General features: G+C 68.2%; 110 protein-coding genes and 3 pseudogenes (1 of these 113 cut by a window edge). 58 read left to right on the top strand and 55 right to left on the bottom strand.

Annotated elements, in window-relative coordinates:
- Both ADBZ6K_RS03590 and ADBZ6K_RS03585 read right to left on the bottom strand, forming a co-directional pair.
- Window positions 1-1,683 carry the 5' portion of a LuxR C-terminal-related transcriptional regulator gene (locus tag ADBZ6K_RS03590; protein WP_526344486.1) on the bottom strand. The gene continues 951 nt to the left of window position 1, outside the view, so only the first 1,683 of its 2,634 coding nucleotides appear in the window; its start codon is at window positions 1,681-1,683; the stop codon falls past the left edge of the window.
- Window positions 1,684-1,839: 156 nt separating this feature from the next.
- On the bottom strand, window positions 1,840-2,397 hold the full coding sequence (locus ADBZ6K_RS03585; protein WP_526344485.1) for a hypothetical protein: 558 nt from the start codon (window positions 2,395-2,397) through the stop codon (window positions 1,840-1,842).
- Window positions 2,398-2,697: 300 nt separating this feature from the next.
- Here ADBZ6K_RS03585 and ADBZ6K_RS03580 point away from each other — a divergent pair, with 300 nt between their 5' ends.
- From ADBZ6K_RS03580 to ADBZ6K_RS03540, 9 genes are all read left to right on the top strand, one after another.
- Complete coding sequence (locus ADBZ6K_RS03580; protein WP_526344862.1) at window positions 2,698-2,997, top strand: hypothetical protein; 300 nt, start codon at window positions 2,698-2,700, stop codon at window positions 2,995-2,997.
- A gap of 97 nt (window positions 2,998-3,094) precedes the next feature.
- Window positions 3,095-3,760, top strand: a complete 666-nt coding sequence (locus tag ADBZ6K_RS03575) for an ANTAR domain-containing protein (RefSeq protein WP_526344484.1) — start codon at window positions 3,095-3,097, stop codon at window positions 3,758-3,760.
- Between the two features lie 55 nt (window positions 3,761-3,815).
- Window positions 3,816-4,367, top strand: a complete 552-nt coding sequence (locus tag ADBZ6K_RS03570; protein ID WP_526344483.1) for a nicotinamidase — start codon at window positions 3,816-3,818, stop codon at window positions 4,365-4,367.
- Between the two features lie 265 nt (window positions 4,368-4,632).
- Window positions 4,633-6,822, top strand: a complete 2,190-nt coding sequence (glgX, locus tag ADBZ6K_RS03565) for a glycogen debranching protein GlgX (protein ID WP_526344861.1) — start codon at window positions 4,633-4,635, stop codon at window positions 6,820-6,822.
- Window positions 6,823-7,126: 304 nt separating this feature from the next.
- A complete protein-coding gene (locus ADBZ6K_RS03560; protein ID WP_526344482.1) occupies window positions 7,127-7,714 on the top strand; it encodes a TetR/AcrR family transcriptional regulator in 588 nt (195 codons plus the stop codon).
- 17 nt (window positions 7,715-7,731) lie between these two features.
- A complete protein-coding gene (fabG, locus tag ADBZ6K_RS03555; RefSeq protein WP_526344480.1) occupies window positions 7,732-8,508 on the top strand; it encodes a 3-oxoacyl-ACP reductase FabG in 777 nt (258 codons plus the stop codon).
- Window positions 8,509-8,563: 55 nt separating this feature from the next.
- On the top strand, window positions 8,564-9,016 hold the full coding sequence (locus ADBZ6K_RS03550; RefSeq protein ID WP_526344479.1) for a MarR family winged helix-turn-helix transcriptional regulator: 453 nt from the start codon (window positions 8,564-8,566) through the stop codon (window positions 9,014-9,016).
- Complete coding sequence (locus ADBZ6K_RS03545) at window positions 9,013-9,840, top strand: ATP-binding cassette domain-containing protein (RefSeq protein WP_526344478.1); 828 nt, start codon at window positions 9,013-9,015, stop codon at window positions 9,838-9,840. The genes ADBZ6K_RS03550 and ADBZ6K_RS03545 overlap by 4 nt, the downstream gene beginning before the upstream one ends.
- On the top strand, window positions 9,830-10,651 hold the full coding sequence (locus tag ADBZ6K_RS03540; RefSeq protein WP_526344477.1) for an ABC transporter permease: 822 nt from the start codon (window positions 9,830-9,832) through the stop codon (window positions 10,649-10,651). The genes ADBZ6K_RS03545 and ADBZ6K_RS03540 overlap by 11 nt, the downstream gene beginning before the upstream one ends.
- A 3-nt stretch (window positions 10,652-10,654) precedes the next feature.
- Here ADBZ6K_RS03540 and ADBZ6K_RS03535 read toward each other — a convergent pair whose 3' ends face one another.
- Window positions 10,655-11,149 (bottom strand): YkgB family protein, encoded by a 495-nt coding sequence (locus tag ADBZ6K_RS03535; RefSeq protein ID WP_526344475.1) that lies wholly within the window; start codon window positions 11,147-11,149, stop codon window positions 10,655-10,657.
- A gap of 138 nt (window positions 11,150-11,287) precedes the next feature.
- Between ADBZ6K_RS03535 and ADBZ6K_RS03530 the strand changes: the two genes are divergently transcribed.
- Window positions 11,288-12,448 (top strand): acyl-CoA dehydrogenase family protein, encoded by a 1,161-nt coding sequence (locus ADBZ6K_RS03530; RefSeq protein ID WP_526344860.1) that lies wholly within the window; start codon window positions 11,288-11,290, stop codon window positions 12,446-12,448.
- Between the two features lie 7 nt (window positions 12,449-12,455).
- The gene (locus ADBZ6K_RS03525; protein WP_526344474.1) at window positions 12,456-13,574 is read left to right on the top strand and encodes an acyl-CoA dehydrogenase family protein; all 1,119 of its coding nucleotides are present in this window, start codon (window positions 12,456-12,458) and stop codon (window positions 13,572-13,574) included.
- A gap of 8 nt (window positions 13,575-13,582) precedes the next feature.
- Here ADBZ6K_RS03525 and ADBZ6K_RS03520 read toward each other — a convergent pair whose 3' ends face one another.
- Both ADBZ6K_RS03520 and treS read right to left on the bottom strand, forming a co-directional pair.
- Entirely contained in the window at window positions 13,583-14,932 is a 1,350-nt protein-coding gene (locus ADBZ6K_RS03520) for a maltokinase N-terminal cap-like domain-containing protein (protein ID WP_526344473.1), read from the bottom strand.
- Window positions 14,929-16,767 (bottom strand): maltose alpha-D-glucosyltransferase, encoded by a 1,839-nt coding sequence (gene treS, locus ADBZ6K_RS03515; RefSeq protein WP_526344471.1) that lies wholly within the window; start codon window positions 16,765-16,767, stop codon window positions 14,929-14,931. The genes ADBZ6K_RS03520 and treS overlap by 4 nt, the downstream gene beginning before the upstream one ends.
- A gap of 74 nt (window positions 16,768-16,841) precedes the next feature.
- Here treS and ADBZ6K_RS03510 point away from each other — a divergent pair, with 74 nt between their 5' ends.
- Together ADBZ6K_RS03510 and ADBZ6K_RS03505 are read left to right on the top strand one after the other, a co-directional pair.
- On the top strand, window positions 16,842-17,642 hold the full coding sequence (locus ADBZ6K_RS03510) for a HugZ family pyridoxamine 5'-phosphate oxidase (protein WP_526344470.1): 801 nt from the start codon (window positions 16,842-16,844) through the stop codon (window positions 17,640-17,642).
- A 25-nt stretch (window positions 17,643-17,667) separates the two neighbouring features.
- Window positions 17,668-18,246 carry an orotate phosphoribosyltransferase gene (locus tag ADBZ6K_RS03505; RefSeq protein WP_526344469.1) on the top strand — a complete coding sequence of 193 codons (579 nt, stop codon included), beginning with the start codon at window positions 17,668-17,670 and terminating at the stop codon, window positions 18,244-18,246.
- A 23-nt stretch (window positions 18,247-18,269) separates the two neighbouring features.
- On the opposite strand, the gene ADBZ6K_RS03500 is transcribed toward ADBZ6K_RS03505, so the two are convergent.
- From ADBZ6K_RS03500 to ADBZ6K_RS03485, 4 genes are all read right to left on the bottom strand, one after another.
- Window positions 18,270-19,322: an ABC transporter ATP-binding protein gene (locus ADBZ6K_RS03500; protein ID WP_526344468.1), complete on the bottom strand. Its 1,053-nt coding sequence runs from the start codon at window positions 19,320-19,322 to the stop codon at window positions 18,270-18,272.
- The gene (locus tag ADBZ6K_RS03495; RefSeq protein ID WP_526344859.1) at window positions 19,319-20,068 is read right to left on the bottom strand and encodes an ABC transporter permease; all 750 of its coding nucleotides are present in this window, start codon (window positions 20,066-20,068) and stop codon (window positions 19,319-19,321) included. The genes ADBZ6K_RS03500 and ADBZ6K_RS03495 overlap by 4 nt, the downstream gene beginning before the upstream one ends.
- A gap of 83 nt (window positions 20,069-20,151) precedes the next feature.
- Entirely contained in the window at window positions 20,152-21,027 is an 876-nt protein-coding gene (locus ADBZ6K_RS03490; protein WP_526344467.1) for an ABC transporter permease, read from the bottom strand.
- A 7-nt stretch (window positions 21,028-21,034) separates the two neighbouring features.
- Complete coding sequence (locus ADBZ6K_RS03485) at window positions 21,035-22,174, bottom strand: extracellular solute-binding protein (RefSeq protein WP_526344466.1); 1,140 nt, start codon at window positions 22,172-22,174, stop codon at window positions 21,035-21,037.
- A gap of 194 nt (window positions 22,175-22,368) precedes the next feature.
- Between ADBZ6K_RS03485 and ADBZ6K_RS03480 the strand changes: the two genes are divergently transcribed.
- From ADBZ6K_RS03480 to ADBZ6K_RS03465, 4 genes are all read left to right on the top strand, one after another.
- Window positions 22,369-23,346: a hypothetical protein gene (locus ADBZ6K_RS03480; protein ID WP_526344465.1), complete on the top strand. Its 978-nt coding sequence runs from the start codon at window positions 22,369-22,371 to the stop codon at window positions 23,344-23,346.
- Window positions 23,347-23,517: 171 nt separating this feature from the next.
- Complete coding sequence (locus ADBZ6K_RS03475) at window positions 23,518-23,925, top strand: TIGR03668 family PPOX class F420-dependent oxidoreductase (protein WP_526344463.1); 408 nt, start codon at window positions 23,518-23,520, stop codon at window positions 23,923-23,925.
- Window positions 23,926-24,140: 215 nt separating this feature from the next.
- Window positions 24,141-26,321 (top strand): elongation factor G-like protein EF-G2, encoded by a 2,181-nt coding sequence (locus tag ADBZ6K_RS03470; protein ID WP_526344462.1) that lies wholly within the window; start codon window positions 24,141-24,143, stop codon window positions 26,319-26,321.
- A 48-nt stretch (window positions 26,322-26,369) separates the two neighbouring features.
- Window positions 26,370-27,092, top strand: a complete 723-nt coding sequence (locus tag ADBZ6K_RS03465) for a sigma-70 family RNA polymerase sigma factor (protein WP_526344461.1) — start codon at window positions 26,370-26,372, stop codon at window positions 27,090-27,092.
- Window positions 27,093-27,124: 32 nt separating this feature from the next.
- Here ADBZ6K_RS03465 and ADBZ6K_RS03460 read toward each other — a convergent pair whose 3' ends face one another.
- Both ADBZ6K_RS03460 and ADBZ6K_RS03455 read right to left on the bottom strand, forming a co-directional pair.
- Complete coding sequence (locus ADBZ6K_RS03460) at window positions 27,125-28,075, bottom strand: DMT family transporter (RefSeq protein WP_526344460.1); 951 nt, start codon at window positions 28,073-28,075, stop codon at window positions 27,125-27,127.
- Window positions 28,076-28,174: 99 nt separating this feature from the next.
- Window positions 28,175-28,435, bottom strand: a complete 261-nt coding sequence (locus ADBZ6K_RS03455; protein WP_526344459.1) for a hypothetical protein — start codon at window positions 28,433-28,435, stop codon at window positions 28,175-28,177.
- A gap of 165 nt (window positions 28,436-28,600) precedes the next feature.
- Between ADBZ6K_RS03455 and ADBZ6K_RS03450 the strand changes: the two genes are divergently transcribed.
- Window positions 28,601-28,828 carry a hypothetical protein gene (locus ADBZ6K_RS03450; RefSeq protein ID WP_526344458.1) on the top strand — a complete coding sequence of 76 codons (228 nt, stop codon included), beginning with the start codon at window positions 28,601-28,603 and terminating at the stop codon, window positions 28,826-28,828.
- Here the strand turns inward: ADBZ6K_RS03450 and ADBZ6K_RS03445 are convergent, their stop codons facing one another.
- Complete coding sequence (locus ADBZ6K_RS03445; protein ID WP_526344457.1) at window positions 28,829-29,635, bottom strand: hypothetical protein; 807 nt, start codon at window positions 29,633-29,635, stop codon at window positions 28,829-28,831. It abuts the gene before it with no gap.
- 26 nt (window positions 29,636-29,661) lie between these two features.
- Complete coding sequence (locus ADBZ6K_RS03440) at window positions 29,662-30,405, bottom strand: DUF427 domain-containing protein (protein WP_526344858.1); 744 nt, start codon at window positions 30,403-30,405, stop codon at window positions 29,662-29,664.
- A gap of 361 nt (window positions 30,406-30,766) precedes the next feature.
- Between ADBZ6K_RS03440 and ADBZ6K_RS03435 the strand changes: the two genes are divergently transcribed.
- From ADBZ6K_RS03435 to lipE, 3 genes are all read left to right on the top strand, one after another.
- Window positions 30,767-31,168: a hemophore-related protein gene (locus ADBZ6K_RS03435; RefSeq protein ID WP_526344456.1), complete on the top strand. Its 402-nt coding sequence runs from the start codon at window positions 30,767-30,769 to the stop codon at window positions 31,166-31,168.
- A 99-nt stretch (window positions 31,169-31,267) separates the two neighbouring features.
- Window positions 31,268-31,747 carry a peroxynitrite isomerase gene (locus ADBZ6K_RS03430; RefSeq protein WP_526344455.1) on the top strand — a complete coding sequence of 160 codons (480 nt, stop codon included), beginning with the start codon at window positions 31,268-31,270 and terminating at the stop codon, window positions 31,745-31,747.
- Window positions 31,744-32,991: a lipase LipE gene (gene lipE, locus ADBZ6K_RS03425; RefSeq protein WP_526344454.1), complete on the top strand. Its 1,248-nt coding sequence runs from the start codon at window positions 31,744-31,746 to the stop codon at window positions 32,989-32,991. Before ADBZ6K_RS03430 ends, lipE begins: the two co-directional genes overlap by 4 nt.
- 17 nt (window positions 32,992-33,008) lie before the next feature.
- Here lipE and ADBZ6K_RS03420 read toward each other — a convergent pair whose 3' ends face one another.
- From ADBZ6K_RS03420 to ADBZ6K_RS03410, 3 genes are read right to left on the bottom strand one after another with little or no spacing between them, the layout of a single operon-like run.
- A complete protein-coding gene (locus tag ADBZ6K_RS03420) occupies window positions 33,009-33,800 on the bottom strand; it encodes a glutaminyl-peptide cyclotransferase (protein WP_526344452.1) in 792 nt (263 codons plus the stop codon).
- A 40-nt stretch (window positions 33,801-33,840) separates the two neighbouring features.
- The gene (locus tag ADBZ6K_RS03415) at window positions 33,841-34,272 is read right to left on the bottom strand and encodes a PPOX class F420-dependent oxidoreductase (protein WP_526344450.1); all 432 of its coding nucleotides are present in this window, start codon (window positions 34,270-34,272) and stop codon (window positions 33,841-33,843) included.
- Window positions 34,273-34,325: 53 nt separating this feature from the next.
- A complete protein-coding gene (locus ADBZ6K_RS03410) occupies window positions 34,326-34,649 on the bottom strand; it encodes an RNA-binding protein (RefSeq protein ID WP_526344449.1) in 324 nt (107 codons plus the stop codon).
- A 167-nt stretch (window positions 34,650-34,816) separates the two neighbouring features.
- On the opposite strand from ADBZ6K_RS03410, the gene ADBZ6K_RS03405 reads away from it, so the two are divergent.
- From ADBZ6K_RS03405 to ADBZ6K_RS03380, 6 genes are all read left to right on the top strand, one after another.
- Window positions 34,817-35,269, top strand: a complete 453-nt coding sequence (locus ADBZ6K_RS03405; RefSeq protein WP_526344448.1) for an Rv1352/Rv1906c domain-containing protein — start codon at window positions 34,817-34,819, stop codon at window positions 35,267-35,269.
- A 190-nt stretch (window positions 35,270-35,459) separates the two neighbouring features.
- The gene (locus ADBZ6K_RS03400) at window positions 35,460-35,774 is read left to right on the top strand and encodes a hypothetical protein (protein WP_526344447.1); all 315 of its coding nucleotides are present in this window, start codon (window positions 35,460-35,462) and stop codon (window positions 35,772-35,774) included.
- A gap of 164 nt (window positions 35,775-35,938) precedes the next feature.
- A complete protein-coding gene (locus ADBZ6K_RS03395) occupies window positions 35,939-36,346 on the top strand; it encodes a TOBE domain-containing protein (RefSeq protein WP_526344446.1) in 408 nt (135 codons plus the stop codon).
- Window positions 36,343-37,158, top strand: a complete 816-nt coding sequence (gene modA, locus ADBZ6K_RS03390) for a molybdate ABC transporter substrate-binding protein (protein WP_526344445.1) — start codon at window positions 36,343-36,345, stop codon at window positions 37,156-37,158. The genes ADBZ6K_RS03395 and modA overlap by 4 nt, the downstream gene beginning before the upstream one ends.
- Window positions 37,159-37,215: 57 nt before the next feature.
- On the top strand, window positions 37,216-37,578 hold the full coding sequence (locus tag ADBZ6K_RS03385; RefSeq protein ID WP_526344444.1) for a DUF1622 domain-containing protein: 363 nt from the start codon (window positions 37,216-37,218) through the stop codon (window positions 37,576-37,578).
- Window positions 37,579-37,677: 99 nt separating this feature from the next.
- A complete protein-coding gene (locus ADBZ6K_RS03380; protein WP_526344443.1) occupies window positions 37,678-38,148 on the top strand; it encodes a DUF2231 domain-containing protein in 471 nt (156 codons plus the stop codon).
- 6 nt (window positions 38,149-38,154) lie between these two features.
- Here the strand turns inward: ADBZ6K_RS03380 and ADBZ6K_RS03375 are convergent, their stop codons facing one another.
- The 9 genes and pseudogenes from ADBZ6K_RS03375 to ADBZ6K_RS03335 form a co-directional block, all read right to left on the bottom strand.
- Complete coding sequence (locus ADBZ6K_RS03375; RefSeq protein WP_526344442.1) at window positions 38,155-39,048, bottom strand: M56 family metallopeptidase; 894 nt, start codon at window positions 39,046-39,048, stop codon at window positions 38,155-38,157.
- Window positions 39,045-39,425 (bottom strand): BlaI/MecI/CopY family transcriptional regulator, encoded by a 381-nt coding sequence (locus ADBZ6K_RS03370; RefSeq protein ID WP_526344441.1) that lies wholly within the window; start codon window positions 39,423-39,425, stop codon window positions 39,045-39,047. The genes ADBZ6K_RS03375 and ADBZ6K_RS03370 overlap by 4 nt, the downstream gene beginning before the upstream one ends.
- Before the next feature lie 58 nt (window positions 39,426-39,483).
- Window positions 39,484-40,188: a VIT1/CCC1 transporter family protein gene (locus tag ADBZ6K_RS03365; RefSeq protein WP_526344857.1), complete on the bottom strand. Its 705-nt coding sequence runs from the start codon at window positions 40,186-40,188 to the stop codon at window positions 39,484-39,486.
- Window positions 40,189-40,423: 235 nt separating this feature from the next.
- A complete protein-coding gene (gene hrpA, locus ADBZ6K_RS03360; RefSeq protein WP_526344440.1) occupies window positions 40,424-44,374 on the bottom strand; it encodes an ATP-dependent RNA helicase HrpA in 3,951 nt (1,316 codons plus the stop codon).
- A 494-nt stretch (window positions 44,375-44,868) separates the two neighbouring features.
- The gene (locus ADBZ6K_RS03355) at window positions 44,869-45,318 is read right to left on the bottom strand and encodes a hypothetical protein (RefSeq protein WP_526344439.1); all 450 of its coding nucleotides are present in this window, start codon (window positions 45,316-45,318) and stop codon (window positions 44,869-44,871) included.
- 261 nt (window positions 45,319-45,579) lie between these two features.
- Window positions 45,580-45,909, bottom strand: a pseudogene (locus ADBZ6K_RS03350) (integrase core domain-containing protein); the annotation flags it as partial.
- A 44-nt stretch (window positions 45,910-45,953) separates the two neighbouring features.
- A complete protein-coding gene (locus tag ADBZ6K_RS03345; protein WP_526344437.1) occupies window positions 45,954-46,361 on the bottom strand; it encodes a DUF5313 family protein in 408 nt (135 codons plus the stop codon).
- A 55-nt stretch (window positions 46,362-46,416) separates the two neighbouring features.
- Complete coding sequence (locus ADBZ6K_RS03340) at window positions 46,417-46,938, bottom strand: MarR family winged helix-turn-helix transcriptional regulator (protein WP_526344436.1); 522 nt, start codon at window positions 46,936-46,938, stop codon at window positions 46,417-46,419.
- A gap of 84 nt (window positions 46,939-47,022) precedes the next feature.
- Window positions 47,023-47,862 carry an alpha/beta fold hydrolase gene (locus tag ADBZ6K_RS03335; RefSeq protein WP_526344435.1) on the bottom strand — a complete coding sequence of 280 codons (840 nt, stop codon included), beginning with the start codon at window positions 47,860-47,862 and terminating at the stop codon, window positions 47,023-47,025.
- A 200-nt stretch (window positions 47,863-48,062) separates the two neighbouring features.
- Here ADBZ6K_RS03335 and ADBZ6K_RS03330 point away from each other — a divergent pair, with 200 nt between their 5' ends.
- Window positions 48,063-48,854: an alpha/beta fold hydrolase gene (locus ADBZ6K_RS03330; protein ID WP_526344433.1), complete on the top strand. Its 792-nt coding sequence runs from the start codon at window positions 48,063-48,065 to the stop codon at window positions 48,852-48,854.
- Here the strand turns inward: ADBZ6K_RS03330 and ADBZ6K_RS03325 are convergent.
- From ADBZ6K_RS03325 to ADBZ6K_RS03295, 7 genes are all read right to left on the bottom strand, one after another.
- Window positions 48,810-49,667, bottom strand: coding sequence for an alpha/beta fold hydrolase (locus ADBZ6K_RS03325; RefSeq protein ID WP_526344432.1), 858 nt, complete (start codon window positions 49,665-49,667; stop codon window positions 48,810-48,812). The two genes, ADBZ6K_RS03330 and ADBZ6K_RS03325, sit on opposite strands and share 45 nt — an antisense overlap.
- Before the next feature lie 80 nt (window positions 49,668-49,747).
- Window positions 49,748-50,113: a hypothetical protein gene (locus ADBZ6K_RS03320; protein ID WP_526344431.1), complete on the bottom strand. Its 366-nt coding sequence runs from the start codon at window positions 50,111-50,113 to the stop codon at window positions 49,748-49,750.
- A 98-nt stretch (window positions 50,114-50,211) separates the two neighbouring features.
- Entirely contained in the window at window positions 50,212-51,015 is an 804-nt protein-coding gene (locus ADBZ6K_RS03315; RefSeq protein WP_526344856.1) for a 3-hydroxyacyl-CoA dehydrogenase family protein, read from the bottom strand.
- Window positions 51,016-51,043: 28 nt separating this feature from the next.
- Complete coding sequence (locus ADBZ6K_RS03310) at window positions 51,044-51,814, bottom strand: enoyl-CoA hydratase/isomerase family protein (protein WP_526344430.1); 771 nt, start codon at window positions 51,812-51,814, stop codon at window positions 51,044-51,046.
- A gap of 11 nt (window positions 51,815-51,825) precedes the next feature.
- Entirely contained in the window at window positions 51,826-52,443 is a 618-nt protein-coding gene (locus tag ADBZ6K_RS03305; RefSeq protein WP_526344428.1) for a TetR/AcrR family transcriptional regulator, read from the bottom strand.
- A gap of 95 nt (window positions 52,444-52,538) precedes the next feature.
- Window positions 52,539-55,358, bottom strand: coding sequence for an FAD-binding and (Fe-S)-binding domain-containing protein (locus tag ADBZ6K_RS03300; protein ID WP_526344427.1), 2,820 nt, complete (start codon window positions 55,356-55,358; stop codon window positions 52,539-52,541).
- 116 nt (window positions 55,359-55,474) lie between these two features.
- Complete coding sequence (locus ADBZ6K_RS03295; RefSeq protein WP_526344426.1) at window positions 55,475-56,308, bottom strand: PHP domain-containing protein; 834 nt, start codon at window positions 56,306-56,308, stop codon at window positions 55,475-55,477.
- A 157-nt stretch (window positions 56,309-56,465) separates the two neighbouring features.
- Here ADBZ6K_RS03295 and ADBZ6K_RS03290 point away from each other — a divergent pair, with 157 nt between their 5' ends.
- Window positions 56,466-57,395: a histone deacetylase family protein gene (locus ADBZ6K_RS03290; protein ID WP_526344425.1), complete on the top strand. Its 930-nt coding sequence runs from the start codon at window positions 56,466-56,468 to the stop codon at window positions 57,393-57,395.
- 27 nt (window positions 57,396-57,422) lie between these two features.
- On the opposite strand, the gene ADBZ6K_RS03285 is transcribed toward ADBZ6K_RS03290, so the two are convergent.
- The 3 genes from ADBZ6K_RS03285 to ADBZ6K_RS03275 all read right to left on the bottom strand — a co-directional run bounded on the left by ADBZ6K_RS03285 (window position 57,423) and on the right by ADBZ6K_RS03275 (window position 61,725).
- Entirely contained in the window at window positions 57,423-58,055 is a 633-nt protein-coding gene (locus ADBZ6K_RS03285; RefSeq protein WP_526344424.1) for a TetR/AcrR family transcriptional regulator, read from the bottom strand.
- Window positions 58,056-58,246: 191 nt separating this feature from the next.
- Complete coding sequence (locus ADBZ6K_RS03280; protein ID WP_526344423.1) at window positions 58,247-59,869, bottom strand: GGDEF domain-containing protein; 1,623 nt, start codon at window positions 59,867-59,869, stop codon at window positions 58,247-58,249.
- 272 nt (window positions 59,870-60,141) lie between these two features.
- On the bottom strand, window positions 60,142-61,725 hold the full coding sequence (locus ADBZ6K_RS03275) for a PTS transporter subunit EIIC (RefSeq protein WP_526344422.1): 1,584 nt from the start codon (window positions 61,723-61,725) through the stop codon (window positions 60,142-60,144).
- A 149-nt stretch (window positions 61,726-61,874) separates the two neighbouring features.
- Here ADBZ6K_RS03275 and ADBZ6K_RS03270 point away from each other — a divergent pair, with 149 nt between their 5' ends.
- The 7 genes from ADBZ6K_RS03270 to ADBZ6K_RS03240 all read left to right on the top strand — a co-directional run bounded on the left by ADBZ6K_RS03270 (window position 61,875) and on the right by ADBZ6K_RS03240 (window position 66,739).
- Window positions 61,875-62,345 (top strand): PTS sugar transporter subunit IIA, encoded by a 471-nt coding sequence (locus ADBZ6K_RS03270; RefSeq protein WP_526344421.1) that lies wholly within the window; start codon window positions 61,875-61,877, stop codon window positions 62,343-62,345.
- Window positions 62,345-63,130: a glucosamine-6-phosphate deaminase gene (gene nagB, locus ADBZ6K_RS03265; protein WP_526344419.1), complete on the top strand. Its 786-nt coding sequence runs from the start codon at window positions 62,345-62,347 to the stop codon at window positions 63,128-63,130. Before ADBZ6K_RS03270 ends, nagB begins: the two co-directional genes overlap by 1 nt.
- A gap of 6 nt (window positions 63,131-63,136) precedes the next feature.
- Entirely contained in the window at window positions 63,137-64,279 is a 1,143-nt protein-coding gene (gene nagA / locus ADBZ6K_RS03260; RefSeq protein ID WP_526344418.1) for an N-acetylglucosamine-6-phosphate deacetylase, read from the top strand.
- A gap of 47 nt (window positions 64,280-64,326) precedes the next feature.
- Window positions 64,327-64,710 (top strand): pyridoxamine 5'-phosphate oxidase family protein, encoded by a 384-nt coding sequence (locus ADBZ6K_RS03255; RefSeq protein WP_526344416.1) that lies wholly within the window; start codon window positions 64,327-64,329, stop codon window positions 64,708-64,710.
- 224 nt (window positions 64,711-64,934) lie between these two features.
- Complete coding sequence (locus tag ADBZ6K_RS03250; protein ID WP_526344415.1) at window positions 64,935-65,504, top strand: DUF4333 domain-containing protein; 570 nt, start codon at window positions 64,935-64,937, stop codon at window positions 65,502-65,504.
- Window positions 65,505-65,559: 55 nt separating this feature from the next.
- Window positions 65,560-66,177 carry a TetR/AcrR family transcriptional regulator gene (locus tag ADBZ6K_RS03245; protein ID WP_526344414.1) on the top strand — a complete coding sequence of 206 codons (618 nt, stop codon included), beginning with the start codon at window positions 65,560-65,562 and terminating at the stop codon, window positions 66,175-66,177.
- Between the two features lie 274 nt (window positions 66,178-66,451).
- Window positions 66,452-66,739, top strand: coding sequence for a hypothetical protein (locus ADBZ6K_RS03240; protein ID WP_526344413.1), 288 nt, complete (start codon window positions 66,452-66,454; stop codon window positions 66,737-66,739).
- Between the two features lie 246 nt (window positions 66,740-66,985).
- Here ADBZ6K_RS03240 and ADBZ6K_RS03235 read toward each other — a convergent pair whose 3' ends face one another.
- Window positions 66,986-68,593 (bottom strand): HNH endonuclease signature motif containing protein, encoded by a 1,608-nt coding sequence (locus ADBZ6K_RS03235; RefSeq protein ID WP_526344411.1) that lies wholly within the window; start codon window positions 68,591-68,593, stop codon window positions 66,986-66,988.
- 214 nt (window positions 68,594-68,807) lie between these two features.
- Window positions 68,808-69,044, bottom strand: a pseudogene (locus tag ADBZ6K_RS03230) (transposase); the annotation flags it as partial.
- 188 nt (window positions 69,045-69,232) lie between these two features.
- On the opposite strand from ADBZ6K_RS03230, the gene ADBZ6K_RS03225 reads away from it, so the two are divergent.
- On the top strand, window positions 69,233-70,396 hold the full coding sequence (locus tag ADBZ6K_RS03225) for a serine hydrolase domain-containing protein (RefSeq protein WP_526344410.1): 1,164 nt from the start codon (window positions 69,233-69,235) through the stop codon (window positions 70,394-70,396).
- 19 nt (window positions 70,397-70,415) lie between these two features.
- Window positions 70,416-71,624: a trans-sulfuration enzyme family protein gene (locus ADBZ6K_RS03220; protein WP_526344409.1), complete on the top strand. Its 1,209-nt coding sequence runs from the start codon at window positions 70,416-70,418 to the stop codon at window positions 71,622-71,624.
- A gap of 194 nt (window positions 71,625-71,818) precedes the next feature.
- Here the strand turns inward: ADBZ6K_RS03220 and ADBZ6K_RS03215 are convergent, their stop codons facing one another.
- Window positions 71,819-72,772: a DUF2867 domain-containing protein gene (locus ADBZ6K_RS03215; protein ID WP_526344407.1), complete on the bottom strand. Its 954-nt coding sequence runs from the start codon at window positions 72,770-72,772 to the stop codon at window positions 71,819-71,821.
- A gap of 44 nt (window positions 72,773-72,816) precedes the next feature.
- On the opposite strand from ADBZ6K_RS03215, the gene ADBZ6K_RS03210 reads away from it, so the two are divergent.
- Window positions 72,817-73,395, top strand: coding sequence for a TetR/AcrR family transcriptional regulator (locus tag ADBZ6K_RS03210; protein WP_526344406.1), 579 nt, complete (start codon window positions 72,817-72,819; stop codon window positions 73,393-73,395).
- Between the two features lie 140 nt (window positions 73,396-73,535).
- Window positions 73,536-74,357, top strand: coding sequence for a class I SAM-dependent methyltransferase (locus ADBZ6K_RS03205; protein ID WP_526344405.1), 822 nt, complete (start codon window positions 73,536-73,538; stop codon window positions 74,355-74,357).
- A 56-nt stretch (window positions 74,358-74,413) separates the two neighbouring features.
- Here ADBZ6K_RS03205 and ADBZ6K_RS03200 read toward each other — a convergent pair whose 3' ends face one another.
- Window positions 74,414-75,130 (bottom strand): NUDIX hydrolase, encoded by a 717-nt coding sequence (locus tag ADBZ6K_RS03200; RefSeq protein WP_526344404.1) that lies wholly within the window; start codon window positions 75,128-75,130, stop codon window positions 74,414-74,416.
- Window positions 75,131-75,296: 166 nt separating this feature from the next.
- Window positions 75,297-76,139, bottom strand: a complete 843-nt coding sequence (locus tag ADBZ6K_RS03195; RefSeq protein WP_526344403.1) for a cutinase family protein — start codon at window positions 76,137-76,139, stop codon at window positions 75,297-75,299.
- A 157-nt stretch (window positions 76,140-76,296) separates the two neighbouring features.
- Between ADBZ6K_RS03195 and ADBZ6K_RS03190 the strand changes: the two genes are divergently transcribed.
- Window positions 76,297-78,849 (top strand): DEAD/DEAH box helicase, encoded by a 2,553-nt coding sequence (locus tag ADBZ6K_RS03190; protein WP_526344402.1) that lies wholly within the window; start codon window positions 76,297-76,299, stop codon window positions 78,847-78,849.
- A gap of 5 nt (window positions 78,850-78,854) precedes the next feature.
- On the opposite strand, the gene ADBZ6K_RS03185 is transcribed toward ADBZ6K_RS03190, so the two are convergent.
- Window positions 78,855-79,556 (bottom strand): MspA family porin, encoded by a 702-nt coding sequence (locus ADBZ6K_RS03185; protein WP_526344400.1) that lies wholly within the window; start codon window positions 79,554-79,556, stop codon window positions 78,855-78,857.
- 176 nt (window positions 79,557-79,732) lie between these two features.
- Here ADBZ6K_RS03185 and ADBZ6K_RS03180 point away from each other — a divergent pair, with 176 nt between their 5' ends.
- The 3 genes and pseudogenes from ADBZ6K_RS03180 (at window position 79,733) to helR (ending at window position 83,597) form a co-directional block, all read left to right on the top strand.
- Window positions 79,733-79,975, top strand: a complete 243-nt coding sequence (locus tag ADBZ6K_RS03180; RefSeq protein ID WP_526344399.1) for a hypothetical protein — start codon at window positions 79,733-79,735, stop codon at window positions 79,973-79,975.
- Between the two features lie 301 nt (window positions 79,976-80,276).
- Window positions 80,277-81,395: pseudogene (locus tag ADBZ6K_RS03175) on the top strand (glycosyltransferase); the annotation flags it as partial.
- Window positions 81,396-81,431: 36 nt separating this feature from the next.
- Window positions 81,432-83,597: an RNA polymerase recycling motor ATPase HelR gene (helR, locus tag ADBZ6K_RS03170; RefSeq protein ID WP_526344855.1), complete on the top strand. Its 2,166-nt coding sequence runs from the start codon at window positions 81,432-81,434 to the stop codon at window positions 83,595-83,597.
- Here the strand turns inward: helR and ADBZ6K_RS03165 are convergent.
- The gene (locus tag ADBZ6K_RS03165) at window positions 83,590-84,726 is read right to left on the bottom strand and encodes a 2-methylaconitate cis-trans isomerase PrpF family protein (RefSeq protein ID WP_526344398.1); all 1,137 of its coding nucleotides are present in this window, start codon (window positions 84,724-84,726) and stop codon (window positions 83,590-83,592) included. The genes helR and ADBZ6K_RS03165 overlap by 8 nt on opposite strands.
- 193 nt (window positions 84,727-84,919) lie before the next feature.
- On the opposite strand from ADBZ6K_RS03165, the gene ADBZ6K_RS03160 reads away from it, so the two are divergent.
- Window positions 84,920-85,060: a hypothetical protein gene (locus tag ADBZ6K_RS03160; protein WP_526344397.1), complete on the top strand. Its 141-nt coding sequence runs from the start codon at window positions 84,920-84,922 to the stop codon at window positions 85,058-85,060.
- A gap of 35 nt (window positions 85,061-85,095) precedes the next feature.
- On the opposite strand, the gene ADBZ6K_RS03155 is transcribed toward ADBZ6K_RS03160, so the two are convergent.
- A complete protein-coding gene (locus tag ADBZ6K_RS03155; protein WP_526344854.1) occupies window positions 85,096-86,283 on the bottom strand; it encodes a metallophosphoesterase in 1,188 nt (395 codons plus the stop codon).
- A gap of 280 nt (window positions 86,284-86,563) precedes the next feature.
- On the opposite strand from ADBZ6K_RS03155, the gene ADBZ6K_RS03150 reads away from it, so the two are divergent.
- The 3 genes from ADBZ6K_RS03150 to ADBZ6K_RS03140 all read left to right on the top strand — a co-directional run bounded on the left by ADBZ6K_RS03150 (window position 86,564) and on the right by ADBZ6K_RS03140 (window position 88,623).
- On the top strand, window positions 86,564-87,070 hold the full coding sequence (locus ADBZ6K_RS03150) for a hypothetical protein (protein ID WP_526344395.1): 507 nt from the start codon (window positions 86,564-86,566) through the stop codon (window positions 87,068-87,070).
- 78 nt (window positions 87,071-87,148) lie between these two features.
- The gene (locus ADBZ6K_RS03145; RefSeq protein WP_526344394.1) at window positions 87,149-88,009 is read left to right on the top strand and encodes a hypothetical protein; all 861 of its coding nucleotides are present in this window, start codon (window positions 87,149-87,151) and stop codon (window positions 88,007-88,009) included.
- Complete coding sequence (locus tag ADBZ6K_RS03140; RefSeq protein WP_526344392.1) at window positions 88,006-88,623, top strand: hypothetical protein; 618 nt, start codon at window positions 88,006-88,008, stop codon at window positions 88,621-88,623. Before ADBZ6K_RS03145 ends, ADBZ6K_RS03140 begins: the two co-directional genes overlap by 4 nt.
- On the opposite strand, the gene ADBZ6K_RS03135 is transcribed toward ADBZ6K_RS03140, so the two are convergent.
- A complete protein-coding gene (locus ADBZ6K_RS03135; protein ID WP_526344391.1) occupies window positions 88,571-89,869 on the bottom strand; it encodes a dicarboxylate/amino acid:cation symporter in 1,299 nt (432 codons plus the stop codon). The genes ADBZ6K_RS03140 and ADBZ6K_RS03135 overlap by 53 nt on opposite strands.
- Before the next feature lie 147 nt (window positions 89,870-90,016).
- Window positions 90,017-91,030, bottom strand: coding sequence for an alcohol dehydrogenase catalytic domain-containing protein (locus ADBZ6K_RS03130; RefSeq protein WP_526344390.1), 1,014 nt, complete (start codon window positions 91,028-91,030; stop codon window positions 90,017-90,019).
- 300 nt (window positions 91,031-91,330) lie between these two features.
- Here ADBZ6K_RS03130 and ADBZ6K_RS03125 point away from each other — a divergent pair, with 300 nt between their 5' ends.
- The 7 genes from ADBZ6K_RS03125 to ADBZ6K_RS03095 all read left to right on the top strand — a co-directional run bounded on the left by ADBZ6K_RS03125 (window position 91,331) and on the right by ADBZ6K_RS03095 (window position 98,211).
- Entirely contained in the window at window positions 91,331-91,552 is a 222-nt protein-coding gene (locus tag ADBZ6K_RS03125) for a hypothetical protein (RefSeq protein WP_526344389.1), read from the top strand.
- Between the two features lie 148 nt (window positions 91,553-91,700).
- Window positions 91,701-92,885: a metallophosphoesterase gene (locus ADBZ6K_RS03120; protein ID WP_526344388.1), complete on the top strand. Its 1,185-nt coding sequence runs from the start codon at window positions 91,701-91,703 to the stop codon at window positions 92,883-92,885.
- A gap of 73 nt (window positions 92,886-92,958) precedes the next feature.
- Window positions 92,959-94,452 carry a sensor histidine kinase gene (locus tag ADBZ6K_RS03115; RefSeq protein WP_526344387.1) on the top strand — a complete coding sequence of 498 codons (1,494 nt, stop codon included), beginning with the start codon at window positions 92,959-92,961 and terminating at the stop codon, window positions 94,450-94,452.
- A 28-nt stretch (window positions 94,453-94,480) separates the two neighbouring features.
- The gene (locus tag ADBZ6K_RS03110; RefSeq protein WP_526344385.1) at window positions 94,481-95,053 is read left to right on the top strand and encodes a uridine kinase family protein; all 573 of its coding nucleotides are present in this window, start codon (window positions 94,481-94,483) and stop codon (window positions 95,051-95,053) included.
- A 274-nt stretch (window positions 95,054-95,327) separates the two neighbouring features.
- Window positions 95,328-95,951, top strand: a complete 624-nt coding sequence (locus ADBZ6K_RS03105; RefSeq protein WP_526344384.1) for an ECF transporter S component — start codon at window positions 95,328-95,330, stop codon at window positions 95,949-95,951.
- The gene (locus ADBZ6K_RS03100) at window positions 95,948-97,432 is read left to right on the top strand and encodes an ABC transporter ATP-binding protein (RefSeq protein ID WP_526344383.1); all 1,485 of its coding nucleotides are present in this window, start codon (window positions 95,948-95,950) and stop codon (window positions 97,430-97,432) included. Before ADBZ6K_RS03105 ends, ADBZ6K_RS03100 begins: the two co-directional genes overlap by 4 nt.
- Window positions 97,429-98,211, top strand: coding sequence for an energy-coupling factor transporter transmembrane component T family protein (locus ADBZ6K_RS03095; RefSeq protein WP_526344382.1), 783 nt, complete (start codon window positions 97,429-97,431; stop codon window positions 98,209-98,211). The genes ADBZ6K_RS03100 and ADBZ6K_RS03095 overlap by 4 nt, the downstream gene beginning before the upstream one ends.
- Before the next feature lie 22 nt (window positions 98,212-98,233).
- On the opposite strand, the gene ADBZ6K_RS03090 is transcribed toward ADBZ6K_RS03095, so the two are convergent.
- From ADBZ6K_RS03090 to ADBZ6K_RS03075, 4 genes are all read right to left on the bottom strand, one after another.
- The gene (locus ADBZ6K_RS03090) at window positions 98,234-99,739 is read right to left on the bottom strand and encodes an aminotransferase class I/II-fold pyridoxal phosphate-dependent enzyme (RefSeq protein WP_526344380.1); all 1,506 of its coding nucleotides are present in this window, start codon (window positions 99,737-99,739) and stop codon (window positions 98,234-98,236) included.
- Window positions 99,740-99,878: 139 nt separating this feature from the next.
- Window positions 99,879-101,018 (bottom strand): amidohydrolase family protein, encoded by a 1,140-nt coding sequence (locus tag ADBZ6K_RS03085; protein ID WP_526344379.1) that lies wholly within the window; start codon window positions 101,016-101,018, stop codon window positions 99,879-99,881.
- Between the two features lie 266 nt (window positions 101,019-101,284).
- The gene (locus ADBZ6K_RS03080) at window positions 101,285-101,407 is read right to left on the bottom strand and encodes a hypothetical protein (protein ID WP_526344377.1); all 123 of its coding nucleotides are present in this window, start codon (window positions 101,405-101,407) and stop codon (window positions 101,285-101,287) included.
- 496 nt (window positions 101,408-101,903) lie between these two features.
- On the bottom strand, window positions 101,904-102,491 hold the full coding sequence (locus ADBZ6K_RS03075; protein WP_526344376.1) for a TetR/AcrR family transcriptional regulator: 588 nt from the start codon (window positions 102,489-102,491) through the stop codon (window positions 101,904-101,906).
- Window positions 102,492-102,608: 117 nt separating this feature from the next.
- Here ADBZ6K_RS03075 and ADBZ6K_RS03070 point away from each other — a divergent pair, with 117 nt between their 5' ends.
- Window positions 102,609-103,355 carry an SDR family NAD(P)-dependent oxidoreductase gene (locus tag ADBZ6K_RS03070; RefSeq protein ID WP_526344375.1) on the top strand — a complete coding sequence of 249 codons (747 nt, stop codon included), beginning with the start codon at window positions 102,609-102,611 and terminating at the stop codon, window positions 103,353-103,355.
- Between the two features lie 3 nt (window positions 103,356-103,358).
- Here ADBZ6K_RS03070 and ADBZ6K_RS03065 read toward each other — a convergent pair whose 3' ends face one another.
- Entirely contained in the window at window positions 103,359-104,381 is a 1,023-nt protein-coding gene (locus ADBZ6K_RS03065) for a glycoside hydrolase family 6 protein (protein WP_526344853.1), read from the bottom strand.
- Window positions 104,382-104,532: 151 nt separating this feature from the next.
- Here ADBZ6K_RS03065 and ADBZ6K_RS03060 point away from each other — a divergent pair, with 151 nt between their 5' ends.
- A complete protein-coding gene (locus ADBZ6K_RS03060; protein WP_526344374.1) occupies window positions 104,533-105,216 on the top strand; it encodes a hypothetical protein in 684 nt (227 codons plus the stop codon).
- 12 nt (window positions 105,217-105,228) lie between these two features.
- Here ADBZ6K_RS03060 and ADBZ6K_RS03055 read toward each other — a convergent pair whose 3' ends face one another.
- A complete protein-coding gene (locus tag ADBZ6K_RS03055) occupies window positions 105,229-106,887 on the bottom strand; it encodes an ABC-F family ATP-binding cassette domain-containing protein (protein WP_526344373.1) in 1,659 nt (552 codons plus the stop codon).
- A 298-nt stretch (window positions 106,888-107,185) separates the two neighbouring features.
- Between ADBZ6K_RS03055 and ADBZ6K_RS03050 the strand changes: the two genes are divergently transcribed.
- The gene (locus ADBZ6K_RS03050; protein WP_526344372.1) at window positions 107,186-108,217 is read left to right on the top strand and encodes a fused (3R)-hydroxyacyl-ACP dehydratase subunits HadA/HadB; all 1,032 of its coding nucleotides are present in this window, start codon (window positions 107,186-107,188) and stop codon (window positions 108,215-108,217) included.
- Between the two features lie 7 nt (window positions 108,218-108,224).
- Here the strand turns inward: ADBZ6K_RS03050 and ADBZ6K_RS03045 are convergent, their stop codons facing one another.
- The 4 genes from ADBZ6K_RS03045 to ADBZ6K_RS03030 all read right to left on the bottom strand — a co-directional run bounded on the left by ADBZ6K_RS03045 (window position 108,225) and on the right by ADBZ6K_RS03030 (window position 112,042).
- Window positions 108,225-109,622 (bottom strand): protoporphyrinogen/coproporphyrinogen oxidase, encoded by a 1,398-nt coding sequence (locus tag ADBZ6K_RS03045; RefSeq protein WP_526344371.1) that lies wholly within the window; start codon window positions 109,620-109,622, stop codon window positions 108,225-108,227.
- On the bottom strand, window positions 109,619-110,278 hold the full coding sequence (locus ADBZ6K_RS03040) for an undecaprenyl diphosphate synthase family protein (protein ID WP_526344370.1): 660 nt from the start codon (window positions 110,276-110,278) through the stop codon (window positions 109,619-109,621). The genes ADBZ6K_RS03045 and ADBZ6K_RS03040 overlap by 4 nt, the downstream gene beginning before the upstream one ends.
- A gap of 7 nt (window positions 110,279-110,285) precedes the next feature.
- A complete protein-coding gene (locus ADBZ6K_RS03035; RefSeq protein WP_526344852.1) occupies window positions 110,286-111,692 on the bottom strand; it encodes a sugar transferase in 1,407 nt (468 codons plus the stop codon).
- A 197-nt stretch (window positions 111,693-111,889) separates the two neighbouring features.
- A complete protein-coding gene (locus tag ADBZ6K_RS03030) occupies window positions 111,890-112,042 on the bottom strand; it encodes a GAF domain-containing protein (RefSeq protein ID WP_526344851.1) in 153 nt (50 codons plus the stop codon).
- Window positions 112,043-112,057: the final 15 nt, after the last annotated feature.

The following is a 112,057-nucleotide window of genomic DNA, read 5'->3' as shown; positions in this document are numbered from 1 at the left end:
GCACTCCTCAATACGCCCGGTCAGCCGGCAGGCGCGACCGTAGACACCGCCGAACCAGAACCGCAGATGTGACGACTGGAACGAATGCACGGCTCGGGTGACCGCACCGTGCGCCACTGCCGTCATATCCCCGACCTCGCCGAGCGCTCCGAGCGCCATCATCAGCGCCACCGAAGCCATCATCGCGTGAAAATCCGCGAGATGTCCGGATTCCAGTGCAGCCCGTGCCTTTTCCTGGGCGCTGAGGCACCGGCCGAGGACAGCGTCCAGGCACGCCTCGACCGCGGCGCGAGCCGCCCGCTGCGCATCCGACTCCTCACCCGCGGCCAGATGCTCCAGGATGGCTTCGGCCTCTCGCGGCCGGCCGAGCATCCAGATCAGGTTGGCGGCGCGCAATGTCGCCCAGTAGTGGACGTCGTCGCCCGACGGCGCGCTCGGGTCCGATCCGATGTCGCGCAGGATCTCTTCGGCCTGCTCGCCGCGGCCGAGCAGCACCATCGTCATCGCGCGCATCGGAATCGCCTCGGGCGCACCGCAATCGGCGGCCGCGCTGGTGAACCGGTCCGCCGAGTCCGGGTCGAGAAGCGTCATCGCCACGCGCGCGGCGCTCAGGTACAGCTGCGGATCCGGCATGAGATCGGACTCGAGGGTGAGCGCCGCCCGCAGCACCGTCATCTGCATGTCGTCATCGGGTTCACCCGCGAGCCGCTGCGCCAGCCGCCCCCGCAGTCGGGACAGATACATCTCGCCGGCCTCGGCCCGACGCAGCTCGCCGTAGAGCGGGTGCGCCAGCCGCGCCGACAGCTTCCCGAGCGTCCGCTCGACGGTCACCAGGTGCGCCTGCTCGGCCTCCTCGAGATCACCGCGATCCGCCAGATCGCAGAGCACGTCGAGGCCGAGCGGCTCGCACTGCGACAACACGTCGACCACCAGCGCAAGACCCGGGGTGAGCAGGCCGAGCTGACGGCCGACCATATCGGTGAGGCTCTGCGACACGGCGACGTTGCCGTCCCACATCCATACCCCGGCGAGCCGGTGGATCCGGCCGGCGCTCACCTGGTCCTTCAGCAGCTGAAGCAGGTACAGGGCGTTGCCGCCGGTCAGCCGCCACAGCCGCTTCGCGCTGCGTCCGTCAACCGGCCCGCCGAGCGCCGTTTCGACGAGGGCGGTCGTCGCGTCCTCCGACAGCGGCTGCAGATCCAGCCGCAACAGGAGACCGTCCTTCCACAGCGCGGTGACCGCGTCGGGCTCGGCCGCGCCGGCCCGCACCGTGACGACCAACCGCACACCGCGCGACTGCGCCAGCTGGTGCACGACGTGCGCGGACAGCCCGTCGAGGAGGTGGGCATCGTCGACACCGACCAGAGCGCGTCGCTGCGGCTGGCGCGGCAGGAACGAATCGATGAGTCTGCGCACGTTGGGTAGCGCGCCGCTCATCGCCGGGTCGATCGTCGAGGTGAAGGCGCCCAACGGCAGCGCACGCGCGGATTCGGTGCCGACGATCCAACTGGTCCGCTCCCCGGCCGTCACTGCACCGGCGAGGACCTCGCGCGCCAGACGGGTTTTCCCCACGCCCGCAGCGCCGACGATCACCACCCCTGCATAATTACCGACCCCGCTGAGTGCGCGACGGATAACTCCCAGCTCGCTGTCCCGCCCCATCAGCGGATTTCCGCTGATCACGGGCCGACTATATCCCCGTGCCGGTGTCGTCCGCGGGGGTTTTGCGGTGCTACTGCCGGAAGGACCCGGACCCCGCCCCTCGCCGAATGTACGGATGTTTGCGGATCACTCGATGAACGCGTACATCTTCCGTACTTTCGGCGCGGTCGGTTGCGATCAGCGGGGAAGGACGAACGCGAAAGGACGCGGGTAGCCGAGCCCGGCGATCAGCGAGCGGCGCACCGCGGCGATGCGGACGGGCATCACCTCACCCGACGACGGCTCGTAGCACTGAAAGACCTCGTAGCACTGAAGGACATCGTCATCCGCCTCGACGATCAGCACCCAGTGCCGCGGGATGAACCGCCCGATCAGCATGGCGACCGGCAGACCGTCGCCGACGGCACGGACCACGTCGTGCATCCGGTCGCGGCGGCCGCGGAACAACCGCCACCCGTAACGGACGCCGCGACGCAGACCGCACGCCGACAGCGCGTGGGCCATGCCCATCGGGGTGGTGCCCAGCCTGCGCGGCCACCACCGGTTCGCCTCGCGGTGGACGCGGGCCTGTTCGTCGGCGAACCACAGCCGGCCCGCCGCGGCGACGGATGGTGACCCCGGTTCGATGAGCGCGGCGCGGTAGTCCGGATCGAGCAGCGCACCCGCGACGACGGCGACGGTCGGGCCGCACGTGATGCCGTCGCGTTGCCGCAGCCGCATCGCCGCCAGTTTCATCCCTTCACGGTAGGCCGTTGGGGGCCGCACCACGCCCCCGTCCGCGCCACGCACTAGCTGCGCCCAGTTCTGCGCCAGGGCTGTGCTCTCGCGAACTCGACAACCCGGGTGCAGATCTCGGCGGCGGGTGTGCCCAGCGCGTGCATTCCTGCCAGCCGCCGATCAATTCCCGCCACCGGAAATTAATCCTCTGACCTGTCGGTTTGACAAAACATACCGGCACAACCAAGCAGCACGAAACGCTCGACGCCGGGCGATTCCTGGCGCCGAGAACACTCAGAGGAAGATGTGGGCACCACCATGAAGAAGCTCGGATTTGCCACTCTCATGGCCGGCGGCATCGGCGCCGCGATCATCGGTATCGCCGCACCGGCGCAGGCGGCACCCGCGGGTCCCGGCAGCGCCGAAGAGACCATCAGCCAGCTGCAGGCCCAGGGCTACAACGTCGTCGTCAACCGCGTTGGCACCACTCCGCTGAGCGAGGCGACCGTCGTCGCGGTCCGGCCGGGCCAGACGTACAGCCGCACGGACTCCGCGGGGCCCGGCAACAGCATCAGGACGACGATCACGGGCCAGACGGTCTATGTGGACGTGAAGTAGTCAGCACCGACACCGACTGAGCCCCCGCCACCGGCGGGGGCTCAGTCGGTGTCGGGCGCGTCTGTCGGATCAAGGCAGGCGGCGGTACTGTGTCGACGTGCGGGGCAGCGAATCCCTGGAACAGGCTTTGGTGGGTGGTGCGCCGCAGCGGGTGGGCTGGTTCCGCTTCTATTTCGCCGACGAACGTTGGGAGTGGTCGGAGCAGGTGCAGATGATGCACGGCTACGAGCCGGGAACGGTGACCCCTACCACCGCACTCGTGCTGGCGCACAAGCATCCCGACGACTACGTCCAGGTCGCAGCCACCCTAGACGACATCCGACGTACCCACGAGCCGTTCAGCACCCGGCACCGGATCCTGGACACCCACGGCGTGGTGCACGACGTCGTGGTCATAGGTGACCAGTTGTACGACGGCACCGACGAAGCCAATGTTATTGGCACGCATGGCTTTTACGTGGATGTGTCGCCGTCGGGACCAGATCCGACGACCGAGGCCCGGGTCAGCGCGACGGTGGCCGAGATTGCGGGCAACCGCGCGACCATCGAGCAGGCCAAGGGCATGCTGATGCTGGTCTACCGCATCGACGCCGAAGCGGCGTTCGAACTGCTCAAGTGGCGCTCCCAGGAGACCAACGTCAAACTGCGCGCACTCGCCGAGCGGCTGCTGACCGATTTCGGCGGGCTGACCTACGAGGAGACGCTGCCCCCGCGCGCAACGTTCGACCATCTGCTGTTGACCGCTCACCAACGGCTCGACTGAGCCTCGGCACAACGGGCCCGGCACGACGGGGCCCGACGGCGATACCGTTGGGCCCATGCGGGCGCTCATCATCGTCGACGTGCAGAACGACTTCTGCGAAGGCGGATCCCTGGCCGTGGCGGGTGGCACGGACGTCGCCAGGAACATCAGCCGACTGCTGGCCGACAACCCCGGCTATGCCCAGGTGGTCGCGACCAAGGACCATCACGTGGACCCGGGCGGGCACTTCTCCGCCCAGCCCGACTTCGTGGACTCCTGGCCGCCGCACTGTGTGGTGGGCACCGCGGGTGTCGATTTCCACCCCGAACTCGACACGACCGCCGTCGACGCGGTGTTCATGAAAGGTAAACAGTCGGCGGCGTACAGCGGGTTCGAGGGCGCCGATGAGGCGGGCACCCCGCTGGGGGAGTGGCTGCGACTGCGCGATATCGACGAGGTCGACATCGTCGGGATCGCCACCGACTACTGCGTGCGGGCCACGGCCATCGACGCCGCCAAGGAGGGCTTCGGCACGCGCGTGCTGCTGGGGTTGACCGCCGGGGTGGCGCCCGAATCCACCGCGGCCGCTGTCGACGAGCTGCGCCGGTCCGGTGTCGAAGTCAGCTGATCCGGCGTGACGTGATGGTCGACACACCACCTCGGTGACCAGCGTCGCGGCGGTGCGGGTATCCGGGCAGGTCGCCGACGGCCGTGTGAGCGGGCTCATACCTGTGCCGGGTCGACCGAACGGTCGCTCGCGATGCCCGCCGGTGTCCCCGACCCGTATCGTCAACTGGTCAGCTGCGAATCGATCAAGAGCGATCTGGAGGACCACCTTGAGCCGAGCCGCCCGCCCCACCGGTGCCAAAGGCCGGGTGCGTGCTACCGGCCAGATGCGTGTCGCCGGCCAGGCGCGTGCCGCCGCACCGGCGCGCCCTCCCGCCCCGCCGCCGCCGGAGGTCTGGCCGGGCAAGGCCTATCCCCTCGGCGCAACCTACGACGGCTCCGGCACCAACTTCGCGCTGTTCAGCGAGGTCGCCCAGTCGGTCGAGCTGTGCCTGTTCGAACCGGACGGCGCGGGCGGCTTCACGGAGACCCGGGTCACGCTGCCCGAGGTCGACGGCTTCGTCTGGCACGGCTTCATCCCCAACATCGGACCGGGACAGCGGTACGGCTACCGGGTCTACGGTCCCAACGACCCGCGCGCCGGGCTGCGCTGCAATCCGAACAAGCTGCTGCTGGACCCCTACGCCAAGGCCATCGACGGCACCTTCTCCTGGGGCCAGCCGCTGTTCGGCTACAACTTCGGCGACCCGGACAGCCGCAACGACGACGACTCGGCGACCGACATGCCTATGTCGGTGGTGATCAACCCGTTCTTCGACTGGGGTGTCGACCGCCCGCCCGGCCACGAGTACGCCGACACGGTGATCTACGAGGCCCACATCAAGGGTCTCACCCAGACGCATCCGGACATCCCGGAACAAATCCGCGGCACCTATTCGGCGGTCGCGCACCCCGTGATCATCGAGCATTTGAAGTCGCTCGGCATCAACGCGATCGAACTGATGCCGGTGCACCACTTCGTCAACGACTCGACGCTGATCGAGAAGGGCCTGTCGAACTACTGGGGCTACAACACCATCGGCTTCTTCGCCCCCGAAGCGAAATACTCCAGCAGCTCGACCCCTGGCGGTCAGGTGCAGGAGTTCAAGGCGATGGTGCGTGCACTGCACGAAGCCGACATCGAGGTCATCCTCGACGTGGTTTACAACCACACCGCCGAAGGCAACCAGCTCGGCCCCACGGTGTCCATGCGCGGCATCGACAACGCCGCGTACTACCGCCTCGTCGACAACGACAAGCGCTACTACATGGACTACACCGGCACCGGCAACAGCCTCAACGTCGGTCATCCGCACGCGCTGCAGCTGATCATGGACTCCCTGCGGTACTGGGTGACCGAGATGCACGTCGACGGTTTCCGCTTCGACCTGGCCGCCACCCTGGCTCGCGAGTTCTACGACGTCGACCGGCTGAGCGCGTTCTTCGAACTCGTTCAGCAGGATCCGACGGTCAGCCAGGTCAAGCTGATCGCCGAACCGTGGGATGTCGGTCCCGGCGGCTACCAGGTGGGCAACTTCCCGCCGCAGTGGACCGAGTGGAACGGCAAGTACCGCGACACGGTGCGGGATTTCTGGCGCGGCGAGGATGCCAGCCTCGGCGAGTTCGCCTATCGCCTGACCGGTTCGGCCGATCTGTACGAGCACACCGCGCGCCGACCGGTCGCCTCGATCAACTTCGTCACCGCCCACGACGGCTTCACCCTGCGCGACCTGGTCTCCTACAACGAGAAGCACAACTCAGCCAACGGCGAGAACAACAACGACGGGGAGAGCCACAACCGGTCGTGGAACTGCGGTGCTGAGGGGCCTACCGTCGACGCCGAGATCAACGCGCTGCGGTCGCGTCAGCAGCGCAACTTCCTCACGACGCTGTTGCTCTCGCAGGGCGTGCCGATGATCAGCCACGGCGACGAACTGGGTCGCACCCAGGCGGGCAACAACAACGGCTACTGCCAGGACAACGAGATCACCTGGGTGCACTGGGACGACGCCGACGAGGACTTGCTGACGTTCTGCCGGAAGGTCTCCGCCCTGCGCTCGGCGCATCCAGTGTTCCGCAGGCGGCGTTTCTTCACCGGCCGCCCGGTGCGCCAGCGCGATACCGTCGGCCTTCCCGACATCACCTGGTTCCGCCCGGACGGTTCGGAGATGAGCGAAGAGGACTGGGATTCGGGCTTCGGCAAGTCGGTGGCCGTCTACCTCAACGGACACGGCATCCCCGACCTCGACCCGCGCGGCCACCGGGTGGTCGACGACTCCTTCGTGGTGTGCTTCAACGCCCACCACGAACCCATCGACTTCGCTTTGCCTTCGAAGGAGTTCGGAGAGGCGTGGCTCCCGGTGGTCGACACCGCCGCCGAGGCGGACGACCAGCCCACCGCGTTGGCCGCAGGAGCGACGCTCAGCGTGGACGCGCGCGCCGTCGTGGTGTTGCAGGCCGTGACGAAACGCGCCTGACCAGCTCACACAGCGGCCGTACCAGTGGGTATGGTACGTTTGCCCGGGAGCAGCCGTGGCCACCACTGCGGCACCGGAATCATCTGCGTTGCCACCGGCCGGGCGGGCCGGGAGTAGAAACCGACGAGCGGCGGAGACTACCGGGTGGCCACGGCTGCGGCCTCCGCATCATCTGATTCCCCGTGATTCCTCCTCGAATTCTCCCGTGATTCCCCCGGCCCCTTTGACCCAGATCACAAAGTTGCCATAATAATTTTCGCAAGTGTCAACGACGGAAACATGCGCGGCCCGTATGCTGCCGTCCATGGCGCCGCAGCGCAGTTCCGGCCGCCCGCTCTCCGTCGACGACTGGATCCAGGCAGGGTTCGCGCTTCTGGCGGAGGGCGGGCCGGACGCGCTGCGAATCGGCAGGCTGTGCGACCGGCTGGGCGTCACAAAAGGCAGCTTCTACTGGCATTTCGCTGATATGAACGCCTATCGCACCGCCCTGGTGGACGCCTGGGGGGACCTGCAGGACGCGGATCGGCGTGGCTTCATCGACGCGCACATCGCCGATCCCCGCGAACGGCTCGCCGTGATGCTGACGATGTTGGTGGCCCCCCAGCACCTCGCCCTCGAGCGGGTGATGCGGGCGTGGGCGCTGACCGACGAACGGGTCTCCAGCAACGTTCGGCAAAGCGATGAAAGATTGCTGGATGCCATCAGGGAGGCGTTCAGGGAGTACGGGCTCGACGAGGCAGAAGCCCGATTGCGGGCGATGGTGATGATGTCGGCGGGCGTCGGCGTGCTCTACATGATCGGCCCGGCGCTGGAGGTGCCGCCCGACGCACGCGACGGCTTCCTCGACTTCATGCTGCGGCCGACGACACGGGTGGCGCACCCGCCCGGGTAGGCCCGACACTGATCGTCATGTTCTCCGTCGAGGATAAGTCGGTCCTGGTGACCGGCGGCAGCAAGGGAATCGGGCGCGGTATCGCAGAGGTGTTCGCGTCCGGGGGCGCCAACGTGGCGATCGCGGCCCGGTCGAGAGACGACGTCGACGCCGCGGTCGGCGCGCTCGACGGTCTCGGCGCGGGTCGGGTGCTCGGCGTCATCGCCGACGTGACCGATCCGGATTCCTGCGCGGCGATGGCGGCTGCGGTCGTCGAGGCGTTCGGCGGCATCGACGTGCTGTGCGCCAACGCCGGCATCTTCCCGGAAGCCCCGCTCAAGACCATGACGCCCGCCGAGCTGAGCCAGGTGCTCGACGTCAACGTCAAGGGGAACGTGTACAGCGTGCAGGCCTGTCTGGACGCACTCGTCGCGTCGGGCCGCGGCCGGGTCGTGCTGACGTCGTCGATCACCGGTCCGATCACCGGCTTCCCCGGCTGGACGCACTACGGCGCGTCCAAGGCGGCCCAACTGGGTTTCATGCGCACCGCGGCGATCGAGCTCGCACCGCACCGCATCACGGTCAACGCCGTGCTGCCCGGCAACATCCTCACCGAGGGGCTCAAGGACCTCGGTGAGGACTACCTGGCCGGCATGGCGCGGGCCATCCCGGCGGGCGCCCTGGGCACCCCGCACGACATCGGCTACGCGGCCGCGTTCCTGGCCAGCGACGAGGCCGGTTACATCACCGGCCAGGCCATCGCGATCGACGGCGGGCAGGTGCTGCCCGAGTCGCCCGACGCTGTGGCGCCCTGAGCGATCCGCCGACCATAGCGCCGAAATACCTCTGTATCAGAGGTATTCTCGGGTCATGGAGACCCGCACCGATCTGGTCGGTGAACTGTTCAGCATCGTCGGCCGGTTCCGTCGGCAGCTGCGCCGGTCCACTGGTCCCGGCTTCGACTCGACGGGGTTGACCCAGTCCCAGGCCGAACTGCTGCGTCTGGTGGGCCGTCAGCCCGGTATCTCGGTCCGGGAGGCTGCCGATGAGCTCGGCCTGGTGCCCAACACCGCGTCGACCCTGGTATCCAAGCTGGCCGCCGGCGGCCTGCTCGTCCGGACCGTCGACGCCGACGACCGCCGGGTGGGCCGACTGCACCTGACCGAACCCGCCCAGCGCATCGCCGACGAGTCCCGCGCCGCGCGCCGGGCCGCGCTGTCGACCGTGCTGGACGAACTCGACGACCGCCAGATCGACGACCTGCGGGCCGGTCTCGCGGTGCTGGCCCAGATGACGAACGCACTGCGCGAGAGGCAGCCATGAGCGATCGGGCCCCCCTCCCCGCTGCCATCGAATGCCGCAATCTGACGCACCGTTACGGCGACTTCACCGCGGTGCAGGATTTCAGCCTGGTGGTGCGGGCCGGTGAGACGGTCGGCCTGCTGGGCCCCAATGGCGCGGGCAAGACCACGGTGGTGCGGGTGCTGACCACCCTGACGCCGGCCCAGCGCGGCCAGGTGCTGATCTTCGGGCTGGACAGCCGGCGCCAGACCATGGACATCCGGCACAACATCGGTTACGTGCCCCAGCAGCTGTCGATCGAATCGGCGCTGACGGGGCGTCAGAACGTCGAGCTGTTCGCCCGGCTCTACGACGTACCGCGCTCCGAGCGCGACAACCGGGTCGACGAGGCGCTCGAGGCGATGCAGCTGCTCGACGTTTCCCGTGAACCGGCGCGCACCTATTCCGGCGGCATGGTCCGCCGCCTCGAGCTGGCACAGGCCCTGGTCAATCGGCCGTCGCTGCTGATTCTCGACGAACCCACCGTCGGGCTGGATCCCATCGCCCGCGACGGGGTGTGGACCCAGGTGCAGAACATGCAGGCCGAGTTCGGCATGACGGTACTGCTGACCACCCACTACATGGAGGAGGCCGACGTCCTGTGCAACCGGGTGGCGCTGATGGACCACGGCAGACTGCAGGCCGTCGGCTCGCCGGCGGAACTCAAGGCGGGGGTATCGCCCACGGCCACCCTCGAGGACGTCTTCCGCCACTACGCGGGCTCCGATCTCGCCGCGGGCGGCGATTCCCAGACGAGTTTCCGCGAGGTCCGCTCGAGCAGGAGGACGGCACGCCGTGTCAGTTGAGCCAACAGTCCGCATCGAACTCGTCCGCGCGCCGCACGGCTGGCGCCGGATCCGCGCCGTCGTGCTGCGCATCAACGCCTTCGCGCTGGTGGAACTGCAGAAGCTGCGCCACGATCGCACCGAGCTGTTCACCCGGATGGTCCAGCCCGCACTGTGGTTGCTCATCTTCGGCCAGACGTTCAGCCACCTGCACGTCATCGACACCGGCGACGTGTCCTACCTGGCCTTCCTCGCGCCGGGCATCATCGCGCAGTCGGCGTTGTTCATCTCGATCTTTTACGGCATCCAGATCATCTGGGACCGCGACGCGGGCATCCTCGCCAAGTTGATGGTCACACCCGCACCCGCCTCGGCGTTGATCACCGGCAAGGCTTTCGCGGCGGGGGTGCGCTCGGTGGTGCAGGTCGTCGGGGTGCTGGTGCTGGCCTACCTGATGGGGGTGGCCATGACCGTCAACCCGTTGCGGATCCTGGCCGCGATGGCCGTGGTGGTGCTCGGCTCGGCGTTCTTCGCCTGCCTGTCGATGACGCTGGCCGGCCTGGTGCGCAACCGGGACCGCCTGATGGGCATCGGCCAGGCCATCACCATGCCGTTGTTCTTCGCGTCAAACGCCCTGTACCCGGTTGACGTGATGCCCGAGTGGCTGCGCTGGCTTTCGGCGGTCAACCCGTTGAGCTACGAGGTGAACGCGTTGCGCGGGCTGCTCATCGGTACCCCGTTCAACCCCGCGGTCGATATCGCGGTGCTGGTGGTGGCCGCGGTGCTCGGTGTCGCCACGGCCTCCGCCCTGCTGCGCCGCCTCGTCCGCTGACGATCAGTCGGCGGCGCTGGTGCGCACCGACGCCAGCGCGTCGGCCAGCGTCCACACCGCGATGCCCAGCAGCGCGATGTCCTTGAACAGGAAACCGCCGACCATCGACAGCGCCGGGAACCCGCCCGCCGACGCCTCCGTCACGCCGGGTGTGGTGAACAGAAAGCTGACGGTCGCGACGAACAGCCCGATCGCCAGCACACTCCCGACGATCGACACCCTCGGCCACCACGGCTTGACGGCCAGCAGAGCCGCGGCGGTCAGCTCGAACACGCCGAGCAGCGCCGAGAACGTGCCGACCGAGAAGACGTCGTACACCCAGCCCATGAACGGGCTGGACGCAACCAGGGGCTGGATCCCGGCGGCCTCGTAAGCCATGAACTTCAGCCCGCCGAACCACGCGATCACGGCGACGAGGCCGTAGCGGGCCAGCACGGCGGCCAGGCCGTCGAAAGTGGTCTGACGCGTGCGGGTGGGAAGGGTCCTGGAAATGGTCATGTCGTATCTCCTTCGGTCGGGGAGGGTTCGATTCGTGGTGTGCCGGCACGGCGAGACCGTTACGCGCCCGACCAGTAGGCCGCCCAACCAACCGGTGGTTTAGTCTTGCGTCAGGCCATCACCCGACAGGAGGCGTTGATGCAGCTGGCCCTCACCGACGACGAAGCCGCCTTCCGGGATGAGCTCCGTACGTTCTTCACCGCGGAGATCCCCGTCGAGATCCGTGAGCGGATGAGACTGGGACTTCCCGTCGGCCGCGACGACATCGTCACCAGCCACCGGATCCTCAACGACCACGGGCTGGCCGTGCCGCATTGGCCCGCCGAATGGGGCGGCAAGGACTGGACGCCGACGCAGCTGCAGATCTGGATGGACGAGATGCAGCTGGCCTGCGTCCCCGAACCGTTGAACTTCAACACCAAGATGGTGGGGCCGGTGATCGCGGAGTTCGGCTCCAAGGAGATCAAGCAGCGGTTCCTGCCGCCCACCGCCAATCTCGACATCTGGTGGTGCCAGGGCTTCTCCGAACCGGAGGCCGGCTCCGACCTCGCCTCGCTGCGGACCACCGCGATCCGCGACGGCGACAGCTACGTCGTCAACGGGCAGAAGACCTGGACGACGCTGGGCCAGTACGCCGACTGGATCTTCTGTTTGGTACGCACCGACCCCAATGCGCCCAAACGCCAGGCCGGGATCTCCTTCCTACTCATCGACATGGGAACGCCGGGTATCACGCTGCGACCGATCAAACTGATCGACGGTGGCTACGAGGTCAACGAGGTCTTCTTCTCCGACGTCCGGGTACCCGCAGACCAGCTCGTCGGCGAGGAGAACCGGGGCTGGAGTTACGCGAAGTTCCTGCTCGGCAACGAGCGGACGGGCATCGCCGGGGTGGCTCGCACCAAGGTGCGCCTCGCCGAGGTCAAGCGGCACGCCATCGACAGCGGGCTGCTGTCCGACCCACTGTTCGCCGCACGGCTCGCCGAGGTCGAAAACGAGCTGCTTGCACTGGAACTCACGCAGATGAGGGTGACCAGCGGATCGTCGCGGGGGAAACCCAACCCGGCGTCGTCGGTGCTCAAGCTGCGGGGCAGCCAGCTGCAACAGCTGGCCACCGAGTTGCTCGTCGAGGTCGCCGGCCCGGATACGCTGCCGTTCGACGCCGGCGAGGCGATCTCCTCCCCCACCTGGGCGCAGCGCAGCGCCCCGCACTATCTCAACTACCGCAAGACGTCGATCTACGGCGGCAGTAACGAGGTGCAGCGCACCATCATCGCGTCCACCATTCTCGGATTGTGAGGCAGGCATGGACTTCTCGCTGACCGATGAACAGGTCATGCTGCGCGACACCACCCGCGACCTGTTGTCCCGCAGCTACGCCGCCAATGACACGGAAAGCCGCAACAAGGTCCTGGAGACGGAGCTGGGCTGGAGCAGGGATGTATGGAACCGGTTGGCCGACACCGGGATTCTGTCACTCGGCGTCGAAGCCTCGCAGCTCGAGATCGCGGTGGTGCTCACCGAGTTCGGCCGCAGACTGGCCCCCGAACCGATCGTGCACGCGGCGCTGGCCCCCGTCACCCTCATTGCCGAAGTCGCGGGCGCCGACCAGGAGTCGTTGCTCGACGCCGTCGCGGCGGGACGGCGGCTGCTTGCGTTCGCCCACTCCGAGCCCGGCCACCGGACGCCGGGTGCCGTTATCGCGACGAGTGCTGTCCGGCAAGGTGATTCGTGGCAGTTGACCGGCACGAAGAATCCCGTGCTCGCCGGCGACTGCGCCGACACCCTGGTGGTCAGCGCGGTCCTGCCCGACGGCGGCACCGGGCTGTTCCTCGTCGACGTCGCCGACGCGGCCACCACGGTGGTCCGCCGCCCCTACCGCACCTTCGACGGGCAGCGGGGCGCCGAGATCGACATGGACCGGACCCCGGCCGAACCGCTCGGCGCCGCGGCCGACGCATCGGCCGCCATCCGCAACGCCGTCATCCGCATCCAGTCGGCGCTGTGCGCCGAGGCCGTCGGCGCCATGGAGGAAGCATTGCGACTGACCACCGAATACCTCAAGACACGCAAGCAGTTCGGCGTCACGCTCAACACGTTCCAGACGCTGACCCAGCGGGCCGCCGACATGTACGTCTCACTGGAGCTGGCCCGCAGCATGAACCTCTACGCCGCGATGTCGATCGCCGACGGCAATCTCGACCCGGTGATCGCGGCCAGGGCAAAGCTGCAGATCGGGCGCTCCGGCCGGCATATCGCCCAGGAGGCGATCCAGCTGCACGGCGGCATCGGCGTCACCGCCGAGTATCCGGTCGGCCACTACGCGGCCCGGCTCACCGCCATCGAGCACACGCTGGGTTCGTCACAGGACCAGCTGCACGTGTTGATCGACCGGATCGGCGACTACGGGATCGTCACGCTCTAGCGGGCCGGTCAGCCGACGATGCGGGCGATCGAGCGCAGCGGGATCGGCAACCAGCCCGGCCGGTGTCTGGCTTCGTAGCCCGCCTCGTACACCGCCTTGTCGAGTTCGTAGGCGGCGAGCAGGTGCGCGGAATCGCGCGGGTCGGCGCCCATCACCGCTGCGTAACCCTCGCAGAACGACGCACTGTTGCGCTCCACCCATTCGCGGGCACGCGCCGCGAGTTGCTTGTCGCGCTGCCCGTCCCCGCCGGCCGAACCCCGTTCGATCAGCCGCTGGTAGGCGGCGTACTCGTAGGACCGCAGCATGCCCGCCACATCCCGAAGCGGCGAGTCGGGTCGCCGCCGCTCCTCCAGCGGCTGTCCCGGCTCGCCCTCGAAGTCGATCAGCAGCCACGCCTCCGGCGTCCGCAACACCTGCCCCAGGTGCAGGTCGCCGTGGATCCGCTGCACGGCGACGGTCTCCTCCGCCAGTTTGCGGTAGCTCTCCTCGATCAGCTCGGCATATTTGCGCAGGTCGGGTACGGCCGCGACCGCAGCACCGAGCCGGGCCAGCATGGCCTCGGCCGGGAACGGCACCGTCGACGTCTCGAGCTCGCCGGCCAGGCAGGTGTGCACCGACGCCACCGCCTCACCCAGGCGGTAGGACTCCCCCGCGAAGTCGCCGCCGACCTCGTCGGCGTACAGGTCGCCCTCGGCGAACAGGTCGCGGGTGCTGGCCGTGGCCATATCCCAGCCCTCGGCCGAGTTCGCCGCGAACGCGGTGACCATCCCCAGCGCCGACGGTCCGGTCTCGAACGCCCCCAGCAGGCGGGCGACGTGCGGATTGCCGGCCCGGGCGAGCACCCGGTTCAATTCGATGTCCGGGTTGACCCCGGGGGTGACCCGCCGGAACAGCTTGAGGATCGCGGCCTCTTCGAACACCACGTTGGTATTGCTCTGCTCGGCGCCGAACACCCGCGGGTAGGCGTCCACCGGCAGCGCCGCACCCGGTTCGCGGGTAAACGTCACCGGCCCGACGACGGCGGATTCGTCCACCAGCCGTAGCAGGTACTGCGCGGAGGGGGCGTCGTAGAGGGCGTCGTAGGCGACCCGATCCCCTCCGGCGCCCGGCGCCGTCCCGATCGTCGCCGACGTGCTGAGCTCGTCGGCCGGATCCCAGCCGACCAGCACCTGGTAACGCTCGCTCGAGCCGTCGGTGTAGGCGACGTCGAGCAGGACGAGGTCGAGGCCGTCGCGCAATGTGACCACGGTGGCGGGCTCGACGGTGGCCAGTTCCCGGCTGCGCCCGGCGTACCACCGCTGGTGCGGCAGCCAGTCGCTCCACGGCAGCGCCGCGGGAGGCAGGTCAGCCGCTGTCATGACTGCGCCTCCATTTCTCTGCTATCCCTGAGTTCCCCGACCGGTTGCCGCAGTTCGAACCAGTAGAACCCGTGTCCCGGCAGGGTCAGCAGGTACGGCAGGTGACCGATCCGGGGAAACTCAACGTATCCCGTCATCTCGACCGGTGTGTACCCGTTCCAGTGCTGCAGATTCAGTTCGATCGGCTGTGGGAACCGCGACAGGTTGTTCACGCACAGCACGGTCCCGGCCTCGCCGGCCAGCTCCCGCACATAGGCAAGCACCGACGGGTTGGAGCCGCCGAGCTCGCGGAACGCGCCGAGCGCGAAGGCGTCGTGGCGGCGCCGGACGGCCAGCATGACGCGCGTCCAGTTCAGCAACGACGCCGAATTGTCGCGCTGGGCCTCGACGTTCACCGATTGGTAACCGTATATCGCGTCCTGGTTGGGCGGCAGGTACAGCCGGCCCGGTGTCGCGGTGGAGAAGCCGGCGTTGCGGTCGGGCGTCCACTGCATCGGGGTACGCACACCGTCGCGGTCACCCAGCCAGATGATGTCGCCCATCCCGATCTCATCGCCGTAGTACAGGACGGGCGAACCGGGCAGCGACAGCAGCAGGGCGGTGAACAGCTCGATCTGGTTGCGGTCGTTGTCCAGCAACGGGGCCAGCCGCCGCCGGATACCGACGTTGGCCTTCATCCGCGGATCCTTGGCGTACTCCGCATACATGTAGTCGCGTTCCTCGTCGGTGACCATCTCCAGCGTCAGCTCGTCGTGGTTGCGCAGGAAGATGCCCCACTGCGCCATCTCGGGGATCGGCGGCGTCTGGCCGAGGATCTCCGAAATCGGGAAGCGCGACTCGCGGCGGACTGCCATGAAGATGCGCGGCATCAGCGGGAAGTGAAACGCCATATGGCATTCGTCGCCGCCGGTGTCGGGATCACCGAAGTACTCGACGACGTCGGCGGGCCACTGGTTGGCCTCGGCGAGCAGGACCCGCCCGGGAAACTCGTCGTCGATCACCTTGCGGCAATGTTTGAGGAAGGCGTGCGTCTCTGGCAGGTTCTCGCAGTTGGTGCCGTCGCGTTCGAACAGGTAGGGCACCGCGTCCAGCCGGAACCCGTCGATACCCAGGCCCAGCCAGAACCGCAGGACGTCGATCATCGCCTCCTGGACGGCGGGGTTGTCGTAGTTGAGATCGGGCTGGTGGCTGAAGAACCGGTGCCAGTAGAACTGCCTGCGCACCGGGTCGAACGTCCAGTTGGACTCCTCGGTGTCGACGAAGATGATCCGCGCGTCGGGGTAGCGGACGCTGGTGTCGCTCCACACGTAGTAGTCGCCGTACGGCCCGTCCGGGTCGCGGCGGGATTCCTGGAACCACGGGTGTGAATCGGAGGTGTGGTTCATGACCAGGTCGGTGATCACCCGGATGCCGCGGCGGTGCGCCGCGTCGAGCAGGTCGACGAAGTCGTCGACCGTGCCGAACTCGGGCAGCACCTTGTAGAAGTCCCTGATGTCGTAGCCACCGTCGCGCAGCGGCGAATCGTAGAACGGCGGCAACCACAGACAGTCGACGCCGAGCCACTTCAGGTAGTCCAACCGGTCGATGAGGCCGCGCAGATCACCCGCACCGTCGGAGTTGGAGTCGTAGAAGGCCCTGACCAGGACCTCGTAGAAAACGGCCCTCTTGAACCAGACGCGATCCTGCGGCAGCACCCTGGCGTGCCCGAAGTCGTCGGCGCTCGGGTGCTCGACCGTGCGGCCCTGAGGACCGGGCTCGACGTGACTGCCCCCCGCCGGGTCATGTGCCGGGGACGGCTGCGGACGCGGTACCCCGGTGTCGGTGTTGTGGTCCATCAGTCCTCCAACCTACCCATCCCCGCCTCAGTTGAATCGCCTGAGTCACCTGAATCGCGGGTAGGGTGCCGACGGTGGGCACCCGTGACCACGGCGACCCCGGCGACGCCCCGTCGGCCCCTGCGCCGCTGACCGAGGTGGTCAACCCTGTCCGCCCGTCGGCCGCCGAGGAAGCGCGCACGATCGCGGCGTCGACGAACGTCGGCACCCTGGCGACGTTGACCGCGGCCGGTGACCCGTGGGCGTCGTTCGTGACGTACGGGCTGCTCGGCGGTGCGCCGGTGCTGTGCGTGTCCAACCTCGCAGAGCACGGCCGCAATCTGGCGGGCGATCCGCGGGCCAGCATCTCGATAGTCTCGCCCGAGACCCACACCGACCCCCTGGCCAGCGCACGTATCACCCTGGCCGGTGCCGCGGAGCGCCCCACCGGCGACGAGGCGGCGGCCGCCAGGCAGGCTCACCTCGGCGCTGTCGCGGCCGCGCGGTACTACGTCGACTTCAGCGATTTCTCCGTGTGGGTATTGCGCGTGCAACGGGTGCGCTGGGTCGGCGGGTATGGGCGGATGGACTCGGCATCGGGTGCGGACTACGCGGCGGCCCGACCCGACCCGGTCAGACCGCACGCCGTGGCGGCGATGGCCCATCTCAACGCCGACCACGCCGAGGCCCTGGTCTCGATGGCCAGGACACTGGGCGGCTATCCGGACGCCGTGCAGGCGACGTGCTCCGGTGCAGACCGCTACGGCCTGGATCTGCGGGTCATCACCGACCGCGGGGTCGCCTACACCCGAGTCGGGTACGCCGCACCGATCGCCTCGATCGAGGACATGCGACCCGCGACGGTCGAATTGACCCGGCGAGCCCGCGGGGGCTGACCGCCGGTGCAATACGATCGCCGGTATGCCTTCTGCGACCGACCGTCCGGACACCTGGCAAGCGGCGTTCGACCTCATCCGCACCCGCGGACACGAACGCCGCGACGAACCGTTTCGGCTGGCCAGCGGCCAGCTCAGCCGCGACTACATCGACGGCAAGTACGCAGTCGACACCGGTGAAAGGCTCTCGATCGTCAGCCACGCGGTCGCCGACCTCGCCGCGGACAACGGTATCGAGTACGACGCCGTCGGGGGCCTCACGATGGGCGCCGATCCGCTGGCGCACGGCGTCGCGATGGTCACCGGCAAGGCCTGGTTCTCCGTGCGCAAGGAGCAGAAGCAGCGCGGCCGCGAACAGTGGATCGAGGGCACCAGGATCACCCCCGGCATGCGGGTGCTCCTGGTCGACGACGTGATCAGCACCGGTGGGTCGACTGCCAAGGCCTACGACCGGGTGGTCGCGGCGGGTGCGGTGGTCACCGGGGTCATCCCGATGGTCGACCGGGGCGACGTGGCCACCGAACTGTTCGCGCAGCTCGACGTCCCGTTCGTCGCGCTCGTCACCTACCGCGACCTGGGGATCGAGCCCATCCAGGCGGTGTGATCGTCGACCACCCCGATCGGCGGTCAGGCGGCGCCGCTCTCGGCGATCACAAGCACACCCGTCGGCTCGACTCCGACCGTCACGGCCTGTCCCACCGAGAATGCGCGGGCCTGTGAGCTGGTCATCTGCGCGCCGATCACCGAACCGTCGGCAAGCGTGCAGTAGACCCGGGAGATCGGCCCGAGGAAGGCCACCGACGACACCGCGGCCGTGCCGCCGGGGGCCGCGGCGACGGTCAGCGATTCCGGCCGCACCATGGCGAGCCCGCGGCCATGGGCGATCGAGCCTGCCAGCGCGGGCACCGATGTGCCGAGCAGCTTGGCGTTTCCCGCGGAAACCTCCGCGGGCACCTTGTTGTTGAGGCCGACGAACTCCGCGACGAACGGTGTCGCCGGGTTGGCGTACAGCTCGGCGGGCGCCGCGAGCTGTTCGAGTTTGCCCTGGCTCATCACCCCCACCCGGTCGGCGACGGCCAGCGCTTCCTCCTGATCGTGGGTGACAAACAGTGTCGTCGTACCGACTTCCAGTTGCACGCGCCGGATCTCGTCGCGCAGCTGGGTGCGCACCTTGGCGTCCAGCGCCGATAGCGGCTCGTCGAGCAGCAGCACGCGCGGCTGGACGGCCAGCGCCCTGGCCAGCGCCACCCGCTGCTGCTGGCCGCCGGAGAGTTCGTTGGCGTATTTGTGTTTGTGCGCCGCCAACCCGACCAGGTCGAGCATCTCCGCGGCCCGCGATGTCCGCTCGGATCTGCCCCGTCCCCGCATCTTCAGGCCGAAGGCGACGTTGTCCAGCACGGTGAGGTGGGGAAAGAGGCTGTAGGCCTGAAACACCATGCCCATGTCGCGCTTGTTCGCGGGTACCCCGCTGATGTCCTTACCGCCGACGAGCACCGTGCCGGACGTTGCCTCGTCCAGCCCGGCCAGGATCCGCAGCGCGGTGGTCTTCCCACACCCGGACGGCCCGAGCAGGGCCACCATCTCCCCCGGCTCCATGTGCAGAGTCAGTCCGTCGAGCGCCTTCACCGGGCCGTACACCCGCGTCAGGTCGTTCAGCTGGACGGCGACTCCGTTGGTCATGCGGACGCTCCCTGGGTCGAGGTGGGTGCGGCGGTTGGTACGGCGGTGGCGACGGCTCCGGTCCGCCGCCGGCCGCGGGCGACCAGCGACAGGATCACCAGCAGGGCGAAACCGAACAGCAGCACCGCGAGTGATGCCGCCACCGACGTCGGTCCGTCGCTCTTGCCGATCGCGACGATCTGGACCTGCAGCGTCTGATATCCGGTCAGCGAGGCGATCGTGTACTCGCCGAGTACCACCGCGATCGAGATGAAGGCGGCCGACAGAATCCCCGACCAGATGTTCGGAACGATCACCCGCAGGATCGTGGTCATCCAGCCCGCCCCGAGTGAACGTGCCGCCTCGGCAAGGGTTTTGAGGTCGATGGCGGCCAGGGCCGCGTCGATGGCCCGGTAGGCGAATGGCAGTACCAGCACGACGTAGACGAAGGTCAGGGTCAGGGCCGACTCACCGAGGAAGTAGGTGACCCACAGATACACGTTGCGCAGCCCGACGACGACCACCAGCGCCGGGATCGTCAGCGGTAACAGGCAGAGGAACTCGATGAAGCCCCTGGCCCACGGCGCCCGCAGCCGGACCCAGATCATCGTCGGCACCAGGATCACCAGCATCGCGACCACCGTGAACACCGCGAGAAGCAGCGAGATCACGATGGCCTGATACAGCGCGTCGTCCTCGACGAGGTTCTTCCACGCCTGCAGGGTGCGCCCGCCCTGCAGGAGGTTGCGGGTGGAGAAGTCCGCCATCGCGTAGAGCGGAAACAGGAAGAACAGCCCGAACAGCACCCACAGTGCCGCACGGAAGATCTTGCCGCCCAGCGTGGTCCGATTCACTTGAGCCACCTCGCGGTGCGCCGCACCAGCATGTTGTAGGCGACCATCACCAGCGCGACCACCACGATCATTTCCAGCGCCAGCGCATACGCGAAGCCCGACTGTCCCAGCACCACTTCACTTGTCAGCGCGGCGCGGATGAGCAGTGGCACGATCGGGCTGCCCTGGCTGACCAGTGCGGCCGCGGTGGCGTAGGCGGCGAATGCGTTGGCGAACAACAGCAACGCCGAACCCAGGAACGCCGGCGTCAGCAACGGTATGACCACCTCGCGGAAGTACTGCCATCGTGACGCACCGAGGTTCAGCGCGGCCTCCCGCCACTGGTCGCGCAGACCCTCCAACGCCGGCACGAAGACGATCACCATGAGCGGGATCTGGAAGTACGTGTACACCAGGATCAATCCGCTCAGGCTGTACAGCCATCCCGAGCCCGCGAGGTTGAAGCCGAACGCCTGCTGCACCCACAGTGTGAGCACCCCGTTGAGGCCGACTGTCGCCAGGAACGCGAATGCCAGTGCAACACCACCGAATTGGGCCAGCACGCTGCACAGCGACAGCACCGCCCTTCGCACCATCGAGGTGGGCGGGCTGCTGACGACCAACCAGGCCAGCACCGCGCCGAGCACCGCACCGATGATGGCGGTGCTGCCCGAGAGCAGCACGCTCTTCCACAGCGCGGTCAGCGCCGTGCGGGAGAACAGCGCCTGGATGCGCTCCAGGGAGAACTGGCCGTCGGCGTAGAAGGCACTGACGATGACGGTCACGGTCGGGATGATCAGGAAGATCGTGACGACCGCCATGAACGGCAGCAGTGGCAGTGCCTCCCGGATCCGCTTGGCCGGCCCGCCGGCGTCCCGCTTGGCCGGTGACATCGATCGGTCAGCCGATCGCCTTGGCCCAGTTGTCGGCCAGGTAGGTCTTCGCGGCGTTGGTCTGCTCCTCGGACAGGATCACCCGCTGCCCCTCGATGACGGGAAGCCCATCCCAGGCGGCCTTGTCGATCGTGCCCGCCTTGACCATCGCGTCGGCCCGCACCGGACGTGCACCGCCCGCGAGGAACAGGTTCTGGCCCTCGTCGCTGAAGAGGAACTCCTGCCACAACCGGGCGGCAGCCGGATGCGGCGCGTCCTTGTTGATGGCCTGGAAGTAGTAGCCGGCCAATGCGGGTCCGGGCGGCACCAGCACCTTCCAGCTCGGCAGCTTCTTGGTCTCCACGGCGTTGTTGTAGTCCCAGTCGAAGACGACGGGCGTCTGGCCGGATTCGATCGTCGCCGGGGTCGGATCGACGGGCAGGAAGTTGCCCGCCTCGTTGAGCTTGCGGAAGAACTCCACGCCCGGGGCGATGTCGTCGGCCGAGCCGCCCTGGGAAAGGGCCACCATTGCCACGCCGGAGAATGCGGCACCGGCCTGGGTCGGGTCGCCGTTGAGTGCGACGCTCCCCTTGAACTCGGGCTTGAGCAGGTCGTCGACCCCCGCGACCTCGGGCAGCTTGGCCGAGTCGTAGCCGATGGACATGTAGCCGCCGTAGTCGTTGACCCAGAGGCCGGTGGACTCTTTCAACCCGTCAGGGATGGTGTCGAAGGTGGCGACCTGGTACGGCGCGAACATCGCGGTGTTCGCGAGCGCCACCGCCTGGCCCAGGTCGAACACGTCGGGCGCGGTGCTCCTGCCCTTCTGCTGTTGGGCGGCATTGATCTCCTCCTGGCTGGAGGCATCGGGCTGCGCCTCGTTCACCTTGAGGCCGTACTTTTCCTTGAACGCCGTGATGATCGCGCCGTAGTTCGTCCAATCAGGCGGCAGCGCAATGACATTGAGTTCTCCCTCGGCCTTGGCGGCCTCGACGAGCGCATCCATGCCGCCGAGGTCGGCAGCGGAGGTGGCCGTGGCGGCGTTCGCGCCGGATTCGCTCGCCGAACCTGAGTTGTCCTTCTCGGGCGGTGCGCACGCCGCCAGCCCGACGACGAGGAGAGCGGACGACGCCGCGGCGATGACGCCGGGGAGGAGTCGAGATTTGGTCATTGCCGAACCTTCCGATGGTCAGGAGGCGCGGTGCTGACGCCTCGGTTACGGAATCTGGTCGCGACGGTGAATGGATCCAGCGCGGCGTTGGAACCCTATCGCGACATGCAGTCACGACGCGGGAGCTTGCCAAGACTTCATCGATCTCCCACTCGGCCGAGCGTTTGCCCTGGTGGGGGCGATAGCATCAGAGGATGGCCGAACGCGAAGTCTCCGAGGACTTCGATTACCGCCTGGACGACCCTTCCGAGCCTTCCAGGCCTTCCGGGGGTGCCGGGCGGGTGCGCCACGACCAGGGCGCCGGGCGATCCCATGAACGCTACGGTGCGGCGGCGCATGACGAGCACGACGAGGACTTCGGTCCCGGTTTTCCCGCCGACGGTCAGGACACCGGTCAGGACGCTGCGGCAGGCTATGCGGACGGCGACGAAGCCGGGCAGTACGCCGAAGCCGGCGTGGCAGAGCACCCGTACGAAGCCGGCGTGGCAGAGCACCCGTACGAAGCCGGCGTGGCAGAGCCACCGTACGAAGGCGGCGTGGCGGAGCCACCGTACGAGTCGTACGGCCAGCCCTACGCACTCGTCGACGAACAGGGCTACCCCCTTCTCGACGAGCAGGGCTACCCACTTGACGAGTTTGCCGACGACGACCTGTGGGACGAGCCCAACGACAACATCTGGGACGACCGTGAGACCGGCCCGGTCACGCTGCTGGACGACCACCGATTCGACACCTTCGACAGCGCATGGGATTTCAAGCCCGCGCCGGCGACACCGTGGTACCGCACCAGGCAAGCCACCGTCGTACTCACCGCGACCGCTCTGGCGGCGGCCGCGATCGTGGTGGCCGGCGTGCTGCTGGTGTTCAGTGGGTCAGGCATGTCACCGTCACCCGCACCCTCCGACGAGCGCACCCCGTCACCGTCCGTCGCGCCCACCACCGCCGTTCCTCCGCCGGTGCACTCCAGCGAGCCGCCACCGCCACCACCCCCTCCGCCACCACCGCCTCCGCCAGCACCGGAGGCCGAGGCGCCCGCGCCGGCCAATCGCGCGCCCGCGTACTACCCGCCGCGCCCCCGCCAGACGAACAAACCGGAGATCGGTGTCACCCGCACGCCGGTCACCCGTTCGCCCATCAGCGTGGCCCCCCAGCCTCGCGGCCCGCGCAACTGAGATACGGCGAGAAACGCTCGCGCACAGCGGTCTTCATTCGGGCAACCCGCGTCCGCCTGCGCCGCCCACAGCCGGTCGATCTCCGCGTTGGCGCGTGCGAGGCTCCCGGCGGCCGGTATTCCCGGACGTTACGGCTTCCGGACGGGTCGCCGGGCTCAATAGGCTGTTCCCATGCCCGACCCCGATGCCGCTGCCCTGTTCGCGGACTGCCCGGTGGCGACGCTGGCGACCATCGGGCCTGGCGACGCGCCGCATCTCGTGCCGGTGGTGTTCGCTGTCCACAACGACGTCATCTACACCGCCGTCGACGCCAAGCGGAAGTCGACCCAGCGGCTGCGCCGGCTCGCCAACATCGAGGCCAATCCGCGTGTCAGCCTGCTCGCCGATCACTACAGCCCCGACTGGTCGCAGCTGTGGTGGGTGCGCGCCGACGGTGTCGCGGCGATCCACCACAGCGGTGAGGAGATGGCGACGGGTTACGCGCTGCTCCGCGAGAAGTACGTCCAGTACGAGCGGATAGCGCTGGACGGACCCGTCGTCACCGTCGAGGTGCTGCGCTGGTCGTCATGGCGGGCGTGACGCCGAGCGACGCACCGCGCAGGCCGCGCACACCTCACGAAGCGTCGTGACCGGTTGGCAATCCCGGGACCGGCTCGCTGCGACAACGCGTGTCGCCTGGGGCCCGCCGGCCGCGTCGCTCACATTCGCTCACATTCGGGGTCTCTTCGACCGCAACGCGGGACTTGTGCTCGGTGTCACATCGGGGAATTGTGGAATTAACAGGAAGGAACGTCATGGCAGACAAGGCGACAACTTCCCAGGGCAATGGGGCCGTTCCGACCGCGGACAGGCCCACCGCGATCCGCAACGTGGTCCTCGCGGGCCCGTCGGGTGCGGGTAAGACCACCCTGGTGGAATCCCTTCTCGTGGCGAGCGGCGTCCTTACCAGGGCGGGTTCGGTGGTCGATGGCAGCACCGTCTGCGACAGCGACGAGGCCGAGGTGGCACAGCAGCGCTCGGTGGGGCTGGCCCTGGCCCCGCTGATGCACGACGGAATCAAGATCAACCTCATCGACACGCCCGGTTACGCCGACTTCGTCGGTGAGTTGCGGGCGGGTCTGCGAGCGGCCGACTGTGCCCTGTTCGTGATCGCCGCCAACGAAGGTGTCGACGAGCCGACGAAGTCGCTGTGGCTGGAGTGCAGTCAGGTCGGCATGCCGAGAGCCGTTGTCATCACGAAACTCGATCACGCCCGGGCGAACTACCCGGGCGCTCTTGCGGCCGCTCAGGATGCGTTCGGCGACAAGGTACTGCCGCTGTACTTTCCCGCAGGAAGCGGGTTGATCGGGTTGCTGACCCAGTCGCACTACGAGTACGCCGAAGGCAAACGCACCGTCCATCCCCCGGACGGCTCCTACTCCGATCAGATCGAGAAACTCCGCGGCACCCTCATCGAGGGCATCATCGAGGAGTCCGAGGACGAGACCCTGATGGAGCGCTATCTGGGCGGCGAGGACATCGACCAGGGTGCGCTGATCGAGGATCTGGAGCGGGCGGTCGCGCGCGCCTCGTTCTTCCCGGTCATCCCCGTGTGCAGCGGAACCGGGGTCGGCACGTTCGAGCTGCTCGAGGTGGCGGCGCGGGGCTTTCCCTCACCGCCGGAACATCAGCTGCCCGAGGTGTTCAGCCCGCACGGGGCGGTGCGCAAGAGCCTGCCCTGCGATCCGGACGGCCCGCTGCTCGCCGAGGTGGTCAAGACGACATCGGATCCCTACGTCGGCAGGGTGAGCCTTGCCCGGGTGTTCTCGGGGACCATCAGACCCGACATGACCGTTCACGTGTCGGGTCATTTTTCGTCCTTTTTCGGTGACAATGCCACCCGCGGGCCGGGTGCTGGCCACGCCGACCTGAGCTCGATCGGGGGTCACGCCGACCACGACGAGGATGAGCGCATCGGCACGCTGTCATTCCCACTCGGCAAGCAGCAGCGTCCGGCGCCTTCGGTGGTGGCCGGCGACATCTGCGCCATCGGCAGGCTGAGCCGGGCCGAAACCGGTGACACGCTTTCCGACAAGAGCGATCCGCTGGTGCTGAAACCGTGGACCATGCCGGAACCGCTGCTGCCCGTCGCGGTGCAACCTCGCGCCAAGACCGATGAGGACAAGCTGTCGGTTGGGCTCGGCAGGCTGGCCGCCGAGGACCCGACGCTGCGGATCGAGCAGAACCCGGAGACGCACCAAATCGTGTTGTGGTGCATGGGTGAGGCCCACGCCGGTGTCGTGCTCGACGCGCTGGCCCGCAGATTCGGTGTGGCGGTGGACACGGTCGAGCTGCGCGTGCCGCTGCGGGAGACGTTCGGCGGGCACGCCAAGGGTCACGGCCGCCATGTCAAGCAGTCCGGTGGGCACGGGCAGTACGCGGTCTGCGACATCGAGGTCGAGCCGCTGCCCGAGGGCTCGGGATTCGAGTTCGTCGACAAGGTTGTCGGCGGGGCCGTCCCGCGGCAGTTCATCCCGAGTGTGGAGAAGGGTGTCCGCGCGCAGATGGAGAAGGGCGTCGCCGCCGGCTATCCGATGGTGGACATCCGCGTGACCCTGTTTGACGGCAAGGCCCACAGCGTCGACTCGTCCGACTTCGCGTTCCAGATGGCGGGCAGCCTGGCACTGCGGGAGGCGGCTGCGGCGACGCGGATCAACCTGCTCGAGCCGGTCGACGAGGTGGGGGTGCTGGTGCCCGACGATCTGGTCGGCCCCGTGATGAGCGATCTATCCAGCAGACGCGGACGCGTCCTGGGCACCGAGAATGTCGGCGAGGACCGCACCCTGGTCAGGGCCGACATCCCCGAGGTCGAGCTGACGCGGTATGCGATCGACCTGCGTTCGCTGTCCCATGGCGCGGGCTCCTTCACCCGCTCCTTCGCCCGATACGAACCGATGCCCGAATCGGCCGCCTCCAAGGTGCGCGCCACGGTCTGACGGTTTCTGGCCGGAGCACGGCGTCTACCTGCTAGCCGGTAGACGTGGATGGACGCTGGCCGGAGGGGCGTTCGGGTGCCTGCCCTGACGACTTCGGATCACCGAGACGGAATCTTTGAGCCAAGCCCGGAACATCCCCGGAACCTTGTCAAGGAGAGCCCGATGCAGATCGCCGACCACGATACCGCAGCAGACCTCGCCACCCGGTTCGAACGCGAGGCCGCCCCGTTGCGCGCCGAGCTGTACCAGCGTGCACTGCGATTGACCCGCAACCACCACGACGCCGAAGACCTGCTGCAGGAGACCATGGCCAACGCCTATCGCGGCTTCCGGATGTTCCGGGAAGGCAGCAACTTCCGGGCGTGGCTGTACCGCATCGAGACCAACGCCTACATCAACGGCTACCGCAAGCGGCAGCGCAGCCCGCAGCAGAGTCCGATCGCCGATATCAGCGATTTGCAGCTTGCGGACAACGCGGCGCAGTCGTCGCGCGGCCTGCGTTCAGCGGAGGAACTCGCGCTCGAATCGCTGCCGGACAGCGACGTCAAGACGGCAATGCAGGCACTGCCGGAGCAGTTCCGGACGGCGGTGTACTACGCCGACGTGGTCGGCTACCAGTTCAAGGAGATCGCGCAGCTGACCGATGTGCCGCTGGGCACTGTGATGAGCCGCCTGCACCGCGGACGCCGTCAACTGCGCCGTCTGCTGGCACACACCGCTCAGGAACGCGGCTACGCCATTCCCGACGAGACTTATCGCGCCGCCGGGTGAGTGCGACCAGCGATCTGCAGCGCTCCGCGCGGTCAGGCCGCGCGGCGTGGCGTGCTGTCGGATCTGGCGGCGCGCCGCGTCTTGCCCGATTTCGCGGCCCGCCGTGCGACCTCGGCTTCGAGTTTCTCCTCGTATGCGCCCTCGTCACGGCCCAGCGCGACGGTCGCCGCGACCATCGCCGCCGTGGAGACCGCCAGCACGACCGGTTCGAGTCCTGTGATCGACATGTGCTCGCCCAGGATCATCGAACCGAGGAGCACCGCGACCACCGGCTCGAGCACCAGCATGGTCGGGACCGAGGTCTGCAGCGCGCCCGCGTGGAATGCGGACTGTTGCAACAGGGTGCCGACGACCCCGAGCAGCAGCAGGAGGTACAACGTCGGCGTGGTCAGAACGGCCGAACCGGCGCCGACCGCGACCATGTGCATCACGATCTTCGTCAGCACCGCTACCACGCCGAACAGCACGCCCACGGCCACGGCGAGCAGCACCGCCCGTCGCCAGCTGGCGGCGCGGGTGGCGACGATGACGCATGCCGTGGCCACGATCGCGGACACGACGACCACGGCGGTCGTCACGGGCACGGGCACGTTGTAGTTACCCGACGTGGCCTTGGCGAGGATCACGAAGACGGTCAGGGCGCTGGTCAGCACCAACGCCCACACCCATTCAGCCCTGGAGACCCGACGCCCCGCCATCCGCGCGCTCAGCGGCAGCGCGAACAACAGGGCGGAGACCAGCACCGGCTGCACCAACAGCAATGACCCGTAGACCAGCGCGATCGCCTGGAACCCGTATCCGGCCACCGCGGCGGCGGTGCCTGCCCACCACAACCGACGGTGGGCAAGTGTCTTGAGCATGACGGCGCTGACACCCTTTTCGGGGGGCACGTCCATCGTGGCGCGTTGCCGCACCACGATGCCGATCGCGGCGAAGATCGCCGCGAGCAGTGCAAAGAACACCGCCAACCCTTGGCCGACCAAGCGTGTCTACCTCTCTTCGCCCGCATCCGGAATGCGACAGCATCCACCACCGTAGAACGACGACCGACTGTTGGTCCTATCGAAGGTGAAGACCGGGACTCAGCTCGCCTCGCGCCGGGGGTCGGAGTCATCGCGGCGGGGAGCAATCTTGTTGGTGACCGTCGCCACCACCGAATCGACCCGGTGCACTGCCGCATCGCAGAATCCGCGAACCTTCTCACCCGCCTCGTCGACGTCGTCCGCCGCGCTCAGCAAATATGCGCGGACGTTGACCCGCAACCGCTCTCCGACGGCCCGGATATTGGTGCGCACCCGGTCGTCGACTTCCAGCGTGACGTACGGCAGTACTTGGATCCTCATGTGCGCACTCCCCGTCATGGATGGCTGCGCTCAGGATAACCGCGGACCCCCGCCGCGGCTCAGGCGTGCGCATCCTCGACGATGCCCACACCGGAATGTGCACGATCAAACACACGGCGCGCCCTCCGGATGACATCACATCTCGCGAGGCGCTACATTCTCTGCATGAGTGGGGCCGAAGACATCAGCGGGTTCCCGATCGGCTCCCGGGTTCGTACCACCGACGAATCTCAGGTCACCGGTGAGATCGTCGACGATTACGGGACGTTGGCGGGTACCGAGGTCATCGTCGACGAAAAACTCACCGTGCGCGCACGCAGGTACGCCGTCGCCCTCGATGACGGCGGGATCGCATTCCTCGACGACGACGCTATCGAGTTGATCGAGAGCTAGTTAGTCGCCACCCGCTGAGTCGGCTTCCACCCGGCCGAGGCGGGCCTTGGCAAGTCTTACCGACTCAGCCGCGGCGCGGTTGACCTCCTTGGCCTCGTCGTAGGCGCGCTGAGCCGCGTCAACCGCGGCCTCCGCGACCTCCAGCCTGCCGCGCGCGTCGTCGCGCCGTAGACGCGCGGCGGCGAGTTCTGCGTGGCGTTCGGACAACTCCTGATGTGCCCGGGAGTCGGCCTGCTCCGCGGCGATCAGCGCTGCCCTCTCCTCGTTCGTGCGCCGCGGCGGTGCCGGTGGTGCAGCCGGCGCGGACCGCACCGGTCGCCGCCCTGCGGTGTGAATCGTGGTGGTGTCCCCGAATCCGCCGAACCCGGACCAGCGCTCGGCCTTGACTAGCCGACCGAGCCTGGTGGCGGCGTCGGGGTCGGCGATCGCCGCCTGCAGCGTTCCGGTGACATCCTCGCGCAGCGCGGCCGACGGGTCGGATACCGCGGCTGCCTCGAAGGCGGCGCGGCACAGTTCGTCGACGAGCGCCCGCTGTTGGCGCGACAGCACCCGAATTTCCGTACCGTCCATCGCGGCGTGCGCGGCGCGCAACCGCTCGCCGAGCCCGGTCATCCGCTCCCGCGCATCCGGGACCTTCCGGACGAGCAGGTTCACCACCCAGGCTGCCGTGGTGGGTCGGCGGGCGGCGGATATCCGCTTTGCGGCCTCCGCGTCGCCACGGCGCTTGGCCGCCGAGGCGAGGCGCGCCCGCGTCGCGGTGAACTCGGTGGGCTCGACCCCGTACAACTCGTCCAGCTCGTCGGCCATACGGGCCATGATCCCGCCCGGGCGCGCTAGCCGAAATGCGTGTGCGGCCGCGTGAGCGCGATACCGTCCACGATGAGCTCGACCTTCTCGTTGTAGAACGCCACCATGCGGGCGATCGCTGCGACGGCCGCCAGCGGGTAGTCGTACGCCCACGCGAGATCCGGGTGTTCCGTGTCTGCGGTGCGCACCGACCAGTACTGCGAGGTCTCCCCCTTGTAAGGGCACACGGTCCGGGTGGCGCTGGACTCGAGATACTCGAAGGCGACGTCCGAGCGGTCGAGGTAATACCGTGTCGGCAGCCCGGTTTCGAACAGCAGCACCGGAGAGCGGGTATCCGCGAGCACGACGCCGTCCAGCTCGACGCGGACATGGCGATGCGAGCGCAGCGCATCGACGCGCACGTACGGGCTGCGCGGGTGCCCGACGATCGGCTCATCCTCCTCGAACCAGTGCAGACTGTCCCACTCGAAGCGCACCGTCCCGGCCAGAAGACCGTCACCGTTCGTGTCGAAGACGCGGGCGGCGCCCGCCCGGGTATGCCCGTCGGCCACCAATGAGTGCAGCCGTGACAGGCCGAACTGAACCCGCTGCGGGTGACCGTCGTCCCGCAGGAACTCCCGCCGGACATCGGTCAGTGGGACGTAGTACATGGGGTAGTAGGGCACCTCCCACACATACCGCGCCGCCAGGGTGTCGAATACCAGCTCGCCGCCGAGGTAGCCACGAATCCGCCGCGGCACCGGTTCGACCCGACCACGCGCGGCCGCCATCTGCGGATAGTCGCGCCGGGGGTCCTCAGATTCTGCGGTCACGGGGCATTGTCGCGCGTCGGGATGATCATGCGCAGGCGATCGCGCTATTCATAACAATTCGATGACATCGAATATCACGATCAATTAAGGGCTCGCCGTGCATCTTGAGAATTCTCACGAATGCCTCGCCGATCTCGGCGAATACTCAGCCACAAGGCGCTAATTGCGGCGGATTTCACCGCAGTGGGCGGTAACACCGCCGGCGGCGGGAGCGAAGCGCCCCTGCGGGTTTGGTTTAGCGAGTGCCCGCCTCGGCTACCTTGGATTTCGGGCGGGGTAAACAGCGACCTGATTCGCACACAACAAGAAAAGGGTGATCATGAAATCCAGCGCTGATTCCGCGCGCCGGAAATTCTCCGGCGCATTTGCGGGCGCACTGCTCGGGGGACTCGCCACGGCGGTGGTCGCGGCGCCGTCCGCATCCGCGGCACCGCAGCAGTGCTCGGCGGACGGGCTGGCCAACACGGTCCGCACGGTCACCGGCGACACGCAGCAGTATCTGGCCACCCACCCGGGTGCGGGCCAGGTGCTCACCGCGGCGGCCAACCAGCCGTACGCCGAGGCACAGGCAAACGTGCGGGGATACTTCACGGCCAATCCGGGTGAGTACTACGAACTGCGCGGCATCCTCGCGCCGCTCGGTGACACGGAGCGGCAGTGCAACGTTTCGCTCCTGCCCCCGCAGCTCGCGATCGCCTACAACGAGTTCATGGCGGGCTGATCGAGATCATGGCGGGCTGACCGGCGCCGCACCACCCAATCCGTCCGCAACCGCACGCCGAAGGCCGGTCGGCGCGGTAGCCGCCGTAGTCTGACAGGCGTGGCCGATCTCCATCCCGCCATCGCCGTCCTCGCGCCCCTGCTCGGCACGTGGGTGGGTCAGGGCGCCGGCGAGTACCCGACGATCAAGCCGTTTCGCTATCTCGAGGAAATCAGCTTCAGCCACGTGGGCAAGCCGTTCCTGGCCTACAGCCAGCGAACGAAGGCCGAGGACGACGGCCGGCCGCTGCACGCGGAGGCGGGCTATCTCAGAGCACCCTCCGCCGACCGGGTCGAATGGATTCTCGCCCATCCGACCGGAATCACCGAGATAGAGGAGGGCACGCTGTCGGTGCGCGGGTCCACGCTCGTGATGGAACTCATCTCCACCTCGATCGGCCTGAGCGCGTCGGCCAAAGATGTTATGGCCCTGAGTCGTTCGATTCGAGTCGATGGCGACGAACTGACCTACTCGGTGCGGATGGGAGCCGTCGGGCAGCCCGTCCAGCACCATCTGGGTGCCACCCTGCACAGGCAATGAACTCCCAAGAGCCAGGCCGGATTCGCGTACCGACCGACCTCGATGCCGTCACCTCTGTCGGCGAGGAGGACCACAGCGGCGTCGACGCGGCATCGATCGAGCGGATCTGGGAGGCGGTGCGGCACTGGTATCGCGCCGGAATGCATCCGGCGATCCAGCTGTGCCTTCGCCGCGACGGCGCCGTCGTGTTGAACCGGGCGATCGGCCACGGCTGGGGTAACGGACCCTGCGACCTGCCGGATGCCGAAAAGGTCACGGCCACAACGGAAACGCCATTCTGCGTGTACTCCGCGGCCAAGGCGGTGACGACGACGGTCGTGCATATGCTTGTCGAACGCGGGAGCTTCTCACTCGACGATCGCGTCTGCGACTATCTGCCCGAGTACACGAGTCACGGCAAAGACCGCACGACGATCAGGCATGTGATCACGCACAGCGCCGGGGTCCCCTTCGCCACCGGACCGCGGCCGAACCTCAAACGCCTGGGCGACAGCGAGTACGCCCGCCGCATGCTCGGCGAGCTCAAACCCCTGCATCGTCCGGGCCTGGCACATATCTACCACGGGGTGACGTGGGGCCCGCTGGTCCGCGAGATCGTGTCCGCGGCCACCGGCAGGAACATCCGCGACATCCTCGCGTCCGAGATCCTCGAGCCGCTCGGCTTCCGATGGACGAACTACGGTGTGGCCGAACACGATGTCGAGCTGGTCGCGCCGAGCCACGCCACCGGCGCGCCCTTGCCCGCCCCGATCGCGGCGGCGTTTCGCACTGCGATCGGGGGGACGATGCACCAGGTCATCCCGTTCACCAACACACCGCGCTTCCTGACCGGGGTCGTGCCGTCCTCCAACACGGTGTCGACCGCGAACGAACTGTCCCGGTTCGCCGAAATCCTGCTCCGCGGAGGCGAACTCGACGGCGTGCGGGTGTTACGCCCGGAGACGCTGCGCGGCGCGACGGCGCAGTGCCGGCGGCTGCGCCCCGATATCGCCACCGGCCTCACGCCACTGCGCTGGGGCACCGGCTACATGCTGGGGTCGACGAGGTTCGGCCCGTTCGGGCGGGACGCGCCCGCCGCATTCGGGCATACCGGCCTGGTGAACATCGCGGTGTGGGCCGACCCCGATCGCGGGCTCGCCGCCGGCTTGGTCAGCAGCGGAAAGCCCGGCAGGCATCGCGAAGCCAACCGGTATCCGGCTCTGCTGGACCGCATAACCGCCGAGATCCCGCGAATCGGTGCATGATTCGGCACCGCGGGCAGCTAGTGAGCGCCGCCGGTGTCGATCCGCACCCGGAAGGCCGATGGCCAGTCCTTACCGGTGAGCAGAAAGTCACTGCCCTCGATATGGGCGATGCCGTTGAGGACCTGCGCATTGGTCCTGGTGTCGGCTTTCCACAGGCCCGACGCGTCGACGACGAGGTTCACTCGGCCGGTGCTGGGTTCGATCCGCACGATGGTGTCGGTCGGCCACACGTTGGCCCATACCTGGCCGTCCACGCATTCGAGTTCGTTGAGGCCGATCAGCGGGATTCCGTCGCGGGTGACCTTGACCCCGCCGGTCTCGGTGAGGTCAGCGGTGTCATGGAACCGCAGCAGATCGGTGCCGTCGCTGTGGATCAGCCTGTCACCGTCTCGGCACAGACCCCAGCCTTCCCCCGCCAGCGGTACCTCCCGCACCGGCGTGAAGCTCGCCTTGTCCCATTCGACGGCCACGCCGTCCCGGTAGGTGAGCTGCCAGATCCGGTCGCCGACGACGGTGATGCCCTCACCGAAGTACTCGTGCGGAAGGGGAGCCGCGCGCAGCACTGCTCCGGTGGCGGGTTCCACGCGCCTCAGCTCGGAATCACCCCACCCGCCCGTGCCCTCATAGAGGGCGGGACCGTCGAATTCGAGGCCTTCCGTGAATGCGTTGTCGTCGTGGGGCACCTCGGCGAGCACGGTCGGCTTGACCACCGGGGCGGTCTCAGGTTGCGCCAGCGCCGTTCCCCCCGCGGCGATCAGGGCGCCCGCCACCGTCACGACCAGTGCACACACTCCGAGGGGCCCGATCATCCCTCAGTTCTACCCGGCCCGTTCCAGGAAGGCCCGCAGGTCAGCGAATCCGCTCCCCGTAGACCCGCTCGATCCTCATCGTCATCAAGACCCTGCGATCGGACACCATCACGGAGCGATACTCATCCCAGTCCGGATGCTCACCCGCCGCACTGCGGTAGTAATCGACGAGCGCCTCCACCTCCGGGCCATGTGGGTCGCTGCCCGGACCGGTCAGCGTCACGGGTCCCTCGGCCGTGGCCCATGACCAGCCGTCTGCGCTGGTGACCTCGATCGCGGCGCGGGGATCGCGCCGCAGATTCGCCGTCTTGGCCCGGCCTTCGGTCATCGACACGTGGATGACCTCGGCGGTCCTGTCGTAGGACGGTGTGACCGGGGAGAGCTGAGGCATCCCGTTGGATTTGATGGTTGCAAGTACGCCGAGTCGGCCCTCCGCCAGGAGGGTTCTCGGATCGAATGTGACGTCGGTCATGATTGGGGCAACTGGCCGCCGCACGGCGGCATTCCCGGCGGCGGCCCGGTGCCTCAGACGCAGCCGCTCACGCTCACTCGCCGGCCGACGTCGGCGCAGACACTCACGTCTGGGCGCGGCGGATAGTAGACCGGCGGAGGAGGTGGGGGTGGTGGCGGATAGGCAGGCGGTGGCACGTACGCAGGCGGGGGCGGCGGTGGCAGCGCGTCGTTGAGCTCGTAGAACGGGTCGGCGCATCCGCTGACATCGACATGGGCCCCGCCCACCGAACCGCACACCGTTGCCCCGCTCGACGGGGCGGCGGCGATCGAGACACCGGTGCCGATGGCGGCGGCGGCCATGCACACGACGACGACCCTTGCGACTGGAAGTGCCATCTCACCCTTTCATTCGGCTGCGACGTTGCTGTCGCGCACACATATCGTGCGGCCTGCACCGCAGGCTGTCTCGACTTCGCACGACAAATTGTCGACCCTGTGAGCCAGCTGCGCGCAAAGGAAGGCGGCGTGGTCATATTTGCCGAGCCCGTCTAAGCTGTTGGTCGATGTGGGCATCGAGGATCGTGGCAACAGTGGCGCTGGCCGGCGCCGCGTGGTCGTTCGCACCCGGGGTCGCCTCGGCGGATCCCGATGCCACGCCCGCACCGGCACCTCCCGCCGCTGTGACGATCGACGGCAACGGAACGTACGCGGTCGGGACCGACATCCAGCCGGGCACCTACAGCTCGGCCGGCCCCGGTGACGGCGGCGTCTGCTACTGGAAGCGCGCCAACGGCGACTCCATCGTGGACAACGCGATGACCAAGAAGCCACAGATCGTGCGGATCGACGCGACCGACACGACGTTCACCACCAATGACTGCCAGACCTGGCAGCTGACGCAGTGCCCGCCGGTCTGCGCACCCGCCCCTGCGTCGCCGTGGGGACTTCTCGCCGACCTCAACGGCTACATCCTGAGCCATCAGGGCGCCGCCCCACCCGCAGGCAGCAGTCCGTAGCGCGTCGCGCCTGACTCGATGCTCTGCGCCCCTTGGGAGACTTCTGTTCGACAGCTTGACAATGTCTGTGCACCAAGCGATTAAAGGTCCGCTGATCATACGGCAACCTCAATGTGGAACCTCTTCGCGTTGAACCGATCCGGCGTCTCGAACATGTCGATAACGGCCCCTCACGATTGGAGGAAACCTCATGAAGCGTTCCGTGATCCTCCCCGGCCCGGTCGCCGTGTTAGTCGCGGTGTCGCCGGCCGGAGTTGCACTTGCCGACAATCCACACGACGCCTGCGACAACCCGAACAGCACCGGTCAACCGAACCAGGAAGCCGGGTCTCCGGCCTCGCCGGTCTCGCCGCCGGGCTTCAGCAGCGGCGGGTTCGCCAACGCGGAGACACGCTATGCCAACCCGGACTCCAAGGGGGGAACCAGTAGCGGCAATCCCCACGTCGTGAGCCAATACGACGTCGCCGCCTTCCAGATCTCCAACAACCACGGACATACGAAGTAAGGCGCTTCGCCCGCACACGGCTGGCTGCTTCTGCCCCGCCAGCACCGGGGGGTGGGCCGCGGGCGATCGACGTAACGAGCATGACTCCGCAGATACGGTGATATTCAGATTAAAAAAGCGCAGATGCGGTTGTTTCGGCGTAATCGTCTGGCTACCATTCGGCGGTGCCGAAGCTGCGTATTCGTGATGCCGCCGATCTTCTGGGGGTCAGCGACGACACCGTTCGCCGGTGGATCGACGACGGCAATCTCCCGGCGACCTACGACGACGCGCGACGCAAGGTGATCGACGGCGCCGCTCTGGCGCAGTTCGCCCGAGCCAACGCCGGGGCGGCTCCACGCGATCCGCTCGGCATCGCCAGCTCGGCGCGCAACCGGTTCACCGGGCTTGTCACCAACGTCATCACCGACACGGTGATGGCCCAGGTCGAGATGCAGTGCGGACCGTTCACTGTCGTCTCCCTGATGAGCTCGGAGGCCGTTCGGGAACTCAAGCTCGAGCCCGGCAGCATCGCCGTCGCCGTCGTCAAAGCCACCACGGTGATCGTCGAAACACCGAAAGGACAGTCATGACACCGGCGAGGAGCCTGGTGCTGGCGGGCGTCGTGGCGCTGGCGCTGGTCACCGGATGCGGATCGGGAAGCAATTCATCCTCGGGCACAACGACATCGGGCACGACGACATCCGCGCCACCGGACGCCTCGTCGGAGGGTGGCGAGATCATGGTGTTCGCAGCCGCCTCCCTGAAGTCCACGTTCACCGAGATCGCTGATCAGTTCAAAACCGACAATCCGGGCTCGTCGGTGGAGTTTTCCTTCGCCGGCTCATCTGACCTGGTCACCCAGCTCACCCAGGGTGCACACGCCGATGTCTTCGCGTCGGCCGACAGCAGGAACATGGACAAGGCCGCGCAGGCCGGCCTACTCGACGGTCAGCCGCTCAACTTCGCGTCGAACACCCTGACGATCGCCGTGACGCCGGGAAACCCGAAGAGCATCACGTCATTTCAGGATCTGACCAAGCCGGGTGTCAGTGTGGTCATCTGCGCCGAGCCGGTGCCGTGCGGCGGGGCGACCAAGAAGGTCGAGGACGCCACCGGGGTGACGCTGTCCCCCGTCAGCGAGGAGACCTCCGTCACCGACGTGCTGAACAAGGTGACGACCGGGCAGGCGGACGCAGGCGTCGTCTACGTCACCGATGCCATCGGCGCGGGTGACAAGGTCGCGGCGGTCCCATTCCACGAGGCTGACCAGGCCGTCAACACCTACCCGATCGCGGTACTCAAGGGCTCCACGCACCAGGAGCTGGCGCAGAAGTTCGTCGACCTCGTCACCAGCGAAACGGGGCAGAAGGTCTTGGCCAAGGCCGGATTCGCCGGGGGCTGATCCGCGAATACGGCGCGCTGCCCGGCTCCGTGGCCTTAGCTCTTCTACTGTTCGGCCATGGGCTTCGTCGAGGCCGTCGAGACGGTCGGCACCGTGATCGACGGTGTGGGTGTGGCGATCATCGCCATCGGCACCGTGTGGGCATCGGTGGTCGCGGCCCGCCGCGCGCTCGGCAAGGACGCGGACGTCTACCGCAGGCTGCGCGGTGACCTGGGCCGCTCGATCCTGCTCGGGCTGGAGTTTCTGGTGGCCGCGGACATCATCAAGACGGTTGCGGTCACCCCGGATGCCCGCAACATCGCGGTGCTGGCAGGCATCGTCGCGATCCGGACCTTCCTAAGCTTCTCACTGGAGCTCGAGATCACCGGCCGCTGGCCCTGGCAGCAACGGTCCACCGCGTCCGCATCCGAGTCCGGATAGCGCGCACCGGCGGAAGGACCGCCGTGAGTGCCTGTCGGCCGACTGTGATCTTGATGTGCGCGTCCACCCAACTACTACAAGTTATGTAGTATTTTTGTCGTGTCCACCGTGAACGGTCTTCCCGCCCATGTCCTTTTGGTGCATTTCCTCGTCGTACTCACGCCCTTGACGGCCGCGCTGTCCGTCGTCTGCGCGCTGTGGCCGGCGGCGCTGCGCCGCCTCGTCTGGCTTGTACTGGCGCTCGCGATCGCGTGCGTCGCACTCACCCCACTCACGACGGAGGCCGGCGAATGGCTCGAGCACCGGGTGGGCGAGAGCACCGCGGTCGAGGCACACGCCGCACTCGGCGACACGATGCTGTACTTCTCGGCCGCGATCCTCGTCGCGGCGGTGGGGCTTGTCGTGGTACACCTACGCGGCAATCGTGGACGGCCACTGCCTCGCCTTCTGGCAGGTGCGGTGTCGGCACTGGTCATCGTCGCCGCGGTTGCCGCGACCGTCCAGGTCTACCGGATCGGCGATTCGGGGGCGCAATCCGCGTGGGGTGAAGTCGCGGCGGGCGGCGAATAGCGCCGATCAGCCGACCACCACCGAGACCGCCTCACCCGGTTCGGGGGTTATCCGGTCCTGGGCGACGTCCGCGCTCATGCCCAGATCGGCGGCGACGCCGACGACGAGGACGACAGCGACCGCCAGCGCCCAGCGGCGCTGCCTGCCCGGCGCGGTGCCCTGCAAGGCCTGCACTCGACGCACGACGTCCCGACAGCCGCCGTCGATCCGTCCGGCCGTGTCATGGCGGGCGGAACTTGTTCGTGCGGACAGCATCGCCGCCCGGGCAACGGCGCGTGCCGCCACCGCCCGGTCGGGATGCGCCGCCGACTCGTCGGCCTGCCGTTCGGCCGCGTAGCGCACGACCCGCGGCCATCCGGCCAACAGCGGATTCAGGCACGCCGCGATCTCGACAGCATGGATGTACAAATGGTGCCGGGATCGCAGGTGTGCCCGTTCGTGTCGGATCACCGCAGCCATCTCGTCGTCGGGCAACGCCTCACACAGGCCGGTGGTCAACACCACCACGGCGCCACGACCCGGGACGGCGAACGCGGCGGGCCAGTCGTCATCGACCGTGAGCACACCGCCGGGTCGGCCATGGCCGGCGTGGCGGAACGGCGCACCGCCGCGCCAACTCGACCGCACGCGGACACCGTGCCCGACGGCCCGACAGGCGCCGATACCGATGGCGAGCACCAGCCCGGTGGCCACCGGCCGGCCCAGGGGGTGCTGGGCCGTCGCCGCGATGCTTGCCGCCGCCACAACCGCCGTCGTGGTGGCCCCCGCCAGCAACAGCGCTCCCACACTTGTCAAGCGGAGCAGCCAGACCGGCGTGAACACCGCATCCAGCCGGGGCAACACAACCGCGAGCACACCTGCCAGACACCACGATCCGGCCAGCACGGCCCAGACCGTCACCGCCGGCGCTTCGCGTCGTCGGACTTTTCGAGTAACTCCGCCAGTACCGCCTCGTCCTCGGGCGCCAGGCCGGCGACGAAGTTGGCCAGCACGTCGGCGCGTTCCGCGCGGCCATCGAGTTCGCGCCGCATCCTCATCGCCGCCTCCAGTGCCGGCATTTCGCCGGTACGAACGGCCAATTCATAGGTGTAGGCGCGGCCCTGCCTGGTCCGGGTCAGCAGGCCCTTGCGGGTCAGCCGGGTGAGCGCGGTCATGACCGTGGTGTGCGCCAACTCGCCGTCGAGCGCCGCCCGCACCTGCGAGACGCTCAGTGGTGCACCGGCTGCCTCGAGGACATCGATGACCGCGTCCTCGAGCGCCCCGGATTCTCTTCGCACACAACTCACCTCCCGACGTTTCGGTCAGGATAGGCCCCATCGATGTCGGCGATCACGGTCAGCCGATCACGCCGCCGACCAGGTGTCCGATCGCGTACGTCACGGCGAGCGCCAGGCCGCCGCCCACGACGTTGCGCAGAACCGCCCGCCCGACGGGTGCTCCGCCCAGACGCGCACTGACCAACCCCGTGATCGCGAGCGCGATGAGCACGGTCACGACCGTGACGGGGACGCGTAGCGACGTTGGTGGCAGGAGGATGGCCACCAATGGCAGCACAGCTCCCGTCGTGAACGACAGCGCGGAGGAGAACGCCGCCGCCCAGGGGTTGGTCAAAACGTCAGGGTCGATACCGAGTTCAGCCTCGGCGTGGGCCGCGAATGCATCGTGGTCGGTGAGCTGCTCGGCCACCGACCGGGCCGTCGACGCGGCGAGCCCCTTCTTCTCGTAGATGTCCGTCAATTCGTCGAGTTCGGCGGCGGGGTCGTCGCGCAGCTCGCGCCGTTCCTTGCTCAGCAGTGCACGTTCGGTATCGCGCTGGGTGCTCACCGATACGTATTCGCCCAGCGCCATCGACACCGCACCGGCCGCCAGCCCCGCGATACCCGCCATCGCGATCGGCGCGCGATCGGCCGTTGCCGCTGCGACACCGACGACGATGCCCGCCGTGGATACGATCCCGTCATTGGCACCAAGTACGCCCGCCCGCAGCCAGTTCAGCTTCGACGAAACCGAACCGACGTGCGGCTCACCGGAATGGGACATTTGCTCCACACCGCAAGGCTATGGCCAATCACCAAGCGCCACAAGCAAACCTAGGCTAGCCGAAGCGCTCCTCACGCACCACCGTCATCTGCGGCGTCACGTCTGTGAACACCGTCTCCAGGTAGTGGAGAACCCTCTCGTACTGCAGCCCGTTGGCCACGGGCCCATCTCGGTGGTGGGATCGTTGGGGTCGCCGAGCTTGATCCAACTCGTGTTCATCGGCGTTCAGCAAATCTCAGCTGACGACTGCGTCGATCGCCCGGTGGATCCGCTGCTCGCTGACCGGCCGGGCGGTGCCCAGCTGCTGGGCCCACAGACTCACCCGCAGCTCCTCGATCATCCACGCGATGTCGCGCACGTCGGCCGCAGCCGCGCGCCCCGGCGAGAGTGCCTGCAGCAGATTGTCGTAGGCATCCTCGACGGCATGCACCCTGCCCATCCGTTCACGGTCGGCGTTCAGCGCGTGCGGCAGCCGCTCGAGGCGCCTCAGGATGGCGGTGAGGTAGCGGGTGAGATCGGCCAGGCGCGACCTGCCCGCCGCGGTGACGAATCCCGGCGGCAACAGCACACTCAGCTGTGTCCGGATGTCCTCGATCGAATCTGCTTGCGCCGCCGACGGTTTGTCGGGAATCGCGATGTCGACGTCATGCGCGGCGGCGAGCACGTCCTCGACGCGGCCGACGATCTCGAGGGTGGTCGGCACCAAGCCAGCCGCGACGCGGTCCCGCTGCGCCGCGAAGGCGGCGCGGGTCCACACCGGTTCCTGCGCGAGCACATCCACCGCGGCGTCGGCGCAGTCGTCGAGCAGCGCGGCCAGCGAACCGTCCGGATTGTTGCCGAGTACCAGACGGCTGCGCGGGGAGAGGGCCCGCTCCAGGGCCTTGCCGGCCGACGGCACCGAAAGCCGAAGCAGCCTGCGGGTACCGGGTCTCATCGCGGTGTCCTGTTCGATCCGGGTGGGGAAGACCCGCACGTCCACTGTCGCGCCCGCGTCGACCAGCGCGGGGAACCCGCGGACGGTGTGGCCGCCCCGGGCGCCTTCGACGCTGCGCGGCAGCTCATCGAGATCGTCCGGCCACGTGCGCAGCCCGGTTCGTTCCAGATCGCCGGCAACGGCATCGGCGACGGCTTGCCGCATCGGCGCGGCGAGTTGTTCCTGCAGCGCCCCCAGGTCCTTGCCACGGGCCACCTCGATGCCGTCGGGTGACTCGACGGCGAAGGTCACCCGCAGATGCGCGGGCAGCTTGTCCAGGTCGAACGCGCCGACCGGCACGAGAACTCCTGTGCGCCTGCGCAGTTCGCGTTGCAGGGCCTCCAACAGCGGCTCGGCACCCGGCTGGATCGCGGCGAGCACCGCGCGGGCGGTGTCGGGTGCGGGAACGAAGTTGCGGCGCAGGTCTTTCGGCAGCGAGCGGATCAGTGCGGTGACCAGTTCCTCGCGCAGTGCGGGCACCTGCCAGCCGAACTCCTCACCGCCGAGACGGGCCAGCACCCCGACCGGTATGTGCACCGTCACGCCGTCGTCGTCGGCGCCCGGCTCGAACCGATAGGTCAGCGGCAGTGACGTGTCACCGGCACGCCAGGTGTCGGGCCGGTCGGCCGTGTTCTCCTCCGCACGCAGCAGCTCGTCACGGGTGAAGGTCAGCAGGTCGGGCGTCTTATGCCGCTGCTTTTTCCACCAGCCGTCGAAATGCCGCGCCGACACGACCCCGGCGGGGATGCGGGTGTCGTAGAGCTCATAGACCGCGTCGTCGCCCACCAGCAGGTCGCGTCGGCGGGCGCGCTCCTCCAGCTCGGCGAGTTCCTCGCGCAGCCGGGCGTTGTCGCGGAAGAAGTGATGCCGGGTCTGCCAGTCGCCCTCGACCAGCGCGTGCCGGATGAACAGGTCGCGCGCCACGTCCGGCTCGATGTCGGCGTATCCGACGCGGCGGCGCGGCACCAGCGGAAGGCCGTAGAGGGTCACCCTTTCGAAGGCCATCACCGCTCCGCGCTTGGCATCCCAGTGCGGCTCGCTGTAGGTGCGCTGCACCAGATGCCCGGCGACACGCTCGACGGTCTCCGGTTCGATCCGTGCCGCTATGCGCCCGTACAGCCGGCTGGTCTCGACGAGGTCGGCGACCACGATCCAGCGGGGCGGCCGCTTCGTCAGCACGGATCCAGGCGCAAGGACGAACCGCGCGTTGCGGGCTCCCAGATAATCCCGGGCCTCCCCTTCCCGAAGTCCGACGTGCGACAACAATCCTGCCACCAGCGCTGCGTGCACGCGCGCGGGGTCGGCGGGTTCGCCGGCCCCGCCACCTTCCTTCAACCCGAGTCCAGCCGCGATGCTGCGCAGCTGTCCCGTCAGGTCCTGCCATTCGCGAATCCGCAGGTAATGCAGGAACTCCTCACGGCACATCCGCCGAAATGCGTTACCCGAACGCGCCTTTCGCTGCTCGGCGAGGTAGTTCCACAGGTTGAGGTACGAGGTGAAGTCGGAGTGTTCGTCGGCGAAGCGGGCGTGCTTCTGGCGCGCGGCCTCCTCGCGGTCGGTCGGGCGCTCCCGCGGGTCGGGGATCGACAGCGCCGCGGCCAGCACCAGCACCTCCCGCACGCAACCTTCGGCGTCGGCCTGCAGGATCATCCGGCCCAGCCGCGGGTCGATCGGCAGCTGGGCCAGGCGGCGGCCGACATCGGTGATGGCCGGCTGATGTGCGCCGGCCGCATCCGCTCCGCGGGCATCGAACGCGCCGAGTTCCTGCAGCAGCTGCACGCCGTCGCGGATACTGCGCCGGTCGGGGGGATCGAGGAACGGGAACGCCTCGATGTCTCCCAGGCCCAGCGCCGCCATCTGCAGGATCACCGACGCGAGGTTGGTCCGCAGGATCTCCGGATCGGTGTAGTGCGGCCGTGATTCGAAGTCCGGCTCGGAGTAGAGGCGGATGCACACACCGGGCGCGGTACGACCGGATCGGCCCGCTCGTTGCGCGGCGGAGGCCTGCGAGATGGGCTCGATCGGCAGCCGCTGTACCTTGGTGCGCCTGCTGTAGCGGGAGATGCGAGCGGTGCCGGGATCGACGACGTAGCGCACGCCCGGAACGGTGAGGGATGTCTCGGCGACGTTGGTGGACAGCACGATTCGTCTGCCGGTATGCGGCGAGAAGACCTTCTGCTGCTCGGCGGTGGGCAGCCGGGCGTACAGCGGAAGCACCTCGGTGGTCAGCGGGTCGAGTGCACCGCGCAGCGCCTCGGCGGTGTCGCGGATCTCCCGTTCGCCGGACAGGAACACCAGCACATCGCCCGGTGGTTCGGCGGCCAGCTCATGCACCGCGTCCACGATGGCTTCGGTCTGATCGCGCATCTCGGTGCGCACGACGTCATGGTCGGGATCGTCGGGATCGTCGTCGTCATCGGAGGGTGCGGGGACTTCCAGTGGGCGGTACCGGATCTCGACCGGGTAGGTGCGGCCGGAGACCTCGACGATCGGGGCGGGGCCACCCTCAGTAGCGAAGTGCGCGGCGAAACGTTCCGGCTCGATCGTCGCCGACGTGACGATCACCTTCAGATCGGGCCTGCGGGGCAACAGCTCTCGGAGGTAGCCGAGCAGGAAGTCGATGTTGAGGCTGCGTTCGTGCGCCTCGTCCAGGATCAGGGTGTCGTAGCGGAGCAGCCTGCGGTCACGCTGGATCTCGGCCAGCAGGATGCCGTCGGTCATCAGCTTGACCAGGGTGCGGTTGCTGACCTGATCGGTGAACCGGACGGTGTAGCCGACCGCGTCGCCCAGCGGCGTGCCGAGTTCGTCGGCGATGCGCTGGGCCACAGTGCGGGCCGCCAGCCGCCGCGGCTGGGTGTGGCCGATGGTGCCGTTGATTCCGCGGCCGAGTTCCAGGCAGATCTTGGGCAGCTGGGTGGTCTTGCCCGATCCCGTCGCCCCGGCCACCACCACCACCTGATGCTCGGCGATGGCCCTGGCGATTTCGTCTCGCCGTTCGCTGACCGGCAGGTCGGGGTAGGTGATCGCGGGCACGGCCCCCAACCGCGCCGCGATCAGACCCTCCGCGGCCGTGACCTGTTCCGCAATCCGATCCAGCTGCTCGGTAGCCCTGTGGCTCCTCAGCCTTCGCCCGAGCCGGTCGGCATCGCGGATCGTCAGGCCGTCGAGGCGCGCACGAAGCTCGCGCACGTGGTCGCTGGACGGTTCGGACACTCCGCCAACAATAGGCCGCCGGGCGATCGGCGCCCCGGCACGGGATCACCGGCGACCCGCCCGCGACGCCGTTGCCAGCTCGCAAGCCGGCGCGGGATCAGAATTCTCGTCGGCAACGTCGCCGACTACCTGATCGTGCTGGCCAACGTCGAACCCGGCCATGCCCCGACGACGTTCCTCGTCGACGCCGGCACTCCCGACGTGAAGATCCCCAACGTCCCCGAATTCTCTTGGAAGTGGGTATGTGCGGGCGTGTCGTGGACCGAGGCGAATTCGGGTCTACGGTTCAAACGTGCTCTCCGCTGCCGCCCCAGCAAAGACGTGGCCAGTGCTGACAACCACCGGCCGCGAGACCTGGCCGGCCAGATACTCCGACGTAATTGGATGCCTCCAAACAGCTAGTCGCGTGCGCGCCTCAGCTGAGGGTCGCGAAGGGGGTACGAAGTCCGCCCGCCACCAGGAGTCGCGTGGACCGTCTTCAGCGTTGTTCTTGCTCATCCCGCTTCGCAGGGTGTCGTGATGGCTTGCCCCTGGGCTTCCAGAATCACCTCACCTCCGCAGCGCGCCGTGACCCTGTTGGCGTCGCCGGAGATGAGCGCGGTGCTGCCGTCGGTTGCCGTGACGGTGTTGAAGTTTCCGATGTACACCTGCGCGGAACTGTTATTCGTGGCTCGCACGGTGTTGAAGTTGCCGTCGTAGGCTCCAGCGGAGCTGCCATCTCGCGCGATCGCGGTGTTTCCACTACCGGCGTAGCCCGCACTCGCATCGCTGTCGTTGTCGGCGATCGCCGTGTTGAACAACCCCGCGGCAGCCGAATAACTGTTATTGGTGGCGATAGCGACATTTCCGAAAGGCCCGATCGCCCCCGCCTCGCTGTCGTTGGCCGCATAAGCGAAGTTCAGGCCGTTTGTGAATGCCGTGCTCGGACCGCCGTCGTCCATCACCGTGACACCGCCGACCGAGACGGAAACATCGGCCCACGCCGCTCCGGCGAACGGGACAGACATCGTTGCTGCGGCGACCGCGCCAATGAGAGGTTTTGGGATCATCTTCCGTCCTCCCCGGCAAAGTTAGCAGCGCATCAGTCAAGACTGTATGTGCGTATAGCAACGAGCGGACGGAAATGGCTGTGAACTGTCCGATCGCAGCAATCATCCTCACGGCCTAGCGACGGGGTGAGGGGGACCCGTTTGGTGGTCCAGTCGCTATGCGGCTTGGGGTTGGTGGGTCGTGGCCCACTGTAGAGCGAACTCGGCTGGGATGAGTTCTCCGTGGGCGGAGTGGGGCCTGTCAGCGTTGTAGTCGCAGCGCCAGTCTTCGATGATGACGCGGGCTTCCAATAGCGAGTCGAAGCGCCACGCGTTGAGTAGTTCATCACGGAGCCGACCGTTGAACGATTCAAATTAGGCGTTCTGCCAGGGCGAGCCGGGATCAATGAAAAGTGAACCAGCACTGTTGAATCGGCACCAGTCATGCACGGCGTGCGCCACGTATTCGGGACCGTTGTCGAAGCGCACGTAGTGCGCTACGCCGCGCTCACCGGTCCGGTGAGACGATCCAAAACATCGACGACGCGCGTCTACTGGCCGGACGACGCCCCCCGATACATCGAGTCGTAACGCTGGGTCTTGTCCGCGATGGACTCCGAGTTGCGTTCGGCGAGCGTCCGTCGCAGGGTGCCGTCCGGGAATCCGTGCTTGAGCAGACGGTGCTCGGCCGACTGATCGATGTAGGACAGCGCGTACATCAATGCCAGTCCCACACCGCCCAGGATCGCCAGCCAGGTGATCCAGGTCGGACCCGCGATCACCAGCCCGACGACTGCGAGGGGGACGAGCACCGCGACGGTCCGCACGATCTGGCGGACCCAGCGCGTCGGCCCGGCCAGGTCGTGTAAGACCCACTCGCGGTAGCGGGGGGCCAGGGTGCCCCCGTAGACGTACCAGAACCAGCGCACCGGGTCCGGGCGGGTGTACGTGTCGCTCATGGGTTCTTCCTCCATTGCCTGCGTAGATGGTCGGTGGCCGTGTTTCGACCGGCTGTCAGGGTTCGGTGTGCGGCGCCGGTTCGTCACCGGGCCGGGCCAGCGCGCCCGCGGCCAGCGCCGCGGCGTTCACTCCGGTCAGCACGTCCCTCAGACGTTCGAGCTCCTCGAGGCTGACGCCGAGCCGCTCGACCACGGCGAAGGGAATCGCCAGGGCCCGCTCGCGCAGTGCGATGCCATCCTCGGTGAGGCTGACATCGGTGGCGCGCTCGTCGGTGAGGCTGCGGGTGCGTGTCACCAAACCCATCGACTCCAGGCGTTTGAGCATCGGCGACAGCGTCGCCGAGTCGAGCTGAAGGGACGCGGCAATCTGCTTGACCGACAGCGGATCCCGCGAGGCCTCGGAGCGGTGGTGATCCCACAGCGCCAGCATGACGAGGTACTGGGGATGGGTGAGGCCCATCGGCTCCAGCAGCGGCCGGTACACGGCGAGTACCGCGCGGTTGGTGACCGCGAGCGCGAAGCACACCTGCTGGTCGAGCGCGAGGGGGTCGTCGGTGAACGAGTCCAATGTGGGCACTAACTAACCGTACACTAATAGATAGTGCACTAACAATCTAGGCATGGGTGACGCGCACCACCGGCGCGGCCACGGAGTGCGGGCTCAGCCGTTGGGCGGCGCGGCGCCGACAAATCGCGTCACCGCGTCGATCGCCGCCGGCTCGGTGAGCACGGTGTAGTGGTCGGCATCGACATCGACGACCAATCGGCCGGCCGCGGTGGCCGCGAAACGCTCCGCATCCGCGGCCGCCACCACCAGCCCGCCTTCCGGCCCCATCGGCCTGGTGGCCCGCACCACCAGGACCGGGCATTCGATTCGGGTCCACACCTGGTAGATGTCCTGCGTGGTCGCGTACACACTGTCCTCGGTTACCGCCGCCAGAGAGGTGCGAATCCGGACACCGTCGTCAACCGGTTCGAACTCCCAGTCGAAGTACTTGTCCCAGAACGAGTCCCACGCGATTACCCCGCCGGAGCGGATGTACTCCACCGCCGCATCCGTCGACGGGAAAGTCTGGCCGAGCCGACTGACCGATCGGGCGATGGGGATCAACGCACTCGCTTCGGGAACCCCCAGCGCATCGAGGGAGACCAGCCGCGTGCACCGCGCGGGATGTGCCGCCGCCAGCACCATGCCGATGAATCCGCCCATCGAGTGGCCGATCACCTCGAACGAATGGGCGTCGAAGCGATCGGCGAGTTCGATCAGGTCACGCACGTGGTTGTCCCAGCCATAGGAACCGGGCGGGGTGACCTCGCTGTGCCCTCGGCCGCGCAGATCCATCGTCACCACGTGACGGCCCGCGCCCACGAGGTGGGACACGCAGCGATCGAACGACCGGCAGTTGGCGGACAGCCCGTGCACACACAGGATCAGGGGCCCCTGCGGATCACCGTGCGATTCGACGTGCAATGCACCGGACGTCAACTGGACGCGACTCACAGGCCTCAACATTACGGGGCCTAACATTACGGGCGGCCAGTTGCGGCCAAGTGCACGTTGCGAGCGACCCGCAGGAATTACCATCGTTCGCGACAGCAGCATAGTTTCTCGGACAGGGCAGGGTGTTGGGGTACCGGTCGGTCGTATCCATTGACGGCACCCGTCTTCGCGTTTGGGACAACGCGGGCCACGGGATACCGGTGGTGATCTCCAATGGCCTGGGCACCCCGCACGATGCCTGGCCGTCGATCAACGAGCAGACCGACCGGTACCGCGTGATGACCTGGGATCACCGCGGACTCGGCGGCTCTGACCGCCCAGCCGACGAGTCCCGCATTACCGTCGCGGACCACACCGACGACTTCTTCGCCGTGCTGGATGCGTTCGGGGTGGAGCGCGCGGTGGTGATCGGCTGGTCGCTCGGTGTCAATGTGGCATTCGAGGCGGCCCTGCGCTCACCACAGCGCATCGCCGGGGTGCTGGCGGTCGCCGGCGTGCCGGGCGGCACCTTCGAAGCGTTGCTGCATCCGCTCCCCCGGGTGCTGCGACCCCGTGCGGGCCAACTCGGAGCCCACCTCATGCGCTATCTCGGCCCGGTCCTCAACCGCATCGGCGACGGGCTGCCCGGAACCCCCGAGCGGGGGTTCGACCCACGCGGGTTGAGCACGATCGGGCTCGACCTCGTCCACGCGGACACGCTGATCCGTGTACTCCGGCGGTTCACCAACCATGACTGGCCCTGGTACTCCCGGCTGGCACGCGCGGTCGGCGACCACGCGCCGATCGACCTGAGCGCCGTTGACATGCCGGTGACCTACGTGGCGGGCACGTGGGACTCCATCACCTCGGCCGAGCGGATGCGCGCCGCCAGCGCGAACACCCCCAACAGCAGCTATGTCGAACTGCCCGCGACGCATTTCGTCCCGCTGCAGTACCCCAACCGCATGTCAGCCGAACTGGACAGGCTGGTCGAGCGCAGCCGAATCCGTTGAACGCAGGAACTCGGCGATGACGGGGCCGGTTTCGTCGGCGTAGTCCCACAGGCACTGGTGGCCCCCGCCGCGCACCCGGTAGGTGTGCGCGCCGGGTATCCGGGATGCCAGCACGGTCGCGTTCTGGGGCGGCACCAGCGTGTCCACCGTGCCGGTGATCACCAGGGTGCGCTGAGTCAGCATCGTCAACCACAGCAGGCTCGACCAGGAGGTTGCCGCGGCCATCTGCTCGGCGAACAGCCAGAGCCCGTCGCCCCAGCGGGTGCCGAACTCCTGACGCAGCACCGCGGTCCACTGCCGCATGAACCACACCGGCAGCGCTTCGGTCGGCGCCGGCCAGCCGTCGCGCAACAGCGCATTCCACCAGGCGATGGGGTTGCTCGGAACCGCACCCCAGCCACACGACGTGGAGACCAGGACCAACCGGCGCACCCGCGCGGGGGAATCGAAAGCCATCTGCTGGGCGACCATCCCGCCGAACGAATACCCGATCACATCGGCGCGGCCGATGCCCAGTTCGTCGAGCAAGTCGCGGATCAGCGACGCGAAGCCGCTCATCGTGACGACCGGCTGTGACGCGGCAGTGTCCATGAGTCCGGGTGCGTCGACCCGGATGCAGTCGAACCCGTCGAGGTGCGCCACCACGGGTTCCCACGTCGCCAGGGACATCAGGACCCCGTTGAGCAGAACCACCGGCGGTCCGCTGCCGCTGCGGCGAATGGCGAGCCGCCTGCCGCCCACGCGAACGTGCTGGTCCACTTCGACTCCGATCTCCGTGGCCGAGCCGTGCCCGACGACAGCGCCGGGCGCCATCGTATTGCACTGGGCCACAAACGCTTCGCACCGCGCGGAGGATTCCGCGTGCTTGGATTCCAGGCACGGCTGCCGCGGCGCTACGCGCCGACCGCGCCCCCGTACCACACGCCCCCGAGCACGAGCGTCGCCACGCAAAGGAACAGGGCGGCGATCGCGAACGGCCAGGCGGGTTTCCGGCGGACGAGCGCGATCGTGGTCGCGACGATCCCGACCAGCACGACCAGTCCGGCGGCGAGGACTGCGCTCACCACCGCGGTGACCGCACCGTCGACACTGCAGGTCTCAGGAGGGCAATGGTCGAGAAACGCCAGCATGAACAGGCCCATGAACGCGCCGGCGCCGCCGATGAGCACCGCTACGACCAGCACGATGATCGAGACCACCAGGTCGGCCGTCGACACCGGCGGCTTGTACGGGCGGTAGGGCCAGGCGCCCTGAGTCATGCCGGACACGGTACTGGTTCCGATTCACCCTGGTCTGCATCCGCCGAGTCAGGTGCAGCAACAGCCGTCGGCCGCGGCGGTCAGAACCGGCGGACCGGTCAGTATGTGTAGAACCCTCTGCCGGATTTGCGTCCGGTGTGCCCGCGCGCAACCAGGTCGCGCAGGATCGCCGGCGGCGCGAAGCGTGGACCGAGGGTATCCGCCAGATGTGTGGCGATATCGAGCCGCACGTCCAGGCCGACGATGTCGGTGAGCGCGAGCGGGCCGACCGGATGCTTGTAGCCCAGCCGCATCGCCGTGTCGATGTCCTCCGCCGACGCGACACCCTCCTCCAGCATCCGCATCGCCTCCAACGCGATCGCGACGCCGAGGCGCGACGTCGCGAAGCCGGGCGAATCCCGAACAGATATGGCGCGCTTGCCAAGTGCGCCAACCCACTCGACCGCCGCGACGCTCAGGCGGGGATCCGTTTTCTCGCCGGTGACGATCTCGACGAGGTCGCTGACCGGAACCGGATTGAAGAAGTGCAGGCCGATGAAGCGCTCCGGCGCCCGAAGTGCGCCCGCGAGAATGTCGATCGACAGAGACGAGGTGTTGGTCGCCAGCACGCAGTCCGCGGCGACCACCGACTCCACGGCGTTCAGTACCGTCGCCTTGAGCTCGATGTTCTCCGGGACGGCCTCGACGACGAGGGCGCAGTCCGACAGCGCGCCGAGATCGGTGGCCACCCGCAGCCTGCGTTCGACGGCGTTTCGGTCCTCGGTGACGGTGCCCCGCTCGGCGGCGGCGACGAGCGATCGCCCGATCCGGCCTGCCGCGGCCTCCGCCGCGGCGGTGTCGGTCTCCCGCACGACGACATCGCAGCCGTTGACCAGGAAGGCGTGGGCAATACCTGCGCCCATGCGGCCGCCGCCGACGACTCCGACCCGTTCAGGAAGTGTGGTCACGGCGTCTCTCCAGGAATGCGGTCATCCGATCGTACTTCTCGCCGGTCTCGAACAGCACCGCCTGAGCGACGTTGTCGATCAGCGGGTGCGCCGAGGGCGGGGCGTGGACGAGAGCCTTGGTCAGCCGGACGGCGGACGGCGACCCTGTGGCGATCCGTTCGGCGAGCCGGACCGCGCTGGCCAACAGCTCCTCGGGTTCGACGACCTCGTGCACGAGTCCGCACGCCAGCGCGGCCGCGGCGTCCAGGACCCGGCCGGCCAGCAGGATCTGCATCGTCATCGACTCGCCGACCAGCGCGGGCAGTCGCCAAGCCGCCCCGGCAGCCGCGGCGATGCCGAGGCCCACTTCTGGATTGCCGAATCGTGCTGCGCTGGAAGCGATCCTGAAGTCGGCGGCGTAGGCGAGTTCGGCGCCGCCGCCGAGTGCCCAGCCGTCGACCGCGGCGATGACGGGCATGGGGAGGTGGTGGATGCGGCGGAACACCCGTGAGTTGATGCCCGCGAGCGCGTCGTCGGCACGCCGGTCCCTCATCTCCTCGATGTCGGCTCCGGCGGCGAATACCCCGCCGGCGCCGCTGATGATCAAGATCTTGGGGGCGGTTTCCAGGTGCTCGCATACGCGGTGCAGTTCGGCCGCGGTCGCCGCGCTGATCGCATTCTTCTTCTCCGGGCGGGCCAGTTCCACATGGACGTGGCTGTCGAACTCCGCCACGTTGAGTGTTTCGAAGGAGCTCGCGACGCCGTCAACGCTCATGCCAGATCCCTTCAAACCGATTGGTACCAATGCTTTTCGGCCCCGGTAGGGTGCAGTTCGTAGTCGAGCAACCCGTCGATCCAGCGCTTACGTTGCGCCGCAGTGGGACCGGCGCTGCGTACCACGGACTGCACGGCAAGGCCGTCGAGTAGCGCGGTGATCCGTGCGGCCGACTCCGCCGGATCCCTGCACTCGAACTCGCCTGCAGCATTGCCCTCGACGATCAGGTCTCGGACCGCGGCACGCCACTCGGCGTCGATGTCCTTCATCACCTCGGCCAGCTGCTCGTCGCGCAGTGCCGCTGCCCACCCGTCGATCCACAGCCGCCAGCCGGGGGCGTCGTTGGCGGGGTAGTACAGCTTGATCACGGCCTTCAGCCGGGTCGAGGGCGCGGACTTGCGCGCGACGACCTTCCCGAGGTCGTCTAGGTCGTGCTCCATGGCGCGAGGGAACGCCGCGGCCAGCAGCGCTTCTTTGGTGTCGAAGTGATAGAAAATCAGGCCGGTGCTTACGCCCAGCGCCGAGGCGACGTCGGCAACCCGCGTCGCCGCGATGCCCCGGATGGCGATCTGATCGACCATCGCGTCGATGATCTCGTCGCGTCGGAGCAGCACGTTCTTTCGGGCCATGCGCCAAAGAGTATCGCTTCGCGAAGGGTCATCCGTGACACCACAGCGCCTGCGCGGGCACGGGTTGAACTGACCTACAGATCAGCACACAGGCGCTACCGTCGCACCAGCCGATCGGCGAACAGTTCGGCCAAGTGGCGGCCCCTGCGGTCGGTGAGGTCGGCGAGCTGGGTTCGGCAGGAGTACCCGTCGGCCAGGATCGTCGATTCGGGTGCGGCGGCGCGGACCGCGGGCAGCAGCTGCTGTTCTGCCACCGCGACGGACACCTCGTAGTGGCCCTTCTCGACGCCGAAGTTTCCCGCCAGCCCGCAACAGCCCCCGACCCGGCGCACATCGGCTCCCGCCCGCTGCAGCAGCCGGGCGTCGGGACTCCATCCCATCACCGCATGGTGATGGCAATGTGGTTGTGCGACAACGTGTTCCCCGGCCAGCGATGGCGGCTGCCAGCCGCGTTCGGTGAGCAGCTCGGCCAGTGTGCGGGTGGCGCGCGCGACGCGGTCCGCCTCTGCGGTGCCGAGCAGTTCGGCCGCATCGGACCGCAGCACGCCGGTGCAGGACGGTTCCATGGCGACGACCGGGGTGCCCCGATCGGCGGCCCCCGCAAGGGCGGAAACGGTGCGGCCCAGGATGCGGCGGGCGGCGTCGAGCTGACCCGTCGAGATCCAGGTGAGCCCGCAGCACTGCTGCCCCGGGGCGAGTGCCGGGCGGTATCCGGCGTCCTGCAGCACCCGCACAGTCGCGATGCCCACCTCCGGCGCGAAGTGATTGGTGAAGGTGTCGACGAACAACACGACCTCGTCGCCGTCGCGGAGGTTGTCGGCGTTCCCTGCAAACCACGACCGGAATGTCGTCGCCGCGAACGATGGGATGGCGCGGCGGTGGTCCACTCCCGCCGCCGCCAGGGCGGCCGGTCCGACCAGCGGCAGCCGCAGCGACGCGTTGACCAGGCGCGGTGCGATGCCGGCGAGCTTGGCCCAACGGGGCAGCCATCCCAGCGAGTAGTGCGAGGCGGGCCGCAGGCGCCTGCGGTAGCTCTGGTGGAGCACCTCCGCTTTGTAAGCAGCCATATCGACCCCGGCCGGGCAGTCGGACGCGCAGCCCTTACAGGACAGGCACAGGTCGAGCGCCTCGTGGACCTCGGGTGAACGCCAGCCGCCCGCGACCGCGGTGCCGTTGATCATCTCCTGCAGCACCCGCGCGCGGCCCCGCGTGGAGTCCTTCTCCTCCCGGGTCGCCTGGTAGGAGGGACACATCACGCCACCGCCCGCGGTGTTGTCGGCCCGGCATTTCCCGACCCCCGTGCACCGGTGCACGGCGCGGCCGAAATCGCCGCCGTCGTGGCGATAGGCGAGCGCCAGGTCCGTGCGTACCGCCGGCGCGGCGGGTATCCGCAGATCGGCATCCAGCGGGCACGGATCGACGAGGACGCCGGGGTTGAGGATGTCGGCGGGATCGAACACGTTCTTGACGGCGGCCATCAACGTCAGCGCCTGCGGCGAGTACATCACGGGAAGCAGTTCGCTTCGCGCCCGCCCGTCGCCGTGTTCACCCGACAGCGACCCGCCGTAGCCGGCGACCAGCTCAGCGGCCGCGAACAAGAACCGGCGGAAGACCGTGACACCGCCGGGTCTGTCGAGCGGAAAGTCGATGCGCACGTGCATGCAGCCGTCGCCGAAGTGGCCGTAGAGCAGTCCGGTGAGTCCGAATTCGGTCATCAGCGCGTCGAAGTCGCGCAGGTAGTCGCCCAGCCGCTGCGGGGGAACCGCGGCGTCCTCCCACCCGGCGTGGGCGGGCAGTCCGGCCGGGCTGCGCCCCGCGAGTCCGGCGCCGTCGGCCCGGATCTGCCACAGCGCGGCGGCCCGGACCGGATCCTCGACTGCGAGGGAATCGACTGCGCCGCACTCACTTCCGACTCGGGATGCGGCGGCTCGGGCCTCGTCGAAGGTGTCGCCGGTGACTTCGACGAACAACCAAGCCCCACCCGAGGGTAACGGGGGCACCGCCGAACTGCCGCGGCGCGCGCGCACGACGTCCACGATGCGCGAGTCGATACCCTCGCATGCCGTCGGCGCATGCAGGAGCACCGAGGGGGTGGCGTCACCTGCCGCTGCCATGTCGGGATAACCGAGCGCCACGAGAATCCGGTGCGCCGGTTCGGTGACGAGCCGGACTGTGGCCTCGGTGCACACCGCCAGCGTGCCTTCGCTGCCGACCAGCAGGCGCGTCACGTCGAATCCGTTCTCGGGCAACAGGTTTTCGAGCGAATATCCCGACACCTGGCGGCCGAAGCGGCCGAACTCGGTGCGGATCGTCGCCAATCCGGAACGGGTGACGGCCTCGAGCTCGGCCAGGACGGGCGACTCCCGGCGCGCCACTGGCCCGCCCACGTGGAGGTCCTCACCGGTCGCGGTGAGGACCCGAAGCGCGGCGACGTTGTCGGAGGTTCTGCCGTAGCCGAGGCTTCGCGAGCCGCACGAGTTGTTGCCGATCATCCCGCCGATCGTGCACCGGGTGTGGGTGGACGGGTCCGGCCCGAATCGCAGCCCGTATGGGGCGGCGGCACGCTGCAGCACGGCCTGGATCGCGCCCGGTTGGACGACGGCGGTCCGCGCCTCGGGGTCCACGGCCAGGACGCGGTTCATGTACCTGCTGAAGTCCACCACGACGCCGGGTCCGACGGCGTTGCCCGCGACGGAGGTGCCCGCGCCGCGTGCGGTCAGCGGCACACCCCGGTCCGCGCACACCTCGACGACCCGTGCGACCTCACCGTGATCGGCGGGGAAGACCACCGCCGCCGGGGTGACGCGGTACAGCGACGCATCGGACGAATACGCGGCCCGGCTGGTGCCGTCCGTCCGGACGTCACGAATGCCCTTGGCATGAAGGGCTTTTCCAACGGACTCGAACGCGGCCACTCACCGCATGCTACCAAGGGGATCGCCGACACCTTCGGGATCGGGCCGGCAGGTGACCTCGCCGGGCGCTTTACGACCACCAGGCAGAAGTCGGTGCGAGAACAGCCCCTGACGCCTCACCGGCGCCAGAAGTCGTACTCGTCGCGACCCGGCCGGAAACCTGCGGCCGACACCACGTCGACCGCCACGTCGAACAGCGCCCCCACCCGCAGCGGCACGTGCGCGTCGCTGCCGAAGGAGACCGCCCCGCCAGCTTCCTCGTACCACCACCGCATCAGCGTCGCCGACGCCAACGGGCTGCTGGTGTTGAGTTCGAGAACGCGGTCCGAGGCGGCCAGTGCACGAAAGACGGTGCGGTACTCCTCCTCGAAATCCGACTCTCGGTACTCACCCACCCGATCGGCAGGCCAGTACCGGCGGGGATAGTCGCAGTGGGCCAGCACCTCGAACGCATCGGAGCCCTCGACGAGCCGCACGAGTTCGGCGAAGTAGTCGCGCACCACGGCGTCTGCGGATCGGTGCGCGAAAACTTGGTTGGCGAACACCAGCCGCCCGTCGTGCACGAGCGAGTGCAGCGAGCCCAGTACCCGGTCGAACCGTCCGGAACTCAGCACGGCGGCCACGCTGCTCCGGAAATGGTGAGGTTCGCCCGCTTCGATTCCCGCCAGGATGCGCAGTCCGGGGAACCGGGCACGGCATTCGTCGATACTCGCGAAGTATCCGTCGAGGTCCAGCGCCCGCACCCGGCTGCGCCGGCCGATGGCAGCGGCGACCGACCCCGCCGGCGGCGGCCGATCCCCTGGTCCCCATGCGGTGAAATCGACGTGCTCGGTGAACGCCACGGCGGGCAGCCCGATCGCGACGGCGTGCCCGCATGTCTCGCGCATGGATGCCAGCGGACCGGTGTCCCACGAAAACTCGGAGTGCACGTGATCATCGGCGGGCAGCATCCTCCCGATCGTCGCACGCTCGGTATCCGGCCGCTTGCCTCGGCCGACCCCGGACAGCACTCTGGAAGACGAGCCGACAATCGGCTACCGTGGACCTTTGCATACAGTATTCGACTGAGTGTCCGGATGCTCGACCTGAAAAGGGGCTCTACCTCCCATGGCCACCCTGTTGCTGCATCATCCGAGCTTCGCCAACCACAAGACCGGCGCCGGGCATCCGGAACGTCCGGACCGCTATCGCGCCGTCCAGGCCGTGCTGGGCCAGCCGCAGTTCGACCCGCTGGTCCGCGAAGAAGCCGAGGTCGCCGATCTGGCGACCACCCGCTATGTACACAGCAACCGGTACGTCGACGCGCTCGAGGAAGCCCGTCCCGATGCGGGCTACGTCTACCTCGACGGTGGCGACACCGTGATGGAGCCCTCGACGTGGGAGGTTGTGCTACGTGCCGTCGGCGGGACGCTGCAGGCGATCGACAGTGTGCTCGAGGGCGAGGCGCAGAACGCCTTCGTCGCCTGCCGCCCACCGGGCCATCACGCCGAGACCGAGCGGGCGATGGGGTTCTGCCTGTTCAACAACATCGGCATCGGGGCGCGCCACGCCCAGAAGACCCACGGCCTGGAGCGCGTGGCCATCGTCGATTTCGACGTGCATCACGGAAACGGCACGCAGGAGATCTTCTACTCCGATCCGAGCGTGCTCTACGCCTCCACCCATCAGATGCCGCTGTTCCCCGGCACCGGCGCCGTGCGCGAGACCGGTGTCGGCAACATCTTCAACGCGCCGCTGTCAGCCGGCGACGCGGGCCCCGAACTGCGCGAGGCGTTCGAGGACCGCATCCTCCCCGCGCTCGATGCGTTCAGCCCCGAGCTGATCATCGTTTCCGCGGGCTTCGACGCGCACGAACGCGATCCGCTGGGGTCGCTGAACATGACAGCCGACGATTTCGGCTGGGTGACCCGTGAGTTGATGAAGGCGGCGGAGCAGCACTGCCAGGGCAAGCTCGTGGCGGTCCTCGAGGGGGGCTACGACCTGCAGGGTCTCACGGATTCGGTCAGCGCCCATGTCGGTGAGCTGATGAAGGGCTGACCCAGCGCCCTGCCCGCGTTGCCGGAGTTATCCGGCCCCGTCCTCGGCTTCTCGTCGCAACTGGCCATGGCGGATCAACGCGCTCACGGCATGCTCCCAGCGCTGCAACTGCGCCGGGGTGGTGAGCGGCTCGGGGAGGTGACGTTCGATCTGCGTGCGCAGCATGAACACGACAAGGGCCAGCAGGATCGGGTTGAGCGCGCCCCACGTGACGTCGAGATCGGACCGGGCGATCTCCAGCCGCATGAGCGTCTCCCACCGGGCGCGACCCCGGTCAGCGAGGTTGTCGAAGACGATCGATCCGAACTCGCTCCCCTCGATGAGCGCTCGGCTGAGATAGCCGATGACGTCGGGATGGTCGGCCATCAGGGCGATGACGTGGTTGCCGAAGTCACCGACCGGGTCGGCCACCGGATGCGCATCCGGTCCGGGCAACTGCGAGCGGAGCACCGCCAGGACGTGATTGTCCACGGCTTCGATGAGCCGTGCCTTGGTGCCGAAGTGGTGTTGAACACGGCCGACGGATACTCCGGCCGCGGCGGCGACGGCACGCAAGGAGGTGCCTACGGCCCCCTGCGCGGCGAATTCGCGCAACGCGACGTCGCGGATGTGCTCGGCGCTCGACGGTCGGGCCCGCGCAGAGGACGGCCCGGTACTCACGTCACCACGCTAGACACCCGCCGCAATTCGCACGCGACAGAGGAGTCGGCGATACAGTTGTATCGTCGCTGGCGTTCTGCGCCGCCGGACGCACTCCGGTCGCGAGTGATCGAGCTTGGCCAAGCGAGGGGTGGCCATAGACGCGCCCGCGGAGTGCGGGCGCCGGCGACGCCGCCCTCAAGTGGCCGTCCTCACGTGGCCCCCGCCTCCGCCGGCCCCGCCCCGGTCCGCACCGTCAGGCAGTACCGGGTGAGAACGCGGACGTGCGGTTCGATCGCGGCAAGGTCGACATATCCATTCGGGGATTCCTTGTCGGAGTAAACCGCCAGCAGAAAACCGCGGTCCCCATCGAAACCTCCGACCGCAAGTACCGCCCGGTGGCCCAGCCGTTCGAGCAGTGCGGTCTCCGCCGGATCCGAACCCCACAACTCCCGCGCCGCGATGAACGCGCTGCCGTCGGCAATGGCCATGGCCGTCGCCGGATAGTCGGCGAGTAGACGGGCGGGCACACCGCCCGCACCCTCGCCTGAACCCTCGCCTGAACCCTCGCCTGAACCCTCGCCTGAACCACTGTGCCGGCGCAGCACCGTACCGCCTTCGGCTGTCACCCACACCGACCACGCCGCGGCGTCGATCGCGTGATGAACCTGCGCGGCCAGCATCTCCAGGGCCGACACCACCGTCGGGCCGGGGAGCTCATCGAGGAGCTGGACGACGCGCGGAACGAGTCGATCCGCGGCCCGCCGCGCGGTCCTGGAGGTGGCGTGGCGATGGCCCGGATCCCGAGAGGATCCCACCGGCCCGGCCACGCCGGTGCTGAAGCGCCCGAATCCGAGGCGTTTGGCCTCCAGCAACGCCGCGTCCGCCGCCACGATCAGCTCGGGCCCCGACCGGCCGTTGCCGCCGGACGACGACGCGCCCCAACTCAGGGTGAGGTCGGCCGACCCCGACAGGCGCCGAACCTCGCTGCCAGCCCGGCGGGCGAACTGCTCCGCATCGGCGAGTGTCGAGTCGGGCAACACGATGCAGAACTCGTCGCCGCCGACCCGAGCGACCATGGACCCCGGGGTCGAGGACGCGACACCGGAGAGCACCCCGGCGACGCGTCGCAACATCGCGTCCCCGGCGGGATGACCGTCTCGGTCGTTGACCTCCTTGAATCCGTCCAGGTCGCAGACCAACAGCACAGGTCGGGTCGCGGCCCAGTCCCCCGCGCCGAACCGCTGATCCAGCGCCCGCCGGTTGGCCAGACCCGTCAGGGGGTCCTGGTAGGCGTACCGCCAGACGGTGCTCAGGAGCTCGGACCTGCTGATCGCCTGCGCGACGTGCGCGGCGATGGCCTGCAGCAACTGCACGTCGTCGGGACCGAAACGGCGTCCGTCGACCCCGGTCACCCAGAGCTCACCCCACATGACGTCGTCGTACATCACCGGCACCGCCAACTCGCTCTCCTTGCCGAGCTGGTTCAGCCACGCGATGTCGGAGGCTGTGATTCCCGGGGCGTCGACCGCATTGAGATAGGGACGGCCGTGCTGCAGCAGTCGCGCGACGTGCGCGTCACCGGTCACCGGATAGAACTCGTGGTCGGGCCAGCGCTCCTCGCCGGGACTGAGCTCGCCGACGTTGATCAGGGTGCGCAGCACGTCGCCCGTCCTCTCCCAGCGGGAGATGGACACCGACGCGGCGCCAAGCGCGATCAGGGCCTGTTCAGCGACGCCTTCGAGAACCTCGTCGAAGTAGTTGGCGTTCAACACCACCTGGGAGATGCGCAGCAGCGCACGGAGTACGGGGAGATCGACGGATTCCGGATCCACGTGGAATGACGACTCCTGACTCGCCCACCGGGGTTCCACAACACCCATCGGAACGGCGACAGACCACCGATTCCCCGGTTCCCAGCCCGGCATACTCCCCCACAAACCAACCGATCAGCTCACGGGCCTGAGCCTACCGGGTGTCATACGGGCGCGACGCCGACCAACGGTGAGGGTGGACATCCGACCGGAGCACGGGATGGACTGGCCGGTGATTGCGCTGCAGTTCAACATCTTTCGCGCGCGCAGCAGTACGTCCACGCCCAACCCGGCTAGAGGACGTCCTTGATATCGTTCTTCAGCGCCTCGGCCTGCGTCCCGAACACCGCCTGGACGTTGTTGCCCACCTCGATGACGCCGGCGGCGCCGAGCGCCTTCAGGCGGGCCTGATCCACCTTGCTCTTGTCGGCGACCTCCATGCGCAACCGGGTGATGCAGGCATCGACGTTCACAAGGTTCTCGCGCCCGCCGAATGCGGCGATGAGCTGTTCGGCCTTGCTGTCGGTGGCGGCAGGCGCGGCCACGGTCTGCACCGCCGCGCCCGAACCGGTGGAGGTGCCGATCGCGGCCGCGCCTTCGGTATCGGTGAGGTTGGCGGCCTGGTCGGCGTCGAACTCCTCCTCGGGCTCCCGCCCGGGGGTCCGCATATTCCACTTCGTGATGGCGAACCGGAACATCAGGTAGTAGACGACGAAGAACACCAGGCCCATGACGACGAGCAGCGGGATGTTCTTCGCGGCGGGAGCGGTGCCGTACAGCAGCAGGTCGATCAGGCCCGCGGAGAACGAGAACCCGAGGTGGATGTCCAGCAGATAGGCGATGGCCAGGGACAGGCCCGTCAGCAGGGCATGGATCACGTAGAGCGGGAACGCCACGAACATGAACGCGAACTCGAGCGGTTCGGTGACGCCGGTGAGGAAGGCGGTGAGTGCAGCGGCCGACAGAATGCCCACCGCGATCTTGCGCTGGCGCTTGTTCGCGACGTGGATCATCGCCAGGGCGGCGGCGGGCAGGCCGAACATCAGGATCGGGTAGAACCCGGAGGTGAGGATCCCCGCCGTCGGGTCACCCGCAGCGAACCGGGTGAGCTCACCTGTCACGACGTTGCCGTCGGGGGTCTGATAGTCGCCGTAGATGAACCACACGTAGGAGTTGAGGATGTGGTGCAGGCCGACCGGAATGAGCATGCGGTTGGCGAAACCGTAGACGAACGCGCCCACCGCGCCTGCGCCGCCGATGAACCGGCCCAGCCCCGTCAGCCCGGCGTCGAAGATCGGATAGAAGTAACTCATTCCGAACGCAATCACCAAGCACGCCAGTGAAACAACGATCGGGACGAATCGGCGCCCGCCGAAGAAGCCTAGGTAAGCGGGCAGTTTGATGGTGTGATACCTGTCGAACAGCGCGGCGGTCACCAGCCCGACGACGATCCCGGCAAATACGCTGTAGTTGATCTGCGCCTGCTCGCCCGCCTTGTCGACCTCGCCGGCGAGCACAACCGGCGACATCGTCTTGAAGACGGCGTCCATCACGAGATAGCCGACGACCGCGGCCAACGCGGTTGAGCCGTCGGCCTTCTTGGCGAACCCGATCGCGACACCGACAGCAAAGAGCAAGGGCAGATTGGTGAACAGCGCGCCACCCGCGGCGCTCATGGCGTGGAAGAACGGTCCGATCACCGGCGCGTCGATGCGGCCCAGCAGGTCGTCCTGCCCCAGCCGCAGCAGGATGCCCGCCGCGGGCAGGACTGCGATGGGAAGCATGAGGCTCTTGCCAAGTCGCTGCAATTGCGCGAACCCGGGGATGTGAAGTCCCGATTTCTGCTTTGTCCCTTGCGATTTCGCCATATCGCTCATCCCCGTGACCTCCATCTGGTGCGGAGTGCCGCCTCGGTCGAAGCTGAGCGAAAAGCTTAGACCCTGACCGGGCGGCTGAGACCGGCTTTCCGGCACGCGAACCGACTTCGACTCCCTATCCTTGGACGCACCGGACAAAGGAGTCGAATGTGAGCATCACGTCAGTCCTCGCACCCGTGCAGGGGCGCGCCGTTCCGCTACAGGACGTGCCCGACCCCGTATTCGCCCAGGGGATGGTCGGATACGGCGCCGCGATCGACCCGCCGCGCGGTGTGGTTGACGTCGTCGCCCCCGTCAGCGGCAAACTGCTCAAGCTCATGCCGCACGCCTACGTCATCATGACCCCCGACAATGTGGGCATCCTGGTCCATCTCGGGTTGGACACCGTCGCGCTCAACGGCGAGGGCTTCACCACCCACGTCAGCCAGGGCGACGAGGTCACTGCCGGCCAGGTGGTCATCACCTACGACGTGCCGGCCATCGAAGCCAAGGGCCTCAATCCGATTGTCCCCGTGGTGGTCATGGACGAACGGGAATCCGACAACGTCACGCCGTCCGCCGCGGTGAGTGCGGGCTCCCCGATTGCCGCACGCGATCCCCTCTTCACGGCCAACAGGTAATGGAAGTCGTCATCCCCGCGGATGCGGCGGCGTGCGGTGCGATAGCGGCCGACGCCATCGCGGGTCTGCTCGACCGTAAACCCGCCGCGGTGCTTGGACTGGCAACCGGATCGTCCCCGCTGGCGATCTACGACGAGTTGGCCGCCCGCTGTGACGCCGGGCTGATCTCGTTTCGGCAGGCCCGCGGTTTCACCCTCGACGAATACGTCGGGCTGCCCGCCGACCATCCCGAGCGGTACCGCAACGTCATCGACACCGTGTTCGTCTCGCGTGTCGATTTCGCGCCCGGCGCGGTGCACGGTCCCGACGGCCTGGCCGCGGACATCCCGGCCGCATGCGCCGCGTACGAGGAGGCCATCGGCCAGGCCGGCGGCATCGACCTGCAGATCCTGGGGATCGGCACCGATGGGCATATCGGCTTCAACGAGCCGGGATCGTCGCTGGCCTCACGCACACGCATCAAGACACTCACCCGGCAGACGCGGATCGACAATGCCAGGTTCTTCGGCGGCGACGTCGACCTGGTTCCCACCCACTGCCTGACGCAGGGCCTGGGGACCATCATGGCGGCCCGGCATGTGGTGCTGGTCGCGTCGGGCCGCAGCAAGGCCGAAGCCGTGCACCAGTTGGTGGAGGGCCCGGTCAGCGCGATGTGGCCCGCGACGATCCTGCAACACCATCCGCACGCGACGGTGCTGCTCGACGACGCCGCGGCCAGCCGGCTTCAGCTCGTGGACTACTACCGCGAGACCTACCTGTCCAAACCCGAGTGGCAGGGCATCTGATCCGTCATGATGCTCACCGCCGACACGGTGCTCACCGGCCGAGAGTTGTTGCGGCCGGGATGGATCGAGGTGTCCGGCACGAAGGTGTGCGCCGTCGGCGCCGGCCCGCCGGCGCGTGCGGTGGACCGCGCGCTCGGCGCGGTGACCGTGGTGCCGGGGTTCATCGACACCCATGTGCACGGCGGCGGCGGCGCAGGCTTTTCCACCGCGACCACAGCAGAGACGTCCACGGCGGTGGCGCTGCACCTGCGGCACGGCACCACCACCCTGATCGCCTCCCTGGTCACCGCCGCTCCCGCCGAGTTGCTCCGTGAGGTTTCCGCCCTTGCCGACGACGTGCATGCCGGCCTGATCGCGGGGATCCATCTGGAGGGGCCGTGGCTGGCCGCCGAACGGTGCGGCGCGCACGATCCGACCTTGCTGCGCGACCCCGATCCCGGCGAAGTCGACCGGGTGCTGGCAGCGGGCGACGGCACGATTCGCATGGTGACCGTGGCCCCGGAACGAACGGGTGGTCTGGCGGCGATCGAGCGGATCGTCGGCGCCGGTGTCGTCGCCGCCGTCGGCCACACCGAGGCGACCTATCAGCAGACGCGCGCGGCCATCGCGGCGGGCGCGACCGTGGCCACGCACCTGTTCAACGCGATGCGCCCGATCCACCATCGCGAGCCGGGCCCGGTGGTAGCCCTGCTCGACGACGACCGGGTGACCGTCGAACTCATCACCGACGGCGTGCACGTCGACGCCGCACTGTATCGGCACGTCAACCGCAGTGCCGGGGCCGACCGGGTGTCGCTGATGACCGATGCGATAGCCGCGGCGGGCATGGCCGACGGAACCTACCGACTGGGGCCCCTCGGGGTGGACGTGGTCAGCGGGAGGGCACATATCGCGGGTACCCAGACCATCGCGGGTAGCACGGTGACGATGGACCGGGTGTTCGGGTTCGCCGTCGCCAACAGTGAACTGCCGCGCGACGAAGCCCTGCTGCTGGCGGTCCGCCAGTCGTCGATGAACCCGGCCCGCGCGCTGGGTCTGCCGTGCCCCGCACTTGCCGACGGCGCCACGGCCGACCTGGTGGTGCTGGACACCGACCTCGGGGTCACCGGCGTGATGGCAGGCGGGGCGTGGGCGGTGGAGCCCGGTTAGACGGTCGGCGACACCGCCCGGGCAATGCGGCGCAGTAGCATGCGAAGGTGGCGCACGACGTCGACTTCGAGGATGTCCGGCGGATGATCGGCCAGTTCGGGCCGCGCGCGACCCTGGTCACGGTGGCCGAGGACCTGCGCCCGCACGTCGTCACCGCGATTGTCGGCGTCGACGCCGGCCATCTGGTCGCGGACGTCGGATCCCGCACTCGATCGAATGTGGTGTACCGGCCGGCGCTGACACTGGTGTGGCATCCGCATGGCGACGGCGAGTACCAGTTGATCCTCGACGGTACCGCCGAGCACGTCGGTGAACCGGACGAAGGTCAGGTCAGCACGCTACGGATCGCCGTTGTCGGCGGCATTCTGCACCGCCTCGCCGGGTTGCCCACCGGTGCGCCCAGCTGCCGGTCGCTGGCGGCCGACGCCTGACGTCGCGCAGGCACACCGGCGTGGACATCCTCGCCACCGTTCGTCGATGACATTGGGCCGCAACGGCTCCGCCCTTGTCCGAATCCCGCTTGAGCCCGGCTTTCCGGCGTGAGCGGGGCTCTTTCGGCACCGCCTCGCAGTCTCTTAAGACATCCGTCTTTACATGAGACTCCTGTCTCATTATGCTTCACTCATCCAATACCCAACCGGACTCAAGGAACAAGATGAACCACACCGAGGTGACGACAGCTGCGCCATTGCGCATCGGCGCCCGCCGCCTTCTTCGGCGGCTCCCGGCGGTGCTGCTGCTGGCCCCCGCCATCGCGGCCTGCCAGTTCACCGCATCGGCGGACACGCTCGACTACGGGATCGTCGAGAGGGCGATCGCCGACGAGCTCAACTCCAGCTATGCCTCGATGTCACAACATGTGTCCTCGGTCGACTGCCCGCGGTCGGCAGAACCGCCCCAGGCTGGAGACAGCTTCGTGTGCACGGCGGATGTCGACGGAAAAGCGGTGCGCGTCGAGGTGGTCGTGACCGATGCCGATTACAACGTCACCTTCAGCACCCTCGATGCCCTTTTCGACCTGGAGGGCACATCGCAGACCCTGACCGATCAGCTCACGGACCACTACGGGTTCGATGTGTCGGTGACCTGTGGCGAGGGCATCGAAGTGGTGGCGATCGGGCAGTCGATCGATTGCACCGCCGTTGACCCGCAAGGCGATACCCGTACGGTGCGGCTCACCGCGGGCCCGGTCGGCGAGAGCGACCATTGGGAGGTCATCGACTGACAGCGGAGCGCCGCACCGCGCTTTTACGCCGTAAGCGACACATATGATTGATTCAATGCTCAACGAAGTACCCGGGCGGCCCAACCAGAAGAGCCGCACCCGGAAGGATCTACTCGAGGCCGCTTCACGACTGATGAAGCAGGGCCGCAGGATCACGGTCGAGGACGTCGCCGAAGAAGCCCTCGTCTCCCGGTCAACGGCGTACCGCTACTTCCCCAGCATCGAATCGCTGCTCGTCGAGGCGCCGATCGACGGGGCCGTCCCCGATCCCGAGGACTTGTTCAGCGGAATGTCGTCGGACGATCCCGTCGAACGCCTGGAGCGGGTGGATGCCGCGCTCTACGAGATGATCTCGGCGAACGAACCCGCATTGCGGCTGATGCTGTCCCACACCATTCCCCGAGACGTCACCGGCGAGCACGGCCGCGGTGTGCCGCCCCGGCAGAACCGCAGGACCGCCCTGATCGAGGCCGCGCTCGCGCCGAGCCGCGACCAGTTCCGTCCTGCCGCCCTCAAATCGCTGACCAAGGCGCTTGCGTTGGTCATCGGGACCGAGGCGATGGTCGTGTTCAAGGACGTCCTGCAGATCGATGACGCCGAAGCCCGCAAGGTACGCCGGTGGGCGATCCGGGCCATGGTCGACGCCGCAAGGAGACCGGACTCCACGGACTGACCCTCGGCCTTCGGATCAGGCCGACGCAAGCCCGTGATCCGGTGTGGCCCAGCCGCCAAACTCGCGTGGGTCACCCCCGCCGGCGCCGCGCACAGCGACCGTGCCGCAGCCATCGATTACCTGGCGTCGATCGTGCGGGCGGCAGGGACGTTCGGTTCTGGTTCGGCGAATGGGTGGTCGCCATCCTGCGAGAGCGCGGCCTGTTCGCCGGACGCCAAAACGGAGCGGCACCACAACGAACGGCACGGGTGGTGAGGATGACACGTTGAGCCCGATGGAAGCTACCGATTCCGACGAGTTGCGGAACGACGACGGTGACGAAGTGGTTGATCCGCCCGAGCAGTGGAGCGGCGTCGATCAGTTCGGTATGTCCGCCGACGAAGAGCGTCAGGGCGCGCCGCTGGACCAACGACTCGCCGAAGAAGAGCCCGACGTGATGCCCGCCGACATCGATCCGCGGGACCCTGACGATGGGGCCGTTGACGACGAGGCGATTGTGGGTAGCGATGCGGCGCCCGACGATCCTGGGACCCACCGCGGTCAGGTTGACGGTGCACCCTAGGACGGCGAATCACTGTTCCCGGTTGTCGAGTAGCGATGTTCGAATCCCGCTCGCCCGCCCGACCGCGCCCATCTCGGTGAGGAATTCGCTCCGTGGTAGCGGCGGTTCCGGCCGGCGGCCCGCCCGCGCACGGTCGGCCGTCCCGTGCGGTGCGGTTCCGGTCAGCGAGGCCGAGCGGTGGCCCGCCGGTCAGCTGTGCCGGTCGACCGGAACAGTGGCTTATGGTCATCGTCGCGTGGATTGTGTTCATCCACTGTCGTATTCGTCCACTTCTTCTTTCTGGTTGCCGTTGTCCTCCTCGCCGTCTTCGTTCTGCTCGTCCTCCTCGTTGTCCTCCTCGTTGTCCTCCTCGTTGTCGTGGTCGTTGCCGTTGCCGTTGCCGTTGCCGTTGCCGTTGCCGTTGCCGTTGTCGTTGTCGTTGTCGTGGTCGTTGTCGTGGTCGTTGTCGTTGTGGTTGCCGAGTGCGAGGAGGCGTTCGGGGTGGTGGAGGTGGTTGATGCGGTGTTGGCCGGTGTCGAGGTCGGCGGGTGGGCGCCATTCGATGAGGCCGTCGTCGCGGGTGTGGGTGGTCCAGTCGGTGGTTTCGATGAGCCGGTTGTCGGGGCCGCAGGCCAGGGTGAGTTCGTCTATGTTGGTCTGTCCCTCGTTGTTGTTGTGTCCCTGGGATGCCCAGCCGTTGACGTGGTGGACCTGGCAGTAGTAGCCGCCGGTGGTGCAGCCGGGTTTGGTGCAGCCGCGGTCGCGGGCCAGGAGCACGATGCGTTGCCCGGGCGTCGCTAGCCGTTTGGCGCGGCCCAGGTAGAGCGGGATGTGGCGGTGGTTGTCGAAGACCGCCAGGTAGTGGTGGGCGTGGCTGGCCAGCCGGATCACCTCGGCCATGGGTAGCAGGGTGCCGGCGGCGGTGAGCGCGTGGCCGGACTGCCCGGCGGGGCGCAGTGTCCCGCTGGCCGCGGTTTCCAGCTCGGCCAGGGTGGTGGTGACGATGATGGTGGCGGGTAGCCCGTGGTGCTGGCCGAGTTGTCCCGAGGCGAGCAGGGCACGGCCCATGGCGGTCAGCGCGTCGTGGTGGCGTTGGGCGGGGCTGCGGGTGTCGCGGCGGACCTGTTCGGCGGTGGGTTGTCCGTCGATGGTGGGGGTGGGGTCGTCGGGGTTGGCCCTGCCGGGGGCGGCCAGTGTGGCGAACACGGCTTCCAGGGTGGCGCGCGCCTGGGGGTCGAGCAGCCCGGTCAGGGTGCTCATCCCGTCGGCGCCTTGGCGGTGCAGGGTCAGGTGGCGGCGCCGGGCCCGGTCGCGGTCGTCGGGTAGGGCGCCGTCGGGGTCGAGCAGCGCGGCCAGCCGGTGGGCGGCGTGGCGCAGCCCTTCGGGGCGCTGCCCGGCGGCCACGGCGGCCAGGGTGGCCTCGGCGGCCTGGCGGGTCTCATGGTCCACGGCGGCGGGCAGGTCGGTGAAGAACCGCCGGATGATCGCGACGTGTTCGGCGTTGATCTGCCCGTCGGCCTGGGCGGCGGCGGTGGCCGCCAACCGCGGCGCCAACAGCTGCCCAGTCAGGGCGCGCCGCGGGCCCAGCTCCTCGGCGCCGGCCAACCGGCGCCGCGCCTCACTGGCGGAGATCCGCAGCCGCTCGGCCAGCACATCGGCCATATTCTTGGCACCCAACGCGATCGGGGACGCCTGCGCGACCAGCCGCGCCACCAACCCATGCTCCAGCGCGGGTAACCGGCGGCGCAGCGTCTCGAGGTCGTCAAGCACCCCCAACACCTCACGGTCAGACAACGCCTCGGCATTCACCCCGGCCAGCAGGTCCATACCCGCGCGCAACTGCGCGACCGCGGTAACGGCACTGCCCGAATCCATGTATCGAACACTAGTTCGAGGGTCCGACATCTATTTTGGGAGAGTTGGCGTCCTGTTGTGGGTTGCCATCCGCAGTCGGGACCGCAGAAGTCCTCGGGCCATGGCGCGGGGACCCCGTGCCCGTCGTGCCAGCCGGTGTGACCGGTGTCGGCGAGCTGGTCGAGGTAGGCGCGGGTCAACCGCGGGCCGAATTCGTCTGTGATGCTTGGGTTTATCATGCTGCGTGCTCCAGTTCGGGCAGGCCGTTGGTGGCCGGTGGTGTGGGTGCGGGTTCGTAGTTGCCGGTGGCAGCGGCGCGGGCCAGGACGTCGAGTCAAAGATAGCGACGTCCTTCAGCCCATTCGTGATGCTGTTCGGCCAGGACAGCTCCAACGAGGCGGATGAGGGCATCGCGGCCGGGGAAGATGCCGACAACGTCTGCGCATCTGCGGATTTCGCGGTTTAGGCATTCATTTATCCGGCGTTCGGGGCCGTGGCCAGCCCGGTGGTGCTCAGGTTCATCTGTTGAGGCGGTGGAGATGGTCGGCAAGGGCGAGGGCGACTCGATCGTGGCGGGCTGCTTCGTCCGTCCATCCGCGGTTTTCGGCGTCGGCCTTGAGGGTGTGGATGTCGGTGAGCTGGCCAGTCTAGGCTGACGCGATGTTCACTCGACGCATGATTGCGCTGCGACGTCGATCGGTGCTCGCGGTGTCGGGAGCGGTGCTATTTGCGCTGGCTGGATGCGCATCCCCGGTCTCGGCAACTCCAGACGATACGGCGACCGCCACCGCCGGTGCCGCGATCGACGCGCGGACAGCATCCCGACTCGATGACGCCATCGGCCGGGCCATGGCGGAGGCATCGATCCCCGGGGCGATCATCGGCATCTGGAGCCCAACGGGAGACTATGTACGGACGTTCGGCGTCGCCGACAAGTCGACGAGCTCCCCAATGCAAACCGACTTTCACAGCCGCATCGGCAGCGTGACAAAGACATTCACCGTCACCGCGATGTTGCAGCTGGTCGATCAGGGCAAGCTCCGACTCGACGATCCGATCGCGAAGTACATTCCCGGCGTACCTTCCGGCGACCGGATAACGCTGCGGGAGCTAGCCCAAATGTCCAGTGGTTTAGTCACTTTTGACGATGTCGCGGAGTTCGCGGACGCCTACACCGCCGACCCGCATCAGACCTTCACGCCCGAGCAGACGGTCGGCTATGCCCTCCAGCAGCCGCTGCAGTTCGAGCCGGGAACCCAGTACCAATACTCGAACACCAACACCGTTCTTCTCGGCCTGGTGGTCGAGCAGCAGAGCGGCCAAAGCCTGCCGGACTACCTCAACGAACACGTTCTGCGCCCGTTGGCGTTGGCACACACCAGCTTTCCCACCACTGCGGCGTTCCCCCAACCTCACCCCCAGGGCTACACGACACTCGACGGGCGCGAGCAAGTGGCCACCGACTGGAACCCGTCCTGGGCTTGGGGCGCGGGAAACATGGTCTCGACGCTCGAGGACATGCGGATCTGGGCGGCTGCACTGGCCACCGGAACGCTGCTCACACCCCCAACCCAGCGAGAGCGCCTCGAGTCCACCGTGCCGATGAACCCCGAGGGCACCGCTGTCTACGGTTTGGGCCTGTTCAACAGCGGCGGATGGATCGGGCACAGCGGCGTCATCTTCGGCTACCAGACGGTCGCACTGCACCTCCCCCAGAATCAGACCACGTTGGTGTTCTTCATCAACACCGATGTACCCCATCAGGCCAGCACGATCCTGGCGCAGGCGATCACCGGCGTCATCACCCCGGACCACATGTACTGACGAGCTAGCGTTGACCGCCATGAGAGCCGTCCGTCCCGACAAACACGACCCCGCGACCCTGGCGTTCCTCACCAAGGCCGTGCACGCCGGCAACGCCATCGACAGCGGCTCGGGAGCGATCCGGACGCCGATCGTGATGGCGAACTCGTATGCGCTGCCGGACGATCCGTCACAGATCAGCTGGTCGGGCACCGACATCCCGCTGTACACCCGTAACTCCGGGGTCAATCAGCTTGGCCTGCAACGCAAACTCGCCTCACTCGACGACGGCGAGGACGCCGTGGCCCTGGCCTCCGGTGTGGCCGCCCTGCACGCGGTGTACTTCACCCACCTGCGCTCCGGCGATCACGTCGTCATCACCGACGTCAGCTACGAGGCGACGTTCCGGCTCTTCACCGAGCTGCTATCGGACAAGTACGGCATCGAGGCGACGTTCGTGGACGCCTCCGACCTCGGCGCGGTCGCCGCGGCGCTGCGCGACACCACCCGCCTGGTGCACGTCGAAACCATCGCCAATCCGACCACCCGGGTAGTCGATATCGCCCAGATCGCGCGCCTGGCCCACGCGGCGGGCGCCCTGCTGGTCGTCGACTCGACTTTCACTCCCCCACCGCTGTACCGCCCGCTGCACGACGGCGCTGATCTGGTGGTGCACTCGCTGACCAAGTACATCAACGGCCACGGCGACGCCATGGGCGGCTCGGTGATCGGCCGCCGCGAGCTGATCGCACCGATTGCGGACGAGGCGATGGTCGACGTCGGCGGCGTCATCTCCCCGTTCAACGCCTGGCTGATCATGCGCGGTTCGGTGACGCTGCCGCTGCGCCTGGAACGACAGATGCGTTCGGCTCAGCAGGTGGCCGAGTTCCTGGCCGCCGATGACCGCATCGCGTTCGTGGCGTATCCGGGCCTGCCGACGCACCCGCAGCACGACCTTGCCCAAAGGCAGTTCGGCGGACGGGGATTCGGGGCGATGCTCGCCTTCGCCGTCGAGGGGGATCCCGCGGCGCAGAACCGGTTCGTGGCAAACCTTCGGGTGATCACCTCAGCCGTCTCGCTGGGACACGACGAATCGCTGATCGTGCACGTCGGCACCAGCGGCCCGAGGGTGCGGGCCTACCCCGAGGAGTTCTGCACCTACGGACACCTGCGCTTGTCGGTGGGGTTGGAGGATCCCGCCGACCTGATCGCCGACCTCGCCGCGGCGCTGGACGCGACCTTCACCTGAGCGGTGCGGTCATGTCGGTTTACCCCGGCCGCCGCGGCCGATGGTGGCCGAACGGGTACCCGGGCAGCGCAACGCGGGAACTCGGGCAACTCCAGCGAGCTACACATCCACTTTCAGCTGATGGATACCTCGCTGGCGGCCTTCGCCGCACGCCTCCCGTTCAGTTTCCTGGAATACGACATTCCCGAAAGCGGTCAGCCCTTCGTCGCTGCCGGACGCGGCGGCCCCTGACTCTCACACGCTCGCGCCACCGCCCGAGTGAGCATCGCGCGCACCACATAGGGATGAACGTGACGGACGACGGCGAAGTACGCCCGGCCGCGCCGGTTGTGCATCCGGACACGTGTCGTCAGCGTGATCCGGCCGGGGTCGCGACGCACGGAGGCGCGAAAATCCAGATGGCCAGCGTCGCCGCCGAGCACCACTTCATCGTCGTCAGCGGCGAGGGTGCGAAAGGCACCCGGGGTGTGTCTCTCGATGCCGACCAGGCCGACCAGCAGCTGACGAACGCCTATCAACGCAGCGACCCACAGCGGCACGTTCCCGAAGATCGCCTCTCCCCAGCGCCGTACGTCCAGCCGGGCCCCGCGGGTATCGATCGCAAACGCATCGGCGTAGTCGACACGGCTGAATACGCCGGTGAGCAGACCCGTCGGCTCCACGGCGACCGCACGGGCCCGGGGCCGCTCCACCCAGCGAATCAGCCGGGCATACGCCGAAAGCCGGGCAGGATGTGCGGGCGGCGCACCCGTGGCGGCCTGCAGGCGGTCCAATAGGCCCTCGACAACGGCATCGTGAGCGGCGCGGATCGCCACCTGCCAGCCGAGCCAGCCCACCAGGGTGGCGTCGCCGTCGATCTCGTGGCGGACCAGCGAACGGCCCGAGCCCAGCGGTGTGACGGTGAACGCATGCGCGCCGCTGATGCCCATGCCCGGCGGGATCGCGATCTCCATCAGCCGTCCGGGTTCGTAGGCCGTGATGGTGCCGTGGCTGCCGGTGGCGCCGACCGCCACCGGACCGTCGAACCACATCGGTTTCCACAGCGGCGGGTAAAGCATGTCGCCGGGTTGTCCGAGGGTGGCCAGCAACTTAGCAATGTCCGTCGCGTCGGCAGTGATGACTCGCTCGTGCGTATTGATGATCCGCATGACCCCTCCGTACGGTGCCGTATGGTGAAACCGTACGGTACCGTATGGCGGTGCCGCCGCGCCAGCGTCCTCCCCGCCTCTCTAAAGCCCACTGGACTGCGGCGGCCCTCGAAGCGCTCGCCGACGGCGGACTCACCGCGGTGGCGGTCGAGCCGATCGCCGCGCGACTGGGCGCCACGAAGGGCAGCTTCTACTGGCATTTCACGAATCGCGAGGCGCTGGTCACCGCGACCCTGGAGCTGTGGGAACGCGTCGATACGGACGGTGTCATCGCCGCGATCGAAGCCGAGCCCGCAGGTATCGCGCGGCTGCGCGCGCTGATCGTCGGCGCCATCGGCAGCCATGCGGGGGTCGGCGCCCGGGCGGAACTGGCGCTTCAGGCTACGGCGCAACATCCACTCGTGGCGCCCGTGCTGGCTCGGGTGACTCGGCGACGCCTCGGTTACCTGACCGAGCTGTTCGCCGAGCTGGGGTTCCCGGTGGACGAAGCGGCGCGACGGGCGCAGCTTGCCTACACGAGCTACCTCGGTATCGGCCAGCTCGCCCACGCGACACCGGAACAGGCGGACTTGTCACCCGAGTACCTCGACACCATGCTCAACGCGCTGACCGGCACGGCTTGACCCCGGAATGACCCAGCCGTCGGCGTCACCAACATAGCCCTGACCAGGCGATTCCATATTCTTGACAGCTCTGTTGAACACTGCGGCGGGATTATTCGTGGACTCAACGACGAATCCGAGGAGGCATCAAGGTGACCACTATGACCGCCGACCATGAACTGAAGGCCAAACACCGCGCGCTGTGGGCGTCCGGCGACTATCCCGCGGTTGCCGCGGAACTGATCCCGCAACTGGGTCCCGAGCTGGTGCGAGCCAGTGGCATTCGGCCCGGAGACCGCGTCCTCGACGTCGCCGCGGGATCGGGCAACGCGGCCATTCCGGCCGCGGCCCTGGGTGCGGTCGTCACCGCCAGCGATCTGACACCGGAACTCCTCGACGCCGGTCGCCGGCTTGCGGAGGGGCGAGGCATAGAACTGGAATGGGCCGAGGCCGACGCGGAGGCGCTTCCCTTCGCCGATGACAGCTATGACGCCGTGATCTCGTGTGTCGGGGCGATGTTCGCACCGAATCACCGGGCGGTGGCCGACGAGCTGCTCCGGGTGTGCAGGCCCGGGGGCACGATCGCGATGATCAACTGGACACCCACCGGGTTCATCGGGAACATGTTCGCGACGATCAAGCGCTTTGCGGCACCGCCTCCGCCCGGCGCAGGTGCACCACCGCTGTGGGGCGACGAAGAGTACGTGCGCGGCCTGTTCGGTGACGCGGTCGCCTCGCTGACCACGCGGCGCCAGACCGCGTTGATGTCGCACTGCGCGAATCCCGTGGAGTTTCGCGAGTACTGGAAGCGCAACTACGGCCCGGTCATTGCGGCCTACCGGTTCAACCAGGACCGTCCCGAGCGCCTTGCGGAGCTGGACCACGAATTCCTGGCCTTCCTCAAGCGCTGGAACAGGACCGTCGAACCGGGCAAAACGCTGTATCCCGCCGAGTACCTGGTGGTCACGGCGGTCAAGCGCTGACGCGGTGTCTATCCGTTGCGCTGCAAGGGCATTGGCGCTGGGAGATCGGCACGGATCTACTTCCACGCGAACACGGGCTGCTCCAGATCATCGACCGGGTCGTGTCTGCCTTCTAGACACAGCCAGCGCAGCTGCAACAGGACGGCGCCCGTCGGCGCGTGGATGAGGTCGTTGCCCAACGGGATCTGGACGACCGGGCGCGGGCTCTCCGGAATGGTGATGAATCGCGGCGAATCGTCGCGCTGCAGTTGGTGTAGCCCCACCCGGTAAACGGCCACTACCTCGTCGGGCGCGGGCCGGGGATCCAGCCGGCCACCGCCCCAGAGCACCACCGGTGTGATGACGTAACCCGACCGAGTCGGGTAATCGTCGAGCAGACCCAGCACATGAGCGTCGGACAGCCGGATACCGACCTCCTCGTCGAGTTCCCGCAGCGCGGCGTCGACCACGGATTCCCCCGGATCCACCCGGCCGCCGGGCAGCGCCCACTGCGCGGAATGCGACGTGAGCCGGGATGCCCTGCGGCACAACAGAAACGATGCACCGCCCGAGACGTCGACCATACGGCCGTCGAGTCCGGAGTCCATCGGGCGCCCGGCGATCCAGTCGTCCACCGGCGCGGGATCCACCCTGTCCTCGCCGAGTTCGGAGTCGACGACCACCACCGCGACCGCAGCCTGACGTTTCGCCGGATCCGTTACGGCACGACGCTCGTGGGCAGCCAGATGCACCGCGAACCGCTCGCGCAACGCCTCGTCATAGGTGATGGTCACCGACTGACGATAAGTCGGAGCGCATCGGCGATGCTGCCCCCTGTCGCGGACCACCGCACTACCCTCCGCGTGCAGGATGGGCTCGGCGGGCAGTTGGTGACGCGCTCAGCGTCATCGACGGGCAGGTGATCCGGTACAACGTCGACGATCCGGGCGCCGATTGGCGTCAGGCGCCGGACGTGCTCAGCTCGATCGCCTGCGATTGTGCCGGCGACGGCGCAGGCGCAGAGTTGGCAACCAGGTAGTAGAGAGGTGCACCCCACCCGTGCGGACCGCTGAAGGCGGGTGCGTAGGAGGTGTGTATCGCGACCCCGTCAGCGGGCACCTCGCCGGCATCGGGATCGTAGTCGCAGACCGGGTCGCCCACATCGCAGACGCTGATGGTGCGCGCGCCGATCTGCGACGGCAGCGGCGAGGTGTTGGTGGAGGCCAGGAACGAGTGCTCCTGCGCGACCCCCTTGCCGGCGCTGGGTAGGACCGCCGTCGACCCGAGGTTGATGGTGGTGTCGCCCGGCAGCCGGTCGCCGTCGGCGATCAGCAGCGCGGCCGCCACGTGCGGGTCGTCGGCCAGGTCGTAGAGGGTGCGGTGGATCACCATGGCGCCCTGCGAGTAACCGGCGAGGACCACCTTGGAGGTGGGGCAGCGTGCCGTGAACGCCTCGAACTGGGCGGCCGTCGCGTCGGCGCCGTCCTCGACGCTGCCCATGAAGCCCAGCCAGCCGCCCAGCCCCTCGTCCACCGGCACCGGCGCCGCCGGGTACTGCACGGCTTCGGCGGTGATGGTCCGCCCGTCCTCGATCAGTTCGGCACGCAGCTGCTGGTAGGACTGGTAGACGACATCACCCATGCCACCGTTGGCGTAGAGCAGCGCCCCGTCCCGCTGGCCGGATCCGGCCGCGCCGATCCAATGGAAGTCGGCACATTCCGGTGCGGCAGCGGCGGTACCCGTGGCCAGTCCGGCCCACACGGCACCGGCCACGGCGACTGCCGACCCAAGACGACGAAGCACGACCAATTCCCTCCAACCCGGCTGCGGCGGTGCTCGATCTCCGCCGCGTCAGTCTGTTGATCGCTCCGGTCGCCACTATCTGTTACAGAAAGCCTGTCCGTTACAGCCAGCCCTGCCGCTGGGACTCGAAAGAGTGTCGGGCACGCTGGTACCTACGATGACCGCCGCCCAACCCTCTCTGCCCTCCCTGCTCGACGACCCAGACGACCTGTCGGCCCTCCGCGCGCGGGGGGCCGACCCCGACGAGTTGTTCGCCTCCTTCGCCGCGTGGGCCGAGGCGTGCGGCATCGTCCTGTACCCGGCACAGGAAGAGGCTCTGATCGAGCTGGTCAGCGGTGCGAACGTGGTGCTGGCGACCCCGACCGGGTCGGGAAAGTCCCTGGTGGCCACCGGTGCGCTGTACGCCGCGCTGGCGTCGGGGCGGCGCAGCTACTACACCGCACCCATCAAGGCGCTGGTCAGCGAGAAGTTCTTCGCCCTGTGCGGGGTCTTCGGCGCGGTCAACGTCGGCATGCTGACCGGTGACGCGGCGGTCAACGCCGACGCGCCGATCATCGCGTGCACTGCGGAGGTGCTGGCCAACACCGCGCTGCGGGAGGGCGGGGAATCCGACGTCGACCTTGTGGTGATGGACGAGTTCCATTTCTACGGCGACCCCGACCGCGGCTGGGCGTGGCAGGTGCCTCTGCTCGAGTTGCCGCGTGCGCAGTTCCTGCTCATGTCGGCCACGCTCGGCGACGTAACGTTCCTGCGGGAGGACCTCACCCGGCGCACCGGCAGGCCCACCGCGCTGGTTGACAAGGCCGAACGCCCGGTACCGCTGTTCTACAGCTACGCGACCACCCCGATGCACGAGACCATCCAGGATCTGCTCGACACCAGGCAGGCGCCGATCTACGTCGTGCACTTCACCCAGGCATCTGCACTGGAGCGGGCGCAGGCGCTGATGAGCGTCAATGTGTGCACCAAGGAGGAGAAGGCCGCGATCGCCGACATGATCGGCGCCTTCAGGTTCAGCTCGGCGTTCGGGACGACGCTGTCACGGCTGGTCCGGCACGGGATCGGCGTGCACCACGCCGGGATGCTGCCCAAGTACCGGCGGCTGGTCGAACAGCTGGCCCAGGCCGGCCTGCTCAAGGTGATCTGCGGCACCGACACCCTCGGCGTCGGCATCAACGTTCCGATCCGCACCGTGGTGTTCTCCGCGTTGTCGAAGTACGACGGCACCCGCACCCGGCTGCTGTCCGCCCGTGAGTTCCACCAGATCGCCGGGCGGGCAGGCCGGGCGGGCTATGACACCGCGGGCACCGTCGTCGTGCAGGCACCCGAACACGAGGTGGAGAACCTCAAACAGTTCGCCAAGGTGGCCGACGATCCGAAGAAGCGCCGAAAGTTGGTGCGCCGCAAGGCCCCCGAGGGCATGGTGCCGTGGAGTGCGGCGACGCAGAAGCGACTGGTCGACGCGGCACCGGAGCAGCTGACCAGTCATATGCGGGTGTCGACGGCGATGATCCTCGACGTCGTGGACCGGCCGGGCAATCCGTTCGAGGCGATGCGGCGGCTGCTCACCGAGAATCACGAACCCCGCAAACGTCAGCTGCGGCTGATCCGGGAGGCCGTCGGTATCGCGCGCTCGCTGCTGCAGGCCGGCGTCGTGGTGAGGCTGCCCGAAGCCGAACCCGACGGTCGGCGCTACCGGCTGACCGTGGATCTGCCACCCGATTTCGCGCTGAACCAACCGTTGTCGACGTTTGCGCTGGCCGCCATCGAAGTGCTGGATCCGTCGTCGGATACGTATGCGCTGGATGTTGTTTCGGTGATCGAGGCGACGCTGGACGATCCCCGGCAGATCCTCTCGGCCCAGCTGAACAAGGTCCGCGGCGAGGCGGTGGCCGCGATGAAGGCCGAGGGCATCGAGTACGACGAGCGGATCGCGCTGCTCGATGACATCACCTACCCCAAGCCGCTGGACGAGCTGCTGAGTCACGTCTTCGAGGTGTACCTGCGGTCGAATCCGTGGGCCGCGGACGGGCATCTGTCCCCCAAGTCGGTGGTGCGCGAGATGTGGGAGAAAGCGCTGACGTTCCGGGAGCTGATCAGCCTGTACGGGCTGACCCGCTCGGAAGGTGCGGTGCTGCGGTATCTCTCCGACGCGTTCAAGGCGCTGCGGTCCGGGGTGCCCGCGGCGGCCCGCACCGAGGAGGTCACCGATATCGCCGAGTGGCTCGGTGAGCTTGTGCGGCAGGTCGATTCGAGTCTGCTCGACGAATGGGAGCAGCTCACCAGCCCCGACCAGCCGCTGGACGAACCGGTGGCGGTGCCGGTCCGCCCGCGCCCGCTGTCGGGCAACGAGCGGGCGTTCACGGCGATGATCCGCAACGCGCTGTTCCGCCGGGTGGAGTTGTTCGCGCGGCGGCGCTGGGACGGCCTCGGCGCGCTGGACGCAGGCACCGGGTGGAGCGCCGAGCGCTGGGAGGAGATCGGGCGGGAGTACTTCGCCGAACACGACACCGTCGGGACCGCTGCCGACGCCCGCGGCCCGGCGATGCTGATCTTCGACCGACAGCCCGGGGTGTGGCGGGTGCGCCAGATCCTCGACGACCCTGCCGGAGACCATGATTGGGGTTTCGACGTGGAGGTCGACGTCAATGCGTCCGACGAGGAGGGCGGGGTCGTCCTGCACCTGCGTGACGTCGGCCGGATGGACTGACGGGGTCAGACGGTGGTCGTCGCCCCGACGTAGGCAAGCACGGCGTCGGATTCATCGGTCTGTCGAGTCAACGTCGCATACGAGCGGATGAAGGACTGGCCGACGCATCCATCGATCTTGACGTGAAAATTGCTGATCATCACCCACGGGTTGGCCCCTTTGAACTCCTTTCTGTTGACCGGGACGATGATCACGATGCCTGGTTTGAGGCCGACGGTGATGACGCCGTTGACCGGTGTGGACAGCACCGGCAGGGCGGCCGTCGGCACGCCACCGATCGGGCCGGATACGCCGAGGGACGGCGTCATGCCGCCACTGCCCGCCATCGTGATGCCGTTGGATGTGCTCATATCGACTCCGCAGCCGATCTCGTAGCCGACCTCGAGGATCCCCCGCGGCTCCCCGGGCCCGGTCAGCGACCCGGCGAACAGGCCGCTGGCAAGGTATTCGCGAGACGACACGGCGGTGGTCAACGGCGCGACGGGAATCTGCATCTCGTCCTTGGCGCCCAGCACCAGGGTCCACCCGTCAGGTGTGGTGACGGTTGCCGGAACGCCCTGCGGGACGCGACCGCCCGCCGCGGGCGTCGCGTAGGACGCCGGGCCGGGCTCGGGCTCGGCGCCCGCCGGGGCAGGGATGGTCACGGCGATGACCAGGCACACCCCGAACACCGCGACGTGACGAACGGGCGCGGCGAGCGGTCTCACGGCCTGTACGGTAAGCGCGGTCGGCGGTGCGCCACGGCGCGCCCTGACCACCGCGTTCGGAATGTTGTGCGCCTGTTACCGCTGCGCGACGCGGGCCGGGAAAGGTTGGGCCGACCACGCCTGGCATATCCTGGAGAACGATGACCGACACCGGCAGACGCCACAGGGGAGCGACGATGACACTTCGCAGGTGCGCGGCGAGGCTGTTCGCCGGGGGCGTCGTCGTCATGGCCATCGCCTGCGGAGCCGGCGTCGCGCAGGCGCAGCCCAACCCCCCGCCTCCCGTGCCGTCGATCATCGACCAGTTGCTGACGAGCACTCCTGTCATGTCGGTGAACCCCACCGACGAGGGCGACGATTCGGCCCGGTGGGGCGGCGTCGGGATGTTCTGTCAGAATCTGGCGGTCAGATGCCGGTGAACGGGTGCACCCGACGCGCACGTTGACGGCAGGCGGCTCCAGTTCGTCGGCTGCCTCACCCTGATCCCGCAGCTGCCGCTGCCTCGCACGGATTGGCCGAAGCGCTGGCCCAGTGGCGTGCCACCCCGCCGCTGGTCTGACATGTGGCGAACGCTGATGCCCCCGGCCTGGAGCGGTCGACGCCACAATCCGGCCCCTTCCACGATATAGCCGGTGGGGGGGCTTGCGGCAAGGCCGGGGTGGTGCCGCAGAATCGCTGGCCGAAGTCAGTTGACACGGGAAGCGGGGACGCGAATTGCGAGTGGTGTTGGCGACGTACGGCTCGCGCGGCGACGTCGAACCGATGGCCGCCCTCGCGGTGCGGCTGCGGGAACTCGGCGCACAGGTGCGCATCTGCGCACCGCCGGACGTGGACTCCACGCGACGGGTGGCCGGCCTCGGCGTCCCGGTGGTGCCGGTTGGCAGGCCGGTCCGCGCCCTGGCGACGGAGCGTTCACGCACCCCCGCGCAGTTGATCGCCAACCAGTTCGACGCGGTCCGCACGGTCGCGGCGGCCGCCGATGGCTGTGACGCACTGGTGGCCACCGGCATGATGCCGTTCGCCGCGGGGGTTCGCTCGGTGGCCGCCCAACGGAGCATCCGCTTCGGGTACGCGGCCTTCCAGCAGCTGATGCTGCCGTCACCGCAGGACCCGCCGCTGGTCTATCCGGGCCGGCCGTTCCCGCCGGAGATGCCCGAAGCGCAGAGCGTCAACGCCGCGTTCGGCGAGATACTGGACCACTTCCGCACCTCGATCGGCCTCTCCCCGGTGGGAGACGTCCGCGACTACGTGCGCAAGGAGGTACTGGGCGGACGGTTGTGGCTGGCGACCGACCCCGTCCTGGACCCCTGGCAACCGGTCCCCGACCTCGACGTCGTGCAGACCGGAGCGTGGATCCTGCCCGACGACCGTCAGCTGCCCGCCGAGTTGGAGGCGTTCCTGGACGCCGGTGATCCCCCGGTGTACGTGGGCTTCGGCAGCGTGCCCGTCGCTCCCGACCGGATCCGGGTGTGCGTCGACGCGATCCGCACCCTCGGGCTCCGCGTCGTCCTCAGCCCGGGCTGGACACCCCTGACGGGGGCAGGCAGCGACGATGACTGCTTCGTCATCGGCGAAGTCAACCAACAGGCGCTGTTCGGCCGGGTCGACGCGGTGATCCATCACGGCGGAGCGGGGACGACGACAACGGCCGCACTGGCAGGTGTGCCGCAGCTGGTGTTGCCCCACGGCGCCGACCAGCCGTACTGGGCGCAGCGCGTCGCCGCGCTGGGTATCGGTGTGGCACATCATGATCCGGTGACCACCGCCTCGGTCGCCGCCGCGCTCGAGTCGGTCGCCGCCCCGGAGACGCGCGAGCGGGCCGCGGCCCTGGCCGCCGCAATCCGCTCCGACGGGGCGGCGCAGGCCGCCAGGCGGCTGCTCGCGCCGCAGCTGGAGCACGAGGATCAACTGCGCTCCGAACAGAGCTACGTCACCGGGCTCTACCGCCGCCTCGACGCCGAGCGCGCCAAGGTGCGGGACCGCTACCGCGCGGCGCTGCGCAGCGACAACGAATCGCTGGTGGAGCGCGACGCCGAGGTGCGTGCGCTGGCGAAGCAGGCCAACCGGCTCGACGTCGCCGACAGCGGGCTGTGCTTCGGCAGGCTGGACAGCGCGGCCGACGAGCGGCTCTACATCGGCCGGATCGGCATCTTCGACGAGCAGAACTCCTACGAGCCGCTGCTGCTGGACTGGCGGGCCCCCGCGGCACGCCCGTTCTACACCGCCACGGCCGCGACACCGGAAAACATGCGCCGACGCCGCCAGTTCTTCACGCGGGGAAGACATGTGGTCGATTTCATCGACGAGACCCTGGGCCGTCCCCGCGGTGACGAGCAGGGTGACGCGGCGCTGCTCGCGGCGGTCAACGCGCCTCGCGGTCACGGCATGCGCGACATCGTGGCGACCATCCAGGCCGAGCAGGACGCCATCATCCGGCTCGACCACCCCGGGGTGCTCGTCATCGAGGGCGGGCCGGGCACCGGCAAGACCGTGGTCGCGCTGCACCGGGTCGCCTACCTGCTCTATACGCAGCGGGAGCGGATCGAACGCCACGGCGTGCTGGTGGTCGGGCCGAGTTCGGCGTTCCTGCGCCACATCGGCCGTGTGCTGCCGTCGCTGGGTGAGTCCGACGTCGTGTTCACCACGACCGGCGGAATGCTCCCCGGTCTGCTGGTCACCGCAGAGGATCAACCGCGGGTGGCCGCGCTGAAGGGTGCGCTGGCGATGCTGGACGTGCTCGCCGCGGCGATCGCCGACTGGCAGCGGCTGCCCGAGGATCCGCTGCCGATCGATCTGTCCGATGTCAGCGTGCGGATCGACGCGGAAACCGCGGAATGGGCCAGGCAGGAGGCCCGCGACAGCGGCAAGCCGCACAACGAGGCACGCGCGGTGTTCCGCGAGATCGTCACCTGGGTCCTCACCGAGCGCGCGATCGCGCGGATCGGCAAGGGCTGGCTGACCCGCGAGGATCGCCATGCATGGGAGGACCTGCGCGCCGATCTGCTGGACGAACTGGCCGACAACGACCAGTTCACCGCGGCGCTGGACGACCTCTGGCCGATCCTCACGCCGGAAACGGTGCTGGGCCGGCTCTACGAGTCCGCCGAGCGGCTGCGCGCTGCGGGTGCCGACCCGGCGCTGCTGCGCGCCGACGGCGACGCGTGGACGGTGTCGGACGTCCCGCTGCTCGACGAGCTGGTCGATCTGCTGGGCCGCGACAGGGCGGCGGACCGCGCGGCTGAGCGGCGGCGCAAGGATGAGGCCGACTACGCGGCGGGAGTGCTGGAACTCATGATCGCCCGCGAGGACCTGATGGACGACGAGGACCGCCTGCTGGCGGGCGACCTGCTGGCTGCCGAGGACCTCGCGGATCGGTTCGTCGAGCGGGACACCCGCGAACTCGCCGAACGTGCTGCCGCCGACCGGGATTGGACCTACCGGCACATCGTGGTGGACGAGGCCCAGGAACTGTCCGAGATGGATTGGCGGGTGCTGATGCGGCGCTGCCCCAGCCGGTCCTTCACCATCGTGGGCGACCTCGCGCAACGCCGGTCGGCGGCAGGGGCGACCTCGTGGGGCTCGGTGCTGGAACCGTACGTCCCCGGCCGCTGGGTCTACCGGTCGCTGTCGATGAACTACCGCACACCCGCGGAGATCATGGCCGTCGCCGCCGCATTGCTCACCGAGTTCGCGCCAGGGGTGCGGCCGCCGGAGTCGGTGCGCGCCTGCGGTGTCCGGCCGTGGGCACGACAAGTCGCCGATGACGAATTATCCTCTGCCATCGCTGAATTCGTCCGCGGCGAAGCGGGCCGGGAGGGCACCAGCGTGGTGATCGGACCGCCCGGTGTGCCCGGGACGGTGCCGGCGGCGGAGACCAAGGGCCTCGAATTCGACGCGGTGCTGGTGGTGGAGCCGGATCACATCCTGGCCGACGGTCCACGCGGTGCGGCCGAGCTGTACGTGGCACTGACCCGGGCCACCCAGCGGCTCGGGGTGTTGCACACGGGTTCCCTGCCGCAGGCGCTGAGCGGACTCAGCTGAGTGTGACCGCGACCGAGCCGCGCATCAGCGCCCTGGCGGTGCGGTACAGCGATGCGCTGGCGACGCGTGGCGCACCGTCGGTCACGGTGACGTCCGCCTCGACCGTGAGCACCCCGGACGGGGTGGCGATCGCGGTCGCGGCTCCGGCGCCGGCGCGGGTCAGGCGGTGCGGGATGGTGCCGGGGATCCGGGTCGCGGCGGCCACGCACAGCGCTCCCGTGCCCGGGATGGCGCCGTGCGGCTGGCCCATCGAGATCATCCGGACCGCCACGTCGAAGGTGTCGCCGTCGATGCGGGCCCCGCTGATCGTCGTGTAGTCCGCGGGCGGCGCGACCATCGCGATCTTCGGTCCCGCCGCTGCGACCGCGCCGGTGTGTGCCGCCAGTCCCATCGCCACCGCACCCGCGCGGCGCAGCTCTTCCAGGCACGCCAGCAGGCTCGCGTCGGCGCCGAGGTCTGCCGGGGACTCGGTACCCGTCAGACCGAGATCGGCGGCGGCGACGAAAACCGTTGCGGCGGAAACGTCGACGCAGGAGACCACCTGACGGCCCGCCGCGATGTCGACGTCCGTCGTCGGGTCGCCGGTGGGCAACACGGCACCGGTCTTCGCCCCGCCGGGCTCGAGGTAGCACAGCCGCATCGGGGCGCCCGTGCCCGCGACGCCGGGGATGGCCAGGTCCCCGGCCACGGCTGCGCGACCGTCGCGCACCTCGAAATCGGCCTGCAGCACGGTCGCGGTGTTGGTGTTGAAGATCCGGACGGTCAGCGGTCCGTCGGGCACGTCGCCGAGCAGACCCTCATCCACCGCGAACGGCCCGACCGCCGAGGAGAGGTTCCCGCAGTTGGCCGAGTAGTCGACCACCGGCTGGTCCACCGCCACCTGGCCGAAGGTGTACTCGACGTCCGCGTCGATGCGGTCCGATCGGCATACCGTCACGACCTTCGACAGCGACGACACACCCCCGCCCATGCCGTCGAGCTGGCGGCCGTACGGGTCGGGGCTACCCAGCACGGATAGGAACACGGCGTCGCGCTGAGCACCCGGGGGCGGCAGCACCTCGTCGCGGAAGAACACCCCGTTGCTGGTGCCGCCCCGCATGAAGACGGCCGGAATCCATTGCTGTGTCACGTCACATCACCTCGATCACACGAGCTACTCCGATATGGCTTGTGTCACATCGACTGTCTGCAATCTCACATGCCAGCGGTTTGATTTACCTCGATTTAACACGGAGCATCGTTGGTGTCCTGCGAACGGGTCTGCCCCGCACCGCGGACATGAACCCCCGAGATCCGGGGGAACGATCAAGGAGTTGAGAAGGATGTCCTTCGCGAAGTTTCGCGCTGACCGCAGGCTTGCCAGAGATCGGCGACGCCTGTATGCGCGGATCAACGCCCTGCCCGATTCGACCGTGCGTGCCGAGCTGCTGGCCATCGTGCAGCGGCATGACGCCGATCACTGAGGCCGTCCTGGCGCTGTGCCGCTGAACCGCTGAACTCACCGGCGTCGCAGCGTCAGCACGGTGATCTCGCTCGGTGCGAACACCCGGAACGGCGGACCCCAGAAACCGGTGCCGCGGCTGGTGTACAGCTGTGTCCGCGGGCCGTGGGCACTCAGCCCCTGCACGACCGGCTGATCAAGCCGCACAAGGTAATTGAACGGCCAGATCTGTCCGCCGTGGGTGTGGCCAGACAGCTGCAGGTCCACGCCCGCGGCGACCGCATCCACGATCTGTTTGGGTTGATGCGCGAGTAGAACCACCGGCAGCGTGGGATCCGCACCGGCGAGGGCGGCTCGGAGATCGGCGGCGTGCCCGTCGAGGCCGGATGCCGCCGCCGTCGCGTCGTCGATCCCCGCGATGACGAGCCGGTCGCCGCCGCGTTCGACCACGATGTGGCGGTTGTGCAGCGCTTCCCAACCGATTTCCTGCATGCGGTCGAGCCAGCCCTGGGCCTCGCTGAAGTATTCGTGGTTGCCGGTGACGTACGCGCGGGCCAGCGTGGCGTGCACCGCGGCGAGCGGTTCGGCCTGCGCCCCACGCACATCGACGGTCCCGTCGGCGATATCGCCTACATGACATACGATTTCGGCGCCGATGCCGTTGAGCCGGCCGGCCACCGCCGCCGACCACTTGGCGCGGTTGATCGGCCCGTAGTGCGTGTCGGTGATCATCGCCACCCGCAACCCGTCCAATCCGGCGCCCAGCCTGGGCATGACGACATCGATATGTCGGGTGCGGGGAACCCGCATCGCCTCGGCGAAACCCCACATCAGCAGCGCGACCACCACCCCCACGACCGCCACGGCCACGATGCGCGCCGCCGCGGGATCTCCGACGCCGAACGCGGCCAGCGCCAACCGCAGGGCCAGCGACAGCACCGACCAGACGAACAACACCCACGCGACGCCCAGTAGCGCATCGCCTGCAACGGCCGCCCGATCTCGGTGCGGGTGTCCATGCCCGTACCTCATCAGGATCGGTAGGGCGGCGAGGGCGGCCGCGAATACGGCGGTCCCCGCGACCGACACCCCGACCGGCCACGGGGCGCCTGCCCACAGCAGCGTCCAGCAGGGCACCCCGAACAGCAGCGCCAGGACCGCGCCGACGATCGCCCGGCGCCGCCACGCCCGTCGCGGCCGTCGACTGCGGGCGGGTTCGGTGCGAACCGTCTTGGAATCTGCCATCGCTTCGGTCTCTGCTCCCGTCGGTGCCGTCCTGGTCACCGCCGAGGCTACCGGCGCCCCGAGTGTCGCCGGGCCGGCCGAGGACACGCGCCCGCGGTGACGGGAGTAGACGTATCCGGCAGACACCCATGCGTCCACGTCGGCCACGGATCCCGGCCTCACCGGTGAAATCTGGAAATGTTGCGTGCGGAGCGACGTCGGTTTGAGAGTATCCAGACGACAAGGCGATTGGGCCGGCCCAATTCGGCGTTGCGGATGGCCGACAGATGGGGGAAGTTTCATGGGGAAGATGCTCGTCAAGCTGGCCACCGCGGTGACATGTCTCGGCCTGGCCGCGTCCCCCGGTATCGCTGCCGCACAACCGCTTCCGGGCGTGCCTGACATCCCCGAGATCGACGAGACGGCCGCGCTCAACTACGCGCTCGATCACCAACGCGAGATCTGCGCGATCCTCGACTACCGGTTCGCCCAGGCCCACCCTGCCGTTGATCCGATCGAGTCGATGATCACCGAGGTCGCCCAGCGCGGTGGGTTCAACTACGAGACCGCCGGCTTCGTCATCGGCGCGGCGATGGCGTCGTCCTGCCCGCAACACATCGGGCCGTTCGAAGAAGCTCTCGGCGTCGAGATCGCGCCCCCGTCAGATCCGGGCGAACCCGGCGACGCAGCGCCCGCCGCGCCGGAAAACGTCGATACACCGCCTCTGCCGCCCCTTCCGGCCGAGGCCGGCGATGCGGCACCCCCCGGTCCGGAAAGCAGCGCGCCAGCAGGATCGTTCGCGTCATAGGCCGCGCCAAGACGCTCTCGCAAACTCAAGTACCGGAGTACTCATCCCCGCCGACGTGATCGGCGTGATACTGCCCGGATGGGTCCAGTCCAACGGCGCGGTGCCGCGGCTGTGGTGGCGTCGGGATGGATGATCTCGACGATCCTCACCGGGGGCGTGGCCCAGGCCCAGCCTGAACCGACGACGCCGTCCGTTACCACTGAAACGTCGGTGAGCCCCGCCGAGTCGCCGACGCAAGACCGTGTGCTCGGCGTGATGGGCCCCCTGACGCTCATACCCGACCGGGGTGAGCCCGGCGAGCCGTTCACGGCGACGGTCACCGCCGCGTACCCGGGCGTCTCGCTCGGGCGGTGCGGGACGATCACCTTCCTCTGGGACGACGACGTGCTCCCCGGGGAGGTCACCGAAGGAGACGCCGAGGTCTTGCTGAGCACGGCGGTGCCCGCGGCAGCCACGCCCCGCGAGCATCGGGTGAGCGCAACATGCGGGCGGGCCGGTCAGGTCAGCGCTCCGTTCACGGTCCCGGAGCCGGTGACCCCCACGAGCGCTCCCGAGCGGGATGCCCCTGGAACGCCGGTGACCACCACCGAACCCACGACGGTGACCACCACCGAGCCCACGACGGTGGCAGCCGAGCCGGCCAGTGATCGGGCCGGCCCTCCCCCGGCGACGACGACACCGCCTTCGATGGTGATCGCCGGCTGGGTGGCGCTTGCCCTGGCGGCCGGCGCGCTCGTGTTGGCCGGCCTGGGGTTCTCGCGATTACGCAAGCGGGGCCGGCCGCATCCGGATACGCGCGTCCGCGCCGTCCGACGGCCCGGCCCACCGCCGGTCCTGGCCGTGCGTGAGACGCCTGCACCCGGCGAGGCCACCCACGCAATCCGGGCGGAGGCCCATGCCGACACAGGCACCGTCACCATCAGGGAGGTGGACCGTTGACGCCGTCAGCCCTTGGCGCGACCTCGACCGCGCGGGATCTCCTGTTCGGTGCGGTACCCGGCGAACCGACTGCGCTGGCTGAATCGCTGCGCGAGCGTGGGGTGATCACATCCCCCGTCCCCGGCCTGACCTCCATCGTCCAGCGCGAGGTGGCCCGGGCAACGGACGGCCTGCTGTCGATGAATCTCACCGACGTGGTCGCCGCCGGATGGGCCAAACACCACGCGTTGCGACAGGCCGCGCTGCGCACCCGGCACGCCCCGTCGACTCGGGAAATCGTGGTGCTGGCGACACACAGCGTCGAATCCGCCCACCATCCCACCGTCGAAGTGTTCGTGGACGGCACGTCCTTTGCGGTCCTCGAGGTCGAACTGAGCCTCGCCGTGCGCATCGCCGGGGCACGCGCTGTGGTGGAACGGGCGCGACTGACCGCGATCGAATCCGGAACGTGCACGGTCAGCGGACAGCTTGCCGTGCGCCGGATCGTCGTCGCCAAGCGGACATGCCCGTTCGACCTGCCCGGCGCGATCCGGCTGCGCAACGGCGTGCCCCTGCTCGAGGTCAGTCCGCCTGGTCGGCCCGCTCCATCACATCGCGGTACTCGTCGAGGTTGATCTCCTCGGCCGTCACGGTCTTGGTGCCGTTGTAGACCTCACGGTCGATCTCGCCGTCGGCGTTGGCGACCAACATCGCCACGAAAGTGTCACCGTTGACGTTCAGGAAGGTGCGGAAGATGCCTGCGAACCAGTCGACGGCGATGAGCAAACCCACCGCCTCGAATGGTAGATCCAGCGAGGTGGCCAGGAACATCGCGACGACCGGGAACCCGCCGGGAACCGTGATGGTGCCCATGTTGAGCAGGATCGCCAGCGCCATGCCGAGCGCGATCTGGCCGACGCTCAAACTGATGTCACCGGACTGCGCCAGAAACATCACCACGATCATGTAGTTGAGCACGGCGCCATACGAACCCATGGTCAACCCGACCGAGAGCGTGAAGTTCGCGACCTTCTGGCTCACGCCCACCTTCTCGACGGTGTTCTTCAGCACGGTCGGAAACGTGACGGCAGAACTGGTGGTGGTGATCGCGATCGCGGTCTGCTCGGCGAGCTTGCCGGGCAGCTTCCCCGGGTTGAGGCGGGTGCGTGCCGTGACGACCGCGACAAAGACGGCGAACAGGATGACGACGCCGAGCAGCGTCGTGCCCAGGTACTTCAGCGCGGAGGTGACGACCGAGAAGCCGATATCGCCCGCCAGCGCGGCCAGCAGGCAGAACACACCGATCGGGGCGATGTACATGATCATCCGGATCATGGTCAGCACGATCTGCTGGATCTGATCGACGAACCCGAGCACCCTGGTGTCGCCCGTCTTATTGATCTGACTGCGCAGCGCGACCCCGAACAGCAGCGAGAAGATGATGATCGGAACCATCGTTGCGGTCGACATCGCATTGAAGATGTTGGTGGACACGAAGTTCAGCAGCGTCTCCTGCCAGCCCAACGCCTCCGATGCCGAATCCGCCAGTTCAGCGTCGGGCGCCTGGGCGAAGGTGATGCCCGCACCCGGCTGGATCAGCATGCTCAGCACCCACGCCAAAACGGCCGCGACGAACGAGAAGCCGAGCATCCACTTGAAGGTCCGGAAGGCGATCCGGCCGGTCCCCGTCCCGGACATCGACGCGGTCGCGACGATCACCGACGCCATCACCAGCGGCACGATCGACATCTGGATCAGCCGGATGAACATGTCGCCCAAGAACTTCAGGTTCGCCGCCCACTCGCCGACCAGCAGGCCGAACACCAGTCCGCCAACGGCGGCGAGACCGATCTGGAGCGCGGGGTGGGAAAGTGCCTTCATACGGTCCGCCTTCACATCGTCTGGGTGCGCGGGTGCCGCGAACCTATGCCACCGCGGCTACATCGCTGTGGCATGACTATTGCGGCGGCGTTACCAACGATGCCCACGGCGCGAACACGGCGATGGGCCGAGACCGCACCAAGAGGCTCACATGGTGAGGACCATTCGGTAGCGCGCGCGACCCTGCTCCATCGCCGAATACGCCTCCGCGGCCCTGGCCAGTGGCAGCTCCTCGATACGCGCACGCACCCCTGACTGCACGGCGAAGGCCATGGTCTCCTCGATGTCGCGGGCGGTGCCCGACGGGTGACCGGTGACCGACAGTCCCGGGATGATCAGCTGCAGCGGGCTGATCGGCAGCGGATCGGCGGTGACTCCGATCGCGATGAGCTGACCCCGCGGCAGCAACCCGCTCATGGTGTCCCCCATCGCTTTCGAGCTTGCGGCGGTCCCGAGCACCACCGTCACCCCGCCCAGCGCCTGCAACTCCTCGCCGGCGTCACCGACGGTGGAATCGACGTAATGGTGCGCGCCGAGCGCGATTGCGTCGTCGGCCTTTTCCGCCCCGCGCGCGACGGCGATGGTCTCGAACCCCATCGCCCTGGCGAACTGCACGCCGAGGTGTCCGAGGCCGCCCACGCCCAGCACGGCGACCCGATCGCCGGGCTGGGCTTTCGATTCACGCAGCGCATGGAACGTGGTGACGCCCGCGCAGCCCATCGGCGCGGCCTCCGCCAGGGACAGCTCATCGGGGATCCGCGCCAGCGCGTTGGCGGGCACGGTGACCGACTCGGCGTATCCGCCCGGGTACTGCCAACTCGGCACCTGCATGTTGACGCAGTGGATGAAATCGCCTTGGTGGCAAGGCACACAGTTATTGCAGTGTCCGCCGAACCAGCCGACGGCCACCCGGTCACCGACCGCGAAATCGTCGACACCCTCCCCCAATTCGGCGATGGTGCCCGCGATCTCGTGGCCCGGAGTCAGGGGCCAGCTCATCGCGGGGAACCCACCGTTGACGAAGCCCTGATCGGTGCCACAGACGCCGCACGCCCCCACGGCGATGCGTACGTGCGCTCTGCGCGGTGGTGACGTCTCCACGTCGACGACCTCTAAGGGTGCTCCGGCAGATGCGACGTGAACGGCTTGATGTCGTGCCATCTGGTTCCTCACTTCTCGTGATCGCCCGGGATGTCCATAGGCGGCGGTTCCCGCTTCCCATCTTTACCCACACGAGCGTCCGTATCGTGTGGGATTCGGCGGGCGCTGCGCCCGGTTCTACGAGGACGGCGAGCCGTCAAGTTGCCGTCGGAGAGAGGCTGCCCAGTGGCCTAGCCCACACTTGTTAGCTTTTCTTATCAATTTCACGGCCAACGCTGACGGTCGTGCTCAGGTTGACCGCGCACGCTGTAGTTACAAACTGACATGCGATGTCACGACGTCAGCGGAAGGGCGTTCATCATGGCGACGAAGGCAACCGGCGCAACGGTCGTTTCCCTCGAATCGCACCCTACCTGGCGCGCGGCTCAGCGCCGTTCCGCGGAACTCGAAGCCGCCATGCGCAGGCATCCGTCCTTCCAGGCCGCACCGGACACCACGCCCGACGACCACCACTACGCCGACCACCATGCCGACCACCATGCCGACCACCATGCCGTCGTGCGCCAACTCCGCGCACTCTGAAGCCCAGCGCAGGTAGTCACACCGAACTTCCGCGTGAGGGCTGTGACCATCTGACGACGACGCCGAAGTCGTCGCGAAGGGTGGCGGCGCAGCCCAACTAGGCTGGTGACGGTCTATTCGAGGGCCGGCCGACGCGTGAGGGACGTGCATGTTCATCGTTGTTCTCTGCTCGGTTCTCGTCCTGATGCACCTGTACATCTGGAAACGTCTGGTCAAGGACACAACCCGGCCGGGACGAACCCGCCTGATCCTGTCGGCGGTGGTACTCACCATGGCGGCGGTCCTGGCCGTCACATTGTTCCTGCCGCGGATGACCTCCACGCGCCCGGCGGCATGGCTCTCCTGGCCCGGCTACCTCTGGTTCGGCATGGTCGTGTACCTGTTCCTCGGACTGTTGGTGCTGGAGCCGATCCGTGCGGCGCTTCGGACGTGGGCGACACGCGGAGCAGGGGTCAAAGCGGCGACAGCGGCCGACGAGCGCCAAACGGAATCCCCGGCGGTGGACCGCCGGCTCTTCCTCGCGCGGGCCGGCGCGGTGACCGCCGGCGTCGCCGCGGCCGGGCTTGTCGGCGTCGGCGCGACGACCGCACTCGGCCCGCCGGATCTGTTGCGGGTGCCGGTGCGGCTGCGGCGCCTCGATCCAGCGTTCGACGGGTTCCGCATCGCCGTGGTGTCGGATGTCCACGTCGGCCCGCTGTCCGGCCGGGCGCACACCGAGCGGATCGTACGGATGATCAACGAGACCGAACCCGACCTGGTCGCCGTCGTCGGCGACCTCGTGGACGGGACGGTCGAGGAGTTCGGATCCGCAGCGGAACCGTTGCGACATCTGGAATCTCGCGAAGGAACGTTCTTCGTCACCGGCAATCACGAGTACTACGTCGAGGACACCGCCGACTGGCTGCGGGAGCTGGAGCGGCTCGGCCTGCACCGTCTGCGCAACGAGAACACGGTCATCCGCCGCGGCACCGGGGCGTTCGACCTCGCCGGTGTCAATGACATCGCCGGTGAAACTCGTTCCGACGCAACGGACTTCGACCGTGCCCTGATGGGTGCCGATCCCGCGAGGCCGACGATTCTGCTCGCCCACCAACCGATCCTGGTCGAGGAGGCGGCCGCCCGCGGCGTGGACCTCCAACTGTCCGGGCACACCCACGGCGGCCAGATGTGGCCGTTCCACTATGCGGTACGGCTCGCGCAGCCAGCCCTGGCCGGATTGTCGACCGTGCAGGGCACGCAGCTCTACGTCACGCGGGGCGCGGGCTTCTGGGGTCCCCCGGTGCGTATCGGCGCGCGCCCGGATGTCACCGTGTTATCGCTGCAGAGCGGCTGACCGACATGAGCATGGACGTGCACCGCCCGGGTCCTCCGGGACCGGTGCGCGGCGACTCAATTAACCTGTGCTGATGGGCGATCGCTGCGAGGTCGACGAGCTACGCACCCTGTTCCTGTTCGAGCACCTGACGGATGCCCAGCTCCAATTGCTGTGCGAGCAGGGCCGCATCGAGACGTTCCCGCCCGGCCTGTTGATCAGGGAGGGTGATCCCGCGACGTGTTTCTACGTCATGATCGAGGGTGAGCTGGTGATGTCGGGCCGCCTGGGCAGCGTCGATATCCAAACCAACCGCACATCCCAGCGCGGGGCGTACTGCGGCGCGTGGTCGTCCTACATCCCCGACGCGGTCCAGGTCTACGAGGTATCGATACGGTTGGTCCGCGAGTCGCGGTTCTACGTGCTCGACGCCGACCGGTTCGCCGACTTCATGCGCTCGCAGTTCCCCATGGCCGTGCACCTCCTGGTGGGCCACACCCTGGGGACCCTGCGTCAGCAGCAGATCCTCGGTCAGCGCGCCAGGCTGCTGGCGCTGGGCACCATCACCGCGGGCCTGACCCACCATCTGAACAACCCGGCAGCGGCCATCGCCCGCGCCGCCGACGACCTCCGCGGGGGCTTCGGAAGGGTTCGGCGCAAACTGGCGATGATCGCCGAGGGCAAGTTCACCCACGATGCACTCCATGCGCTGGTCGACGTTCAAAAAGAGGCGGCCGACCGGGTCGGAGCCTCGAAGAACCGGGACACCAGCGCGTTGGAAACCGCCGACCGCGAGGAGCGGATCGGCGACTGGCTCGACGAACACGGCATCGCCGGATGGGACTACGCGCCGACGTTCGTGGAGGCCGGCTTGGACGTCGACTGGTTGCAGCGGGTGTCGTCAACGGTCGAGTCGGACCACCCGGACGAGACGGACGAGACGGGCGAGAGCCGCACCGGTGCCCTGCAACGCGCCGTGGAATGGTTGAAGGAGTCCGTCGACACCGAACTGCGCGTGCGCGAGATCATCGAGGCCAGCAAGCGCATCTCGGCCCTGCTCGCGGGGGCCAAACAGTACTCACAGATGGACCGCGGCACGTATCAACGGGTGGATGTCCATGAACTGCTGCGAAGTACGCTGATGATGTTCGACGGCCGGATCGGCGCGGACAGCGACATCGGACTCATCACCGAATGGGACCGCAACCTGCCCGAAATCAACTGCTACGCAGGCGATCTCAACCAGGTCTGGACCAACATCATCGACAACGCGATCGAGGCGATGGACGGCAGTGGCACACTGACGGTGCGGACCGCGCGCGACGGCGAAACCATGATCCGGGTCGAGATCTGCGACGACGGCCCCGGCATCCCCGACGACCTCATCGACCGCGTCTTCACCCCGTTCTTCACCACCAAACCCGTCGGCGAGGGCAGCGGACTGGGTCTGGACCTGGCGTGGCGGATCGTCGAGAAGCACGGCGGGAACCTGACAGTGCAATCCGAGCCCGGTGACACGCGATTCGTCGTGCGGCTGCCGCTGCAGGCGCCCACCCACGAACCCGCCGCGCCGGCATGTCAGGTCTGATCGCCCGTCCCGGAACGCTGCAACGGGTGTGAACGTCGACGACATCGCCGGCAGCCTGACCGCAGCCGACGCGACCACCGTGTTGATCGACGGCCGCTCGGGGTCGGGCAAATCCATGCTCGCCGGCCAATTGCATCGCCGCTGGGCGGCCAGCACGATAGTGCGCCTCGACGACATCTACCCTGGCTGGGACGGGTTGGCGTGGGCATCCGAGCACATTCGCACCGATCTGCTGGAACCTCGCCGGCGCGGTCGGCCGGGCCGGTGGCGTCGCTGGAACTGGTCCACCGGCACCGCCGATGGTTGGTCCACCGTCGACGCGGGCCAGCGGGTGATCGTGGAAGGTGTCGGTGCGTTGTCCCGCGCCCACCGCGCTCTCGCGGACCTGGGCATTTGGGTCGACACTCCCGACGCCGTCCGCAAGCGGCGGGCACTGGAGCGCGACGGCGACACCTACCGCCCGCACTGGGACCGGTGGGCCGCGCAGGAGGACGTCTTCATCGCTCGCGAGGCCCCCCGTGCGGCCGCCGACTACGTCGCGGCCGAAGCTGTGGACGGGTTGAGCTGGACATTCACCAAGGCTGACCCGGCTCCGGCCTAGCGGAGTCGCACCGCCTGCGCTAGCTTGAAATACGGAGAACACGGGAGCGCACACCGAGTGCGCTGAGAGGGCGGCTGAACGGCTGTCGACCGTACGAACCTGACCGGGTAATGCCGGCGTAGGGAGACGCACGTGAACACTATTTGTCACGTACCACCGATCTGAGCGGTCCGGGCCGGGCCCGGCCCGAATACCCGTACATGTCACCAGTATTCGATTCCGCCCGATCCGTCGGCGGTTCTGCATCTTTAGGCACGCAAGCACAGGAATCCTCATGAGCCAGCCATACCCTGAAAATTTCGACACCCGGCCCGCCCTGCGCTGGCGGGTCGTGGACATCGTCGTCGCCAGCGTGCTCGCGGTGGCAGCAGGTCTCGTCTTCGTCTTCTGGAACGTCGCGTCCAATCCGATCTCGGAGCCGTTGAGTGCGGCGCTTCCCGGTCTGCAGGCGCTGGCGGGCGGTGGTTGGCTCTTCGCCGGCGTCCTCACGGCGCTGGTCATCCGGAAGCCGGGCGCAGCGCTGTACGGAGAGTTGGTGGCCGCGACGGTGTCGGCCCTCGTCGGCAACCAGTGGGGTGTGCTGACCATCGAATCGGGTCTGGTCCAGGGCCTCGGGGCCGAGTTGGTCTTCGCCGCCTTCCTGTACCGCCGCTGGAATCTGCCCGTCGCGGTTCTTGCCGGGGCGGTTGCCGGCCTGGCGCTGGCCATCAACGACCTGATCCTCTGGTACCCGGGCTCGGCGACCGCGTTCGCCACCATCTACACCGCTTCGGCCATCGTCTCCGGCGCGCTGATCGCCGGGGTGCTGTCGTGGTTCGTGGTGCGGGGTCTGGCCAAGACCGGCGCGCTCAGCCGATTCGATTCCGGCAGGGTGATTTCGAGTCCCGTACCCCGATGACCCTGGGTTCGGCTGTCCAGCTCGGCGGTGCCGAGGTGACGGCTCGCGGCTGGGGCTGGCGGCACGCCGGGCAGCACCGGTGGGCGGTGAGCAACCTCGAGTTGAGCATCGAAGCCGGTCAGCGGGTGCTGCTGCTCGGACCGTCGGGGTCGGGCAAGTCCACGCTGCTGCACGGGCTCGCCGGGCTGCTCGGCGGCTCCGAGGAAGGGCAGGAGTCGGGGCGCGTCCTGGTCGACGGCGCCCGCCCGGCCGACCGGCGCGCCCGTATCGGGATGGTGCTGCAGGACCCGGACTCGCAGGTCATCCTCTCGCGAGTCGGTGACGACGTGGCCTTCGGGATGGAGAACTTCGCCGTTCCCCGGCCCGCGATCTGGCCGCGAGTTCACCAGGCGCTGCGGTCGGTCGGGCTGAATCTTCCTGTGCTGCAGGATACTTCGGTGCTCTCGGGCGGTCAGAAACAGCGCCTCGCCCTGGCCGGAGTGCTGGCCATGAACCCCGGCCTCATCCTGTTGGACGAACCCACCGCCAACCTAGATCCGGCGGGGGTCATCGAGGTTCGCGACGCGGTCACGACGGCGGCCGACCTGACCGGCGCCACGGTCGTGGTCGTCGAACACCGCACCAAAACCTGGCTGCCCGTCATCGATCGGGTCATCGTCCTTGGCGCCGACGGCGGCATCGTCGCCGACGGGCCGCCCGAACAGACCATCCAGCGTGAGCGCGACCATCTGGTGCGCTCCGGCATCTGGGTGCCCGACGCCCCCGTTCCCCACGTCCGGCGAAACCCACCAGCGATCGCGGAGCCGCTGCTGGTCGCCCACGACCTGGCGCTGGGATACCGCTCGGGTCCGGAACTGCGAAGCGGCCTCGACTTCGGGATCTCCCGGGGTCGCGTCACGGCGGTGACCGGGCCCAACGGCGCGGGAAAGTCGACGCTGGCGCTGACTCTGGGCGGACTCTTGCCGCCCCGCGGCGGCATCCTTCAGGCTCACCCGGATTTCGCGCCGTCCCCGAAGAACCGCGAACCGGTTCGGTGGCGGTCCAAGGACCTTCTGACCCGCATCGCCAGCGTCTTCCAGGACCCTGAACACCAGTTCCTCACCGGCACCGTCCGCGACGAGCTCTCCCTCGGACCGAAGGCGCTCAAGCTCAGTGCCGACGCAATCCGGGCCCGCGCCGACGCGCTGCTCGAGCGGCTGCGCCTCGCGCACCTCGCCGAGCGCAATCCCTACACACTCTCCGGCGGTGAGAAGCGACGGCTGTCGGTCGCCACCGTCCTGATGACGCGGCCGGGTCTCGTCGTTCTCGATGAGCCGACGTTCGGGCAGGATCGCCGCACCTGGGAGGAGCTCATCGCGCTGCTGGCCGAAATCGCGGGCGAGGGAACGGGCGTCGTCGCGGTCACCCACGACACGGACTTCGTCGAGGTGCTTGCCGACGACCGCATCGAACTTGCCCTGCTCGACGCGGCAGGGTCATGACGTCGGTCGCCGTCGCCGCGGCCCCCGCCCGCCCGGGGGTGAATCCCGTCGCGAAACTGCTCGCCGCGGGAATCATCGCCTTCGCGCTGGTGCTCAGCGTCGACTGGGTGTCCGCGCTGACTGCGCTGGTGCTGGAGCTGCCCCTTCTGCTCGCGCTCCGGGTGCCTTGGCGGCCGTTCCTGGTGCGCGGCGGGCTGATCACGTTAGCGGCCGCCCTGACCGCACTCACCAATCTCCTCTACGGAGAGCCAGCCGGCACCATCCACTGGCACTTCCTGCTGATCAACATCAGCGACGGATCCATCGAGCTCGCGCTGGCAATGTTCCTGCGGGTCATGGCCATTGCGCTGCCATCGGTGTTCCTGTTCCTCGACGTGCAGCCGATCGAGCTTGCCGACGGGCTCGGCCAGATCCTCAGACTTCCCGCGCGGTTCGTCGTCGGGGCGCTGGCCGGAATGCGCCTCGTCGGCCTGCTGCACCAGGACTGGCAGTACCTGGGCTACGCCCGGAGGGCGCGGGGTGTGACCGACCATGCCCGGTTGCGCCGATTCCTGGGCCAGGCCTTCGCCCTGCTCGTCTTCGCGGTGCGCCGCGGATCGAAGCTGGCGACCGCCATGGAGGCGCGCGGATTCGGGGCGTACCCGACCCGAACCTGGGCGCGGCCGTCGTCGTTCGGCGCGCGGGAACTCGGCCTGATCGCCGCCGGTGTGGGCATCGCCGCGGCGTCCATCGCGGTCGCGGTGGCCAGCGGTACCTGGGTCTTCATCGGGAGCCGATGAGCGTCTGCGGTTATGTGCCGCGTCACGAGAACGACGTCTGCTTGAGCACACGGACATGGGTGAGCGCGGTATCCGCGGCGCCGCGGACATGACCGAATGGGGACATGGCCGTGCTGCACAAGAAGGTCAGGACATCCGCGGTGAACACTTCCCCGGGCAGCACATTCGGGATTCCCGGAGGGTAGGCCGCAAGCGAGTCCGCCGAGATCCGGCCGACCGCCTGGTCTGTCGGGATCAGTTCGGCCGGCGCGAAGTACGCCTGCCGCAGGGTCATCGCGATCGGACCCGCGTCGGGCAGGCCGACCAGCGGTGCGTTCTCCGCGTGCTCGTCGGGCAATTCCCGCAGCGCATCCAGGACGCGCGGTATGTCGGGTGCGGCACCCGCGCCGATCACCGCGACCACCGCGGAGTCGGTGGCCATCTCGGTGTGGACCCGATGATCGTGGAACAGCAACTGGCGGGCAGTGTGGCCGCTGAGTCCGCCGACTCGGGTATCGATCGCGATCCGCAGCGGGTCGATCCCGACGACCGCGGGCGACTGCAGGAACCGGTCCGACAGGTCGGCGAAGCGCCCGTCGTCGGCGAGGCCGGCGCGCAACCGGGCGGCCGCATCGAGCGACCGCTGAATCCGTTCCCGGCCGTGCACGGCCAGCGAGTGCCGGGCGACGTCGAGCGACATCATCAGCAGCGAGCTCGCGCTGGTGGACTGCATCGAGCGGAAGGCCCGATTGACCAGCGGCTCCAGCTCATCGGCGCGGGGCCCATTGCCGAGATGCAGCATCGCGGACTGGGTGAGGCTGCCACCGAGCTTGTGGGTGCTCGAGATGACCAGGTCGGCACCCTGACGCAGGGCGTTCTCGGGCACGTCGGGGTGGAACCCGAAGTGGGCGGCCCACGCCTGGTCGACGATCAACAGCACACCGCGGGCGTGGGCGACCTGTGCGAGCCCCGGCACGTCGGAGACCGCGCCGAAGTAGCTGGGAGTCACCACGTACGCGGCGACGGCCTCGGGCTGGGCGTCCAGCGCATCGGCGAGGGCCGCAGGCCGCACCCCGTGTGCGGCGCCGATATCGGCGTCGACATCGGGCTGGACGTAGTGCCCGATGAGACCGCCGAGAACCATCCCGTCCATCACGCTGGAGTGCATACTCCGTTGCACCACAACGTGTTCGCCGAGATGACGCAGGGCGAGGCAGGCGACGAGGTTGGCTTTGGATGCGCCGTTGGTCACCAGCCAGGTGCGCCGCGCCCCCCACGCCTCGGCGGCCAGCCGTGCCGACTGCTGCAGGGCCGTTGGCGCGGTCCCCTGGTCGACGCCGTCCACCAGCGGCGGCAGGTCGAGTTTGAGCACCCGGTCACCGAAAAGCTCGGCGAGTTCCGGCTGCGCCAGCGCTGAGCCGCTGTGGCCGGGGACGTCCAAGCGCACGTAGTCGGTGTCGGCGTAGCGGCGGATCGCGTCCACGTAGGGTGTCTGCGACTGGGACAGGGCGGCGGCATCAGGTTCGCTCGTCGCGGGGTATTCGGCCATGCTGTTCCTTTCGGCGCGAGTCGGTCTCGACATGGACGTGCGTGGCGGCTAGCTGAAGGTGGCGCCCGGTGGCGCAGGTCCACCCCGTCGTCGCGGGCCCGGGTCAGGGCGTCAAGCGGGGCCGCGCGGAGTTCGGCGCTCACCGGCCGTCCAAGCCGTACACACGAATCGCGTTGTCGCGACCGATCATTCGTAACACGCGAACGGCGTCATCGATGGCCCAATCGCCGGAGTCGACCCAACGGGCAATCACGGCCGCCGTGCCCCTGCGCCACAGTTCGGCGCCCAGGTAGTGCAGCTCGGCGGGGCCCCACCCGTCGGAGGAGAACAGGATCTTGCCGAACGGTGCCAGCTCCAGCGACTCGGCGATGACCGCCTGCGATCGGGCCCCGGTGTAGTTGATGGCCAGCCCCACGTCGAAGTAGACGTGCGGAAACACCTGCGCGAGGTAGCCGCCCTGGCGGTGGTAGGGGTAGCAGTGCAGGAGCAGGATGTCCACCCCGCAGGACTCCACCAGCCGCAGCCAGGGCATCAGCAGCAGCGGATCGCATCGGTGGAGGTCCAAGTCGGGGTCTCCGTACCCGGTGTGCAGCTGCAGCGGCAAGCCGCGGTCGATCCCGCACCACAGCCCGAACCGCAGCAGAACCGGATCGTCGACCCGCACCCGCCCGGTGCGTTCGAACTGCTCGATCGCCGCGGCGGCGGCCGCGACGATGTCCCGGTCGGACGGCCGTGCCGGGTCGAAGTCGAAGCCGTGGCGGTAGGCGACGACGCTCTTCAGGCCGACGGCACCGGTGCTGGCTTCCGCAAGGACCCGCGGGAACTCGGTCGGGACGGACACCGGGTCGGCGCCGCCCGACAGCAGCGCTTCCAGGACGGTCTCGATCCGCACGACCTCCCGCGCGGCGCTGCCGCTGCACTCGGCCATGCCCGAGACGTCGAGGATGTCGGCGCCGCGGTAGCCGGTCTCCACCAGGTAGGTGTCCACCCCGCTGGCGCGCAGCAGGCGGCGGTTGACCTCGGCCGCGCCGAGTTCGAGCCGACGGGCCAGATAGGAGTCGGGATCGGCGTGCGAGGGCAGGTCCAGCAGCGGTGCGCACCACCGGCGCACCGCGAAGCCGACCTGTGAGTCGAACTGTGTCAGACCTGCGGGCCGCGCACGATCGGACTCCGTCAGCATCGTCTCAAGCTCGGCGCGTGAGAGGTCGTGCGCGGTGACTCCGTGGACATGATGGTCAACCAGCTGAAGCGAGGCGATCGCGTCGGCGAGTCCGGGCATTTTCCTCAGTGCTCCTCAGCGTCCTCCGCGCTCCGGCATGCTCATCGTCGCGAAACGTCGCCTCGGCGGCTGACCGGTGTTGGGGAGGCGATTGCGGCCGTCTCGGTGATGATAACGACCACCGGGTGCTCGACCGCGAGTGTCGACAGCCTTCGGTTTAGCGTGGACACAAGGTTCTCGGCAGCATTCGGAACCGGAGTCCGCTCACCCGCGCTACGGTCACGGCGCCGGGAACTGTGCAGGCGGTTGCCGACCGAGGGCACAGGTCAGCTCTGCGCCGCCTTCGCCTTGGTCGCGGCCGCCGCCAGTTCGTCCAGCAGCTTGAACGAGCGGAAGGTCATCTTGAGTCCGGCACGTCTTCCAGTTTCGTCACGGACGCTCAACACCATTGTGACTCAATGTCATTGTGTAGTTCTCAAAGGACGAGCACGGCACGCTGATTCGCGTGCTGTGCCGCTCTGCACACCGGCTGAGCGGGGTGCGTTGCTTTTCAATCATGGTGCATCGCAAAGCCCGCGATGTCGAATGATTGTTTCACCGAAAACTGTTGGTGGAGAAGACGTTTGGATACACCAAACTATGGGAACGTCAGGCGACGTTCCCAGCAGGACATACACCAAAGGTGAGAAAGCTACGAGATTGCTGTTCCGGCCCACACTTCCGGTGGCGGTGCACGGCCACTGCGGCCGCCGAAGCCTGGCGACGGAAGGATCGGAAGCGACTGGGCCGGCTGACGACGCCCCGGCGCCCGGAGGGAGTCGCCCGAAGTAGGCCCACGAGGTCCGCGCGCGTCAACCCCGCCGAGGATGCCCTGTGCATCCCGGCGGGGGAAAGAAGGCCGCGGCGGATCATTGTCACGCGATCAACGCGTAGCAGCGGGGTCCGTCATCGCCCTGCGATTTTTGGCGGCGCACCGCTCTCCGGGAAGAACCCGGGCCAACCCGCCAATGCGAGTTCGGCTACGGCATGCAGATCGGCGCGGCTGGCTCCACTGCGGGCCTGGACGGCAAGCCCTTGACACACCGCGGCGATCCAGCGGGCGAGCAACAGCGTGTCGACACCGGACAACTCGCCACCGGCTACCGCCGCATCGAAACGCTCGGCGAGTTGATGCACGATGGCGTCGCGCAGCTCGGCCAGGCCCGGGGCGTCTCCGACGAGCAGACACCCGCGCTGATCGCCGCTCACCGTGTCGGCCGCACCGTGCACCATCGCTGCGGCGACGCCTTGGGCCGTCGGCCGCGCCAGCGCATCGGTCAGGTAGCCACCCGGTCCGGCGAGATAGTGCTGTTTGGCTCTTTCGAACAGCGACTCCTTCGAGCCGAACTCGGCATAGATGCCGCGACGATTCACCCCGGTAGCCGCCGACACATCGGAGATCGACACTCCATCGAAGCCGTGCTCCCAGAACAGCTTCATCGCTGCCTGCTCCACCTGATCGGGGTCGAACTCCCGCGGCCGCCCGACCGCCATTGCGCACCGCCCTTCGCCTGATCCGGCCAGACCGGGAATTTATTCAGCCGTATCGACCTTGACCTCACCATACTAAGGAACAATCCGGTTCGTAATCACTCTGGGAGGTCCATGGACATGAGCACGGCAACGCTGGCGGGACGGCGAGCACTGGTCACCGGCGGTTCGCGCGGGATCGGTGCACAGATCGTGCGGCGACTGACCGCGGACGGCGCATCGGTCGCCTTCACCTACGCAAGCTCGCCGGCCGACGCCGAGAAGCTCGTCGCCGAGGTGACGGCCAACGGCGGCACAGCGGTGGCGATCCAGGCCGACGCCGCCGATCGGGCGCAGATCGCATCCGCGGTCGATCAGGCGGTCGCCGAACTCGGCGGCTTGGACGTGCTGGTGAACAATGCCGGTGTCGTCCACATCGCCCCGATCGACGATTTCGCGTCCGAGGAGTTCGACCGTCTGGTGGCGATCAACATCGGCGGCGTGTACTTCGCGGTGCGCAGTGCGATCAAGTATCTGGACGAGGGTGCACGGATCATCAACATCGGCAGCATCAATGCCGACCGGGTACCGGGGCCCGGGCTTTCCGTGTACGCGATGACCAAGGGCGCGGTGTCATCCCTCACCCGAGGACTGGCCCGGGAACTCGGCCCGCGCGGGATCACGGTCAACAACGTACAACCGGGTCCGATCGACACCGACGCGAATCCCGCCGATGGCGACTTCGCCGAAAGCCTGAAAGAGGTTATGGCACTGGGCCGTTACGGCCACACCACCGACGTCGCCGCAGTGGTGAGTTTCCTGGCGGGCCCAGAGTCCGGCTATGTGACCGGAGCCAACTGGAACGTCGACGGCGGTTTCACCGTCTAGCGTTCACTGGCCCGCGTTGCGGGCCAGGTCGATGGCGTACTGGCTGACGAAGACACCGGCACGCGGTTCCCCGCGGTCGCATGATCCGTCCGACTCGCCCACCCGTTTGATCCACAGGTACGCGTCGGCGTGCGCCCCCGCGGTCGCCGCGGTCGGCGGCGTGCCGAGCGCCCGGCCACCGGGGTTGCACCAGTTCAGCGGGGACTCGGGTGCCGGACCGACACCGTTGCGGGACGTGTCGATCACGTAATGCGAGCCGTTCGTGAGCGCCGACACCGCCTCTCCGTAACCGATCTGCTCATCGGTGGTGTAGTAGTTCGTGGTGTTGAGACTGAATCCCCGCGCTTTGGCGATACCGGCCTCGTTGAGCCCTGCGGCGAGTTGGTCGACGCTCAGCCAGCGGGAGTGCCCGCCGTCGATGTACACCGCCGCGGCCGGATCGCGGGTCAGCGTGTCAACGGCGTAGCGCAGCAGGTCGAAGCGCTCCTGGCGCTGATCCGGCGATAGGCAACCGGCCATCGCGATCGCATCGGGTTCGAGGATGATCGCTGCAGGCAGGGAGCCCAAGCCCGATGCCACCGCATCGATCCACCGGCGGTAATCGGCGCCCGACGCGAACCCACCCGCGGCGTAGCTGCCGCAATCGCGGTGCGGGATCGCATACAGCGTCAGCACCGGCGTCGCGCCGACGGCCTGTGCCGCGCCTGCGAGCCCCGCCACCGTTCTTTCGACGGTGCCCGCGGGGAAGTGCTGGTCGATCCAGTACGCCTGGGGTGTGTTGGCGACGGCGGTCAGCTCAGGACTCGGCGGGTTGGCGTTCCGCGCGGCCACCATGACCGCGGACACGGGATCGACGTAGAAGGGCTTTCCGGCGAGCGGGTTGGCGTCGCTGACTAGGCGCACCGCCGGTGAGGGACCGTCGCGCTCCGGCACAGGAGACAGCACCATACCTGCGACGGCGGCAGCGGCCAGGAAGGGTGTCATCCACCGCGCGATTGCACCAGCAGCTGAGGAAATCACCCCCAGAAACTAATGCGGCCTCGCTGCAGGCGCCAATCGCAGACGGACGCTGCCGGGTGAACTACTGGGCTATCGGGGATATCAGGGATATCTCGGTCGCATTGAGATGTGATGTCACGCGGCGACGGTCCGGGCAGACGCTGACATCATCGGACGAATGGCATCCCGAGCAACGGCGAGGAAGGACGGCAGGCTGTCCGCGCGTCTTGCGGCGATCGCTTCGCTCGGCGCGGCGATCATCCACTTCGCCGTCGCACCGACGCACTGGCAACAGTGGACGGCGTCGGGAATGTTCTTCGTCTCACTGGCACTGTTCCAACTGCTCTGGGCGCGACTGGTGCTCACGCACGCCACACGACCCGTGCTTGCCGCCGGGATCATCGCCAACGTCGGGGCGGTCACGCTGTGGGGCGTTTCTCGGACTGCCGGCGTGCCGCTCGGGCCACATGCCGGTCAACCCGAGATGATTCAAGCCGCCGACCTCTGCGCCCTGCTGCTCGAGATCTATGTCGTGATGGGGGCGGGCTGGGTCTGGTACCGCGCGCGTCGGGGAGGGTCACTACCGTCCTTCGCAACCACCGGCGTCCTCCTCGGCGGCAGTGCTGTCATCGTTCTGGCGTCAACCGTGGGAGTGGCTTCGGGTCTGCAGCACGGCCATCATGGGCCCAGCGTCGAACACGCTGACGGCCAGCACGATCATCCGGCGCCACCGGCTCCGCGGCTGGTCATCGTCGAGGCGACCGGCACGCCCGCGATACCGGCGCCTGTCGAACCCGCACCGCCCGCAGCCGTCCCGTTGAACGGCGACATCGAAGGCGATCACTACCACCACCACGAGTAGCGGTCAGTTGACCTACAGCTCGATAACCCGGCCGTCGTCGACCAGCCAGGACCGGTCCAGCCGAACGTTCTGCAGCATCCGGCGATCATGCGTGACCAGCAACAGCGCACCGGCATAGCTGTCGAGCGCCTGCTCGAGCTGCTCGATCGCGGGGAGGTCGAGATGGTTCGTCGGCTCGTCGAGCACCAGCACGTTGACGCCACGGGCCTGAAGCAGCGCCAGGCCGGCGCGGGTTCGCTCACCGGGCGAGAGTTCGTCCACCGCACGTTCGACGTGGTCGGCGCCGAGCGCGAACTTCGCCAACAGGGTGCGCACGTCGGCGGTCGACCATGACGGCAGGTGATGTTCGAAGCGATCGACCAGTCGCCCCGGCCCGGAGAACTCGGCTCTGGCCTGATCGATCTCGCCGATGGCGACGTTGGCGCCCAGGCTGGCCCGCCCCTCGTCGGGCTGCCGGCGGCCCAGCAGCAGCCGCAGCAACGTCGACTTCCCCGCTCCGTTCGGTCCGGTGATGCCGACGCGCTCACCGGCATCGACCTGCACCGACACCGGACCAAGCACGAAATCGCCCTGGCGCACAACAGCATTGTCGAGTGTCGCCACCACCGAACTCGACCGCGGCGCGGACCCGATGGTGAACTGCAGCGCCCACTCCTTGCGCGGCTCCTCCACTTCCTCCAGGCGCGCGATCCGGCTTTCCATCTGCCGCACCTTCTGCGCCTGCTTCTCACTGGACTCGGTGGCGGCGCGACGCCGGATCTTGTCGTTGTCGGGCGATTTGCGGATCGCGTTGCGCACCCCCTGGCTCGACCATTCCCGTTGAACGCGTGCGCGGGCCACCAGATCGGCTTTCCTCTCGGCGAACTCCTCGTACTGTTCGCGCCGGTGCCGGCGCCCGACCTCACGTTCCTCCAGATAGCTTTCGTACCCCCCACCGAACACCGTGGTCATGTTCTGCGCGATGTCCAATTCGAGGACGCGAGTCACGCTGCGCGCCAAGAACTCCCGGTCGTGACTCACAACCACCACGCCACCGCGAAGCTCACGCACGAAACGCTCCAGCCGGTCCAGTCCGTCGAGATCGAGGTCGTTGGTCGGCTCGTCGAGCAGCACGATGTCGAAACGCGACAGCACCAGCGCCGCCAGGCCGACCCGCGCCGCCTGGCCACCGGAGAGCCCGGTCATCAGCGTCGACTCGGGGCGCACCACATCGACGTCGAGCCCCAGGTCGGCCAGCACCGCCGGCAGCCGTTCATCGAGATCAGCCGCACCCGTGGCGAGCCAATGATCCAGTGCCGCAGCGTAAACGGCGTCTTGGTCCATTCCCGCCGGACCCGGGTGCGCCAGCGCCTCGGCCGCCGCTTCCAGGGCGTGCGTCGCTTCGAAGCATCCGGTGCGGCGCGCGATGTAGGCGGCAACGGTCTCGCCGGGGACCCGTTCATGCTCCTGCGGCAGCCACCCGACGAAGGCATCGGCAGGCGCCAGACTGACCGTGCCGTCAATCGGCTCGAGTTCCCCGGCCAGGATCCGCAGCAGCGTGCTCTTGCCTGCGCCATTCGCGCCGACGACTCCGATCACATCGCCCGGCGCCACGGTCAGGTCGAGGCCCTCGAACAACGTGCGATGGGCGAACCCGCCGGCCACATTCTTCGCGACGAGCGTTGCGGTCATGGCGTCATCGTCGCATCGGCGCCAGAAGTGCTAGCCGCGCAGGTAGGCCAGCACCGCGAGAACCCGGCGATTCTGCTCGGTGTTGTCCGGGCCGCGGGGGATGCTCCAGTCCCACGCGACGCTAGGCGTCCACCCGGCGGCTGCCCATCCGGCGTGCCCGCGTCTCCAGGGTAGGGCTGTCCCTACTGCCCCGAACCGCCCCGCCGAACGAGCATCGACGCACAGGGCGACGGGGGCCGCGCGTTACTGTGCACTGGTCGGCCCATCGAACACGACGATAGAAGAGTTGAGCACATTCATGACCGCATCAGCAGGCGCGCCGGCACTCGAAGCGCGGGTCGGCCACTACTACCAGATGGACGGCACATACCTCGTGGGCCGCGAGAAGCTGCGCGAATACGCCCGCGCGGTGCAGGACTACCACCCCGCGCACTGGGATGTCTCCACCGCCGTTGAGCTGGGCTATTCGGACGTCGTCGCGCCGTTGACGTTCACGTCGACCCCGGGCATGAGCTGCAACCGCCGGATGTTCGAATCGATCGTGGTCGGGTACGACACCTACCTGCAGACCGAAGAGGTCTTCGAACAGCACCGCCCGATCGTGGCGGGAGACGAACTCCACGTCGACGTGGAGTTGACGTCGGTGCGCAGCATCGGCGGCAGGGAGCTGATCACCGTCACCAACACGTTTACCGATGCGGCGGGCGAGCGGGTGCACACGCTGCACACCACCGTCGTGGGAGTCACCGCCGACGACATCAATCCCGGAACCATGGCGGCGGTGCAGAACGCGATGATGCACGACCTGAACATCCTCGACATCAACAGCTCCGACGCGGTCTACGAGAAGACCGTCCGCCCCGAGGGCGAGATTCGGATCTCCGATGGCGGCATCACCCGCACGCCGGGGACGCCGTCCTTTGATGACGTCAAGGTCGGCGACGAACTACCCACGCACCACACCCGGCTGTCCCGCGGCGACCTGGTCAACTATGCGGGCGTGGCCGGCGACGCCAACCCGATCCATTGGGACGAAGACATCGCCAAACTGGCCGGGCTGCCCGACGTGATCGCTCACGGAATGCTCACCATGGGTCTGGGCGCCGGATTCGCCTCCGCGTGGACGGGCGACCCCGGCGCGGTCACCCGTTACGCGGTGCGGCTGTCCCAGCCCGCGATCGTCTCGGCCGCCGAGGGCGCCGACATCGAATTCAGCGGCCGCATCAAGTCGCTGGACCCGGCGACCCGCAGCGGTGTGGTCGTGGTCGCCGCAAAGTCCGCAGGGCGCAAGATCTTCGGCTTGGCGACGCTGAATGTCCGCTTCCGCTGACCGGACCTCAGCCCTTCAATAGCCCCGATTCGTGGTAGCGGCGGTCGGTGTTGACCTGCCAGGGATCCACGTACTCGCCGAAATAGCGGGCGACGCTGTGCATCGCGCTCAACATCGCGTGATCCTGATTGTCATAGTGGTGCATGCCGTTGCGGCCGATCGGGTAAAGCGCCGGATGCTCGCGACGCAGGAAGTCGCGGATCCACGCGATACTGCGCTCCCGGCCGGGATCGCAGACGGGATAGGCGAAGCGGGACCGCACAACCATCACGTGGTCGAGAACACCGGCATCGAGGCCGAGGGCATCAAGATCCGCCATCGCCATGCCCTCCAGGCTCGCGTCATCCGTGGCCCACAGGTCGGAATCAGGGCCGACGAAGTACTCGAGTCCGAGGTGAGTGCCGGTCCAGCCCGGCGGTGCGAGATCCTTCGACCAGTGGGTGTAGTTCTGAATCCGGCCGGCCCGCAGACCGGGACCGGGCGTGTACACCCAGTTGTACGGGATGTCGTAGTGCCGCCGCAGTGCCACCGCGACCGTGATCAGGCCCCGGTGCTTCAATGCACCGGCCGCCGCGCGGATGTGGGCCGGCGGGGCGGGCTCGAGCACTTCGATCAGCCTGCGCAGCGGCATGCTGGAGAACAAGCTGTCGCCGGATGCGGTGTGGCCGTTGGCGAATCCGATCGTCCACCCCGCGGTGTCGGCCCGGATGCTGTCCACTTGAGCGTGCAATGCCGCCGTCACACCGGCCTGCGCGAGGACATCCGCCGCGGCCTCCCACAGTTGTCCCGGCCCGAGCCGGGGATAGCGGAACACATCCTGGTTCTCGAGGCTGGGTTTTCGTCGCAGCCACCAGTTGATCGGTTTGATCCGCTGATCCGCCCAGTCGCTCGACATCTGATCCGGTTCGGTGAGCCAGGTCTTACGCACATAGCCCTCGAAGAACACGCCGTACCAATACCGCCCGAATTCCCTTGTGCCCCAGTCGCGGAAACTGACATCGTCGTCGCGCGGGTCCAGCCCGCACCGCAGTCTGGCCCAGGCCAGGCTGGTCAGCCCGCGCAGTCCACGCAGGCGCCCCATCTGCGTCATCAGATCACGGCCGATGAGGGGGTAGCGCACGTATCGACCGTCCACCAGCGTCGCGGAGCGCCGCGCGATCGAGTGCCATTGGCGTGGCGGGAGCAGTGACTTCCACAGGTCCAGCACCTCTTCACTCCTGGTGAAGAACCGGTGCCCGCCAGGGTCGACTCGCCAGTCGCCGTCGGTCGGCGTGCAGGCCAAACCGCCGACGCGCCCGGACGCCTCGTAGAGGCGCGGGGTGACTCCTCGGCGCGCAAGTTCGAGTGCGGCGGTCAGACCGGCGGGGCCCGCGCCGATCACGAGGGGTCGGCGTTCGGTGCTCATCGGCCACGTCGCTGCTGCGAACGCCGGAACTCGGCGACGAGGTCGTCGATGTGCCGTGTATCGAGGTCGTTGAGCGGTGTGTTCAGGAAGATCAGCTGGGCGTACTGACTCTGCAGCGGCAGGAATCCGCTCAACAGCGGCTCGGCGGTGGTCCTGATCACCAGGTCGACCTCCCCGATGTCGAAGGCGTCGGCGATGTCACAGCCCTCCCGCGCCGCCCGGCGCTGGGCGCCGCGCAACTCATCATAGGCGTCGTACGGGGCGAGCACGTTGATCCGGAACCGGTCACCGGTCATGAGGGACTCGGTACGGCACGCCGCCGCCTGAAACGCTTGGGGCAGCAGGCTGCGTTCACCGTGCAGTCGCACGGCGGACTCGCCGGGGTCGAAGTTTGCTGGGATCAGGGTTTCGAGAAAATGGATGGACGCCGCGTACACCGCCTCGAGTTCGTCGTGTCGGCGGCCCAGGTTCGCGCGGCTCAGATTGTAGACGGTGACCGTCTGGATGTCGTTGCGCTGCAACGCCAGCAGAATCTCGACGACCTTGTGCGCACCGCGCAGGTAGGCATCGGCAAGGCTGGTGCCGTTGGCGTCGGCCCAGCGCCGCAACCCGTCCGGGATGAGACCGACGTGGGCGGGTTCGGGGCGGCCCGGCACGCGGTCGTCAGTCTTCTGTGGGTCGTAGCACCGCGAACACGGTGAGCACCAGGATCTTCCAGTCCAATAGAACCGACCAGTTCTCGATGTAGTAGTTGTCGAACTCCGCGCGGTCGGCGATCGACGTCTGCCCGCGCAGCCCGTGCACCTGCGCCCAGCCGGTCATGCCGGCCTTCACGCGGTGGCGCTCGCCGTAGCGGCGAACCTGAATCGCGAAGAGTTCCACGAACTCCGGGCGTTCCGGCCGAGGCCCCACCAAGCTCATCTCACCGCGCACTACGTTGATCAGCTGCGGTAGTTCATCCATCGACGTCTTGCGCATGATCTTGCCGATGGGGGTGCGGCGGTCGACGCCCTCCACGCCGCCGGGTGCGGCACCGTCCTTCAGTTCGAACACCTCGTCGCTCGGATCGACGGGCCGCATGCTGCGGAACTTCAAGCAGCCGAACGGTTTACCATCGCGACCAACCCGCTCCTGGGCGAAGAAGACCGGCCCCGGCGAGCTGAGTTTGACCAACAACGCCAGCGTCAGGAACAGCGGCGAGATCAGCAACAGCCCGATAGCCGCGGCAATCCGGTCGGACATATGTTTGGCAGCAAACTGCCAACTGCGCGGATCGACATGGTCGAGGACCACCAACGGCATGCCGCCCAGGTGCTCCACGCGGGCGCCGCCACCCATCGCGTCGATGAGTCTGGGCACCACCCTGACGCGCAGCCCGAGCTGTTGTGCCCTGTGCGCGACGAGGGCCAGTTGCTCGTCGTCCATGGCGGACGGGGCCACGATGACCTCTTCGGCCGCGGTGGTGCCTGCAACCAGCGCGAGGTTCGCGACAGGCCCGTAATACGGCACGTCCAGCACCTCGTCGTCGGTCGGCGGGGTGATGTCGAGCACCCCCACGGGACGCAGTCCGTACTCGGGCAGCTGACGCATCCGGGTGATCAACTGCTGCGCAACGGGCCCGGAGCCGATGATCACGGTCGGCGCCGCGTCCCGATAGCGTCGCCGCAACCAGCGCTGGGCCAGCGATCCGGCGAAACGCACCCCCGGGATCAGCAGTGCCGCGCACACCCACATGTGCAGCATCAGCAGGCTCGGCCAGACCGTAGGTTCGCTCCACAGGACCACGCTCAACGTAGCGAAGGTGGCCAGCGCGACGGCGGTCTGGACGGGTTCGGCCTCGTCAAGGAAGGTGCGATTGAGCCTGCGCCGGTACATCGAACGACTGGCCATCAGGATGATCACGAACGGCACGAAGGTCCACAGATACACGCCGACCTGGACGGTGACCGGGTTTCCGCGCGTCCACCACAGCGCCAGCGCGACAGCGCAGACCGCACCGAGCGTGTCGTCGATCAACAGGACCAGCAGATGCCCGCGTCGGGTCCGCGCGGCCTCCAGCCAGCGCGGCATGGTGGGCGCATGGGTTGGTACGACGACGACCTGGTGAAGCGACTGCGGCGCACGCTGCGCACGCGGCAAACGTCGGGTCGTCACGTCCAGTTGCATTCATCCCCCTGCCCATTGGAATCGCCGATAGTTTAAATGGCGAATGCGTTTGCCGCACTCCAATCACAATGGGGCCATTCAGAATTTGCCAGGGATGAACGCTAATGGGTGGCGGGCGCCGCGAAGATCCGCTCGGCCGCCAGCTGCGCCAAGTCGCGGAGTATCTGCACGTGACCCGTCGTCCACACCCGCGGTGTGACATCCGAAACACACAGCGTACCGATGACGTAGCCGTCCGGGCCGATCAACGGGATGCCGAGGTAGGCAAC

Source organism: Mycobacterium sp. (assembly GCF_044223235.1).
In the GTDB taxonomy this organism is placed as follows: domain Bacteria; phylum Actinomycetota; class Actinomycetes; order Mycobacteriales; family Mycobacteriaceae; genus Mycobacterium.
Note: the sequence above shows the minus strand (reverse complement) of the source record. Positions and strands in the feature narration are given on the sequence as shown.

What these genes read in the sequence shown, in the direction of transcription:
- ADBZ6K_RS03045 (WP_526344371.1), bottom strand. Translation starts at nt 109,622, where the DNA reads ATGAGCACCGAACGCCGACCCCTCGTGATCGGCGCGGGCCCCGCCGGT.
- ADBZ6K_RS03320 (WP_526344431.1), bottom strand. Translation starts at nt 50,113, where the DNA reads ATGACTCAGGGCGCCTGGCCCTACCGCCCGTACAAGCCGCCGGTGTCG.
- ADBZ6K_RS03190 (WP_526344402.1), top strand. Translation starts at nt 76,297, where the DNA reads ATGACCGCCGCCCAACCCTCTCTGCCCTCCCTGCTCGACGACCCAGAC.
- ADBZ6K_RS03420 (WP_526344452.1), bottom strand. Translation starts at nt 33,800, where the DNA reads ATGATCGGGCCCCTCGGAGTGTGTGCACTGGTCGTGACGGTGGCGGGC.
- ADBZ6K_RS03205 (WP_526344405.1), top strand. Translation starts at nt 73,536, where the DNA reads ATGACCGCCGACCATGAACTGAAGGCCAAACACCGCGCGCTGTGGGCG.
- ADBZ6K_RS03500 (WP_526344468.1), bottom strand. Translation starts at nt 19,322, where the DNA reads ATGACCAACGGAGTCGCCGTCCAGCTGAACGACCTGACGCGGGTGTAC.
- ADBZ6K_RS03215 (WP_526344407.1), bottom strand. Translation starts at nt 72,772, where the DNA reads ATGCGGATCATCAATACGCACGAGCGAGTCATCACTGCCGACGCGACG.
- ADBZ6K_RS03485 (WP_526344466.1), bottom strand. Translation starts at nt 22,174, where the DNA reads ATGACCAAATCTCGACTCCTCCCCGGCGTCATCGCCGCGGCGTCGTCC.
- ADBZ6K_RS03520 (WP_526344473.1), bottom strand. Translation starts at nt 14,932, where the DNA reads ATGACAGCGGCTGACCTGCCTCCCGCGGCGCTGCCGTGGAGCGACTGG.
- ADBZ6K_RS03125 (WP_526344389.1), top strand. Translation starts at nt 91,331, where the DNA reads ATGGCGACGAAGGCAACCGGCGCAACGGTCGTTTCCCTCGAATCGCAC.
- ADBZ6K_RS03145 (WP_526344394.1), top strand. Translation starts at nt 87,149, where the DNA reads ATGGGTCCAGTCCAACGGCGCGGTGCCGCGGCTGTGGTGGCGTCGGGA.
- ADBZ6K_RS03470 (WP_526344462.1), top strand. Translation starts at nt 24,141, where the DNA reads ATGGCAGACAAGGCGACAACTTCCCAGGGCAATGGGGCCGTTCCGACC.
- ADBZ6K_RS03545 (WP_526344478.1), top strand. Translation starts at nt 9,013, where the DNA reads ATGAGCGATCGGGCCCCCCTCCCCGCTGCCATCGAATGCCGCAATCTG.
- fabG (WP_526344480.1), top strand. Translation starts at nt 7,732, where the DNA reads ATGTTCTCCGTCGAGGATAAGTCGGTCCTGGTGACCGGCGGCAGCAAG.
- ADBZ6K_RS03455 (WP_526344459.1), bottom strand. Translation starts at nt 28,435, where the DNA reads ATGAGGATCCAAGTACTGCCGTACGTCACGCTGGAAGTCGACGACCGG.
- ADBZ6K_RS03585 (WP_526344485.1), bottom strand. Translation starts at nt 2,397, where the DNA reads ATGAAACTGGCGGCGATGCGGCTGCGGCAACGCGACGGCATCACGTGC.
- ADBZ6K_RS03435 (WP_526344456.1), top strand. Translation starts at nt 30,767, where the DNA reads ATGAAATCCAGCGCTGATTCCGCGCGCCGGAAATTCTCCGGCGCATTT.
- ADBZ6K_RS03050 (WP_526344372.1), top strand. Translation starts at nt 107,186, where the DNA reads ATGACCGCATCAGCAGGCGCGCCGGCACTCGAAGCGCGGGTCGGCCAC.
- ADBZ6K_RS03580 (WP_526344862.1), top strand. Translation starts at nt 2,698, where the DNA reads ATGAAGAAGCTCGGATTTGCCACTCTCATGGCCGGCGGCATCGGCGCC.
- ADBZ6K_RS03400 (WP_526344447.1), top strand. Translation starts at nt 35,460, where the DNA reads ATGAAGCGTTCCGTGATCCTCCCCGGCCCGGTCGCCGTGTTAGTCGCG.
- ADBZ6K_RS03365 (WP_526344857.1), bottom strand. Translation starts at nt 40,188, where the DNA reads ATGTCCCATTCCGGTGAGCCGCACGTCGGTTCGGTTTCGTCGAAGCTG.
- nagA (WP_526344418.1), top strand. Translation starts at nt 63,137, where the DNA reads ATGATGCTCACCGCCGACACGGTGCTCACCGGCCGAGAGTTGTTGCGG.
- ADBZ6K_RS03120 (WP_526344388.1), top strand. Translation starts at nt 91,701, where the DNA reads ATGTTCATCGTTGTTCTCTGCTCGGTTCTCGTCCTGATGCACCTGTAC.
- glgX (WP_526344861.1), top strand. Translation starts at nt 4,633, where the DNA reads ATGCGTGTCGCCGGCCAGGCGCGTGCCGCCGCACCGGCGCGCCCTCCC.
- ADBZ6K_RS03405 (WP_526344448.1), top strand. Translation starts at nt 34,817, where the DNA reads ATGTGGGCATCGAGGATCGTGGCAACAGTGGCGCTGGCCGGCGCCGCG.
- ADBZ6K_RS03160 (WP_526344397.1), top strand. Translation starts at nt 84,920, where the DNA reads ATGTCCTTCGCGAAGTTTCGCGCTGACCGCAGGCTTGCCAGAGATCGG.
- nagB (WP_526344419.1), top strand. Translation starts at nt 62,345, where the DNA reads ATGGAAGTCGTCATCCCCGCGGATGCGGCGGCGTGCGGTGCGATAGCG.
- treS (WP_526344471.1), bottom strand. Translation starts at nt 16,767, where the DNA reads ATGGACCACAACACCGACACCGGGGTACCGCGTCCGCAGCCGTCCCCG.
- ADBZ6K_RS03275 (WP_526344422.1), bottom strand. Translation starts at nt 61,725, where the DNA reads ATGAGCGATATGGCGAAATCGCAAGGGACAAAGCAGAAATCGGGACTT.
- ADBZ6K_RS03345 (WP_526344437.1), bottom strand. Translation starts at nt 46,361, where the DNA reads ATGAGCGACACGTACACCCGCCCGGACCCGGTGCGCTGGTTCTGGTAC.
- ADBZ6K_RS03305 (WP_526344428.1), bottom strand. Translation starts at nt 52,443, where the DNA reads ATGGCCCGAAAGAACGTGCTGCTCCGACGCGACGAGATCATCGACGCG.
- ADBZ6K_RS03245 (WP_526344414.1), top strand. Translation starts at nt 65,560, where the DNA reads ATGCTCAACGAAGTACCCGGGCGGCCCAACCAGAAGAGCCGCACCCGG.
- ADBZ6K_RS03525 (WP_526344474.1), top strand. Translation starts at nt 12,456, where the DNA reads ATGGACTTCTCGCTGACCGATGAACAGGTCATGCTGCGCGACACCACC.
- ADBZ6K_RS03085 (WP_526344379.1), bottom strand. Translation starts at nt 101,018, where the DNA reads ATGCCCGGACTCGCCGACGCGATCGCCTCGCTTCAGCTGGTTGACCAT.
- ADBZ6K_RS03080 (WP_526344377.1), bottom strand. Translation starts at nt 101,407, where the DNA reads ATGGTGTTGAGCGTCCGTGACGAAACTGGAAGACGTGCCGGACTCAAG.
- modA (WP_526344445.1), top strand. Translation starts at nt 36,343, where the DNA reads ATGACACCGGCGAGGAGCCTGGTGCTGGCGGGCGTCGTGGCGCTGGCG.
- ADBZ6K_RS03570 (WP_526344483.1), top strand. Translation starts at nt 3,816, where the DNA reads ATGCGGGCGCTCATCATCGTCGACGTGCAGAACGACTTCTGCGAAGGC.
- ADBZ6K_RS03535 (WP_526344475.1), bottom strand. Translation starts at nt 11,149, where the DNA reads ATGACCATTTCCAGGACCCTTCCCACCCGCACGCGTCAGACCACTTTC.
- ADBZ6K_RS03130 (WP_526344390.1), bottom strand. Translation starts at nt 91,030, where the DNA reads ATGGCACGACATCAAGCCGTTCACGTCGCATCTGCCGGAGCACCCTTA.
- ADBZ6K_RS03450 (WP_526344458.1), top strand. Translation starts at nt 28,601, where the DNA reads ATGAGTGGGGCCGAAGACATCAGCGGGTTCCCGATCGGCTCCCGGGTT.
- ADBZ6K_RS03490 (WP_526344467.1), bottom strand. Translation starts at nt 21,027, where the DNA reads ATGTCACCGGCCAAGCGGGACGCCGGCGGGCCGGCCAAGCGGATCCGG.
- ADBZ6K_RS03315 (WP_526344856.1), bottom strand. Translation starts at nt 51,015, where the DNA reads ATGGGCGCAGGTATTGCCCACGCCTTCCTGGTCAACGGCTGCGATGTC.
- ADBZ6K_RS03155 (WP_526344854.1), bottom strand. Translation starts at nt 86,283, where the DNA reads ATGGCAGATTCCAAGACGGTTCGCACCGAACCCGCCCGCAGTCGACGG.
- ADBZ6K_RS03210 (WP_526344406.1), top strand. Translation starts at nt 72,817, where the DNA reads ATGGCGGTGCCGCCGCGCCAGCGTCCTCCCCGCCTCTCTAAAGCCCAC.
- ADBZ6K_RS03505 (WP_526344469.1), top strand. Translation starts at nt 17,668, where the DNA reads ATGCCTTCTGCGACCGACCGTCCGGACACCTGGCAAGCGGCGTTCGAC.
- ADBZ6K_RS03075 (WP_526344376.1), bottom strand. Translation starts at nt 102,491, where the DNA reads ATGGCGGTCGGGCGGCCGCGGGAGTTCGACCCCGATCAGGTGGAGCAG.
- ADBZ6K_RS03225 (WP_526344410.1), top strand. Translation starts at nt 69,233, where the DNA reads ATGTTCACTCGACGCATGATTGCGCTGCGACGTCGATCGGTGCTCGCG.
- ADBZ6K_RS03410 (WP_526344449.1), bottom strand. Translation starts at nt 34,649, where the DNA reads ATGGCACTTCCAGTCGCAAGGGTCGTCGTCGTGTGCATGGCCGCCGCC.
- ADBZ6K_RS03090 (WP_526344380.1), bottom strand. Translation starts at nt 99,739, where the DNA reads ATGGCCGAATACCCCGCGACGAGCGAACCTGATGCCGCCGCCCTGTCC.
- ADBZ6K_RS03135 (WP_526344391.1), bottom strand. Translation starts at nt 89,869, where the DNA reads ATGAAGGCACTTTCCCACCCCGCGCTCCAGATCGGTCTCGCCGCCGTT.
- ADBZ6K_RS03095 (WP_526344382.1), top strand. Translation starts at nt 97,429, where the DNA reads ATGACGTCGGTCGCCGTCGCCGCGGCCCCCGCCCGCCCGGGGGTGAAT.
- ADBZ6K_RS03250 (WP_526344415.1), top strand. Translation starts at nt 64,935, where the DNA reads ATGAACCACACCGAGGTGACGACAGCTGCGCCATTGCGCATCGGCGCC.
- ADBZ6K_RS03070 (WP_526344375.1), top strand. Translation starts at nt 102,609, where the DNA reads ATGAGCACGGCAACGCTGGCGGGACGGCGAGCACTGGTCACCGGCGGT.
- ADBZ6K_RS03105 (WP_526344384.1), top strand. Translation starts at nt 95,328, where the DNA reads ATGAGCCAGCCATACCCTGAAAATTTCGACACCCGGCCCGCCCTGCGC.
- ADBZ6K_RS03115 (WP_526344387.1), top strand. Translation starts at nt 92,959, where the DNA reads ATGGGCGATCGCTGCGAGGTCGACGAGCTACGCACCCTGTTCCTGTTC.
- ADBZ6K_RS03240 (WP_526344413.1), top strand. Translation starts at nt 66,452, where the DNA reads ATGGAAGCTACCGATTCCGACGAGTTGCGGAACGACGACGGTGACGAA.
- ADBZ6K_RS03550 (WP_526344479.1), top strand. Translation starts at nt 8,564, where the DNA reads ATGGAGACCCGCACCGATCTGGTCGGTGAACTGTTCAGCATCGTCGGC.
- ADBZ6K_RS03480 (WP_526344465.1), top strand. Translation starts at nt 22,369, where the DNA reads ATGGCCGAACGCGAAGTCTCCGAGGACTTCGATTACCGCCTGGACGAC.
- ADBZ6K_RS03495 (WP_526344859.1), bottom strand. Translation starts at nt 20,068, where the DNA reads ATGGCGGACTTCTCCACCCGCAACCTCCTGCAGGGCGGGCGCACCCTG.
- lipE (WP_526344454.1), top strand. Translation starts at nt 31,744, where the DNA reads ATGAACTCCCAAGAGCCAGGCCGGATTCGCGTACCGACCGACCTCGAT.
- ADBZ6K_RS03150 (WP_526344395.1), top strand. Translation starts at nt 86,564, where the DNA reads ATGGGGAAGATGCTCGTCAAGCTGGCCACCGCGGTGACATGTCTCGGC.
- ADBZ6K_RS03325 (WP_526344432.1), bottom strand. Translation starts at nt 49,667, where the DNA reads ATGGCGCCCGGCGCTGTCGTCGGGCACGGCTCGGCCACGGAGATCGGA.
- ADBZ6K_RS03220 (WP_526344409.1), top strand. Translation starts at nt 70,416, where the DNA reads ATGAGAGCCGTCCGTCCCGACAAACACGACCCCGCGACCCTGGCGTTC.
- ADBZ6K_RS03310 (WP_526344430.1), bottom strand. Translation starts at nt 51,814, where the DNA reads ATGAGCGTTGACGGCGTCGCGAGCTCCTTCGAAACACTCAACGTGGCG.
- ADBZ6K_RS03290 (WP_526344425.1), top strand. Translation starts at nt 56,466, where the DNA reads ATGGCCACCCTGTTGCTGCATCATCCGAGCTTCGCCAACCACAAGACC.
- ADBZ6K_RS03440 (WP_526344858.1), bottom strand. Translation starts at nt 30,405, where the DNA reads ATGGCGGCCGCGCGTGGTCGGGTCGAACCGGTGCCGCGGCGGATTCGT.
- ADBZ6K_RS03465 (WP_526344461.1), top strand. Translation starts at nt 26,370, where the DNA reads ATGGACGCTGGCCGGAGGGGCGTTCGGGTGCCTGCCCTGACGACTTCG.
- ADBZ6K_RS03295 (WP_526344426.1), bottom strand. Translation starts at nt 56,308, where the DNA reads ATGCTGCCCGCCGATGATCACGTGCACTCCGAGTTTTCGTGGGACACC.
- ADBZ6K_RS03100 (WP_526344383.1), top strand. Translation starts at nt 95,948, where the DNA reads ATGACCCTGGGTTCGGCTGTCCAGCTCGGCGGTGCCGAGGTGACGGCT.
- ADBZ6K_RS03055 (WP_526344373.1), bottom strand. Translation starts at nt 106,887, where the DNA reads ATGACCGCAACGCTCGTCGCGAAGAATGTGGCCGGCGGGTTCGCCCAT.
- ADBZ6K_RS03180 (WP_526344399.1), top strand. Translation starts at nt 79,733, where the DNA reads ATGACACTTCGCAGGTGCGCGGCGAGGCTGTTCGCCGGGGGCGTCGTC.
- ADBZ6K_RS03530 (WP_526344860.1), top strand. Translation starts at nt 11,288, where the DNA reads ATGCAGCTGGCCCTCACCGACGACGAAGCCGCCTTCCGGGATGAGCTC.
- ADBZ6K_RS03385 (WP_526344444.1), top strand. Translation starts at nt 37,216, where the DNA reads ATGGGCTTCGTCGAGGCCGTCGAGACGGTCGGCACCGTGATCGACGGT.
- ADBZ6K_RS03060 (WP_526344374.1), top strand. Translation starts at nt 104,533, where the DNA reads ATGGCATCCCGAGCAACGGCGAGGAAGGACGGCAGGCTGTCCGCGCGT.
- ADBZ6K_RS03235 (WP_526344411.1), bottom strand. Translation starts at nt 68,593, where the DNA reads ATGGATTCGGGCAGTGCCGTTACCGCGGTCGCGCAGTTGCGCGCGGGT.
- ADBZ6K_RS03560 (WP_526344482.1), top strand. Translation starts at nt 7,127, where the DNA reads ATGGCGCCGCAGCGCAGTTCCGGCCGCCCGCTCTCCGTCGACGACTGG.
- ADBZ6K_RS03415 (WP_526344450.1), bottom strand. Translation starts at nt 34,272, where the DNA reads ATGACCGACGTCACATTCGATCCGAGAACCCTCCTGGCGGAGGGCCGA.
- ADBZ6K_RS03445 (WP_526344457.1), bottom strand. Translation starts at nt 29,635, where the DNA reads ATGGCCGACGAGCTGGACGAGTTGTACGGGGTCGAGCCCACCGAGTTC.
- ADBZ6K_RS03475 (WP_526344463.1), top strand. Translation starts at nt 23,518, where the DNA reads ATGCCCGACCCCGATGCCGCTGCCCTGTTCGCGGACTGCCCGGTGGCG.
- ADBZ6K_RS03035 (WP_526344852.1), bottom strand. Translation starts at nt 111,692, where the DNA reads ATGCCGCGCTGGCTGGAGGCCGCGCGGACCCGACGCGGGCATCTGCTG.